This window comes from Vibrio sp. L85 (assembly GCF_963871815.1).
GTDB classification, from domain to species: Bacteria; Pseudomonadota; Gammaproteobacteria; order Enterobacterales; family Vibrionaceae; genus Vibrio; species Vibrio harveyi.
Genome location: NZ_CAWMYL010000246.1, coordinates 115,343 through 230,685 on the forward strand (window position 1 = coordinate 115,343; position 115,343 = coordinate 230,685).

The window sequence follows — 115,343 nt, forward strand, 5'->3', positions numbered from 1 at the left end:
AATCCGCATCCGCGGCATGACGTTTAAGCTGACGAATTGCAATAGGCTCATCGACTAACGAGCGGCGACATTCGCTCTCACAGAATGCCGGACACACACGACCAATCGATAACGGCATAGGAAGCGTACGCTTAATCACTTCAATCGCTTTTTGATGATCGTTCTGTGCGATGTGATAAAGGTAGGATTGGATGTCTACACCCGCTGGACACGCGGTTTTACATGGCGCTTCACAATCGGCGTAATGGTCCGTCATGATGCGGTTAAGTGCTTTCCTGCGGTGCTCGCTTAACTGCTCTGATTGCGTAACCACATTGAGACCACGGTAAACTTCGAGTTCACACGCGCGTTTAGTGCCGCCACTTTCGACTTCAACCACACACAAGTCGCACGGCACTTTTTCATTACTTTTGTTCATTCCGCACAGCGATGGGATCTCGACCCCACACACTTTTGCTGCTTCTAAAAGGGTTAAACCCTCTTCTACAATTCTATATTTTCCATCGATGACAATTTCTATCATGCAACCCCCGCAGCAAAGCAAATCCAAATCTGCACAAGTAAAACCATGCATTCTATAAGGATAATCATTTGTAAGACAAGTTAGTGTGATGTAAAACTTATAAACCACATTTTTTACGTGTCATAAAAAGAATGAGCTTCTTGCACGAAGTCCTAGGAATCAGTGTTCAACAAACGTTTTACTCGTCAGATAATGCGAAAAATGGTTGGCTGAACTATTTTGATAAGAAGAGTAATAAAACATTGACCTTACCCTAAGGTTAACCTTTAGAATCGAGTGGTTTTCATCATTTCATCAAATACACGGGAAAAGGTATGCGCCTAAAATCGCTGCATACAACTTGGTTAACTCTCTTCACAACGCTGATGCTATTAGTATCAAGCGTGGCGAATAGTGCCCCTTTCATGAACATCCAAATGATGTCAAATGGCGTGATGAATCATGGACAATCTATGATGATGGACGACAGTGAACATTGTGGCATGCCAGGAATGATGGACGTATCCATCACAGAAGACGGTGAAGTGAGAGAAAGCCGAATGAACTGCGGTGGAGGCTCCGGCATGGTTCACACCTGCTGCACGGCGGCTTGTTCTCTGGTTTTCCTCCCCCTACCTGTCCCTGCCAATCGCGCATTACCGATCGTTTATCGCGCGGCAATTACTCCTGAAGTCACCTCCCCTGTTGTACACGTCAGCCGTGACCTGTACCGACCTCCAATAATTTAAATCTGTATTGCATTCGACCCTGCGTAGCTATCGCAGGTGGTTTTAATGTGCCAATACGACGCAGATAAATCTGGATTACTGTTTCTGCTTTAAGCCAAACCCTTCTTCGTCGTTTCGGCAAACACTGGATTTAGATTATGGATTTTAGACCATACCGCCTTGCTGCACCTATGTGTGCCTTGGCTTTGGTTTCTGCTCCAACTTTGGTGAATGCGGCGATGCCAAATACAAAAGTGCCGAGCAAAGAAACCAAAGCAGCAAACCTTACTGCGCCAGAGATGCGCACATCATCAAAAAAACTCGCGCAACTGATCAATGTTGCCCTGAGCAATGATGGCAACCGCCAACAATATTCAGCGCAATCCGCTGCGATGCGTGAAACGGGTGTTGCAAGTTCTACCTTAATGGATCCAAAACTCAAAGTGGGTTTTGGTGGTTTACCTGTCGACAGCTTTAAGTTCGATGACGACCCAATGACCAACATCTCTGTTGGTTTAATGCAGCAATTCGAACGTGGCTCCACGCTCGATCTGCAACAGAAGAAAGCCAATCAACAAGCCGATGGGCTTGGGCTTCAAGTTCATGCTCGCGAACTTGAGGTTGCCAACAGCATGACTCAACTATGGTTAGAGCTTGGATATCAGCAAAAAGCTGAGCAAATCTTGTTTGAGAACCGCAAGTTGATGAAGGAGATGGAAAGCTTTATTCAAACCAACTATTCGATTGGAAAGAGTGAGGCGCAAGACCTACTCAATGCTCAATTACAAGTGAGCAAGCTGGATGAAAAACTGCAAGCCAATGCGCAAATGCAGCGACGCCTTGTTTCTCAGCTTTCGGAATGGCTAGGCTCGGACTGGTTAGCGACGGAACAGGCTCTGTACGCTACCAATCAACTCAACTGGGATACACTGAATAGCAAACTTGCTTCCAGCAAAGATTCCACCAAGCACTACCAACAACTTAGTCAGCACCCAATGGTTAAAATGGCCGATGTGAGTATTTCTGCCAATAAAACTCAGGTAGAGATTGCTGAACAAGCTTATAACCCGCAGTTTGGTGTGGAGGTTATGTACGCTTATCGTCAAGCCAATAACATGAAGGGTGAGCCAGCATCAGACTTGGTCAGCGCTTATCTAACCATGGACATTCCACTGTTCACGGGTGATCGCCAAGATCGCAATCTCGCTGCCGCACAATACCAAGTTGGTGCAGCACAATCACAAAAAGACACCTTATTAACGCAGATGAATGCCAAGGTGAACACTTTGCTGGTTGATCGCGGCAACTTAACCCAACGTTTAGAACGTTACCAATCCACCTTATTGCCCCAAGCGAAAGCGCGCATTCAAGCCGTTGAGCGGGGCTACCAAAACAACACAGCGCAGTTTAACGATGTGATTTCAGCCACGACAGACGAATTGGCTCTGCAATTAGAGCAACAACGTCTGCTCACCGATCTCAACATCGCAAACAGCAATTTAGCCACCCTACTCGGTGGTTTCGATTATCAAGTGGCTTCTCCAGAAGCTCGCTCTATCTCGACATATTAATTTGTGATTCCCAAAAACGTTGGGGCTACAGGTGACCGATATAGAGCAGTCAACAACGCTGTAGCGTCATGCGCAAACGGGAAAATAAGGTATAAGAATGAAAACATTACAAGTTGCAACCATCGCGCTGATTGTTGGTGGTGCTTTAGGGTTTGGTGCTAATCATTTTCTTGCGGGCTCAGCTCACGACATGAGTGCGATGGGTGGAACTTCCGCAGCAAATTCTAATGATCCACTCTATTGGGTTGCTCCAATGGATCCCAACTACAAACGTGATAAACCGGGTAAATCTCCAATGGGCATGGATTTGATTCCGGTTTACGCAGAAGACCTATCCGGTGAACAAGAGGCGCCCGGCACGGTGACTATCGATCCTTCAGTAGAAAATAATCTCGGGGTCAAAACCGCAAACGTGGCACGACAACAGTTATCACCACGCATCGAAACGGTTGGTTATATCGCCTTCGATGAAAGTCTGTTATGGCAAACCAACGTTCGTGTTGCAGGTTGGGTAGAAAAACTCTACATCAATGCTGTGGGTGAGAAGGTGAAGAAAGGCGATGTGCTTTTCACTCTCTACTCTCCGGAACTGGTTAAGGCACAGGAAGAACTGCTGAATGCTTACCGTACTGGTCGTAAAGGGCTAGTGAAAGGGGCGACTGAGCGCTTAGTAACGCTTGGTGTTGACCGTGCACAAATCAAATCCATTACTCGTCGTGGTAAAGCATCCCAAACCATTGAAATTAAAGCACCTGCTGATGGTGTTATCGCGAGCTTAAACGTGCGAGAAGGTGGCTATTTGTCTCCGGCTCAAGCGGTGATCAGTGCTGGTCCTTTGGACAATGTTTGGGTTGATGCGGAAGTCTTTGAGCGTCAAGCACATTGGATGAAAGCCGGCTCTCAAGCCACGATGACCCTTGACGCCATTCCGGGTACTGAATGGCAAGGTGTCGTAGATTACGTGTACCCAATCCTCGACCCTAAAACACGTACGTTACGCGTACGTCTCAAGTTCCCTAACCCAAATGGCGATCTAAAGCCTAACATGTTTGCCAATATCGCGTTGCAGCCTGTCACTGACGATGCGGTACTAACCATTCCTAAGTCATCCGTTATTCGCTCCGGCGGTATGACTCGCGTTGTTCTGGCTGAAGGTAATGGCAAATACCGTTCTGCTCGAATTGAAGTCGGTCGTGAAGCTGGCGAACAAATCGAAGTATTACAAGGACTTAAACAAGACGACAAGATCGTAACGTCATCTCACTTCATGCTTGACTCTGAATCAAGCCAGTCAGCAGATCTGTCTCGCATCAACGGCATAGAAGCAGCGGCAGAAACGGCATGGGCAAAGGGCGAAATCACAGATGTAATGAGAGATCACCGCATGCTGACTATTAACCACCAGCCGGTACCAGAATGGGATTGGCCAGGCATGGTGATGAACTTTACTTTTGCTGATGGCGTCGAGATGGGTGACTTGAAAAAAGGTCAGGCTATCGAGTTTGAAATGCAGAAAACAGAATCTGGTCAGTACCAAATCGTTGACTATAAGGCAGACAACAGCGTCATTGCAGCTGAAGTTTGGCTAACTGGTGACATCACGATGCTGATGGCTGATTTTGGCATGATTACCTTAAACCACCTACCAGTAGCAGAATGGAATTGGGATGCGGGCGAAATGAACTTCTCTGTCGGTGAAGAGGTGGATTTATCAGGTTTTGAAGAAGGAGAAAAAGTTCGGTTTCTAGTTGAAAAACAAGGATCTGATTATATTCTTAAACAGCTAACGCCAGCAACAGAGGCGGTTGAGGAATCACTATGATCAGTGCAATTATTCGTTGGTCATTGAGCAACCGTTTCTTAGTGTTGATCGCGACCTTAGCTCTTGTATTAGGCGGACTTTACAGTGTAAAGAATACGCCTGTTGATGCCATTCCGGATCTTTCTGATGTGCAAGTGATCATCAAGACAAGCTATCCAGGTCAGGCTCCTCAAGTCGTCGAGGATCAAGTCACTTACCCACTCACAACCGCCATGCTTGCCGTGCCGGGTGCTGAGACGGTTCGTGGCTACTCCTTCTTTGGTGACTCTTACGTTTATATCATTTTCAACGATGATACCGACATGTACTGGGCACGTTCTCGCGTGTTGGAGTACTTAAGCCAAGTAGCACCAAAGCTCCCACCGAACGCAAAACCAACCTTAGGTCCTGATGCGACAGGCGTAGGCTGGGTTTACAGCTACGTATTACAAGACAAAACTGGCAAGCATGATTTGGCTGATCTTCGCAGCCTGCAAGACTGGTTCTTGAAGTACGAGTTGCAAACCGTTGATGGCGTCTCTGAAGTCGCTACCGTGGGCGGTATGGTGAAGCAATACCAAGTACAGATTGATCCTGCCAAGCTGCGTGCTTACAACCTCACTTTGCAACAAGTGAACATGGCAATCCAAAACGGCAACCAAGAAACCGGCGCGTCCGTTATCGAAGTTGCGGAAGCCGAACACATGGTTCGTACCACGGGTTACTTAACCAGCATTGAAGATATCAAATCACTGCCTCTAAAAGTCACCGAGAAAGGCACGCCGTTACTATTAGGAGACATCGCAGACATTAACCTTGGTCCACAAATGCGCCGTGGTATCTCTGAGTTGAATGGCGAAGGTGAAGCTGTGGGTGGGGTTATCGTGATGCGCTTTGGTGAAAACGCCAGTGAAGTGATTGCGAAAGTCAAAGACAAACTTGCAGACCTACAACGCAGCCTACCAGAAGGCGTAGAAATTGTGGCAACCTACGACCGCTCTACCCTTATCGATTCAGCGGTAGAAAACCTATGGAAGAAGCTTGCAGAAGAGTTCATCGTCGTTGCGATTGTGTGTGCGTTGTTCCTATTCCACATTCGTTCTTCATTGGTTATCGCTCTGAGTCTACCTGTCGGAATTCTTAGTGCGTTTATCGTGATGCATTGGCAAGGCATCAACGCCAACATCATGTCCTTGGGTGGTATTGCGATAGCCATTGGTGCCATGGTGGATGGCGCAATCGTGATGATTGAAAACGTTCATAAGCACATTGAACGAACACCACTGACCGACAAGAACCGCTGGCAAGTAATTGGCAAAGCCGCAGAGGAGGTCGGCGCACCGCTGTTCTTCTCGTTGCTGATCATTACACTTAGCTTCGTACCGGTGTTCGCCTTAGAAGGTCAGGAAGGCAAGATGTTCTCGCCGCTTGCGTTCACTAAGACTTACGCCATGGCAGCGGCAGCAGGTTTGGCAATCACACTCGTCCCTGTTCTTATGGGCTACTTCATTCGTGGTAAGGTGTTACCGGAACACAAAAACCCGGTTAACCGCGGCTTGGTCGCGTTGTACCGCCCGTTGTTGAACACCAGCTTAAAATACCCTAAGACCATGATTGTTATTGCATTGGGTCTAATGGCGTCGGCTTACTACCCAACCAGTAAACTGGGTAGCGAGTTCATCCCACCGCTGGATGAAGGCGACTTGATGTACATGCCAACGACCTACCCAGGTATCTCGATTGGTAAAGCGCGCGAGCTTCTACAACAAACCAACAAGCTGATCAAAACCGTTCCAGAAGTGAAAACCGTATGGGGCAAGATTGGTCGTGCTGAGACTGCAACCGATCCAGCGCCACTCACCATGATCGAAACCGTGATTCAGTTGAAGCCACGCGATCAATGGCGTGAAGGTGTAACAACCGAGTCGCTACGCAAAGAGTTCGATAGTCTGGTTCAGTTCCCTGGTCTTACTAACGCTTGGGTTATGCCGATCAAAACGCGTATCGACATGCTGGCAACGGGCATCAAAACCCCTATCGGTATTAAGATCGCCGGACCCGATCTGAAAGTGATCGAGAAAATCGGTTCTCAGTTGGAGCCAATTCTTAATGGTGTACAAGGCACGGCATCGGTTTATGCAGAGCGTGTAGCAGGAGGCCGCTATGTCACGATCGACATTAAACGTCGTGCGGCAGCGCGTTACGGTTTAAGCATCAAAGATGTTCAGCAGGTGATCTCGAGCGCGGTGGGCGGCATGAATGTGGGTGAAACCATCGAAGGCTTGGAGCGTTACCCAATCAACGTTCGTTACCCACAAGACTACCGTGACTCAGTGGTAAAACTGCAAAACTTACCGTTAGTGACACCAAATGGCGCTCGTATTGCACTGGCTGACGTAGCAGACATTCGTTACGAAGACGGTCCTCCAATGATAAAGACGGAAAACGCACGTCCAAACGGCTGGGTGTTTGTCGACATCGATGGTCGTGACCTTGGTTCTTACGTCGTGGAAGCGCAACAGGTCGTGGCAGATCAACTGGAGCTTCCTGCAGGTTACTCGTTGGCTTGGTCTGGTCAATACGAATACATGGAGCGTGCGAAAGATCGCTTGAGTGTCGTGGTACCAATCACCATCGCCATCATTATGCTGCTGCTTTACTTCAGTTTCCGTCGTGTCGGCGAAGTGATGATCATCATGCTTACCCTACCGCTCGCTATGGTCGGTGGTTTGTGGCTCATGCATATCCTCAACTACAACTTCTCGATTGCCGTCGGGGTCGGCTTTATTGCCCTAGCAGGTGTCGCAGTTGAGATTGGGGTCATCATGCTCGTCTACCTCAACCAAGCGTGGCACTACAAAAAACTCGATGCGGAAGAGAGCCAACAAAAGCTTGAGGCGAAAGACCTAACCGATGCCATTCGCGAAGGTGCAGGCTTACGTGTTCGCCCAGTAATGATGACGGTACTAACGGTCATTATTGGTCTGATTCCGATCATGTACGGCGAAGGTACAGGGTCAGAAGTGATGCAACGTATCGCCGCACCAATGATTGGTGGTATGGCATCAGCACTGCTACTGACGCTCTTGGTACTTCCTGCCATCTTCAAGCTGTGGAAACAACGCGAGTTGCGCCCAAGTAACTCAACTCCTAGTCAAGCAAGTACGCAAGCTGGTAATCAAATCGAAAACGCCGACAGCAAAGATCGCACTGGCAACAAGGCGTAATCCCTACCTTCCCCTCAAACAATCCGTTTTGAGGGGAAGTAACCAAGTTATTAATGAATTAAAACAAGGATATAAAAATGAAAAAGACACTAATCACTCTTGCTCTAGCCCTAACTACAACGACTGCCTTTGCCCAAATGGATCATGCTCATATGAAGCATGAAAATATGGACCACGGCAGCATGGAAATGGACCACAGTAAAATGGACCATTCAAACATGATGGATATGCCGGGCATGTCGGCAGTTGGTATGCCTGCAAAAGGGGCAAAGCCAGACAAAGTGGTACACGTTATCTTAGGTGATGACATGACAATCAAGTTCAAGAAGGACGTTAAGATTGAGCCAAACGATGTGGTGCAGTTTGTAGTCATGAACACGGGTAAAATCGACCACGAGTTCACTATCGGTTCTGCCAAAGAGCAGCTAGAGCATCGTGAAATGATGAAGACAATGACTGGTGGGCACATGCACGACTCAGGAAATTCTGTGACGGTAGAACCGGGCAAAGCGAAGCAGTTATTGTGGCATTTCCACGGTGACAACAACGTTGAGTTCGCGTGCAACATTCCGGGTCATGCGGAAGCTGCCATGGTTAAAAATATCGAGCTGTAGTATCAAATCAAATATACAAAAGGAGCTGTTCATTCAGCTCCTTTCTCATTCAATAACGATTTTTATCTCATTACAAACAGCTCTTCGTGATAGCTTCTTTCAATATTAAATTGACACGCCTCGAGCTCTTTTTTCAATGTTTTTGAGAACGCTTCAGGTCCACAGAAGTACATTTCATACTGATTTAAATGACCACATTGCACGATGATACGCTCAGCATTTAAACGTGGTGCTTTCAGTGTGTCTATCACATGCAAGTTGACGTTGGCTTGGTGAGCAAGGTGCCATAGCTCATCAACTAAATGGCTATCTACACCACGTGTACAATAAAACAAGTGCACGTTATTGTTACTCGCTTTCGTTTTTAATGCTTCCAAAGCAGCAAAGAAAGAAGCAATACCTACGCCGCCAGCGACCCAAATTTGCGGTTTATCTAAATCAAATGCTAAACGACCGTAAGGACCTTCTATCGTGACTGCGTCCCCATTTCGCACTCGTTCATAAAGCCCAGTGGTAAAGTCGCCCAGCTCCTTGATTAAGAAACGCAGTTCGTTACTTTCACTACCGGATACAATGGTAAATGGATGCGCATCTTCGTCACCAAAGCGTAAGTAGGCAAATTGCCCCACATTGTGCCCTTGCCAAGACGCGTCTGGTTTTAAAACTAACTCCATCACCTCTGCTTGTGGGAAGTAACGTGTAGAAGTCACCATAGCGGAGTGTTTATTCCGACGTCCAACCAAGCCAAACAAACTGTAAAGTGCGGCGATCGAACCAACGACTGCAGAGGCGACCGTAACGTAGTAAACAGGCTCACCCCAGTACGCGCGTTTTAACAACAGCACGGAATGGATAGCAATCAATAGATAAGCAGCCGACATCAAACGGTGAGAGAGTTTGAACGGTTTGTATTTTATCGCACTCCACAAAGAAACCACCAACAACACCAACAGTAAGTAGAAGCCCCACTCACCAAGGCTCTGCCCAAATTCACGTAGACCACTAACCCAAGCTTCAATGCCAGACAAATTACCAGCAGGTCCTGCTCCTGAGTGTTTTACTGGTCTCGCCAATACTCCCGACATAACCAACCATTTCGGCACTTGATACCAAAGCCAGTGCACAATACCCAATGCAACACCGCTAATACCTAACCATTTATGCACTCGATACGCTTTGTCCATGCCATGAAGCCAGTTTTCAACCACGGGCAGACGCATCGCCAACACCATGGTGACCGACATCAACATCAAAGACAAAATGCCTGAATATTGGATCATGGCAGATCGCCATTCAAAGACATTGCTGGAAGAGAAAAGCTGCGGCTCCATCGCAAACCATAATACGGACATCACGGCGATCATTGCCCAGATGATATTGCGGATTGTTTTCATGATTGGTTACTCGGTTAATCGACAACTTTACTTTAGTCCTTCACATGTAAAACAACGTCAATAAGCGTAAAAACGGGTAAAGCTTGGCATATGCAAAGATTCCTACAGAAAAAAGACATGAATCTAACAGTTATTAGAGTATTCACTCGTTATAGTTCCGGGTAATGTCACCAGAGTAAGAACTGGTATTAATAACACTAAGAAAATCAACGATGAAAAAGCTATTTCTGCTGCTCGGATTGTTAGCCTGTTCAAGTGCAACTTACGCCGCCAAAATCAATGAAGACCTCGCTGCAATAGAAGAACATATCTCAGGTCGCATCGGTGTTTCGGTTTGGGATACACAAACCGATGAGCATTGGGATTATCGTGGCGATGAGCGGTTTCCCATGATGAGCACCTTCAAAACACTCGCATGTGCGACCATGCTAAATGACATGGATAATGAAAAGCTCGATAAGAACGCGACCGCTAAAGTAGAAGAACGCAACATGGTGGTGTGGTCTCCGGTGATGGACCGCATGGCTGGTCAAACGACTCGCATTGAGCATGCTTGTGAAGCCGCGATGCTGATGAGTGACAACACCGCAGCCAACATTGTTTTGCGCAGTGTGGGTGGACCTCGTGGTGTGACAATGTTCTTGCGTACCATTGGAGACAAAGCAACCCGACTTGACCGTTTTGAGCCGAGATTGAATGAAGCGAAACCGGGCGACAAGCAAGACACGACAACACCTAACGCCATGGTAAACACCCTACACACCCTACTAGAAGGCGACGCGCTATCGTATGAATCTCGCATTCAATTAAAGATCTGGATGCAAGACAACAAGGTATCTGACTCTCTAATGCGTTCTGTGTTGCCTAAAGGCTGGTCAATTGCAGATCGTTCTGGCGCAGGCGGTTTTGGCTCACGTGGTATCACCGCGATGATCTGGAAAGAAAATCACAAGCCTGTTTACATCAGTATCTATATCACCGGCACCGATCTGTCACTGCAAGCTCGTGACCAAGTGATTGCTCAGATTAGCCAACTGGTGTTGGACGAATACAAAAATATTTAACACTAACTTTATGATTAACAACGGAGCTCTCAGGCTCCGTTTTTTTATATCTACAATCTTAGTTGACATAGGTAGAACGATCGCTCTACCCTAAAGTAGAACATTCATTCTACCTTAAGAAAACTCTATGTTGAAAGAACAGATCGCCGCCAATTTAGAACAAGCTTTTAGCGAACTTGGGTTTGCAGAGCCGAGTGTCGCGCAGCTCAAAGCCGCTTGTGGCGTGAGCTTGCGAACTTTGTACAAGCATTATCCTTCGAAAGAAGAAATGATCGTTGCCGCACTAGAACACCGTCACCAACGCTACCTGAATTTCCTGTTGGATAACTCTCCACAAACAGGGTTAGAGGCGACTCAGCATATCTTCAGTAAGCTCAAACAATGGATGGAAGACTACGCACCGCATGGTTGCATGTCGATGAACGCGGTTGCGGCATTTCCCGAACACGACATCATCAACCAAACCGTGAAAGCACATAAAGAAGACGTTCGACATTTTTTGGGTAAACAGAGCCTTCGCCAAGACCTCGCCACACAGCTGTTCTTATTACACGAAGGGGTATCCAGTGCTTGGCCGGTACTGGGTAACGAGGCTCTGAACTCTGCGCAACAAGCTGTTTTAAGATTGCTAAAGGAAGATTAATCATGACAACACTACCAACCACAATGAAAGGTGTTCTATTGACCGGTCACGGCGGACCAGAAATGCTGGAATACCGCCAAGATATTCCTGTCCCAACGCCAAAAGAGAACGAAGTGCTGATTCGTGTATCCGCAGCGGGCGTGAACAATACCGATATCAATACGCGTATTGGCTGGTATTCAAAAGGCGACAACGACAGCGAGGATGCAAGTTGGAGCGGCAATGCACTGGTTCTTCCACGCATTCAAGGCGCTGACGTCTGTGGCGAGATCGTTGCCGTGGGTAGTATGGTAGATGAACGCCGCATAGGTGAACGCGTTCTAATTGAGCCTTGCTTAAGCGATGTAAATGGCGAAACCATTAATCCACCTTGGTACTTTGGCTCAGAATGCGACGGTGGATTTGCTGAATACACCGTGGTTTCAGCTACGCACGCATACAAACTAAACACGAATTTGAGCGATGTAGAGCTTGCGTCTTTCCCATGTTCGTACTCAACGGCAGAAAACATGCTCACGCGCTCTCGTGTTGCCAAGGGAGATCGTGTCTTGATTTCTGGTGCTTCCGGCGGGGTCGGTTCTGCAGCGATTCAACTTGCCAAAGCACGCGGTGCCATCGTTATTGCCATCACAAGTCCAAGCAAAAATGAACAAGTGCTAGAACTGGGCGCAGATGAAGTCGTGCCACGCAACGCAAATCTTGTTGAAGCACTTGGCAACAACAGCGTCGATGTGGTGATTGATTTAGTTGCTGGCGACCAGTGGTCACAGTTTCTCGATGTATTACGCCCGAAAGGTCGCTACGCGGTCTCAGGTGCCATTGGCGGCGCGATGGTTGAGTTAGATGTGCGCACTCTGTATCTCAAAGATCTCAGTTTCTTTGGTTGTACCGTCCTTGAACCTGAAGTGTTTGGAAACTTGGTTCATCATATTGAACAAGGCAACATCAAACCATTGGTCGCGCAGACTTTCCCACTTGAAGACATCAACCAAGCGCAAGCGGCATTCCAAGAGAAGGGGCACGTAGGCAAGATGGTCCTTACCGTGAAGTAATACTGATGATGAAGCAGTACTTATGACGAAACCTGAAGAGATATCATATATGTAAGCTATCTCAGGATGAAGATCGGAAAGTAGACTCCAACATGAAAACGGTAGGTTTTGTTTGGCGATGCAACTCAAACACGTACTACCGTTTTTAAGTTCCCGCTTATCTGCAATGAATTTTTAGAGCAAAAACAAATGCTGATAAGGTGATTGGCGCATGTATTGACCCCGAAATCTCCAATCAATTAACTGATTAACGTCAACTCCCCCTTTATCAATTCAAAGCAGTACCCCGCTCAAATCAACAAAACAACGACCATGGCTAACAGGCCACCTTGATAGGTTTTGGTTAATCTTGCTACACACAAAACAAATAACGAAAAGCAGGTAGTTATGCAAGGTGTTACTAATGTTTCTCCTATCAGTCGACCAATCATCTCTACACCAGTTACACAAGCACAAAATCAAGGTCAACTCGGTGGTTTGAGTGTGAGCACACAAACACCGTCAGATGCGATCCGCAATATGATGCTAGAACGTCTTAATAACGTTGCAGCAGCCAACCCAGCACCGATCAGTTCATTATCTCTGAAAAGCGCGACACCAGAACAAAGTGCAGAACCTAGATCAAGGCTACAAAACTTTAAAACAGCAGTACAAACTCTAGGCGATCGTATTTTGCATGCTCTGGTCAGTACGAAAACCGCTTCGTTACGCAATTCAGTAGCAAAACATAACGGCGAGGTAACCATGCAGCTCTCCCAAGTAACGGGCAGCATCAAAAACGCCATTTTGAAAGACACCAATACCTCTGGCGGATGCTGTGAAGCACTCAGCGCACATTGGATGAAGGCAAGAGCGGAAGGTTCTAATTTAGGGGAGCAGTTATTTCAATCAGGAACAGCAAGCGATAAAGGCAAGTTGAATAAAGAGACAATGCAGTCCGTCGCGCAACTGCAAACCGATGGCATGCTTGGCAATCACCAAGAAACTATCACAGAAGGTTGGTTAAGAAGCAATAACATCGAATCGCCTTATAGAGAACTCGGTTCATTATCACGCGTGAGTGGGCAAACAAGCCGTGGCAAAAATGGAGCGGCAGAACTCGCTGCGAAGATCGTTGATAATGGTCCTAAAACATCACTATTTAAGAAGATTGGTCTGGAAGGACCAAGTAATGCACATGCCGTTGCTGCGGCTGTAGATGGGGATAACGTGACGTTCTTTGACCCTAACTTCGGCGAGTTTTCTTTCTCAAGCAAAGAAGATTTCACCAACTGGTTTACTCAGGATTTCTGGCATAAATCAGGCTACGACCTACCAAAATTTGGTTTATCCGGAGAGTTTAGCATCGTCAACTTGGAGGCTAACCATTAATGACAACCACATTCGAGTACCTAGTTAGCAGCTTTTTTGAAAAGAATGGTCTAGAGAGCCCAATCGTAAAAGATGGCATTTACAGTCTGCTTATCAACGAAAAATATCAACTTCACTTCACGCATCAGAATGAAGAGTGGATGGTCCTATATGCAGAGCTGGGTGAGATGAACCCAATATCAGAGCAACTGGCAAAGAGCAATATCTTTGGTGAATATTGGCCTTCTCACGTTGTTTCTCATCAAGAAAACACCGCAGTTTTATGGTCTCAACAACCTATTGCGATGCTTAATGTGGCAGCATTAGAGGCATGGGTAGAGTGCTTTATTCAGGACCTTATCGAAAAACAGGCTGCGATTTCTGATGTGGATCCAACCCCAGAAAACACTCAGCCAACAAATATCCGACCGCATATGATCTCAGTGTAAATACACCCAAATAACCTTGAGATGCTAACTTCAGCGAGAATGATTTGGGTATAGACTTAGCATAAGTAACGCCCGCGTGATTGGGCGTTACTTATTCGTGGATTGAACGCGGCAACACCAGATTGCCTTATCTCTTTTACCAATACACAGGACTACCCAAACCTTGCACGCAAGAAGATGTGCCTTGAGTTGGCGTCAACTCACCTGTAAATGATTGTGCCAACCAACCATGTGGAAAGCTCAAGACATGTGGCGCTTTGAACTGCTCCTCGGAGACTTGTTGGAACCCAACGCGCGAATAGAAGTTAGGATCGCCGTAGGTAAATACCAACTCAATGCCTTGCTGTTTTAAGTGTTCCAGACCAAAGTTGATCAAGGCTTGTCCTACGCCTTTTCCTTGGCATTCTGTCAGAGTTGCCATTGGTGATAACAGATAACCTACTTCACCACTCTCAAAGCGTAGTGGCGTAAACAACACACCTGCAATTAAACGTTCACCTTGTTTAGCCACAAAGCCTTTTAGCTCCTGTTCTGGGGTTGTTGTCAGTAAGTCACCGACGAGCGAGCCGATGGTTTTGCCTTCTACTTCGCCTTCAGAATCAGAAAAGGTTTGAGTAAATAAAGCGATCATCTCGCTGCTCATTACTCTCTCGTAAGGAGAAAATGTGTAGTTTGTTTTTTGTGTGTTTTGATTTGTTGTTTCGTTCATTTTTCTATCAATCTTTTTGTAAGATATACATCTGATACGCCACTTCGTTACGACGGCGTTTAACGATATCTAATTCAACTTGTATGTCTTTTAATGCTTGCGATTCCAGCATCTCAGCTTTCAAACTTTGCACACGCTCATCTAAAGGAACGTAGTAGTTATCCCATGCCTGTTGGCTAATTGGGAACGTCTCTAGCGCATGGTATCCCGCTACATTTGCTTGCTTAATTCGCTTCTCGACACTGCCCACATCTGGGTACTCTTTCTTCCAGAACGCCACCGTATCTTCACTTGGAGTCTCGGTGTTCCAAACCAAATCGCTCAGCACTAAAATACCACCTTCTTTAAGCAATGGACGCCATGCTTTGAATGCGTTCTCCACGCCCATGATGTATGCACTGCCTTCTGCCCAAATGACATCGGCCGAGCCTTCTGCAAACGGGAGCTCTGTCATGCTGGCACACACTGTTGTGATCTTGTCCCTTAAACCGAGAGTTTGAGCTTTGCCTTTCAGGCGCTGCAACGATGGTTCGTCATTATCAACAGCAGTAACATGTGCGTGTTGAGCCAGCGTGCGAGTCGCGATACCTTGTCCACAGCCGATTTCCAGAATTTCATCAGGTTGCGTAGGTAGCATACTCAATGCCTTCAAGGTGTCTTGCTCTGCTCCCGGCCCCCAAAATTCCAAGGCTTCATATACGCGGAAGAAGTCCGCCATGTAATCTTCATGAGTGTTCATATCTTTTGATAACCAACGTAAGTGAAGGGCCTCTTTCTCGCTAAAACCTTGCGTCATAAGCCATTTCAAGTGCGCATCCGGTGCAACTTCATCCAACGATTCATGCCAATCGGTTAACGGTGTTTCGCCCAGCAGCGCCGCCAAAAGCTGACGTGATTTCTGCTTTTGCTCAATCTCTTCATCGAGGAGCCTGAGCCTTTCTAGCATCAATTGGCGATCTACTTTAGCTTCCAGACAGGCTTTACACTCCTTGAGCGTCAGTCCGCCGCTTTGCAATTGCTGGATCAAACGCAAGCGTTGTAGATCCGCATCGCTATAAGCGCGGTAGCCGTTGCTTAACCGTTGCCCTTTGATGAGCTCAATCTTCTCGTAATAGAGCAATGTGGTGCGAGACAAACCCAGCATCTCTGCCAGTTCCGATATCCGATACATGTAATTTTCCTCAGCGCTGATGAAAGCATCTTAAACTGTAGAGTTATAGACAGGTCAACATGAATTGTAGGAAAAGATACGATCAAAGATAAAACGCGGAGAGAAAAGCATCAGGTTACTAAAAGGTAACTGGTTGAATTAACACTCTTGGTCTCCATATCCATTTTATAACTCGAAAAAGTAAGGTCTGCTTTATGGAATCAGTAATCAAAATCGATGTAGTTTCAGATGTGGTTTGCCCTTGGTGCATCATCGGCTACAAACGCTTACAACAAGCAATTCAAGAGCTAGGATTGGAAGACAAAATTGAGTTGGAATGGCAACCGTTCGAATTGAACCCAAACATGCCAGCAGAAGGAGAAAACCTACGCCAGCACCTAGCGAATAAATACGGCACAACACCGGAAGACAGTGTTCGTGCACGTGATAACCTGACTAATCTAGGTAAAGAAGTGGGGTTCGACTTTGATTACTTTGATGACATGAAGATGGTCAATACGCGAGATGCGCATGTACTGCTGCAATGGGCGGAGCAATTTGGTAAGCAAACTGAATTGAAGTTAGCCCTGTTTACTGCGTTCTTTGGTCAACGCAAAGATGTCTCTGACCGAAGCACACTGGCAGCGATTCTGACTGACATTGGTTTAGATGCAAATATGGGCATCGCCACCCTAGACGATCCAAGTAATGCTGACTCTATCGAGTATCAAGAAAGCCAATGGCATCAACTTGGCGTGAGCTCAGTACCAACAGTGGTGTTCAATATGGAAAGTGCTGTGACAGGCGCACAACCAGTGGAAGTGTATAAACAAATCCTAACAGAGTATGCGGAGAAGTTAGGACAGTAAGGTTGAAGACTCGCGAGATAGGCATATCGTTCACTTCGATACGCCTATCTATGTATTTACTTACAGCTTGGTATCAAGGTCTGATACATGGTTTTAAAACCTCGCAAAGACACGTCTACCTTTTCAACTTTTGGTGCATCGCCTTTCAACTCAACCTTCAGCGAATTTGCTTGGTAAAAATCATTAAGTTGCTCGACTGGCACTGTAGCCCAATGTGTCTTTCCTTTGATCCAAACATCCATAGTAAACGCTTGTCCATTGTCTAATGATGCTTTCGCTGCGTAGCCCAACTCTTCTCGTAACAAGCCGTTAAAAAAGAGTAAGTTCACACCTTCTGTCGTGCATCGCAATGCAACAGTATCAACGTTAGCGTCACTTCTGACACTTGAAACCCCAAGGATGACAGCTTCGCCGGTATCAAAACTCTTAGATTCGTAGTGTTCCCAATCTTGATAGGTGTTAGTCAGTTCCAAACCTGCATTTGCGCTAAATGCGACCGCTGCTAATAATCCTATTAGTCGTTGTTTTTTCATCTCTTTAACCTAAACCTCAACCACGCTCTGACTTCTACTATCACGTGGTTGAAGCCTTTACTTAATTGGTAACACGATTATTTAGCTGTGTTTTCTGGTAATAACACTGCTTCAAAACGTGTCGCTTGATTCAAGAACTGACGCATAATTGCATCCACTTTCTGTTTGCTTGCTTCACTGTTTGCTCTACGTTGTGCTTGAATCAATCGTGGGCTATCGGTAAGAAGGTACGATTGCTCCATCGCATTTAACATCCCTAAATCAGAACGTAGATAACGATCAATCTGATCATCGCGTTGCAGCAGTTTGTTTTCTAATACTTGTTCATCAGCCCCTGTTTCAGCCACAGAGTTCAACACCGAATGAGTCAGAGAGATCAATTCATCCACGCGCTCAGGTGCACAAGTGAATAGGATTCGCCCTTCCGCTTGAGGGCTATGAATATCTTGCCAGAACCAACTCGCTACACCATAAACACCTGAGGCCTGCTCACGAAGTTTAAGGCGAAGTTGCTCCTGAACCAGTTCTCCACTGAGCTCCAAATAGTAAGCATTGTCAGGTCGCCACTGTGAATCTTGAGTTAGGTAGATTTCGACTTCTGCCCTCGGCTCTTTTGAATCTGGCGTGCTGTAACGTACTTTTGGTGAAGACGCTTTCACTTCATAGTACTCACGAGAAACTTCTTTTACCTTGATTGAAGCAAGGTAGCGCGCAGCCAGCGATTCAATTTGAGCCGCAGATATGTCACCCACAACGAAATAGGTATAGTCCGTTTTGCCCGCAACATACTTCTGATACACCTCGCTCAGGCCTTGAGCTGTATAGCTTGCAGCATGTTCCCCATTGTCGCTATAAACCGTAGGAATATCAGGGAAACGTAACTCTGAGACTTTGCGAACAAATCGATCTGCACCATCAAATCGAGCACCATTAAGTTTTTGCGCCATCTCAACTTGATACTCTTTCAACGACTTCTCCGAAATAGGGCTTGCGGCTAATTTAAGATGAAAAAGCTTCAACATTTTTTCGAAGCTCTCAGTCTTCGCCCAACCAGAGAATCCTTGTTGGTACTCATCGACGAGTGTAGACATCACCACTGGATTGCCGCGGAAAATAGTTTGAATATCCGCCTGAGGTACAACGCCCACTCCGGTATCATCCACTAAGCTAACCGCCGTTTTTAACGCATGATAATCTTGTTGAGGAATTGAGCGCGTCCCACCAGCAGTAAGCGCTTTAAAGTGCACCTGACCCGGATTGCTATCACTATAACGGTAAACCAATTTGCTCCCGTTACTTAGGCGATACTCAGTGATTCGGTGCTCCGCCCACTTTCGTTCTTGCTTTACGCTCCCCACTTTCGGATCGACCACAGGCAATACGGCTTGGCTTTCATCAATAAACCACGGTGGTTGCTGCTCTTGCATCGTGGTTTGCCATACTCCTTCTACCCATTTCTCATCTAGTTTTGGCTTACGCTTATCAGAAGGTTGGGTTAACAAAATCAATCGTGACTTAGGTGCGATGATCTGCTTGAAAGCATCATTCACTTGTTGTGGCGTAATGCGCTCTAAGAAGTACTTGTTAAGCTGATAAGCTTGTTCCTTGTCGATCAAGGTTTGTCCACTTGCCGCTGACACCATTAAGTCGCCAGCAAGATCGATGCTATAGTCTTTTTTGTCTTTCCCTCTTTCAATCACACCTTTCAAGCGGCTGATTTCACCGTTGATCTCTTGCTCAGAAAAGCCATGTTGAGCTAGCTGAGAAACAAACTTAAATAAGCCCTGAGTTGCTTGCTCATACTCACCGTCAACCAACTGTAGAGAGAACACTGCTTGCGTCGTTTCTCTTCCAACATTTGATGAATAGAAGTTTGCCGCATTAACTACGTTGTCTTCATCTTGTTCCCAACGTTGCAAACGTACATTGAGCAAACGAGTCGCGATTTGATGTGCAAGATCATCTTGGTAGCGTGCGTAGCTGAGATCAGGCTTGAACTCAGAAAAGAAACTGACTTCAACGGAAGGTGATGAATATCCCTCTTCAGAAACCGTGTCGCTGCGCCAACCCTCGATGAGCGGAATACTATAATCTACTTTTTCCAGCGGCGTATCTGGCGTGCGGTCATGACCTAGCTTACGCGAAATGAGTTGTTTCATTTGCTCAGTGTTGACGTCACCCACGATGACAATCGACATATTGTCCGGGCGATACCACTTGTTATAGAAATCAGCAACACGATATTTCGAGACATGTTGGATGGTATAAGGATCACCAATTGGGTCACGAGTTACGTATCGGGAACCGGCCATCTCAATCGCACTCTTCTTATCCCCTAAACGCAACATTGGTCCCAATCGAGCGCGCCATTCCTCCAATACAATGCCACGCTCTGCGTCTAAGTCGCCTTTCAGCATGGTGACATTACTTGCCCAATCTGACACAACATCCATCACCAACTCGAGAGTTTCTGGATTGTTGTTTGGAAGATTCAATGTGTAGACGGTGTTCTCAAAGTCCGTAAAAGCGTTGATGTCCACGCCAAACTTCATGCCCGCTTCTTCCAAAACCTTGATTACTTCGTTCTCGGGGTAATGCTTGGTGCCATTAAACGCCATATGTTCAACAATATGAGCAACACCACGCTGGTCATCTTCCTCGTTCATTGAGCCAGCATTCACAACCAGACGAACGTAGACCCGCGATTCAGGATTGGTGTTTTCTGCTATGTAATAGCTCAGCCCATTTTCTAGTTGCCCAACGTCCGCACGACGATCAAAAGTCAGTGCTTGTGTAAGATCGAGGGACGACTCCACCGTTTTATTTGGCGCAAGTACCTGACAAGCACTTAAAAAGACGCTGCTTGTCAGGATCAGTAATTTATTAATCTTCATGAATATTTGAACGATTGAGTTTGAGTACATAAGGTGATCTGATTTTGTTCTTCAGCCCCACCTTCACGATGAGAGACTTCTACAACATGTGTCTCTGGTAACTGCTCTGCCATAACCGCGCGAATAGAACGATAACTTTCAGGATCAAGTGCTGACATTGCCTCATCTAAGAACAACCACTGCGGTTTTTGAACTAGACTTCTCGCTAACATTATTTTCTGAAGCTCGCCGCCAGAAACGCTTTGTTGCCAGTTACTTTGCCGATCCATTTGTTCAGCAAACTTCGCAATACCGGCTTGATTTAATGCATCGATGAGCACATCGTCAGAGACTAAACCGCCGCTTGGATACAATAAGATTTCGCGTAATGTTGCGTTCGGCAAATACGGTTTCTGAGGAATAAACATACACTCGCTGTCGTCAGGCATGCTGATGTCGCCACTTTGATATGGCCATAAACCCGCAAGCGAGCGAATAAAGGTACTTTTACCACCGCCAGAAACACCTTTAATAGTGATGCTTTGATGAATAGATCCGCTTTGTTCAGACAACAAAGTCTGCTGGTTCGGAGAGAACAAGTTGAGATCGCGCCACTCCGGTTGTTTTGATAATGGTAGAGCGTTAGTAGTCGGTAACATCTCTAACTGAGTGTGGAAAGTAATAAGACGATCAGTGACTGCACGCCAATCTGCGACCTCTTCATAAGAGTCAACAAACCAACTGAAGGCTTCTTGTACTCGGTAGAAGCCAGTCGCAGTTTGCATCATATCGCCCAATTGAAGTGCGCCGCTCATCAAGCGCGGCGAAGCGACCAAATATGGAAAAATACGCGCAACTTCGTTATAGCCACTCGTGAACGCGCCGTATTTTAGCTTCATACCTGTAAGTTGCTGCCAGTTGTCCCAAACCTTGCTAAACAGATTTTGTGTGCGATAGTTTTCAGCAAGTTCACCACGCTGTAATGCAATGGATTCAGCATGTTCACGCACTCGCATCAAATGAAAACGAAAGTCTGCTTCACTTTTTTCTTGTTCAAAGTTAAGTGGCACCAAACGTTTTGCGATCTTGTGTGTTAACCAAGTACCGACGATAGAGTAAATGATAGCAACCCAAACCATGTAGCCCGGAAGCACCCATTCGCTCCCAGCAAACTCAAACGTAAAGCTGCCAGACAGGTTCCACAAGATGACCACAAACGAGAACAGACTTGTCACAGTTCGAAGTAAACCAAGTCCCATCTTTAAAGTATTATCGCAAAAATCCTTCACATCCTGAGAGATACGCTGATCTGGGTTATCACTGTCTGGATAGGTCAGTTGATGTCGGTACAAACGCTTTCCACCCAACCATTTTTGTAAAAATGCATGGGTTAACCACCGACGCCAACGGATCCGCAATGTTCTGCGTAAATACTCCTCGGCCAAATCAACAACCGTGTAAACCGCCATGATCAACACAAATTGACCCAGCATATTCCAAAAGTTATTCCATTCTTCGTTTTGCATAAGATTGAAGAAGTCACGGTTCCAGTTACTGTAAAGAACCGCTACCTCAACGATCAGATAATTTAAACCGACGACTAAGCCCAAAAGCAGCCAAGCAATGCGCTTTTCATCACTACGCCAATAAGGGTGTGCAAGTGACCATACTTGCGCGAGGAAAGGTTTGTCTTTTAAAGACAGGGGAGAATGGTTAGACATGTTGCACCAAAACGACAAGGCAACCAGCAGCCAAAACTACTGGTTACCCTTAATCAAACAAAAGAAAATAGATTAGAATTCGTAACCTAGCTCTAGCCAGAACTCACGACCTGGAGAGAAGGTTGCGTTGCTAGACGTCGAAGATAATCCCTTCTGGCGAACATCATCTAATACGTTAAGTACATCAATTTGAATGTAACCAGAGTGAGTGCCGTACAAGCTTGGTTGGTAACGTAGGCGAGTATCCCATTGAGTGTGAGTACCGTGATCATAGCTGTAGTACATCTCGATACCTTCAGCTGAATCCGTTGAGTACTCGGTGTCTTTCACTGGTGCTTTAATGTACACTTTGTTCGCCCAAACAACGTCATATTCAGGTACAGCCATATCAAGACCTAGGCGAATGATCCACTCTTCTCCACTGCTGTTAACTTGACGTTCCGCTTCTTTACGAGTCATCAATTTACCGTCGAGATAAATAAGGTCATTATCGTTGTAACCATTGCCAAGAGTAGACTCATCAGTCTTAGTCAAATCTGCAGCCAAGGTTGTTGTCCAGTAAGTCGGACCTAATACCCAAGGCTTAATGTTTCTTGCTTGAATCGTGTATACATCTACGTTGTAGCTTTCAGTATTCACGTAAGAAACAACTTTAGAGCCGCTTCCACCGAGTTCTTTCGCTCGAATTCGATCTTTGTAATTACGGCTAACATAGTTAGCTGAGAGCACGAAGTTATCGATATTTTGAGTTACCCCAAACGTCACTTCATCTGCATGCGGGGTCTCTAGGTTGTTCAGAGACGAGTAATCGCGTGATGTATCTTTGTTAAGCTCTTGAATCTCACCAGTCAGCTTCATCATAGCAAAAGAACGACCGTAGTAACGGTTTAGACCGAAGCTAACATTGGTATCTCTCGTTACTTGCAACGAAGAAACAAAGCGCGGTGCCACGTTGGTATTCTCTAAAAAGTCGTCGCGATCAACTCGGATACCCGGGCGAAGCGTCAAATTACCAATTTGGATTTGGTCCTCAACATACAGCGCGTAATCTTGGTAGTCAGTATCAACCGAACCAGCATTTAGCGTTTCAGCAGATCTATTGAACTCCACACCGCCCCAAGTCATAAGCGTGTTGATGTTTACATCATGATCACGATTAAACTTGAAGTCTGTTTTGCGGTAATCAGCACCCAATGAGATTAAGTGTGTTAGCGGACCAGTTTCAATTAAATCAAAGTCATAGGTAAGCTTCAGATTAATATTCTGCTGAGTCATTTGACTATCACCGTAACCGCCTTCGTAGTATTCAAACGAAGGATCAAATTCGATATAAACGTTAGCATCGTTTGATGATGAGTCTCTCTCGTCTCTGAATTTGTCGTAAGCTGCAGTTGCTGAGAAAGAACCTGCACCAAGCTTCTGTGTCCATTTGATCGTTGAACCGTATGCTAAGTGAGTATCCGTTACATCCCCTTCGGTGTTGGTAGCATAGTATTTACCTTCACTGTAGTCAGACAAACGCAAGCCAAACTCTAAACTATGATCCACATCTGGCGTCCAGTTGAAGTTCGCCAAAAAGTTATCAGAGCGACGAGTGTGATCTTGTTTGTCACGCTTACCTGTTGGGTTCAAAAGTCTTGTTTGCTGGATATCAGAATCTCGGCGGCTAAAACCAAGCACCATACCAACTTCATCAGTTAGCGCTTGCTCAGCCATCACGCTAAAGAAATTCTTTTTGTATTTAGGCTGATATGTCGCGTCAGCGCCAAGTGGCTCAAGACTCTCAGTAGCCGCTTTTACATGATCATCAATATGAATAGAAGCCCAATCAGACTGTGTACCTCTATAACGAAGTTTTACTCGATTCTCACCGCTGTATTGGCGAGTTTCAGCAACAACAGCACCTCCGGTAAAACCACCTAGACTTACTGGAACATCACTAGTGTATGTCGTAATTCCCGACAAAAGGTTTGCATCAAAGAAATACGCTTGCTCAGAACTTTTACTTGGGTTTACCGCCATTGAGCCATCGAACAATGAGTGACTAGGGTCGATATCGTTGTTTACATTAATACCATCTAGCAGATAAGCCGTTTGCTCAGGCTCAGCGCCATTGATCGATATTGACGTAGGCTTAATCTCACCACCTTGTAAACCATCTAAATCACCCCCAGCAAAACGAACATTTGGGTTGTCTTGTAGGTAGTCAGTTAAGTTGCCGTTAGATGAAGGAGTGTCTTTAATGTCATCAGCATCAAGTGTTTGTTTAGTTGAAAGCTCATCATCTCTTGTGTCTGTCACATTTACAGTTAGATCAGATGGAGTTTCGGACGGCGTTTCCGTTTCTGCATAAACGTTAGATACGGAACATAGCGACGCAATGGTCGCTGCAAGCAAAGTTTTATTGAAAGGGTGCATTGTAAAAGCTTGTAAGTGATAATTGTTATCATTAATGCTATCAACAAGTCATTCAACAAGTAAATCCCACTAACAGCTGTGATAAGCACAGAATAATGTGTTAGATACCTTGTTCCATTAATAAATAGATAACATTCACTCAACCTATAAAAACAAGTCTAACTCTCTCAAATCCCTTATGCGAAAAGAGCCAAATGAAACTAAATCTCATTTGGAATAAAATGTCGAAAACAAACAAATACGCAAACATTCCGTTAACATGAGTTTTTTATAAAAAAATCATTTTTGTTAACGCAATCGATAAAATTGAAAACGCGTAGTTATAACAATAATTTCTGACAACTCATTTTCCATCTGAGTTCATTTATTTTTTAATTAATTAAAATTCAGTAATTTAACTCAAAAAACCAAGAGTGGAGTAAAAAATAACGCTTCACTTCCAATTAAAAACAATTATCATTCCCAAGACTTTAAGATTATTCGTTAGAATAAAACCAACCAAAAACAGTACTCAAACTGATGATTCAACCTCGTTTTACACCTTTAGCAATACTCTCACTTTGTCTGCAAAATACAGCTTTTGCAGAATCAAACACTGCCCAGCACCTTCAAGAGCAAGTTGGTAATATCGAATTATCATCTTCGGAGCAAAAAAAGGTCGAGAGCATTGATGACCAAACACAATTGCAACGTGAAGTGGTAAGAAACCTCGACCACGAAATCCGGTTACAGTCTCGCTACCAGCAGCAGCTCACCAAACAGCTTCAACAACTGGAAAATGCGATTCAAAACTTAGATGGCAAGATGGAGAACATCCGCCAAACTAAAGTGAACTTGTATCCGTTATTAGAGCAAATGACGACGACGCTCAAGGAACTGGTTTTAGCGGATATCCCTTTTGATAGAGATTCAAGACTTGAACGGGTACAGCAACTGACATCAGAGCTAGATAACCCTCAACTGACCGATGCGGAAAAACTCGAACGCATCCTTATCGCTTATCAAACCGAGCTCCAATACGGGTCTCAAGTAAAAGCTTGGTTTGGTCGATTAACACCTAATCAAGAAGTTCAATACCTGAGAGTTGGCCGTCTAGGTTATTACTACCTATCACTTGATGCTGCAACTGCTGGCGTATGGCAATCAGAAAGCCAACAATGGATGACATTATCAGTGGATGAGACCAAGCAGGTTGAGCGAGCACTTACCGCGTTCAACAGCGGCATGACCTACCCTGTTCTTACCCTTCCAAAGGCGCAGTAACCATGAAAAACTTCCTCTGGAAACCAAACTATTCACACCTGTTGAGTGCCATTTTACTGGTTATTTTTAATATTGCTCCAGCAGTAGGTGCCAATACCATCGAAGAACGTAGCGGAAGTGACACTCTTCAAGAAATTTTTAAGCGTGTAGAACAAAGCAGCAAAGAAGACATTCAACGTTACAAGCAATTAAAATCACAAAAAAGTCATCAGCTTCAAGAGGTTAATGGGCAGGTTGAATCCCTACAACTCAAGCTGCAAGAGTTGAATTCAAGCAATGCGAAGCTTGAAGAAGCCATTATCGCACTTCAAGAAAAGCTAAGTGACAAACAAAAACAAGTGCAGCTTGCACAGGCGGATATTGAAGAGGTTATAGAGCTGACATCTGCGCAACAAAACAACTTTATCTCTAACAATAAACCTCTCGCTACATGGTTTGAGAGCCAAACACTCTTACCTGTTCAGAAAAATAATTTCAGTATCGCTTCTATCAATAATCTCTGGCTTGCGATGATCCAACAAATCTCTGCCTCCAGCCGAGTAAACGTTGTAAAGGGAGAGATACTACTTCCCAACGGAAACATTGAAAAAGCACCGGTTCAACTAGTGGGGGCATTCAGTCAGTTTTCGCAAGATTATGGTTGGTTGAAATTTGATGGTGCTCGTCAACAATGGCGACAAGTCTCACCACAACCGCAGCTTGATATCACACAAGGACAATGGGCAGTCGATCCAAGTTTTGGATTTGGTTTTGATGTTTTAGCGAATCAACCGAAATGGTACGAGAGCTACTTGGCTGCAGGCATGGTTGGTGTGCTTATTGTTGTTCTAGCCGTAATTGGCTTTTCTATCGGAATTGCTCGCTTGATTACTTTGACGAAAGAAAAGCAGGCGGTAAAAAAACAAGCGAGTCAGTTGGATGAACTTTCAGAAAACAACATGTTAGGTCGTGTACTCATGCAACTGAAAAACTGCAATGCTCATCAGCAAATGGAAGATGTAGTAGATGCAAACGTGAGTCGAGAAATGCCTTGGCTGCACAGAGGTATAGGTACCTTAGCCGTACTAGCAGCCATTGCTCCGTTAATGGGATTGCTCGGAACCGTTGGCGGCATGATTGAGACCTTTTCAGTGATCACCTCTCAAGGCGTCACAGATGGAGAACTGCTTTCTGGCGGTATTGCTGAGGCACTACTCACGACCAAGCTGGGACTTCTGGTTGCCGTTCCTCTGCTCATCTTGCATTGCTTAGTTAAAACTCAAGCTCAGCAACTTGCAGAAATCATAGAGCATCAAGTAACCAGTTTGGTTGTAGATATTCGTTATGGGAACCAAGGAACATGCTAGAGCAAGTGCTCGCTGCACGCTTACCGATGGATCACCCAATTATGTGGTCTATCGGCTTAGTTTCACTTGTTATGTGGGGTCTCATCCTACATTGTTACTTGCGTTTTCATACCTTAAAGAGCACGGACTTAAACACTCAGTTCTCGCAAAAGATCAAGCAATACTCCGGTATTCAGGACAACGAGCGCCTCTACCTTGAAAATGGATGGTTAAGCGAGATTAGACAACACCTCAGTGTTGGACTTAATGAGATACGTCTTTTTGTCCGAATTCTGCCAATGCTTGGGTTACTCGGCACAGTGGATGGCATGATGACCTGTTTTGAGCAATTGAACAGCGATGATGTTCTAAACGCAGTGTCGGAAGGCATCAGCCAAGCGATGCTCACCACACTAGCAGGATTGCTCGCAGCACTGTCTGGTATGTACCTAGCTTACAACCTCAAGAGACAGCAGGAAAAACTTTTAGTCCACTTCGCCAATCAATGGAAATCCTATGAAAATTAAATCCTTCACAGATAGAGAAGAGTCACCTCAAGTTGACCTTACTCCTTTGATCGACGTGGTTTTTATTCTGCTGATCTTTTTTATTTTATCGGCGAACTTTCAAAAAGAGTCGACGATGGAAGTCGATAGACCTAGTGCATCCAGCTCATCATTGAAACCAAAAGCAGAGACCATTTCGGTGAGTGTCGATCGCGATCATAATATTTGGTTTAACGGACAAAACGTCAACCTCAGCCAGCTTCAATTCCAAGTAAAAGCTTACTTGGTCGATAAGAAGCCAACCAATGCGATCGTGAATGCCGACCGAAGCTTAGATACGGGAACGCTCATTTCCGTCATTGACACTTTACGCTTATCAGGGCTAAACAATGTTGCTATCGCTACCAAAGAGCAGTAAATCAAAACTGCTAGGTATATTGGCAGCTGCTGTATTCATCAACTTACTATTGGTTGCTCTCCTGCACCTTTTGATATCAACGCCTAGGGCAAAACCAGAGCGCAGTTCAAACCAGATCTATGTCCAAACAATCACGTCGCACAAAAAGCCCAAGGAGCTTGAGGTTACTAAGCCTGTCGTGGTTGCAAGCGCGCCTACTTCAGCTCCTGCTCGTCCTGCGTTAGTTGACTTTACCATCCCAGATATGGACAGCATGGTCACGTTGCCGGAGGTTACTTTTAAACCCAGTGATGAAATAGATGTCCATTTAACTTTTGATTTTTCTTTTTCGGGAGCGGGTGTTCATCAAGGCAGTCAATTTCAATCTCAGGTTATGATGGCAAAACCCACTTATCAGATTGCCCCCAAATACCCGACGAAAGCCAAGCGAAACGGTATTGAAGGGCACATCACTTTCTCTTTGTTAATAAGCCAACAAGGTAAAGCAATACAGTACAAAGTGGTTGAAGAGTCTCCGAAAGGCGTTTTTCTTCGCTCATCATTGCGCTCCGTAATGCGCTGGAAGTTTGTTCCTCCACAATCTGGAGAACAATGGCAACAAGTTACATTGAACTACAGCTTAGAGGACTAAATAGTGAGATTTACAGCCCTGCTCTGCTTAGCCTTTCTCAGCTTTACAACGCATGCACAAGTGGACATTGAGACATTTGAGCAATACCAGAAATTAAGCCGTTTTTTGGAGCGTGACGACTTCGAGATAAATGCCTTTGCACGATTTCACGATAACCACCAAGGTAGTAATGCGGAAACTCAAGAACTGACAAAAAGCCTTTATTTACAAGCTTGCTTAAAGCTAGAAATGTTGTCGTGTGCCCTCGACAGAACAAACGAATTGCTGACACTAACAAGGAATTCCGCTAATCGTGAACAACTCCTTCGTCTCGCGGTGCAGCTCAATTATCAAAACCAACGTTACCTCGATGTATTGAGCCAATTCGCAGTATGGCAAAAACTCTACCAATCAGAGTTGGAAAAAGGACAAGTCAAACTGACGGACTCACTAATTGCTGAGGTTAGCACCATCGCAGGACATAGTGCTTATCAGCTTGAGAAGTGGCAAGAAACTGCAACCATTATGAAAGCTGCAGTAAAGCTCGACGCTACGCAGCAACGTTATCAATTACTTTTAGCAAGCTATCAACGATTAGAAGCATTTGAAAAAGAGTATGCCTTGCTGTTGAAAGTAACCGAGCTCTATCCAAACCAAGATAAATTCTGGTCGCGTTTGGCTCAATCACACATTCACTATGGGCAGAATGCGAAGGCAGTTGCCTCACTTCTCGTCGTTAAAGATTTGCATAAACTCACTGAGCCGCAACGAATTCTTCTTGCGCAGCTGCAACTTGAAGCTAAAACTCCAGCTCTTGCTTATCACACTTTGAGTGAATATACGCCTTCTTCAGAATACCAAGAGAAGGTCAACAAGTTGAAACTTCACGCGCTGCTAAAATCCCGTCAGCGTGATCAGGCAATTAAGTTGTTAGACTCGTTATCTCAAGCAAGTTCATTAGCCATCAAAGCACAGCTGGCTTATTCAGAACAACGCTGGGAGCAAGCCGTCCCGCTATTAAAGCAACAAATTAAGCAGCAACCAGAGAACCAGAGGTGGCAACTGCTTAAAGCAATTGCTCATTTTGAATTGCATCAGTACCGACAAGCAAAACCATTATTGGAATCTTTACTTGGAGGCAAGTTTGACAGCTCTGCCAAACAATGGCTGATTCAAATCGATTATCTGAATAGCGATTAGAACAAAGCTCGAAAGACAACGCCCGTAATGCTCTCACATTACGGGCGTGTTGCTTTCTATCAGTGACTCAAGGATGCGCTATTTCACCAGTCCTTGTTCCACCAACTTAGGGAATACGTTATTGCGAAAAATCGTGCTTATCGCGATGTCATCCACGTTTGAAGAATCTATCCATTGGCACTCTTCGATTTCGTTACTGGCAACCACCTCGCCCGAGTAATCGCTAACGAAGAACACATCCATGACCAAAGTAATGCCGTCTTTATCGTGCGCTGGTGCTTCAAATCGCCCAAACAATACCAAGTTCTCTTCCGTTACCTTAATCCCCACTTCTTCATGTAGCTCGCGACATAATGCTTGCTCTGAAGTTTCACCACTATCAAGTTTGCCACCTGGCGCGTAGAAGGTGTCTTTGCCTTTTGAACGTAACACCAGAAGTGCGCCGTTTTTAATGATGATACCTGCTGACTTATGCATATTGTGCATCTTGCTTTCCTTCTAAGCGTTAGAGAAACTTCTCAATCAGAACTTCATTGATATACTGACCGTTAATCTTGGCGTGCTTCTTTGCCGTACCAACTACTTCAAAACCATGTTTTAGATACGTGGCAAGTGCGTTAGGGTTGTCTTCTCTCACATACGCAAACAGCTTTTCATAACCTTTCGATTTCGTATCAGCAAAGGTAGCGGTAAACAGAGCCGAAGCCACACCTTGGCGACGATATTTTGCATCAACGAAGGTACCGATAATACCAACGTGCGCAAACGCCTTGGTATAACTCGCGAAAGGCTCTACGTTTTGGAAACCCAGCACAGTGCCCTCTTCTTCACTCTCATCGATTGGGTTCAATGCCACATTAAATACGCCCATTTCAGGAAAGCTCTCAATAAAGCTTTCTTCCTCTTCTGTCGTAAAGGTGGTATCGAGAATCGTATATAAGCCCTCTTCGATAATTGGGTTCAACACTTCGGTAATGCCTTGAGCGTGTTGTTTTTGAGCGTTCTTAACTATCACTTTCATAATATTTTTCGTTCTTTTTATATGGATGAAATTAAGGCGTCATTATCATCTAGAAGGGTCGACAAACCAATCACTAAAGTGCTGATTTGGTTGAGTTCGGAGCATAAAAAAGACCACCTCAGTTCAAGGTGGTCTTAAGTGTGGGAGCTATCTTTTATCAAAGATTCGCTTTGGCATATTACTTAAGCTTAACTCAATGGGCGGCCTTCATAGTCACCCGTCAAGGTTTTGAGGAAGTCTTTGATAGCGTCAACTTCTTGTTCTGACATCTCCACACCGACTTGATACTTACCCATGTCGTAGATGGCTTTGTTTAACGTATCCGCATGACCATCATGGAAGTATGGCGGCGTCAGTTCAATGTTGCGTAACGTTGGCACTTTGAACTTATGCTTATCTTCTTTATTGCCAGTGAAGTTGTAGCGACCAAGATCTGCATCGGTCATTTCTGTGCCACGGTCTGCGAAGTAATCGGCTTTCATACCCATGGTTTCAAACGTTTCACCACCCATGGCTTCACCTGCGTGACAGGTTTGGCAGTCGTATTTCTTGAACAACATCAAACCATATTTCTCATGTGAGTCCAGTGCATCCGTATTACCCATCAAATACTGGTCGAAACGGCTGTTTGGTGTGGTAAGCGTTTTCTCAAACTCGGCAATCGCGTCCGTAATGTTGTTGCCATTGATGTCACCTGAATAAACCTTTTTGAACATCGCGACCATTTCTGGGTCTTGGCTTAACTTGTCGACAATTTCATCCCAATCCACAGAGCCCATTTCAATTGGGTTAAATGGAGGACCACCAGCCTGATCTTGCAGATCTGCAGCACGACCATCCCAGAATTGCAGTTTGTTGTACACGGCATTGAAAACCGTTGGCGCGTTAATACCACCGACTTGACCATGAATGCCAACAGAGGTTACTAGTCGGTCCACGCCGCCTGTATCAAGGCTATGGCATGATGCACATGAGACACTATTGTCTCCTGACAATCGCGTGTCATGATAAAGCACCTTACCCAACTCAGCTTTATCTGCATCAGTTTCAAACGTGGTGTAAATTGGCTGTAGGACTTTGCCTTTACGCTCTTCAGATACAGGCGATTGCGCATGACGCTCTGATCGTTTTTCGCGAATCCACTTTAACAGCGTGTGCTTTTCATCTTTTGACATGCTTGCTGACCAGTGCATGGTCAGGTAAATCGCTGGCGGCATGGAATCGTCGTAAAGCACTTTCTCAAGTCGAGCGAGCGCAACCTCTGACACTGGGTCACTTTGCTTCACGTCATCAAACAAATTGGTCATATCAAAGTGGCGCATCGCGACTTTGACGTCCGCTTCCATTATCTGTTTCGCGACTGGCATTTCTGAGTAGAAAGGCATTTCGCTATTTGGTGTATGGCAGTAACCGCAGCCTTTGTCTGCCAGTACTTTCATTGCTTGGTAATCCAACGTAGATTGATCTAACGAGCTAAATTGCGTCAGATTCTGTTGAGCTACCTTTTTATCGTCTTGGTTCACCATGTAAACGGTACCGAAGTAAGCCACCAAACCAACTCCCACGATCCCTAGTGCTATTTTCTTTTTATTCATAACTGTTCCCCTAAATCAGTTAAGGCGAAAGTTATTGAAATGCCCAAATATTTAAAAATGGGAAAAAGGAATTGATATTAATCGAATATTTAGATGAGCAACTAATTTAACATCTAAAGTTTATAAAAACAGACACTTGTGGAGATAAGTAAAAAATACAACATAAAAACAACAACTTAAAACCAAATCTTTTATTGATATGAGTCAAAATGGTATATATACCCAAGTGACTTCAAGATGCAGGATTCAGAGCGCTGTCATTGATTCGAGAGTAAGGAAAACAACGCAGTGTAATAGCTAGCTCTTTCCAAGTTGTTTGACGCAGCAATCGGGTCAATGACACGCTCCCAAAGGGCGAGCTGCCTTGGCTTGTATACTTTGTTGCCGATTCTTGATTTAGAATGACTAGATCTTTAAATCGCCGCCGCGTCTACAAACCAAGTCATTCTCGCTGAACCTAGCATCTCGAGGTTACTTGGGTATAACCACAATGAATCAAAATTGAATAAAAATAAGTCAGAGGGAAATAAAGTAGGAATTTAGGAAGGAATTGTAGGCACAAAAAAAGGCAGCTCGTGAGCTACCTTTTTCGCAAGTCAGCAAATTAAATTATGCTTTCTTAAGATCTTTAGCTGGGTAAGTTAGCGTTTTTTCGCCAGCTTTAACGTGCGCGTAAAAACCGCCGCTGCTTAGACCTGTAACAACCATTTCGCCTAGCTCGATACCTTTAGTAGCTACTACTACGTCACCGATTGAAAACATATTTAATACCTTGTGTATGTAGATTATGACCTTAAGTCGTTGGCGGTATTTAATCTGAAATCGCACCCTTAAACTAATCAGGTTTTTTGTCGTTATGATTAACTTTTATTATTACCAAAGTCCTTATATTTAAAGGGATTGTAAGGGTATGACGAAGATCGCTTTTACCGTCTTAAACTCAGAGAAGTAAAGGGGAGATTTCCCCCTAATGAGCTAAGATGGAGGAATCATAATTACCTTTGATTATGCTTTTGCTCTCTGGAGATAAACGATGAAAAATGGTCTCACTATTCGTGCTTTAGAACGTTCAGACCTGCGCTTTATTCACGACCTCAACAACAACCGCAATATTATGACGTATTGGTTTGAAGAGCCGTACGAATCCCATGATGAATTAGAGGAACTTTACCGCAAGCACATTCACGATGATGCTGAGCGCCGCTTTGTCGTAGAAGATGAACATGGTGTATTAATTGGTCTGGTAGAGTTAATAGAGATTAATTACATTCACCGTAGTGCAGAATTTCAAATCATCATCGCACCAGACCATCAAGGACGTGGCTACGCGGAAGAGGTAATCAATCGAGCTTTGGATTATTCGTTCTCGATTCTTAACCTGCACAAAATCTATCTTTTGGTTGCTTTAGACAACGAAAAAGCCGTTCACCTATATCAAAAGTGCGGCTTTATTGAAGAGGGGCATTTGGTGCAAGAGTTCTTTATCAACGGCAGCTATCGTGACGTAAAACGCATGTACATTCTACAAGAACAATACCGCGAAAAACTCGAGAACAATCAATAACAATAAAACAACGGTAAGCGAACACCTGCTTACCGTTGTTTTAAACTGATTTATTGGTTTTTCCAGTTGTAACCGACACTTAGGAAATACAACGCTGGGTCATCAAAGTTCGCAACGGGAATGCCCGCCAATTTGATTTCAGATGAATCAATTAGCATTGCTTCAAATGCTACAGATACCGAGCTTGCTTCATCAATCTTGTAATCAAAACCAGTACCTAAACGATAAGATTTACCAGCAGGAATCGTAAGGTCACCGTTTGACTGATCTGCGTACATACTCGTATCAAACGCAAAACCCGCATTCCATGTCACCTTACTGTTGATCTTGTATTGGGATCCAATCGCAACTTGATAAGTATCTTGTGTTTCCACTCCCATCAAGGTGTCGTACGCGCTCCAATCTTGCCAGTTCAAGTTACCCATAAGGGCAAGTTTGTCGTTTAGCTCATGATAAGCACTAAATACTACCTGTTGAGGTAACACTGCGCTGGTTGTCAGGTCTTTATCTGCGAAGTCGAATTCTGCTTCACTAGAATAAGATAAACCTAAACGTGTGCCCGAGTTCAGCTCATAAAGCGCGCCAACACGACCATTCACTTGGACATCGGTATCTTCAATACCACCGGCTAGCGAAGTTCCGTCCACTTTTACATCCATATCAAGAATCCCGTAGTGAATGCCAAGCGCAGCACCCACAGACCACTGTTCGTTGATACGGTAAGAAGCAGAAGGCTGAACCGTTACGGCTTGAGTGATGGCATTAGGAATATCGATACGGTTAAAAAGCTGGTCATATTCCAATCCCAGACCATAATTCCCATACATACCAATGCCTAAAGTCCACTTGTCGTTTACCTGTTGGCTATAGAAGGCTGAGCCAAGAGGCACGTAACCTATGATATTACCGGCATCTCCACCATCGATGGTGTCTAGCGTTGCATCGCCATACAAGCTAATCAGATGACCAGAGAAAGATTGACCCGCTACATTGGATAAACCTGCGGGGTTAGCCGCCATTACTGAGGCATCATGCGCTCGCGCTGCCATACCAGCAGAGGCTAAACCAATATCTGTGGTAGAAGTCTCGTACAAGTACAAGCCTCCAGCCTGAGCTGCTGCACATGAAAGGAGGGACCCCACAACAACGAATTTGGTAAGATTTTTCATATTATATTTATTCCACTTAAGCTAACGATACCCAAGTGACTTCAAGGTAGTGCGCTCCCGAAGGATGAGGTTACTTGGGTGTACATACGTCATCCAATCCCCTTCAAAGAACAGGTAAGTAAACAAACTTTGGATAAGTAAGGACGGACTATTCAACGTTGTATAAAACTAAGTGGAAGCATAATAGGAAGTTCTATCACCTATGGTTATATGCGTTATAACCTTATTTTTATTTGGCTGAGAGAAACAAAAAAACGCAGCCCGAAGACTGCGTTTTAATCCCAATGTGAATGAGCTTAAGCCCTTTGTTTATTTCGCCCTTTCACTTACAGCTTTTCAACACCCATATTGAACAACGTAAAGCTGTAAACATCGGCGGTTTTCTCGATAACCTTACTAGTCGGTGTGCCTGCACCGTGACCTGCATTGGTTTCGATTCGAATCAAAGTTGGGTTTGTACCCGCTTGTTTCGACTGTAGCTCAGCCGCAAATTTGTAAGAGTGCGCAGGCACCACTCGGTCATCGTGGTCACCCGTTGTCACCATGGTTGCCGGGTATTTAACGCCGGCTTTTACGTTATGAACTGGCGAGTATCCTTTGAGGTAATCAAACATCTCTTTACTTTGCTCTGCTGTACCGTAGTCATAAGCCCAGCCAGCTCCTGCTGTAAAGGTGTGGTAGCGAAGCATATCCAATACACCCACTGCTGGCAGTGCCACTTTGAACAGCTCTGGGCGTTGCGTCATCACCGCACCAACAAGTAAGCCGCCATTAGATCCACCGTTAATCGCGAGTTTGTCTGACGAGGTGTAGTCTTGGTCAATAAGGAACTCCGCTCCGGCAATAAAGTCATCAAATGAGTTCTGCTTCTCTAACTTGGTGCCGGCATTGTGCCACTCTTTACCGTACTCGCCACCGCCACGAATGTTCGCGACAGCGTAGATACCACCCATTTCTAACCATGCCGCTCGGCTTGGGCTGAAGTAAGGTGTTAGGCTGATATTGAAACCACCATAACCATACAAGATCGTTGGCGCACTGCCGTCCATCGGAGTGCCTTTCTTGTAGGTGATGATCATTGGAATCTTAGTACCGTCTTTCGATTTGTAGAACACCTGACGAGATTCAAATTGTGCCGGATCGAATGGCGCGTTCGATTTGTGGTAAACCTCGCTGTCACCGTCTTTGATGTCTAAACGATAGGTCGTGCTTGGTGTCTTGTAATTGGTGAAAGAGTAGTAGACTTCAGCGTCTTCTTTCTTACCCCAAAAGCCATAAGCACTGCCGATGTCTGGCAGCTTGATTTCACGAATGAACTTGCCGTCCATGTCGTATTGTTTGACCATAGAAAGGGCATCAACAATGTAGCTTGCGAATAGATAACCGCCCGCGGTTGATGGGCTAAGCACGTTGTCAGTTTCAGGGATTAAATCTTTCCAATTCTTCGGCTCAGGGTTGCTCGCATCCACCGTCACCACTCGTTTATTTGGTGCATCTAAGTTGGTGACCAAATACAGCTTGGTGCCTTTGCTATCAATCACCCAAGAATCAGAATTGGTGTCATCCAAAATGGTTTGCAGCGGACTGTCTGGCTTGGTCAAATCTTTGAAGAACAGCTTATTGCCAGACGTTGAAGTACTTGCCGAAATAAACAGGTAACGTTGGTCGTCCGAAGTGTAACCACGAACGTATCGGTGCTTCTCTTCCTCTGTACCGCCGAAGATAAGCTTATCCTCACTCTGCTTAGTGCCTAGCTCGTGATAGTAAAGCTTGTGTTGGTCGGTTTTTGCCGAAAGCTCGCTGCCTTCTGGCTTGTCGTAACTTGAGTAGTAGAAACCTTTGTTCCCCAGCCAGTTTACGCCGCTGAACTTAATATCCACTAGCGTCTCACCGACAGGCTTTTTGGTTTCGGCATCAAGCACAATCACTTTGCGCCAGTCGCTACCGCCTTCTGAAATGCTGTAAGCGACTAAAGAACCATCTTTGGTGAAGCTCACGTTCGCCAACGAGGTCGTGCCATCTTCGCTAAAGGTATTTGGATCGAGAAAAACCTCAGGCTTGCCATCATCAAGTTGGCGGTAAAGCACGTCTTGGTTTTGCAAACCGTCGTTCTTGTAGAAATAGGTGTATTTACCTTCTTTGAATGGACGCCCTAACTTCTCGTAATCCATCAACTGAGTTAAGCGTTCTTCAATCTGGTGACGATAAGGAATTTGCGCCAAGTAATCGAACGTGACTTGGTTCTGCGCTTTGACCCAATCAGCCGTTTCTTTACTGCGGTCGTCCTCTAACCAGCGATATGGGTCACTGACTTTGGTACCAAAATACTCGTCCACTACATCGACTTTCTTTGTCGTTGGGTACTTCACCGCCATTTTGTGTACGTGTTCAACCAACTCCTTTGTTGAGTCTTCGGCATAAGCACTCGGCAATATGCCCGTCATCGCAAACGCGGTCACCAGTGCTAAGGTTTTCTTTTTCATAGACTTCCTTTTCTGTTTTTGTTTTGTGTAATGCACCAAGCATCTTACCTATATTAGAGAAATGATTCTAATCGTCTGAATAAAGCTGTGAATCCACGGAGACAAAGTGACTCACTTTGCCTCCGTGAGATAGACAAACCTCGGTTTATAGACCGACTTGCATTAACTCAGTTCAATGCTTCGAGACACACCCGACTCCGCGGCAAAATCTTGGTCATGACTGATAAGAACAAAGCCTCCTCGATACGCGCTTAGCGCCTGAGCGAGCATGATTTTCGAATCCAAATCGAGGTGATTATCTGGCTCATCCAAGAGCAACAAAGGCTGAGTTGGTTGATGGCTAACAATCAGCATCGCGAGCTTCATTTTCTCGCCACCACTCAATACGCTGCCCAAACGAAAGACACTGTCTCGGCGAAAGCCAATGCCTGCTAGTAATATTCTGGCATCGCTTTCTTTCATCCCCTCACAATGTTGCATCAGGTTTTCCAACATGGAGAGTTCAGGCTGTATCGCACCAAAGTGCTGGTCGAGATAATAAAGCGGCGTATTGATTTGTAGCTCACCACTTTGCAGTGAGAACTCCCCCAAGAGGGTTTTCAGTAAGGTCGATTTACCGCATCCGTTTTTGCCCAACAAATGCAATTTATCATCCACATGAACTTGCGCAGTGATGGGTTGAGCCGACCCAAATGGCAACATGCCTTCTAAAAGCGACACAACTTTTCGTGAACGGTTTTGACTGTCTGCCAAATACAGTTTTTGCCCTTTGATTTGCTCTTTACGCACTCGCAAACTTTGCTCTTTCTCTTGCAGATGCGCTTGGCGAAGTTGCTCGTTTTTATTACGACTGGCAGCTCGGGCTGTAGCTTTGTTTTTCATTGCATCCAGTAAGATTTTCGGCTGACTGCCATCCTTTCTTAGCTTATTACCTTGAGCCGCTCGTTGCTCTGCTTTCTCCCGATTGCGCTGAGCTTGTTCTTCTAATTGCTTTTTTTGTTTATCGACACTGGCTAACTGGCGTTCCACCGCTTGTAGTTCGGTGCGCTTTTGCTCGGCATACACGTCGTAATTACCGCCAAACACTTGCAAGCCTAGTCCGGACAGTTCCCAGATTTCCTCCATCTCGCGAAGTAATTCTCTGTCATGACTGATGAGCAGAATCGCTCCTGAGAAATTGCGCATCGAATGAATCAACCACTGCTTGGCATGTGTATCAAGATGGTTCGACGGTTCATCAAGGATCAGCAGATGGTTCGACGGTTCATCAAGGATCAGCAATTCCACTTCGCTGTCGAACAACTGCCACAGTTGCAAACGTGCTAACTGTCCGCCACTCAATTGCGAGCAAGGGAAGTCTGGCTGTGGCGGCAAACCCATGGTTTCTAACTGCTTAGCAAGTTGGATAGGCAAATCCCATTGTTCACCCACCACCTCAAACAAATGCTCTGAGCAATCGCCCATTTCGATCTGCTTGAGCGCACTTAGCACTTTGTCCTTTGATAAAAATTGGGCAATCGAAAGCTCTCCCGCCAACAAATGAGATGGTTGCTGGCGATACACCGCAAAGGACTTTGGTAAGGTGACTGTACCGCTGGTTGGGGTTTGCTCACCGCTGAGTATCGATGCAAACACCGATTTTCCGACACCGTTACGTCCGACTAACCCAACACGACGTTTGATCATTGAACATGAGATTTGCTGAAACAGCGTTTCGCCATTACCAAATTGATGACTGATATTGTAAGCCTGTAAGACTGGCATAATTTGCCTCCTGTATGACAGGGACAACAGCCGTAGCTTGAGATAAATCTAGAGATGAGATCGATGCAAATACACGCGCCCATAGAAGCGCTTCAAACAGAAAAATGGTAACTGCAAAGAAATATCGGAAAGTGAGCTACGCCTACTAACCCTGTAAATCCAAAAAATAAAATGAGAGTTGGATGACAGGTTTAGTTGTTCATGTTGGCGTAATCTCCTAAAGAAGTGATGGGCAAAGTCTAAAGGTTTTCTTGTATAAAAAGCAAGCGACTTCTGTCACAAGCCGCTTTCAGACCTAGAGCTCGTTTGGGTGCCCTCGCTTACATGGGCACAAACCTAGAACTATGCTTCAAAGTAAATTGCAGGTTTGATATCAACCAAAGGCGTGCTATCTAAGCAGTCCAAACCACGCACTTTAATAACTCCCTCGTCGATAGACTCAATCGGTATTACCGCCGCGCCAATAGGGTTTGGTCTGTGCGGAGAACGTAACGCAAATGTGCCCTTCTTTCCTTGCATCATTTCAGGTTGGCGGTTCGCACCAGAAAGCCAATACAGAACCAGTATTTTCTGCTCAACCTCAAGTCCTACAAGCCCTTGGTGATACTGAGATTTAAGTTGAATTTCACACACAGGTCCATCTTGTGGCTGAATGTTATTTGGGCACTGAGAAACCTCAGTATATGGCGTACGAATTTGCCCAATAAACTCAAGTTGTGGGGTTTGAATTGTGTTCATATCAACCTCTATTTTTGTTCTGACTTCATCGTTGAAAAAGCGTAAATGGTAATAGTGACCAAGATGATTGAACCACCAAGAATGCTTGCCATTGCAGGAATTTCATCAAAGAAGAGTAATGCCCAAAGTGGTGCTAGCACGGTTTCAATCATCAGAATCATGCCAACTTCAGGTGCAGTGATGTAACGAGTCGCAACTTGTGAAAGCACACGCCCAAACGGCGCAGTAAACAGCCCCATCAAGCCCATAATCAGCCAAGTGTTCGCGCTGTAAGTTGAAGGCGTTGCCCAAAACAGCATTGCCATCGCTAAGAACAGCCCACCAAAACCAACGCTTGCCATGCGGCTTACGTGCTGATGCTTACGCAATTGCACCTGGTTGAGCGACAAACACACCACAGCAAACACTGCTAAGCCATCGCCAATCCAGTTACCCGATTTAAAAGAACCAGAGACCACAATCGCAATACCTACCATCACAGCAACAATCGCAATCCACGTCGAACGCTGGGTCACTTCCCCCAAAAACCACCAGCTAAACAATGCAGCCAAAGCTGGTGCTGCACTCAGAATCACAAAGGTATTCGCAACCGTGGTGAGCTTAATGCTCATCACCAAACCAGCAGCACTGCCGAGCATCAATAAGCCAGACAACAATACATGCCAGCCGCTCTCTTTCACCGCTCGAACCAGACCGCGCTCATCGCGAAGCTGGATAAATATTGGCATCGAAATCGCGGTAAACAAGCCAAATAGAAATGCGGTATCCACCCCACTCACGCCCGAGAAACGAATAAAAATTGGGTCTAGGCTCATCAGCAGTGCACCAACCAAGGTAATCATCACCCCGGCAAAGCGAGCCCCTTTGGCGTTTAGATTGTTCATAAATGCCGTTGTCATCGTCTTTCTCCTCAAGAAATAAATCATACTTTCCAGTATGATTTTCTAATTTCAGAGTTGTGTCAACAAAAATCATACCGTATAGTATGATTATCAAATCAAGAGAATCTGAGCATGAGCAAGATCGAGCAAAACCGAGAGAAGAAACGCCGAGCTATTTTGGAAGCCGCGAAAGAGAACTTTTTGTCCGAGGGATATGTATTAGCGAACATGGATAAAATCTCTGCCCAAGCAGGTATGACAAAGCAAACCGTGTATCGTTACTTCCCATCTAAAGCAGCGCTATTTGAAGCAACATTGCGCCAGATAGGTGAAAACATGGATGGCGGTTTCGTTACTCACCTACAAAAGGATGATCTGCGAGGAGCGCTGAACTCATTTGGTGAACACTTTGTTTCTTTCCACCTTTCTGATGAGCACTTGGCGACCTTCCGCTTGTTGATTGCAGAAAGCGCCAAAGCGCCTGAGATCACGACGATCTTCCGCGAAGTCGGTCCGGACGATACCGATGCCAAGCTCACTCAGTTCTTCCGAGATCGTTTCGATATTAAGGAACCAGGAACACAAATTCGCCTCTGGACAGGTATGCTACTGTCGATCCGCTCTGGCGTTCTAATGGGAATGGAAAAGCCAACGCAAGCTGAGATTAAGGAGCACGTTCAAGAAGTGACTGAGTTTTTGTTGGCAGCGATCGAGCATCAGAAGTGAACTAAAATCCATTACTCACCGTAATAGCCAAAGAGTGAAAACACCAATGGGAAACGGCTATGAATCTTTTGATTGAATCGGTTGAGGGTGGTATCTACCTCGCTTACAACGTAGAAAACCAAACAAGATCGTTGATCTTGAACGAGCACAAAAGCCCACTCACGTTTGCCAGCCTCTGTGAGGCAAGAGACCACTTTCGAGGAGAAGGATACTCCTCAGCAAAACTGGTCCACCTCAACGCATCCGATGAGATGTGTGGAGAAAGAATACGCTGTGACATGCCATTAGAGATTGAATTGAGCTGGTATTAGTACCGGCTCTTTTTCGCCCTACCCTCTATCATCCTCTCGCTCTTAGGTTGGTTATAATTTGCCAAAACTTTGAGCGATTTCGGGATCTTATCAACACATTTTTTGTTAAAGGCGTACTATGCTATTGGTAGTGTATTCCACAAGAGGGCGTGGTTATGAAATACAAACATATCCTAGTCGCACTGGAACTGTCTGATGAGAGTACTGTGTTGATTGACCGAGCGGTATCTATGGCGAGTTATCTCGGTGCCGAGATTTCTTTTATTCATATCGATGGTACTCATGGCGAAATTTATCGTGAGCTTGTCGATATTAAAGCAAACCCAGACCAAAGACCGTTGAATGAACATTCAATGGAGTGCTTGAAGTCCTTTAGCGATTACATGGAGCAACCATTGAAGCACTTCTTCGTAGGCACTGGTGATTTAGCGGACAAACTGGAAGTGACTATCAAAGAACAAGAAGTTGATCTGCTGATTTGTGGTCACCATCAAGACTTCTGGAGCAAGATCATTTCTTACTCAAGACATCTGATCAACAAGTCTCCGGTTGATATTCTAGTTGTACCAATTCACGAATAGCGTGAATGAACCATCCCAAAAGCCGCCAACGATGGGCGGCTTTTTTGAGTTTCTTGTTGGCTCAATTAAGGCTCTATTTCACCAATCGAATACAGCACCAACTCTTGTGGGTTATTCCCTTCCCCTAACGAGTGAATGTCTTCCCCTTCTTGTTTGAGCTCGTTAATCAGTTTGAGCGCTTTATCTTGCTTCACACCAATAATGGTCGGCATTTCAGAGGCAGAGACACCAAAACGCGTTGCAATAAGCAAGTTTTTCACTTTGGTTTTATCCGATTCAAACATGACATGACCTCTTTAATTTCAATTATCTAAGCATAGCGAATCGCGATGAGAAAGCACCATGCCAACTTGAATAGGTAACGGATTTTCCTAAAGGCTAGACAAACAAGGAAAGTAAAAGCTTAGTTACTGAAAACGCGGTCAAAATAACTGAGTGGCGCCACCTTGGTATTGGCTCTTCGTTGCCACTTGCTGCTGTTCGCCACCAGCCACTTTTGTTCTGAGTTGGCTAAAATCGCTTGGCTCACTCTGGCTTCTCGCAACTCATGTTCCATCGCAAAAGCATGAGTATCACCTTTAGTGCTACCAAGATTGATCTGCGCGGAATGAAGTTCGGCGATTTCGGTTACACCTGCGCAACCGATAATGCCAATATCTGCGGAAAACTGAGCGAAAAAGTGCTCCGCCGCACCATCTACTACATCGCGGTCATTGGTACGAATACGCCCACCCGGAATCCAAGTTTCAATGTTCTCAAAATGAGAAAGAATGTGCGCCGCTTCGAAGTTATTCGTCACCACGCGAAGCTCACTGTGGTGGACTAAACGCTCTGCAATCAATGCGATGGTAGTACCGATACCCAAAAACAAAGTCGCGCCGTTCGGGATGGCTTTGACCACTTCATCTGCAATGATCTGCTTTTCTTGTTGATTGGTGACTTGGCGAGAAGCATAGCTGCGATTACTCAAGGTAGCAGGCAATCCGACACCACCATGATGACGTCGGGTCAGTCCTAATTGGCAAAGCTGATTAATGTCACGTCGAATGGTTTGTGTCGTGACTTCGAAGCGCTGAGCAAGTTCTTCTATCGCACAATATTCTTGCTGATGAACCAGTTCAATGATGCTTTGCTGACGGACGTTGAGGTTATTCATTCAATGTTGCTTCTCGTCTGACTGCAGTCGCTTCAACTTTATAACTCTGTGGTGTGTCTGTGATCATCATGTCCACACCCCACAGCCAATGCGCTTCAACTAATTGAGGGAAGTTCGGTGTATAACAAAATAGTTGGTAGCCAAACTGCTTGATTTGCTTAGCCTGCGATTCGGTCAGGAAACGGTAATCACAATGCACGCTGTAAGCATCAATGTGTTGTAGCACGATAGCAAAATCATCTGGAATCTCCTGCCACAACTGTCCTCTTCTCACTTCTGGCAGATAGTTTCTCATCGTCACTAAAGCTTCCGTATTAAAGCTAGAGAACAGAATCATGTCCGTATCCACATCCAAGCGCTCAATTACCTGTGCCACCTTTTCACATAACAAATCAATTTCATCGCCTGAGTAGATCTTCAATTCAATATTGAGCTTCACGCCAGCCTTTGTAGTGAGTTCAAGCGTCTCTTCTAAGCTCGGGATATGCTCACCAGCGAAGTCATCACCGAACCATAAGCCAGCATCAAGTAACCTTAGCTCGTGCCAAGTCAGCTCTTTCACTTTACCGCGACCATTTGTGCAGCGGTTTACGGTTTTGTCATGGATAACCACAGGGATGTTGTCTGCGCAGAGTTGAACGTCAATTTCAATCCATTCACAGCCAAACTCAATAGCGCGTTGCATTGCCGATAAGGTGTTTTCTGGAGCCAAACTGGATAAGCCACGGTGTGCCGTTATTGTCATTTTTTATTCCGTCTTTTTCATTTGTTTTCAAATGAACTATCTCAGCCCTCAATGACGGTTTAATTACAAAATCGTGACGAAAATAATGCTCAAATAAGTTCATTTTTCTGTAACTAGAACGTCATTTGGCTCATTTAATGTTCATTTGAATTTTTTGAAGCGGATTCATTATCAAAATGAAAACCTGCAAGGGAACAACCTGTTCAAATCATCTATGAAAAGGAATCATTATGGCTATTAAACACCTCGCCGGACTTGCAATTGCAGCGGCATTCATCAGCACGCAAGCACAAGCAAAAACAGAGGTTGAGTGGTGGCACGCAATGGGTGGCGCACTAGGTAAAAAGGTCAACGAAATTGCCGCAGACTTTAACGCAAGCCAATCAGAATACGAGATCAAGCCAGTTTACAAAGGCAGCTACGCAGAAACCATGACCAGTGCAATCGCCGCATTCAGAGCGAAAGAGCAACCAGCTATCGTGCAAGTGTTCGAAGTGGGCACGGCGACAATGATGGGGGCAGATAAAGCGATTTATCCCGTTTATCAATTGATGAAAGACACCAAAGAGTCGTTTAATCCAGATGATTATCTTGCGGCAGTAACGGGTTACTACACCACCAATGAAGGCAACATGCTTTCACTGCCATTCAACAGCTCCACTCCTGTGCTTTATTACAACAAAGACATGTTTAAGAAGGCAGGCGTAGCAAATCCACCTAAGACGTGGAAAGAGATGGAAGAAGTGTCTCGTAAACTACTGGCGTCTGGTGCGAAATGTGGTTTCAGCACAACCTGGCAATCATGGACTCAAATCGAAAACTTTGGTGCGCGTAACAACGTTCCTGTTGCCAATAACAACAACGGCTTTGCTGGCTTAGACACAAAATTCAAGTTCAATGACTCAGCGTTCGTACATCATATCGAACAGATGGGTAAATGGTCGAAAGAAGGCATCTTTAAGTACGGTGGTCGTCAGTCTGATGGTATGCCACTGTTTTACACCCAAGAGTGTGCAATGACCATGGGCTCTTCCGCAGGTCTGGCGGGCATCAAAGAGAACATGAAAGGCGTTGATATCGGCGTAGCACAATTGCCATACGATTCAGAGCTAGTATCTAAGCCACAAAACACCATTATCGGAGGAGCCTCTCTTTGGGTGCTTCGTGGTCACTCAAGCGAAGAATACAAAGGCGTGGCGAAGTTTTTCTCTTACCTTTCAAGCCCTGAAGTTCAAGCAGATTGGCACCAATTCACTGGTTACTTACCAATCACTAAAGCGGCTTATGAGCTAACGAAAAAGCAAGGCTTCTACACTAAGAACCCAGGCACCGACACAGCCGTTCTGCAAATGACATCGACAAAGCCAACGGAAAACTCGAAAGGCATTCGCTTTGGTAACTTCCTGCAAACTCGCGACATCATCAACGAAGAGCTGGAAGCGGTTTGGGCAGGAAAAGCAACAGCACAAGCTGCGCTAAATAATGCGGTTCGTCGTGGTGACGAGCAGCTACGTCGCTTTGAGCGCACACAGAAATAACGAACCTTAATAACGAACAATGATGCACCGAGTCTTATTCCAGTAGGTACTCAGAGATGCACTCTCCCCGCCCATCATGGGTGGGGAATTCGTTTACACACCTTGCCTGTTTTATTTTGGTATTTGTATGTCCTCACCTGTTGTTTTTAAACACAAATGGCTTCCGGTTGCGCTGATTGCGCCTCAGTTGGTGATCACCTTGGTGTTCTTCAGCTGGCCGGCAGGACAAGCCATTTTCCAATCTTCACAACTTGAAGATGCTTTCGGTATGAGCCGTGAGTTTGTGGGTTTAGAGAACTTTGAAACGCTCTTCCATGATCCACTTTACCTAGATTCGTTAATGACCACGCTGCAATTTAGCATCAGTGTTGCGGTGCTTGCTCTGGTCAGTGCGCTGATCCTTTCCGCTTTTGCCGAGCAAATCATCCGTGGCGCGACCATGTATCGCACTTTCTTGATTTGGCCTTATGCGGTGGCTCCGGTTGTCGCAGGTTCACTATGGCTATTTCTATTCGATCCAACCATCGGTGTGATGACCGAACTGTTGAATCTGTTTGGCGTAGACTGGAATCCAACGCTCAATGGCACCCATGCTATGTGGATGGTGATCATCACCTCGACATGGAAGCAAATCAGCTACAACTTTCTGTTCTTCCTTGCGGCGCTTCAATCAGTACCCAAGTCTCTGCACGAAGCCGCGGCCATTGACGGCAGTGGTCCAATCAAACGCTTTATCACCATTAGCTTCCCGCTGATTTCACCAACCAGTTTCTTTTTGTTGGTCGTGAACTTCGTTTACGCGTTCTTCGATACCTTCGCCATCATCCATGCGATGACACAAGGCGGTCCGAGTAACAGCACTTCCACCTTGGTTTATAAAGTCTATAACGATGGTTTTATTGGTCTGGACTTAGGCTCATCAGCAGCGCAATCCGTCATCCTGATGATCTTGGTGGCTTCCCTAACCGTGATTCAATTTAAGTATGTTGAGAAGAAGGTGGCGTACTAATGGTAGAAAGAAGACCGTTTTTTAATCTGTTTTGTCATGTCATTTTAATTCTTGGCATTATTTCGATTGCGCTTCCCGTTTGGATTGCGATCGTAGCAACCACACATGAGAACAGCGCGTTCGCTACCGGTACACCATTGTGGTTTGGCGATTTGGGCTTTAGCGTTTTCACTGACTTGTTGAGTAACGACACCCAGTACAACAACAATACTTTGCCAATTGGCAACATGCTGCTGAACTCCTTCATCATGGCGATGTGCATTACCATCGGCAAGTTGAGCATTTCCATCCTGTCAGCGTATGCAGTGGTGTTCTTCCGTTTTCCGGGACGAATGCTGGCGTTCTGGATGATCTTCTTCACGCTGATGTTACCAGTAGAAGTGCGCATCATGCCGACATTTGAGGTGATTACGAACCTCAACATGCTGAACTCATTTTACGGCTTAACCATTCCATTGATCGCCAGTGCGACAGCGACTTTCTTGTTCCGTCAGTTCTTCTTAACGGTACCAAATGAGTTGGTGGAAGCAGCGCGAATTGATGGCGCAGGACCAATCAAGTTCTTCTTCGATATCTTGTTGCCTCTATCTCGCACCAACATCGCCGCACTGTTCGTCATCACCTTCATTTACGGCTGGAACCAATATTTGTGGCCGCTTTTGATCACCACAGACGTGCAGTACTACACCATCGTGATGGGCATTAAGCAGATGCTTGGAGTGGTTGATGGCGTGATCGAATGGAACAAAATTATGGCCACCACCATTATCGCCATGTTGCCACCCGTGATTGTGGTAATTGCAATGCAAAAAGCCTTTGTTAAAGGTCTGGTAGATTCGGAGAAATAAATGTCCACGCTAACTCTTTCTAATATCGCTAAATGTTATCCGAACGGCTATCAGGCGATCCAAAAACTTAATCTCAATATCTGCGACGGCGAAATGGTCGTGTTGGTTGGCCCGAGTGGCTGCGGTAAATCCACCTTACTTCGCATGATTGCAGGGCTAGAGGAAATCAGCTCAGGAGAGCTTAAGATCGACACTACAACCGTCAACGATCTCGAACCTGGCGAGCGAGACATTGCCATGGTATTCCAGAACTACGCCTTGTACCCACACATGACGGTGTACAACAACATGGCTTACGGTCTGCGCAACCGCAGAACACCGAAAGCGGAAATCGAACGATTGGTTCACGAAGCGGCAAAGATGCTGGAGTTGGATCACCTACTCGACCGCAAACCAGGGCAGCTTTCTGGCGGACAACGTCAACGTGTGGCGATGGGGCGCGCAATTGTACGTGAACCAAAGGTGTTTCTGTTCGACGAGCCATTGTCCAATCTAGACGCCAAACTGCGTGTTCAAATGCGTTTGGAAATCAAGAAGCTTCAGCGTCGCCTCGGGACGACATCGGTTTACGTTACCCACGACCAAGTTGAAGCAATGACGCTGGCGGACAAACTTGTTGTTTTGAACAAAGGTAATGTCGAACAAGTTGGCACACCGCTAGAGATATACGACAACCCTGCATCTTTGTTCGTCGCGACCTTTATTGGTTCACCATCCATGAACATCTTAGATGGCAATGTTAGCGTTGACGGCATCACTATCGGTGACGCGCTGCTTCCTGTCTCCACAGCAGACTTGGCTCTTGGCGAAATAAAGCTAGGACTTCGTCCAGAGCATTTACAAATCAGCCAAGATAACCCATGGTTGCAAGTAGAAGTCGAATTGATTGAATCGCTCGGTGCCGATCTGTTGCTTTACTGCCGCACAGAAGGTGGTGACTCACAAAAGCTTGTTGTTCGTGTAGAGGGACATACGCCAATTCAAATTGGCGACAAGCTTGGTCTAGACATAAAGCCAAAACATGTTCATCTATTTGATGCCAACACAGAAAAGCGTATCGAGAGTACACTGGCTTCCGCGGTATCACTGCAAGGCGTCAGTGACGAAACTCAAGCAATCAACCCTAGAGTAAACAAGCAAGGAGTGGTGAATGCCTAACCCGTTATCAGAGCTCAAGTTAGAGAGTCTGAAACAGATCGAATGGCTGCTAACCGACGTGGATGACACATTGACTTGGCAAGGCAAGCTGCCACCTGAAACACTCATTGCGTTAGCCGAGCTAGAGCGTGTCGGCGTAAAAGTGGTGGCAGTAACAGGCGCATGTGCCGGTTGGTGTGACCAAATGGCAAAGATGTGGTCACTGCATGGGGTGATTGGTGAAAATGGCGCGTTTTGGATGAGAAAAGACGCGGCAGGATTCCACACCACCTTTGCTCGCCCAGCCGAAGCAATGCGCAAAGAACAACGCGCATTACAAGAAAGTATTTCCGGCATTTTGGCAGGCTATCCCAATGTCGAGTTCAGCCAAGATCAGAGTTTTCGCTACTGTGACGTTGCGGTGAACATAGCGCAAGATAGAACACCTGTTTCCCCTTCCACGACAATGGAAATTCTTAACCACATTATGAATTTGAATGTGGAGTCTAATCCCGTCAATGCAACATTGAGTTCGATTCACATCAATGCTTGGGTCGGTAGTCACAGCAAGCGTACAAGTGGTGAAGCGTACATTAGGCAGTTCAATAACGGCGAATTACCGAGCTTAGAGCGCATCACGTATGTGGGAGATTCACTCAATGATGAAGGCATGTTTGAGTGGTTGCCAATGACCTTTGGCGTGAACAACATTCGCCCTTTATTGGCGAAACTGAACCATCAACCTAACTATGTCACACAAGAGAACGGCGGCTACGGGTTTGCTCAATTGGCAAGCTTGATCGTTCAAGCAAAAAGCCTGTAATTCAACAGCATGTCCATTCGCCCTTCCGCTTTTCTTAAGTCGTGAATGGACATTATTTTTGTCTCTGATACATAAAATCTCTATTTATCATTCGCAATTATCGTTTTGTTATCGACCAAAAACGCTCAAAAAACTCTCGTTACTAATTTGCTCTCAATCCCTTGCTATATATGGCGTTTTTTCATTTCTTACTACTTACCATGCTCAGAACGAAGCAATCCGCAACAAAAATTGATTGTTGTCCTAACTAATTATTTTTGTTTGTCGCATTCAAAAGCAGCCCATATTATCCGCAGCACAAGGGATGACATTCCTTACGCTCTTTAACAATCAAATGCCGTACTTCTTCATCTGACAACTTTCCTACTGATGTAAAAATTCCCTTTTGATTCCCATTTTCAAATTTTTGCAACCACTGCGCAGAGCATTTAAAGCTGTGTTCTGCATTACAGTCTATTCATGTAGGAAATCATCGTGGATAAATATCAAGCTGCATATGCTAAACGTCTAGAAAAACTGAAGGGCAATCGTTCGCCAAAAACTATTGCACGTATTTCGGCGTGGGATGCATTTTTTAACAAAGAATACGAGATGCAAGATCTAGAGTCTCAAATGGCAGACTCTGCTCGTCATCACTATGAGCAATCTGACGTTAAAAATGAAATCAGCTTTGGTTCATTCAAACGCGCATTCTATAAAGAATCGATCGTGATTTATGACCTAACCGATGGCGCTTCAATTCAGAAAGTGTTCACACCGTTACTTGTGCTAACAACAGCATGGGTACTGTTCGTGTGTTTTACCCAGTAATTGAATAACCGAATTAAATAAGCAATAGATAAACTATTGGCAGAGTGTTTATTACCTTTGTTCAATACAAGCAGTTGAGAGTTTAAGGATGAAAGGAAGAAACATTGCGGCATTTGCCATTGTGGTGGCAGCATTTGCGTTTGGTTATGGCTTTAAATCCTATCAAGAAGCAAATGGTGTCATTTACCCAACCTTTAAGAAGGAGTTTAATCTCTGATGCCTAAGATTACCCTTCTGCTACTCGCAACGACTGTCGGTATTGGCGTTACCGGTGCTGCATTCTGTGTTGGCATTACGTATGCGTTCACACAACTGCCAATCGAACAAATTCTATCGAGCTTATAAAAAAGTAGAGCATTTCGGTGCTCTACTTTTTTGCTGTTTGAGACTCAATATTTGAGTTGAGAAACGAAAAGCGTAATCAGAACTCTTTATTCATCTTCTGTAAGCAAGCAAACAAGATCGCTTGATGTTCAGGCTCGATATTGCGCGTTAAGTCTTGAACCAAATCTAAATGCAGCTGATTGTGATGACGGTGAATCTCTTCACCCGCTGGCGTAAGCTTTACTACGATAGCGCGACGATCTTCTGGATGCGGACAGCGCTCAATAAGCTCCGCTTTCACCAGTTTCTCAATTTGAACCGTTAACGTGCCTGTCGTAATCCCAAGCTTTTCCGCCAGTTCTTTCATACGCAACGCACCATGCCCACCCAGTACTTCAATCGTGTGGATTTGAGCCAGTGAGTAACCCGTGCCTTTTACTACAGATTGCTCCCAAGAAGACATTTTGTCATAGAACTCGGTAAGCGTTTGATTCAGCTTTTCTAATTCGCGCATCACTCAGTCGTTTGAACTTCCAAAGTTAGGTGGTGAATCTTATCAAATTTACTCAATAATTGCTTAAATTCATCCAGCGTTTTGTTGCTATGATTTTTAAGCGCGATAGCCGCAGAATAATGATGACCACTCACCTTCCAGATGTGTAAATCAACAATCTCGGCATAAGGAGTAAGTGTTTCAGTAATCTCATCTCGGTATGACTTGTTGATGCTCTCATCCAACAAGACTGGTGCGGTTTGTTTCATTAAACCCAAGGTCCACTTACCAATCACAACGGCACCAACAATCCCCATCATGGCATCTAACCAAACCCAGCCGTAAAACTTACCGACAATCAACGCGACAATCGCAAGTAGAGAGGTCAGCGTATCCGCTAACACGTGGAAGTACGCAGCAGTTAGGTTGTGGTCGTGATGATGTTCGTGCTCATGATCGTGAGAATGGTGATCATGATGGTCATGCCCATGATGATGGTGATCTTGCAGAAGCAACATGCTCGCAAGATTCACCACTAAACCAATCACCGCCACCATAATGGCTTCGTTAAACTGAATGCTTTCTGGGTTGAAGAGACGATGAATCGACTCGACCATCATCATCAATGCCACAATCCCCAACGCAATGGCACTGGTAAAACCACCGAGCACACTCACCTTACCCGTACCAAATGAGAAGCGGTCATTATGGGCATTTTGTTTCGCGTAGCGGTAAGCAAACAAGGTGATACAAAATGCCGCTGCGTGTGTACCCATATGCCAACCATCCGCTAACAATGCCATTGAACCAAACATGGTCCCGGCAGCAATCTCCACCACCATGGTGGTCACGGTTAGGATCAATACGTAGAGCGTGCGTTTTTCACCCTTTTGGTTGTGAGAAACGAAATCATGTGAATGTTGCGATACAGCCATTGCGACACTTACCTTCCAATTTTAGTTTGATTATCAAATTATTTGATTTTAATTTAGTTTGACCATCAAACAATGTCAACCTAGGAAGGGAATTTGATCAAAGGGAAGTTTTAAAAAGAGTCTTACTCAGTATAAAAAACACAAACGAGCTAAAGCACTTATACCCAAGTGACTTCAAGATGCAGGATTCAGAGCGTTGTCATTGAAGCGTAATAGCCAGCTCTTTCCAAGTTGTTTGACGCAGCAATCGGGTCAATGACACGCTCCCAAAGGGCGAGCTGCCTTGGCTTGTATACTTTGTTGCCGATTCTTGATTTAGACCCACTAAACCTTTAAATCGCCGCCGCGTCTACAAACCAAGTCAGTCTCGCTGAACCTAGCATCTCGAGGTTACTTGGGTATAGGTTCACCAGAGAAGCCTAATTGCTTTTGCTGAAAGTGATGTTTTTAAGTTGAGAAAGAGAACTAGCGCTCGGCTAATCGACGGGTATCTTCATCGATGATCGCTCGAAGCGCTTTGGTCAGATCATCAAAGTCCGTGTGCTTTTTGCCGTATTCCAGATTAAAGGCGTAATTGAAATCGGTAGGGTTATCGCCTTGAGTGTGCTGCAGAATGGTTTCCAATTTATCCAACGCTTTGGTGAGTCGAGCTTCTGCGGTAGTAGCACTGTCGTATTCCAACCATAGCTCCAGCAGATCCTTTTGCAGAGAAGCGTCTAACGGAGCGATGAGTTGCTTCAAATCCGCCAGTTCTAGTGCGCTTTTATCCAGCCCATCGTGTTGCTCCAACGCCGAAATGTCACCGCTGACCGCTTCTGCCAAGTCATGAACAACACAGAGTTTTAGCACTTTCAAGCTATCCAAATGTGGATAATGTTCTGCTACCAGCATGGCAAGTAAGCATAATCGCCACGTGTGCTCAGCAGTACTTTCATGGCGACCAGAAGACGTCCATGCGGTGCGTAAGGTGCTTTTGAGCTGCTCAGCCTCGCGCAAAAAAGTAAGAATGCCAGGTAGCTTGTCGATCATATCAGTGCTCATATTTCAATGTTTTCAAGAAGAGTAACGGATCGGGCTGAATCGGAAAAGCACCAACGACAGGGAGAAAACAGGAAGTGATTAGAAACATAGAAGAAGACTCAGACACTCATATTGAGAATGCCTGAGCCTATAGATCACGCCAATTCGCAAGAAAGCAGTTTGGCTTCAAAGTGCTCATCAATGCAGTCTGCAATCAGTTCAATTCGGCTTTCAGTACAGTCATCCAACTCCACTTCCTGTAGCCCATCTGGCGTTAGGTTGTAGCCATAAATGCCATCACCAGTAATAAACACCGCTTTCATGCGCTCCACTTCCAGCTCAACCAACAGAGGAATCAGCTTGCGGCGATCGAACACTTTCTCAGGTGAAAAGCGCCAACCGACACTCTGGAAACCTTCGCCTGAATTGGTCGCTTTGAGCATACCACTCTCAGGCATTGGCATGTCTGAAGCCAAAGGCTTGTCACTCGCATGATGGTGGTGATGCGGGGGATGTTCATGAATGGTGGTCTCACCTTCAAATTCAGTAAACGGAATCACACCATGCTGAGCAAAAACCACTTTGGTATTCGGGCGCCCAACTTGCGCCACGTAAGCTTCTAGCTTCTGGGTGTCTCCCTCTTGATACAAATCGAGCTTGTTACCCACCACTGTATCGGCAATCGCAATTTGTTGGTTGAACGTGTCATGCTGTGTATAGCGCTCATCCGCAAGCTTACGCGCGTCGACCAAAGTGATGTTCTTTTGTAGCGAAAGCACTTGGCGATAATGATCTGTCGACAACACTTGCAGCACTTCTTTCGGGTGACCAAGCCCAGTAGGCTCAATCAGCAAACGGTCTGGCTTTGCTTCATTAAGCAGTTGGTTTAAGGCGATTTGCATTGGCAACCCCGCCGCGCAGCACATGCAGCCGCCGGGTACTTCGCGAATAAACACTTGTTGCTCTTCGCTTTGTTGCCCCTGAACCAAGCTACCATCAACGCCGATTTCACCAAACTCATTCACTAATACCGCCCAGCGCTCGTTCTCTGGCTTATTCGCCATTAAATTCAAAATCGCTGAGGTCTTTCCTACACCAAGAAACCCCGTAATGATGTTGGTAGGAACACCAAGTATGGGTTGGCTCTCAGAGCTCATTGGCAATTCTCCTGTAACCTTGCACCAGTTCGTGGTTTGCTGAAACCACAGACTCTGAAAACGCCGAGTACTCAGGTGGCACTTTCGAGATGCTATTCAAATCAAAGTCAGCACCAATATTCGTCATTGGCGGAACATGGAAATTCTCTGGCAAGTCTAGACCATCTACCACACAGTTATGGCGAATAACACAACCCTTCCCAATCACAGCATTAAACACCACCGAGTTAAAACCAATGAACACATCATCGCTAACTTCACACGGACCATGAATAATTGATCGGTGTGCAATGGAAGAGCGCTCACCAATGGTCACGGCAGCGCCTGCCTTTGAGTGAATGACCACGCCATCTTGAATGTTGGTATCACGCTTGATGACAATGGCTTCCATATCGCCTTGCTCGTTCACCTCATCAGCACGAATCACCGCGTAAGGACCAATAAAAACGTTATCTTCAATGATCACTTTGCCACAGATGATTGCCGTCGGATCGATGAAGGCTGTTTCCGACACTTCGGGCATGTGACCTGTGGGATTTCTTCTTAACATATTGAATTCTCTTTATTTGGTGCCGAAAAGACACTCAAGTTACGACAACTATACTTCTACAAATAAAGCTCGATGAAAGCGGATAAATGTAAGCTTTCGAAAATAAACTGAGCTTTCAAATAATCTAAGTTTTTGAAAAACGTGAGTCTTAGCGATCAAATACCAATCGCATAGCATGTGCTGCCTGCTCATTGACTTGTTGGTCGACATACACCAACCCACCGTTGACCCAAGTTTTCTTGATTTGTGAGGAGAACTGATGGCCAGCAAAAGGCGACCAACCACAGTGGTACAAGCTATTGTCATTGGTGACTAAGGTCGGCATTTTTGTATCCACCAGCACCAAATCAGCGAAATACCCTTCACGGATAAAGCCACGTTGCTCAATACCGTAGCGGATGGCTGGGTTATGTGCCGTCTTTTGAACCACTTGCTCCATCGTCATATGTCCGCGAGCGACTTGATCAAATAAAGACAATAGTGCGTGCTGTACCAAAGGTAACCCCGCTGGCGCTTGTTCGTAAGGCACCTGTTTTTCTTCCCTAGTGTGGGGGGCGTGGTCTGTCGCGATAATGTCAATTTGACCTGTATTAAGTGCTTTTAGAATAGCCTCACGGTCACTTGGGTATTTCACCGCTGGGTTACATTTGATTTGGTTACCACGCTCTGCGTAATCTTCATTGCTAAACCACAGGTGATGAACGCAAGCTTCAGCGGTAATGTTTTTGTTCTCGATTGGACCTGCATCAAACAGTGCTAACTCTTTTGCCGTTGTAATGTGCAGAACATGCAACTGACTGTTGTACTTCTTAGCCAGTTCTACCGCATAAGAAGAGGACGCATAGCACGCTTCGTCATCACGCAGTATCGGATGATCTTCAATGGTGAATTCCGACTTCTCTTTGAGTAGTCGCTGCTTGTTTTGCGCAATCACAGGTCCACTTTCACAGTGCGTTACGATGAGCACCGGTGAATCACGGAAAATTTCCTCCAAGGCTTGAGGTGCTTCCACCAACAAATCCCCCGTCGAAGCCCCCATAAACACTTTCACGCCACAATGTCTCTTTGGATCAAGCTGTTTGATTTGCTCAAGGTTGTCTTCGGTCGCACCAAGATAGAAAGAGTAGTTCGCGAGGGAGCTCTGCTCGGCAATGGAGAATTTGCTTTCTAACGCTTCGATGGTCGTCGTGGCAGGGTTTACGTTCGGCATTTCCATATAGCTTGTGATACCACCTGCAACCGCTGCACGGGATTCTGTTGCAATCGAACCTTTGTGCGTTAAACCCGGCTCACGAAAGTGTACTTGGTCGTCTATCATACCGGGGATTAGATAACACCCTTTAGCATCAATCACCGTGTCTTCCGGTTTTGAGGCGATATCGGTCGAGATAGCTTCAATTCGCTGATCGACAATTCGTAAATCGGTCTCGGTAATGGTTCCTTCGTTGACGACAAGGGCGTTTTTAATCAGTGTTGCAGGCATAGCGGTTCAGAACTCCTTGCTGATGATGCCAATAATGGGAAAGGATAAACGTCGTAAAGTGGCAGTGATGAAGACGACAATAAGTGGACACTCAAAAACACTTACTGGGATTTCGCACAGTCATCACAAACACAATTGATCTCTAGTTGAGGGCTGACAACGGTGAAGCCTTCTTCTTTTGCATGGGATTGCAGACCGTGAATCAAGCTTGGGTCGATGGCTTGCTCGCTAATTTTGTTGCATTTGGAGCAGATGAGAAATTGAGGAACGCCATGTTCGTGCTCGCAGAGGATATGGGAGCAGACGATGTATTTATTAGAAACTTTAAGCTTGTGAGCCAAGTGCTCACCTTCAAGAAAATCCAAGATTCGATACACCGACATTGCCTGAATATTTTGTTCAAAATGGGCTTTGCAATAATCCACCAACTCATAAGCTGACAAGGCTCTATCGGCATGGACCAACGCTTTCAACACCAGTTTTCTCTTGGAAGTTAATTGCTTTCCTTGAGCTTTAAAGCTCACCTCTACATGCTTAATAATGGCGTCAATATCGCTCATTTTCACCTCACACAAGACACACGCTACCTTATAATAATTTTGATTACTGTTATGTTATAACATAAAAAATAGATTCATCAAGGTAAGGTCAAAGTGAACGCGACTTGGGTATACGCATTAGATCCGTTACTCTAATTAGTTCGTATCCAAATCAGAATAATCGAAACGGATGGCTAGGATGGAACATGTTGGTTCTCGAGCGTTGATTGTAGAAGGCGGCGCGATGCGTGGGGTGTTCTCCTGCGGCATACTCGATCACTTTATGGCACAAGATTTCTCCCCTTTTGACAGCTTTTGGGGTGTCTCGGCGGGCGCAAGTAACTTAGCGGCTTACCTTGCTAAAATGCCGGGCAGAAACCTCAAAATCTATCTCGACTACAGTCTACGAAAAGAATTTATCTCCCCCACTCAACTTGTACGCGGTGGCGATATGATGGATTTAGATTGGATGTGGGACGTCACGCTTAAAGAGTTGGGCATTGATCGAGCCGTACTTTCTGCCGATCCTCGACCATTCTTTTTAGGTGTCACACGACAAGACAACGGACAACCAGAATACCTAACACCTTCCGTAGAAATGTTGGCGGAAACCATGAAAGCCAGTAGCGCCTTACCAATCATGTACCGCAATGGTGTGCCATTAGATGGCGTAAGGTATGTGGATGGTGGTGTAGCGGATGCAATCCCTATTGCCGAAGCCATCAAACGCGGTGCAACCAAAATCATGGTGCTACGAAGCCGCCCTGCCAGCTATCGCAAATCCAAGCCTAAGTTTGAAAAGCTAACTTCACGTTTACTGAAAGATCATCCAGCGTTAATCGAGCCAATGCTCACGCGCCATATTCGTTACAACCAGAGTCTGGAACTGATAGAGAACCCGCCAGTTGGCGTTGAGATCATCCAAATCTGTCCACCAGAAGGCTTTAAGTTAAAGCGTTTAAGCCGCTCGCCAGAACCTTTACGTCAAGCTTATGAGCTGGGTGTGGAATGTGGTCCACAAGCCATTGAACGCTGGGAGCAAAGCTAAACAGAGCGCAAAAAGCTCACTGCCCTCGTGAAAAGACAAAAAAAGCCACACCCAATTGGTGTGGCTGATGCAAATTCGATGGCAGTGGATATCGTCTTTGCTTGCGTATGAGCCCAATAAACGGACTCCAAATCACTTAGTGTTTTTCTCTCGAACTGTAATTCCAAGAGTTGGCGTCAAGACTTGGTGCCGAGCAACGGTATTGGGTGCCTTAATAAGTTTCAAATACACCAGAATTGTAGTCTTGAATCGCTTGTTCAATCTCGTCGATGCTGTTCATCACAAATGGACCATAATGCACAACAGGTTCATTAATTGGTTCGCCAATAAAGAGCAGTACTCCGCTAGCGTCATTGGCTTGCAGTTCTACCCACTCACCTTGCGAAAGCAGTGCCATCTCACCTTGCATGACCACGCGCTCGCCCACTTTAATACTTCCTTTATAAGCATAGGTCATCATATTGTGATGTTTCGGTGTCATTAATGTCATTGTCGCACCTGGATGCGATTGCCAATCAGCAACCGTCACTGGTACACCCGTTTTACTTAGCGGTCCTTTGACAACCTCATCGCCGATGCTTAACTCGCCAGAAATAACACGAACCAAACCATGGGACTCTGCGCGATGTTCGGTAATAGTATCCGGTTGGAAGTCGTGATATTGCGCCGGAGACATCTTGTCTCTTGCAGGTTGGTTAATCCAAATTTGGAAACCGTGCAGCTCGCCGTCTTCCATGATTGGCATTTCACTGTGAATCACACCACGACCAGCAGCCATCCATTGCGCACCGCCAGAACGAAGCTCACCAATGTTGTCCATATGGTCCCGATGTTGGAAATGACCGGTGAGCATATAAGTTAGTGTTTCAATGCCCCGATGTGGATGTGGAGGGAAACCACCCACATAATCTGCACGTTGGTCTGATTTAAGCTCATCGACCATCAAGAATGGTGAAAAGCTCGTGTTATTGAATCCGGCTACGCGACGAATTTTAACCCCATCACCATCTGCGGTTGCATGCGATGGAATGATCTGACGAATCTCTCTCACTGTGCTCATAATATTGCCTCCCTTATTGGTATGGACTCATTGTAGGAAGGGGGATGCCAAATCATGAGGGGATGAAATTGTTCTACTCCATCAGTTTTTTCGAACGAAAAGAATTTGAAAAATAAATGTAGCTATTTTTTAAACACCCTGTATAGTGGCGGCTGGCTCTAGAAAAGAGCTGTTAATGCTACATTTAGTTTAAGTTCCCTCTCAGTAACACCCTGAATCCTTGATTCAGACTCCTGCGTAAAACTTCCTCTTGATTGCACATTCAATAGCTTAAAAAAGATCCATCACAATTCGTATATTATTGTTTAATTTCAGAGGTTTTTATGTCTGGTAAAGTAACTGGTTCAGTAAAATGGTTTAACGAAACTAAAGGCTTTGGTTTCCTAACTCAAGACAACGGCGGTCAAGATGTATTCGTACACTTCAACGCAATCGTTGCTGACGGTTTCAAAACTTTGGCTGAAGGTCAGAAAGTAAGCTTCAATGTAGAAGAAGGTAAAAAAGGTCCTCAAGCGACTGAAGTTACTCCTCTATAAGATAGCTTTTCTTGGTGCAGCATTTCCTCGCTGCACCAAACTCTCTCCCCCTTCAAAAAATTCCTCAAACTTAATATTTAGCAATTAAATTTTGCTTGGTTTTCTGCTGCCTAAAATATACCCAAGTAACCTCGAGATGCTAAGTTCAGCGAGAATGACTTGGTTTGTAGACGCGGCGGATACGATATCCATCGTTGGAACACTAGATCTATCGAACCCGATAGCCATCGTTGGTATTTCACTTACTTAAAATTAGGAAAAATTATGTCTAGAAGAACAGGTCGTCAAAGACACTGGTACCAATTATTGAATAAAGAAAAGATCACCAAAAAACAGGAGAATAAATGATAGAGATTGAATTCCGTTTAAAACAACCCGACATCTCTTGGAACGCCAAAATTCATCAACTCAATAGTGATATTTTAAGGCGCCATATATTGCCAAAACTCCAATCGGCTTGTTATCTCATTGATTTTAAATACTGTGAGAAAACCTACTCCGGAGACATTCTGTGTGACTCAGGTTCAAAGCTAGGAAGTTTTATTATTAAATAAATCAATTTTCGTGCATTAATGAATAATGCGGATATTTAGGAAGAATTTCCAAAGGAAAAATCATGGCAAAGAAAAGCAAGAAGCAAATTGAGCAAGAAAAGAAAGAGTCCGAACAAAACGCCGCAGCGATTAAACAACAAACGCGCCGCCGAATCGAGGACATCATGGAGCAAAGAGAATTTGATAAAATGTTCGAACTATAAATACATTCCATTTCCTTTTCTCTACTCTTCTCAATCTAAAATATCGACGTGCAAGGTATCGCCACCCCTCTTCTCTCAGTTCACAATGAGAGCTCACAATGAGCAACGCACAATAAACTCGATATGACTCCCAATGTTTCTCGCATGGTGTGGTTCAGTATTAGCCACTGAATATTCGACGCTCAGCAAGGTGTGTGCTGACAACGAAGCCATCATGCGATGAATCACAGCCTCGATACAGATCTCCATCGCTCAATTAAACCAACACTTTTTTGCCTTTCCGTTCTTCATTCTCCGTTCTCCACAAATAACAATTTCATCAACGACTCTAGCCAAGCTTCAATTTTTGAGTATAATCGCAACCGTTTGCTTCGTATAACCCCAATGATATGGTTTGGGGGTCTCTACCAGCTCCCGCAAAGTGCTGATCACGAAGAGTCGAGATCACTGTGGATCTTACTCTTTGTAATGGCGTTCGATTTTTCTCAATCTATACCTATCCTTAGAGTAATTGCATCCACAACAACCATAAGAAAAAGTGGGAGTTTATTATGAACGCATTTATTCAAGGTCTTCCAAAGGTAGAGTTACACTTACATATCGAAGGTTCGCTAGAGCCAGAACTGTTGTTTGAACTGGCACAACGTAACAACATAGACATTCCATACGAATCGCCACAGGCACTGCGCAAAGCGTACGAATTCGAAGATTTACAGTCTTTCCTAGATATCTATTATCAAGGTGCTAACGCGCTGCGTACAGAACAAGATTTCTATGATTTGACTTGGGCTTACTTAGAGCGCTGCAAAGCCGACAACGTCATCCATACTGAGATCTTCTTTGACCCACAGACCCACACCGACCGTGGCATTGAGTTTGAAACGGTCATCAACGGTATTCACCGAGCAATGCAAGATGGTAACGAGCAGCTAGGTATTACGTCTCAAATTATCGCATGCTTCTTGCGTCACCTATCGGAAGAAAGCGCCATTGAAACGCTGCAATCAATCATCAAACATCAAGACAAAATCATCGGTGTAGGTTTGGACTCTTCAGAACTCGGTCACCCGCCAGAGAAATTCAAACGCGCTTTCCAACAAGCAAAAGCAGCAGGTCTATTGACGGTAGCGCACGCAGGTGAAGAGGGTCCGGCGCAAAACATCATTGACTCTGTTGAGATGCTTAGCGTTAGTCGTGTGGACCATGGCGTTCGCTGTGTTGAAGATGCTTCATTGGTAGATGCGCTTATCGAAAGTAAAATGCCACTAACGGTTTGTCCATTGTCGAATATTAAGCTGTGTGTGTTTGACCAAATGGAGCAGCACAACATAGTCGATTTGCTGCGTAAGGGGGTCGCGGTGACGATTAACTCGGATGACCCGGCGTACTTTGGCGGCTACATGACGGATAACTTTAAAGCGGTCAGCGATGCTCATCCAATGACGAAATCAGAACTGGCTCAGTTTACGATCAATGCGATTAATGCGAGCTTCATCAGCGAAGCACTTAAAGCCAAATACCGTGCTCAAGTCGCTGATTACTTAGCGAATCACTGATTATAAATACAAACCAATAAGGGCTAGATTGCTAGCCCTTATTTTGTTGTTTGCTATACCTATTTCGCTACGCACCTCATGATGCGTCTCGCTCGGTTTTAATACAGTTTCTTCCCGCATTTTTCGCAACATAGAGCGCCTTGTCTGCTCTTGCGACCAGTTCATCAAAACTGTCTTCTAACTCTAATGTCGCAATACCTGCACTGAAAGTCACTTTCGAAACGGGGCTGAAATCCTCATCCTTAAGCGCCTCTAACCGGCTTTGCGCCCATTGCTGTGCCTTCTCTAAAGATACCTTTGAAGCGACGATGACAAACTCCTCCCCACCCCAGCGTGCCAACATCCCTTCTTCCAAAGGGTCTTGAGCGAGAAAGTCAGCAATATGCTTTAGTACATCATCTCCAACATCATGTCCAAAGGTGTCGTTGACCTCTTTAAAATGGTCGAGGTCGAGTAAAATCAATGACACAGGCCAACTGTGCGCTCTGGCCTTCTGAAGCTGCTCGTGGACTTTGGTGATCAGTGCACGGCGGTTAAATAAGTTGGTGAGCGGATCATGCATCGCCAACCATGTAAGCTTGTGGTTGTTTGCATTGAGCAGATTGACCGAATACGCCAACTCTTGGTTCGCTGTGTTGAGCTCTTGCGTTCTGAGTGCGACCACTTCTTCTAGCTTTCTATTGTGCTGATGGATTTCATCAAAGGTGTTTTTAAAGACATTGGAAAGCTGGCCGATTTCATCTTTCGAATCGTAGCCAGAAAACGTGGTGTAATGGTTGTTGACCGCGTTTTCAACGTCGTACGTCAACTCCAAAATCGGTCTTGTGATGGAATTGGTGAGATAAAACACGATCGGCATAAAGACAACAATCACCACCGATGAAGTAATCGCAACGTCTTCCAGTAGCTCATTGATATCGAGGAAAATATCGGACTCTTCCGTAGTCACGAAGAGCGTCCAATTAGGTAAGGTGTCGATTTTAGCAAAGGTCACGATCTTGGCTTCATTCACCTTTCTGTCGTAGTAGTGGCCGTGTCCGACATTTTCCCAATTGGTTTGCACTGCAATGTCCGCAAAACCTTCAAACCCAACTCGCTCACCTTCAAATATATTGGCGTGCAAAATCAGAGAGCTGTCGGGGTGAGAAACCACCGTTCCACTGCTATCAGAGATCCAAGCATAACTGCTGTTGCCTAACTTCACTTTCGACAAACGCTGTGCGAGGTAGTCTACGGAGATAGAAACACCGACAATCCCTTTCCAGTTATCCGCTTCGTCATACACGGGCACACCAAGGGCCACAACGGGCGTTTTGACCAGTAAGCCAACGTGCGGTGCCGTGATGTGATAGTCCGCGCTCTTCCATCGAGCGTCTTCTACAAATTCTGGCCACTCAATTTTGATGGTTCTGCTTTTGTGATCAATTAGATTCCAATGCTCATCGACGAAAAGCGTATTAATCACGGACTTCTTAGACATGCTTTTGAGCCATTTAAGCTCTTCGACAATAAAGTCGATATCCCCTTCTTGCACACGTTGATGGCCACTGATGGTTTGCAATGACGCCACATGTCGTTGCAGTTCTTGACTGATGACGTCTGAATGAAGGTTGGATAATTGGATGGAGTTTTCTAGGGCGACACTAAAGATCCGTTGCCGCTCTTTAAAGTACAACACGGAGAAAAGAATCAGGACGAAACAAATCGTCATTACTGAGTACGTAACGACAAACTTGGTTCTCACACTTCGGAAAGCAAACCCCGCGATATACACAAATGTCCTTATCAAGTGTATGGATATGCATATAGTCTAGTTTGTTAATAAAGAGTCTGCTATGTGGTTTAGCGCAAAAATTGGCTTAAATTGAATGATTTATTACGAATTTCTCAGCAGCTAATAAACACTGCTCACGTAACCATTGATGGCTTGGGTCATTAGTGCGAGAGGGGTGCCAATACATCGCTACATCGATCGGATCTTTCATGAACTCAGCTTCAAGTTCTCTGAGGTGATACAAATCTCGATATTGCTCCAGTAAGGTTTGTGGCATCAAAGCAAGATAATCACAGCGTTGTACCACTGGCAGTATCTCGATAATACTTCCCGCCTGCCATGCCACTTGGCGCTTCCCTAGGATCTGCTCATTCTTGATGCCACGGCCAATCAAATAACCGTTTTGTTGGTCAAACTGAGAAAGCGTCACATGCTTCTCGTTAAGGTACTCTTCTACGCTGATGGTGTTGCCTTGTAACCGAGGATGATCCTCTCGGCATACCACAGTGAGTTTATCGGACATCAAAATCTGTGAACGCAAATGTGGGTGTAAGTTCGTCTGAGCTTCAATCACCAAATCGCACTGCTGTGACCTCAGCAAGCTAGTTAAGTCCATAGTGAAAAGCGGCTCAATCCGCGTGTTTGCTTTCGGTGCTTTTTCGTTAAGTAAGGCTGAAAGCTCTGGCAGCAAAGTAAAACTGAACACACTGAGTGAAGAGATCACAAAACGCTTATCGCACTCGGCAGGATTAAATCGCGAGTGCTCTGGCAGCATATATGCGATGCTCTCTACTGCACTCGCTAATGTCGGGTAGATATCAACTGCAAACGCCGTTGGTGCAACGCCATGGCTTTCACGAATGAATAACGCATCCTTAAACACCTCACGAAGCCTGACTACCGCTTGGCTGACCGCAGATTGACTCACACCCAGACGTTGCGCCGCTTTGGTGTAACTCTTCTCTTCCACAATCGCCACAAAGGTCGGGATAAGACTGTAATCTGAGTACTTCATAGATTATGTGTTCTCTAATATTTCCATGCTGACATTAGCTTAACTTATATCATATATCACTCAACTTATGGCGTTTTTTCATACAATTCCGCGCATGTGATTACAAAAGACAAAACAATAATCACGCGCTCAACGTTTTACCCTCACACATTGATAAAAGGTATAACTATGAACGTCATAAAAGCCATAGGTCGTGTCATTTTTGCGATTTTTATGGTGCTATTAAAGTTCTCACTTTTCATGGCTCTAATGCTCGGTGGAGCTTACTTGCTTGCGCCTATGGGTACGATCAATTCGAAAGATATTGATATGAGCTTGTTTACCAATACCCCTAACGACACCATGATGGTGATCTTCAACTCCGAGTACTTCAGCGGTTATCTATTTTCCGTCACCATAGCGCTTGCCCTTTTTGTCATCTATTTGCTATGGCAGATCCACGAAGTTGCGGTACATCGAGCTCAAGAGAAGAAAAGTTCTCATATCCAATTGGTATTTGCGCTTTCTCTATGCGGTTTGTTCATCCATAAAGCGTGGTGGGTGCTGGCGTTAATCATTGCGTTCGCCAACTGGGAACACATCGGCAGCTCACTAAGCAACATCATTCGCAATAGTCGATTGGCTTCACAGCCACAAACAACGACCAAAACAGCAGGGGAATAATCCATGAAAGAGGTAATGATTCCGTACATTCTGATCATGTGGATTTTGGTCTCAACGGGTGCGATAAAATGGACGTTCAAAAGCGCATTTTGGATTATCTCTGGTGGTGCATTTATTCTGGTGGTATTAGGGATACTCTCACGCCTTTGGGCTCCGGTTGATTTGACCTACTCATCCACCGTAAAAGCACCTCATTCGGTTCTTTCTCCCCTATTTAGAGAACAGATTGACCACATCTATGTCGACCACAACCAAGAAGTGAAGAAAGGCGATGTGATCTATACGCTCGTCGACACCACCTCTTTGGCAGACGTAGAAAAAATTAAAGCAGGGATTGTTCAGCAAGAAGAAAATGTGGCGCAGTTGAAGCGCGACATCATTCGCGGCAAAACATCACCAGAGATCTTTAAAGGTCGAGACATCGAATACTACGAGTCTCAACTGCGCGTTGCAGAAGCCTCGTTAAAATCCCTGCATGCCGACCTACAAAAGACCCAATTTGAGCAAGAGCGTAAGACAGTTCGAGCGCCTTATGATGGGCAAGTTGCGGTAGTGAATGTCGCGGATGGGAGCCGTGTCGGCAATATGCACATCTACGATACGTCACGTAAGTTCTTAGAAATGCGTATTCCAGACCAAACCTACCGCTATGTTGAAAAAGGACAGTTTGCCGAATTTTACGTCGATGCTTACCCAGGCGAAGTATTCCGCGCTCGCGTACACAGCATTACGGCAGGCACTGGGGAATCCTCTGTCTCACCATTACAAGGACCACAAAGCGTCCGTCAGCATGTCGGCGCAAATACCAGTAGCCATGGTCGTACTGTGATTCTGGAGATCTTCGAACCGGAAGGCAAAACCATCCCGATCGGAGCCACTGGTTCAGCATGGATTGCAGCGACTAAGCCACACAGTTTGTTCGGTTTCATTGATGTTATCGGCGCAGCAACCGTCCGACTTCATTCTTACAAGTCTTATCTAAACGCAATGTAAAAAATAAACAAACCGTCCACTGAGGCGGTTTGTTTTTATGATGCCAATTAAGACCTTACATTTCTTCCGTGGTTAGCCCGTGGTTTTAGCGCTAGACTGAGTGAGCTAAATAAAGCTACCCAAAAGGAAGAAAATCATGATTCAACAAGGTCAAGCACTGCCAGCGGCAACGCTAAGCGAACTGACTGCCGATGGTATGGTTAACCACCAAGTGACAGAGCTGTTTGCGGATAAGAAAGTGGTTCTGTTTGCGGTTCCTGGAGCATTTACGCCAACGTGTTCAGAAGCGCACTTGCCAGGTTATGTCGTATTGGCTGACCAACTTAAAGCGAAAGGTGTGGACCTGATTGCGTGTGTTTCTGTTAACGATGCATTCGTGATGCAAGCTTGGGGTGAAGCGCAAAACGCGTCTGAGTTATTAATGCTTGGCGATGGCGACGCAAGCTTTACCAAAACACTGGGCCTAGAAATGGACACCGGCGGTTTTGGTGGCGTTCGTTCACAGCGTTACGCGATGATCATCGACAATGGTGTGGTCACCGCATTAAACGTTGAAGAGCCAAAAACATTTGAAGCAAGCAAAGCGGAAACTATTCTCGCAGCACTTTAAGCTCAGCGCTAAGATCACAAAACGGAAGCCTCTGCGCTTCCGTTTTTTCTATCTGAACTCACTGATTTTACTAGCTCAGCGCCACACATTTAATGAAGATGAAGTTCGGGAATGTCGCCAAGCGTTGGTAATGTTCTTCTGAGATTTCACGAATCTTCTCATTCACCTTACCTTCTGAGATCGCCAACATCGCCATGCCAGCCCCACTGATCGCATCGGTAATGTCTTGCAAAGAGCGACGATAGAATGCCACAGGAACTGGCTCACCAACGGTGTTCCACATATCTTCTACAAGCTCTTTGTCGTAATAATTGCCTGAAGCAGAACACTCAAAATCCGCAAATGGATGATGAGTCGAAAATACGAACTGACCACCTGCTGTTAACACACGTTGGATATCATTAAACAAAGGGCGAAGATCTTCGATGTAATGAACCATGAGCGGACAAATAACAAGATCATATTGCGCATCTCGCTCTTCTGGTAAGCCTAACGCCAAGTTTTGCGCATAAGCTGTAACTGAATCACCCAACTTACCCATAACGATATCAATCATCTCTTGCGCAGCATCAATACAAGTCACAGAGCTTGCGCCTCGCGCCAATAGAAGCTGTGCGTAAATACCCGAACCGCAGCCTAAATCCAGCACCCTCTTACCTGTAACATCACCGATAAGTTCAAAGGTATTTGGACGCTCAAAGTGCGCGTTGTACAGGTTATCTTGTGCTGCCACATCGTATTGCTTTGCGTAGGTGGTGTACATTTCTTGCTTCATGGTGACTCCAACAGAAAAAGTGGGATGCGAAGACTAAAAAATACCCGATAACAAGTAAAGTCAAAAGCGCGTTAGAAGCGTGATCTTGCGTGTACATTGGAGAAGATCGATGACTGATGGTTCAATTGAGCCTTTCCAACCGATTGCAAAGGCTCGATGTGTAACAACAAAGTGTTTATTGGAATGACAAGAACAGCACTAGCGCATACGTACTACACTGGTTTCTTGCTTGCGTTGCATTTCAGCAAACGTCATGACGAAAGGAGAAGATTGCTTAACTCGACTTGGTAAAGAAGAGAGTGCACTGTAGGCATCTTGCTTGGTCTTGAAGTCACCCACCGTCACTGTGTACCAACGAGTGCCGCGGCTGTTTTTCCAGTTCACCCATACCGGATGTTTCGGGTCAATGTAACGAATGTACTCTTTGACATCTTTTTCTTTCTTCAATGCCAACACTTGCATGGTGTAATGGTTTGGGTTGAGGTAGCCGTAAGCATCTTGTGATGACATTACCCCCACACATTGCCCCGTTTCTACAGGTTGATGCTGAGGCATAACACAGCCAGTAAGTGACATAGCCAAGGTCAAAGATAGAATCTTGCGCACGCGTAACTCCGTTTTTGTTCTGAATGGTTCTCTTTAAGAGTGCTCTACGCTGAGTAGGCGACCGCAACGACAGAAAAATGAAGCACAAAACAAAAACGGCAGATTGAACACTTCAATCTGCCGATTCGTTTACAAGCAATGTTGCCAATCTTCTTTATCGTCCGTCAGGAAATACCACCTGATTCTTACCGTTTTGCTTCGCTTCATAGAGGCTTTTATCTGCGCGGCGGAAATATTCGTCGTTGTACGTGAAGGTATCAATCTGCCCACCATGACTTACCCCAACTGAGGTAGTGATGTGCAAACTTCCCTCTTCGGTTTCGAACAACGCGTCATCAATGTGCTGACGAATTTCTTCAAGACGTTTCGCTAGGTCATCGGTTGCTCTTAATAGCATCAAGAACTCTTCACCGCCCCAACGAATCAACAACTCTTGGGCATGAACATGAAGCCTCAATCGTTCTGCAAAACCTTCCAAAACGCGGTCGCCTGCCTCATGTCCGTGAATATCGTTAACGTCTTTGAAGTTATCAATATCAAACAACACAACGCGATACTCTGTTTTTGCATCTAACTGTGCAGGGTGATCAATCTGATCATAGTAAAAGCGTCGGTTATGCAACTGAGTCAGTGGGTCAAGCAAAGAAAGCTGATGAAGCTCTTGGTTTTTGCGCTGCGTCGCTAAGACTTTAGACACCGTAAGCGCCAGTACGACAGCACAAACCGCTATCCAGATAATCGCAATCTGAAAGCGCAGCTTCTCTTGATCCAGCTCCGATTCCGCCAAACGTTTTTCTACTTCTAATACGTCTCTTTCACGCTGGATGTGCTCTGTCGCAAACGCCTGTTCTAAATCATACACTTTGCCGAGTAACTGCTTCTTACTGTTAGCAGAAAAATGCTTAAAGGAATTCAAAGCGTTCTCATACTCGCCAAGTTGTTCGAATATCTTTGCCTTCTGTTCTTCAACTCGAATCAGCCAACGTTGATGCTCTATCGAACGAAACGCAGCCGCACTCAATGCCGCACTTTGCATCGCCTTATCTAAGTCTCCGAGCGCCAATTGAGACTTCGACATAATCAAATAACACTGTCCATATTCAATTGGAAAGTCAGCAGCAGAAGGCAACATAACGCACTGCTGTGTAGTTTCAAGCGCCTTAGTAAACTGCTTTTCCAGCAACAGCATGTCAGCTTTGCCTTTCAGCTGGATTAGATGATGGCGAAGGTTCGTTGAGGTTGCCTTGTAGAACTCTTGAGATTTCTCATAAGCAGCACGAGCGAGCTTAACGTTGCCCTGTCGGTTATAAACATGCGCTTCGTTGAGATACAGAATCTGTAGCCCTCGCGCTTTATGCCCTTGAGCGTGACGCTTTAGATAAATCTGCTGCGCTTTTTGGATGAACTCTAACGCCCTATCCCAGCTTTCAATATGCAGATAAAGCAGCCCTAGGTTGTTATAGATTGTCCCTTTGTACGCCTCTTGCCCCACTTTATTGGCGATATCTATTGCATCAAGGAAATAGCGCTGGGCATCGACTAATTGATTGGTCGCATTATTTAGCGCCCCCGCGATATTGTAGAACCGTGGCAATAGAGAGTTAATTTGCTCTTTTTTAGCGATATCAATGGCAAGTTTTATCTCAGTCAATCCAACATCATTACGCCCGTGCAAGGTGTGCTGCATGGCACTGTCTGCCAAAAGTACTGCATCAAGCCAAGGTTGTTCAGTTTCACGAGCGATGGTCTGGAGCTGCCCACGATACTCTGCCGCCAGTTGTGGCTCATCGTTCGCACGAGCAACACGATATTGCTGATACAAGGCGTAGGATTTTTCAAGCTCAGTCGAAAAGGTGTTGCCGATTGCAGCCAGTGCTTGTTGTGCGCGTTCCGGATCACTGTACGCCAATGCACTGACATCCAGCAATGCCTCACCTTGAGCTGATTTAGCAAGCAAAACCTGAGGATCTTGGCTGATGATTTGTTGAATATTTTCACTTGGCGAATCCTTACGCCAGTAATCGTGTAAAGCAAAAGCGACCACTACCCAAAGCAGTGCCGCTAGCAAAGTGACAACATAGCTTTTTCTCACGAAGTATTACGTTCCATCTCGATTGTATTAAGAATTTTCTTTTTAGAAGCATCTGATTTATAAGCGAACAATAACATCAATCCGATACATTCCCAAGTGCGCATAAGAATCGATTTTTATATAAATGTCACGGTCATATAAATGTTGCTCTAATGGCAAGATTTCCTGTCATCCTTGTATTGGCGTTGTGGGAAACCATTGGGAGAAAAAACTGAGCTTTAAATAAACAAAAAGCCGCAACTTAAAACTAAGATGCGGCTTCAAATAAAATCAGAGAAAAAAGAAGGTTAGAACCAGCTTGCAACCAAACGCTTGAACCAATCCACTAGGCGCTTAAAGATACCGCCTTCTTCTACTGGCTCAAGTGCGACGAGATCCGCTTCTTTCACTACATCACCATCCACTTTATATAGGACTTTACCAACAATTTGATCTTGTTGAATCGGAGCCATTAGGTCGCCGTTGTATTCCACTTCTGCTTCCAACTTGTTCACGTCACCTTTCGGTAGCGTTAGGTAAATATCGCGTTCAACGCCAACTTTAAGTTCGTCTTGGTTACCCATCCAAACACGTGCTGTTGCGACTTCTTTACCCGCTTGCGTTGGCACAACAGTATCGAAGAAACGGAAACCGTAACTCAGAAGCTGTTTGCTCTCTGATTCACGTACACTCGGGCTTTTTGCTCCCATAACAACCGCGACTAAACGCATGTCGCCATTGGTAGCAGACGTTGCAAGGCTGTAACCGGCCCCGCTGGTGTAACCCGTCTTCATACCGTCAACGCTCATACTACGGTCACGCAGCAAACCATTACGGTTGTATTGAGTAATGCCGTTGTAGGTAAACGACGTTTCACTGTACAGCGGGTAGATATCAGGAAGATCACGGATGATGGCACGACCTAGCGTTGCGATGTCACGCGGGGTCGAGTACAAACCGTCACTGTCTAGACCATGTGGGTTGGTAAAGGCAGAGTTCGATAAACCAAGCTGGTTCGCCCAGCTATTCATCAAACCAACAAAGCCAGCTTCACTTCCGGCGACGTGCTCAGCAATCGCGACACTGGCGTCGTTACCTGATTGCACAATCAAACCGCGGTAAAGATCGGAAAGCGAAACCGAGGTACCAACTTCGATAAACATTTTTGAAGAATCAGGGAAGTTCTTCGCCCACGCATTGCGGCTGATCACCACTTCATCGTCTAGGCTAATGTTGCCTGACTTCACCTCTTGCCCCGCGACATAAGCGGTCATCAGCTTAGTCAAACTCGCCGGGTTTAGGCGTTTGTCGGCATCACGTTCCACCAGCACAGTGCCAGTGTGGTAATCCATTAAAACATAGCCTCGAGAGCTTAACTCTGGGGCATTAGGAACAACGGTAGGAGCAGCAAAACTAAACGCAGAAACAGCGGTCAAGGTGGTCGCTAACGTAGCATTGATTAAAGTGTTTTTTCTCATAGCAGCATTCTGTGGCTTACAAATTAAGTCGAGTATATGGAAACGCTGTTCAGTTACAGCAGCTCTGTTACGATTGGTTACGTTTACTCGATATTTGTCGAAAAGAATGCGAAGTCGGTTGGAGTTTGTGCTTATAAGTTAGCCAAACATGTCTATCGAGAATCACGCGAATTTGTTACCACTCACGTGCTTTGCCCCTCCCTTTTGAACAAACCTTCCTCTACAACAAAAAGCAAATATTTACACATCAAAACATTACACCTCATTGCATTTTTAACCAAAAATCACATTAAAACGTAGTTAATGCTTTTAAATAAACCATCAATTTGCATTGTTTTACACAAAACATTATGATTGCGTCGCATTTTTTAATTTGAACTCAAAACAATTGGAGGGCGGTTTTAGTGTTTTTCTTACTCAAGAAGGGCACATTTAATAAAGCGTACATGTTGTATTTATGGATAATGCACTAAAAAAATATAGTATCGACACTACCGACTATCAGGTTGGTCAAGATAACGTTCAAAAATGGGGATTTGATATCCACAATCCAGTATTTGGGATTAGTGCTGGTCTTGTTCTTCTCTGTCTTGCTTCTCTATTAATCGTTGATCCTTCAACAGCCCGTGATGCCTTAAATGGCGTAAAGAACAGCATCATTTCTGACTTCGATGTGTTCTTCATGTGGTCAACAAACTTTTTCATCGTATTTGCTATCGCAGTCTTACTGTCACCACTAGGTAAAATCCGCATTGGTGGTAAAGATGCACAAGCAGAACACTCAACCGTTTCTTGGTTATCAATGCTCTTTGCCGCAGGTATGGGTATCGGTCTTCTGTTTTGGAGTGTCTCTGAGCCAACGGCTTATTTCACTGACTGGTATGGCACGCCCCTGAATGTTGAGCCTTACACAGAGGAAGCGAAATCCCTGGCTATGGGTGCAACCATGTTCCACTGGGGTATTCACGGTTGGGCAATTTACGCCATCGTGGCACTTTCGCTGGCTTTCTTCGCCTTCAACAAAGGCTTACCACTTTCATTACGCTCTGCGTTCTACCCGCTATTTGGTGATAGAGCTTGGGGCTGGTTAGGTCACGTCATTGATATTCTTGCGGTACTTTCAACCCTGTTTGGTCTAGCGACTTCGCTTGGTCTGGGTGCACAGCAAGCAACGAGCGGCATCAACCATGTATTTGGTCTGGATGGCGGCATTGGCATGCAAATGATCGTTATCGCACTCGTAACCTTTATTGCCGTACTTTCTGTTGTTCGAGGCATCGACGGTGGCGTTAAGCTACTGAGTAACATCAACATGGCGGTGGCATTTGCTCTACTGGCTTTTGTGCTATTCATCAGCTTTGATGTAGCAACAACGTCGATCTGGGATACCACAGTCGCATACGCAAAAGACATCTTCGCACTGAGTAACCCTCACGGTCGAGATGATACCGAATGGATGCATGGTTGGACGGTCTTCTACTGGGCGTGGTGGGTATCTTGGTCACCATTCGTCGGTATGTTTATCGCTCGAGTTTCGAAAGGTCGTACGGTTCGTGAATTCCTATTCGCTGTTATCGTTATTCCAACCACAGTAACACTGATTTGGATGGCAGTATTCGGCGGTATCGCGCTTGATCAAGTGGTCAACAAAGTCGGCGAGCTGGGTGCGAATGGTCTTACAGATATCTCACTAACCCTTTTCCACGTTTACGATGCAATGCCGTTTAGCTCGGTCATCTCGGTATTATCTATTGTTCTGATTTTAGTGTTCTTTATCACTTCTTCAGACTCTGGTTCACTGGTTATCGATAGCATCACAGCTGGCGGTAAAATTGATGCGCCGGTACCACAACGTATTTTCTGGGCATGTATCGAAGGCTCTATCGCTGCGGTAATGCTGTGGATTGGTGGTAAAGAGGCCTTGCAAGCGCTTCAATCCGGGGTGGTGGCAACAGGTTTACCTTTCACTTTTGTTCTATTGCTGATGTGTGTCAGCTTGATCAAAGGCTTGAGATCGGAATTACCTGCCTATCAGAACACCGCGCGGGAACAATCTGTTGCTTAATTTAAGCTGCACATAATCTAGAGAAAACGAGCGTCAATATGGCGCTCGTTTTTTAGATATTAAACAAATAAAAAAGCCCTAAGCATCTGGGCTTAGGGCGAAAGCAATGAATTGCTAGCTAAGGGCCGTTAACTCACCACTGGAACAACGCTGTATTCATGAATGATGACTCGTCCACTCTCATCAATCGACACTTGCCATGTCTCATTAACGTTTAAGTTGACTGCTTCACCTTTCATCATCGAATCATCATAACTGTCTGCTGTTAATCGAATACGCAGTTCCACTTGAAAACGATCACCATTAGGTTTCACTTCGATCTGCTGAACGTCGTGGTCACAGTTTGGTTTAAAAGTCGAACGGGCAATCGCATACCAATCACGAAAGCCATCATGACCTAAAAATTCACCTTCTGGCATCGACCATTTCACGTCTTGCGCTAGCTTGTCTGTGAAGAACTCCGTCCCTTCTTCTAAAACATCAAATTTGGCGAACCACTCAGCAACAAATGTCTGCATACGGCTCTCTGGTGAAGCGGTGATTTCTTCAATCTGTGCAGCTAAGCGGCTCGCATGATCTTTTGCACGTGCTTGCACTTCTTCTAACTTGTTATACACATTTGGAATGTACACCATATGATGGGTATAAACTGGCTTACGATAGTTCATACCCGCCAAATAAGCCGTTTGTTGGAATGGGTAAACAAACTGCTCGATAGTAAAGTGGTTGTAACCAAGTGGATCGTAAGACTCTGCAGGTCCACCAATCGTAAATGACAGAATGAAGTCTTTGCCTTTTAGCTTGTCGCCTTCAGGACCGTAAGCGAAGTTAAAACTGAATACATCATCTACCCACTTTTTCAACAACGCCGGTGCTGAGTACCAGTAAAATGGGAATTGCAACACAACCACATCAGCACTCATAAGCGCAGTTTGCTCTGCCTCAACATCAATTTGGTAGTTCGGATACAGAGTGTCTAAACGACGAACTTCAATATCACTAAGCCCTGCTTTTAGCTCGTCTAGGATAACTGTGTTGGTGTATGACTCATCTAGGTTTGGGTGACCTGAAATTACCAGTACTTTGCTCATCGTGATTCCTCTGTTTCGAAGCGTTAACCGATGAAGAGAGAATACGCTGAAGTAACCTTTAGTTTTAGATGCTCTTTACTTAAATTATTATTAGGTAGAAACTAACAATAAACGCAACACTAGGATGAAACATGAACGGCACCACCTACAATCAATTAATGATGTTCCATACTATTGCACAAGAAGGCAGCATCACCGCCGCAGCGCGTAAGTTAGAAATCGCACCACCATCGGTGAGTCAGGCACTAAAAATGCTGGAAGAACAACTCGGCTTGCCATTATTTACCCGCACCACTCGTCGCATTGAGCTGACAGAAGCAGGGCAACGCTTATACGATCGAACACTGACTACCATGTCTGATCTTAACCTCGCAGTCGAGAGTGTAAGTGATTTGAGCCGAGTGCCATCGGGCAAAGTTCGTATCACGGTGCCACGCTTTGTTTATCAATCTTTGCTCAAACCTATCTACATTGAGTTTTGCCAACGTTATCCCGATATCCAGTTGGAAATTTCTGTTTCCGATAAAACTGTCGATATCATTCGTGAAGGGTTCGATATGGGTATCCGCTTTGGCGATAAAGTGGAAGAAGGAATGATTGCACGTCAGCTCACTCACCCAGTGAAAGAAGCGTTATTTGCATCACCAAGCTATGTCGCGCAGTTCGGCTTACCCAATACGCCAGAAGACTTAAAAAAGCATAAGTTGATTCAATACCGCTTTATCTCTTCTAATCAAATCGCACCGCTGAAGTTGAACAACAAAGGGGAAGCCATCACCGTCGACATGCCAAGCGCGCTGATCGTCAACGACACCGATCTCATGGTTGACGCTGCCATCAACGGGTTAGGCATTGGTCGTATTGTGACGCCTATCGTACAAGAGGGCTTTCGCACTGGAGAGTTGGTGCCTGTGCTTGAAGAATATTGGCAGCCCTATTCTGGCTTATATGTTTACTTTCACAAGAACACCCAAAAAGCTAAGCGGGTTCTTGTGCTTATCGACTTCTTAATCGAGAAAACACACCACTAGGGATCAAAAAAAGGAATGCACAAGCATTCCTTTTTCGTTTAGTACGATGAAGCGATTACGCAGACTTTTTCGCTAGTGCGGAATCAATGTCTGCAGCGCTGTGACGCTCAGGTACCTGTTCCCACTCTTCACCCCATGAACGGTTAACAATACGACCACGTTGTACTGCTTCGCGTTCATCAATCGCTTTCGCCCAACGCACAACATTCTTGTAGCTCGCCACATCTAGGAACTCTGCCGCATCATAAGCACGACCCAGAACGAGGTTGCCGTACCATGGCCATGTTGCGATATCGGCAATACTGTACTCGTCACCACCTAGGAATTCGTTGTTCGCAAGGCGCTTATCCAGCACGTCTAGCTGACGCTTAGCTTCCATAGTGAAGCGGTTAATTGGGTACTCGAACTTCTCTGGTGCATACGCGTAGAAATGACCAAAACCCCCGCCTAGGTATGGCGCAGAACCTTGCAACCAGAACAACCAGTTCATTACCTCAGCGCGCTTCGCGCCTTCTGTTGGTAGGAAGTGACCAAACTTCTCTGCTAGGTAAAACAAGATGTTGCCAGACTCAAAAACATTCACCGGTTCAGCACCTGAACGGTCAACCAAAGCCGGAATCTTCGAGTTCGGGTTTACTGACACAAAGCCTGAACCAAATTGGTCACCATCGCCGATCTTGATCAGGTATGCGTCGTATTCAGCTGCTGTTACGCCTGCCGCCAAAAGCTCCTCAAACATGATCGTCACTTTCTGACCATTTGGCGTACCCATTGAGTAAAGCTGGAATGGGTGCTCACCAACTGGAAGCTCTTGCTCATGACGCGCGCCAGAATCCGGACGGTTAATGCTCGCCCACTGACCGCCATTTTCATTATCGTTTGTCCAAACTTTTGGTGGAATGTATTCGTTAGCCATTGTTATCCCTTATTGTGTTTGAATGCATCTTCAAACTGACGGCTCTAGCACGCCAGCAAGCATTATTGAAAGTATCCCTTCGCCTTTCGCTTCGGGCATAACCAAGATATTAGGTCTAATTAACCAAATAAAAGTCCTGTAATCTCTTTTAGTTAGAACCTTTGGTTATGGGAATTTCTTTCAGGGTATATACCCAAACAGCGCGTTAATGTGAGCTAGGTTCGAGATACCAACATGATGAGCAGATCAGACTTAACGGTCCATCCAACATATCAGTCTTAATCAAGCTCGCATCATGGCAACAGCTAATCGACAGCGCAAAACCGTGCAAGTAATCCGCCAGCAGATCCAAACTGTCTTTCTCTACTTGCTGGGATAAACCCAAGGGTTGAACAATCAATTGATAGCGCTCAGTAAACACTTGAGCCGGTCCGTGGGATGTCATGCTCAACATGGTTTGCAACAGCCCGTTATACTCACGCAACAGCTCAATATAACTAACGCACAGGTGTTTGAGTTCGCTTTGCCAATCTTCATTTGCTTGCGGTTGATAAATGTCTTCCACCAACGATGTTGTTAACGCTTCAAGCAAAGCATTTTTGTTTTTGAAGTAGTAATAGATCGCCATAGGATCCACATTCAATTGGGTCGCTAGCAGGCGAATACTTGGTACCTTTCCTTCCTTTTTCATCAATAACTTAGCCGACTCCAAAATGCTTTCTGCACTCAGTTGTGACTGCTTTGCGGTCGGTCTTCCACGTTTCTTTTCGTTGACAGACATTTGATCTTCTCGATAAACTCAGCATTATTCTACATTGTAGAATTAATTTTAACCCATACTTTAGCTTGGCTCAAGCATCACTACTTTGATGAGGTACTCATGGCAAATATCGTATTTATTGCAACCAGTCTGGACGGTTACATCGCAGATAAACAAGGCAAACTCGACTGGCTACAATCCGTACCAAATCCCGACAGTATTGATACTGGCTTCTTCTCACTGATGGAGCGTATTGATGGCTTGGTAATGGGACGCAACACCCTAGATGTAGTTCTGAGCTTTGATTGCGATTGGCCATACAGCAAACCTGTGTTCGTACTCAGCAACACCATGACAGAAGTGCCACAGGGCTACGAAGACAAAGTCTTTTTAGTAAAAGGCGAGCTAAAAGATGTGCTTACTGACCTGAATGCAAAAGGCTTTAACGAACTATACATCGACGGCGGTGTGACGATTCAGAGCTTTTTAAAAGAAGATCTTATCGATGAAATGGTGATCACGCGCTTCCCTATTCTACTTGGCGGCGGCGCACCTTTATTTGGTGATTTGCAACAGCCTCTCCATTTTAAAGTGACCAAGAGCGAAGTGGTGCTAGACACCTTGGTTCAAACGACCTACGTGCGTGAAAAGTAATCTACCTAGGTAATTTAAACAAAAGAAAAACGCCCTTCCTAAAGATAGGAGAGGCGTTTTTTATTTGTATTGTTCTAGCTTGGCGGAGCTCGTTTTTGGACGAAGTCAACGCCACAAAGTCATCCCGTGCATTGAGCCTAATGTCTATTCATGATGTAGTCGGCAGTAGAGTTGCGTAAGAATAAAGCTCGTACTTACTCTCTAGGTTTTGTTTCTCTATGAAATTCTTTTCTTTCTGCGAGTAAGGTTTTTTCGCCTCCAAATCAAGGAAAATACCTTGATAACTCCACCCTTTACGACGCAACTTACTCACTGATTGCTCTCCACTTTGTAGCTTTCTTCCATACCTATCTCTGACTGTCACAGTAACTTTTGTATTTTCCGGCTGCTCATCATATCCGTACCATATTAATGCCTGGGATTTTTCACCCAGTATAAATGGGTCATCGTTTGGGATATCTGAGCATTGAACAACGGTAAACGTTTGGTTTTCTCTGTCTTTCTTGTCGTGTTGGTGAGATAAGTATTTCAAGCCTGCAACCGGTTTGAGTTTATAGTTGTAGTTGGCAGAATCATATTCAAAGTACGAGTCATCGTAATGTGGATACATAGCCTTTTCAAACCAATCCCCACTTGGATTATCGACAAATTTAATCTCTGGTGCAGCGTGACTTTCGACAAAAGAAGGCGTGTATTGATAGGTCACTTCAAAAAGATGCTCTTCCATGTCTGGGTTGGTCAGTGAATCAAACGCTCGTCCCACGGATTTCTTGATTTTGCTAATCGAGTCAGGATGAGTTAGATAGATTTCAATTAAACCGTGCCCTGCAATATCTGCCGTACTCGGTGCTATAACGGTATTTGGTACAGGGACAGAGCCGATTCCTGTTAGTTGCAAGCCATTAATAACAAGGTCAGACGTTGATAAAATATAGTCACTATCGGGGGTTAATGTTGGCGAGGCCGGCGCAATATGAACCACGTGAATATTATCTGCGTCGTATCCTAATTGAGAAACGACATACTCGTAAGATTGATTCACCCATAAGTTTCCTTGCGAGTGAGCAATATAAATTAGCTTTTTGCCTTTCCATGTATTGGAATCATTGATGAGTTTATGCTGCATCTGAGTTTTTTCAGTATCAGGTGAATCAATCGAAGCACTCAAGAGTTGTAAAAACTCACGAATCATCGTATTCATACCTTGGCTGACAAGATCAGAAACAAACCCTTTAAACCATGAAAAAGTCGCGCTAATTTTTTGGATGATGGAACTGTCCTGACGTCCGCTAACGATTTCCCAAAACGCTTCCCATCAGTCAAACTGCTTTTGACCCAACTCTTCTGTTCTTTGGTCAAAAGTTTCAGCAAAATCAGCTAAAACATTCAACCCGTTACTTCCAATGTAAGAGTCATTATAGAACAATTGATATTCAACAGGTTCGCCTTTGAATTGCCTGATACCAAGGGTTGATTCTATTTTTTTCTGCCCCAATTTAGCGCCCTTCAATGTCGTAGCGACACCATTAAAAAAACTTATTGTGTATCCTTCAATATCACAGGAGTGAGCACTAACATGTGCTGGGAGTACCGTGCAAAGTAAAAAGGCACTTGTTAGTTTATTCACAGTACTTCTCCTCAGCGGGAAGCAATGTACTAACGGAACCATCTAGCAAATGATTATAAGCAAGATAAGCCATGGTTCTGGCTTTTGTATTGTATGTTAATGCTCTGATTGTTTTAGAAGTTTCGATTAAATCATCTACTAGGATACCGACAAAATCTTTGCATGCGATGACTTTATCGTATTCGTCACCTATCGCCATGGCTTTGTCAATATTAGCCTCAGTCTTTTCACTCCAATCGTAATATAGGTTTTTCTGAGTTTGACGTGCATCTTGCTTCAATGCATTACGCACTGGCTCTGACACTTCTAACGCATTGATGAATGCCTCAATATCGTCGCGTATTCCGTCCTTGTTTTCATCACGACCAGTCAGGGAGTCGCTTCTGTCTAGTGTGTAATCAAATTTTCGATATAGCAGAGCAAATTGGTCATCAATTGTAGGCTGAGCTTTAAGTTCTTCAGCAAGCTCCGGTGTTTTTTTAAAACTCTGATATTGGCTATTGTGATTTGGCTCTGAAGCCGTGGTGTTTTGCTGGTTACAGCCAGAGAGAACAAGCAGAGCGAGTAGCGATAATTTTTTCATATGTATAATCCATGTTTTTTATGGATATTACATCTGTGCTTTACGGATAGACCAATTGCGTTTTGTTATACCGAGTAAACAACTGGCAACTTAATTCTCTAAATATTTATGCCTTTATCTTGAAACCAAAACAATCTATATACTTCGATAATGCGAAAACATATATATCAAAGGATAAAAAACATTAAGATGTTTTATGATAGTTTATACCTTCCCTCTCAAAAGCTATGTCAGCAGGACAAGGTCACAACCAAAAGACACTGCGAGATTATAGGGTTTATCAACAACAAAGAGCATGTCATTATAAAAAAGTTACACATAACTTGACTAGGAAACTTGGTTACACTTTTAAACGAAATGCCACCCTATTCTTCATTGCGGTATTAGATTAGGTTATGTATATTTCGTTCGATAATAAGGTTAATATAACTCCCTTTCCGCGAAACCCTTTCAAACCGAATAGCTTGAAAGGGTTTTAAAACAACTATCTCCCACAGATTTGCTGGACAACAACTCGCTATGGAGGAAACTCGCCCTCTTTTAGAGGTATCTATATACTTACTCTATTGTTAAAGTTAATAGTCAACAAGTTATTTTCAGTCATATCCTTAAGATAAGAAAATTTAATTATACATAGCCCAGACATACTAACTACTTTTATTGAAGATCAAGCGACAATTTTTGATGTAGAATTATATTTTATCGCAAATTAATAATAAACTTAAGATAATTAGTTAAAAATCTCTAACGCTAGTGGTAATAACCATCAAGGTTTATAACTCTGTCCGCCATGTTAATGGTCTCTGCACTATGTGCTATTATTATTTTAGTTATGTCCAACTCCCTCAAACTTTGGTTTACTTTCTTTTCGTTAGCTTTATCCAAATGACTACTTGATTCATCTAAACACAGTACCTTAGGATCCCTATACAAAGCTCTTGCCAAGTATATTCTTTGTAACTGTCCGCCGGAAAAAACGCTTCCCATATCGCCAACCAAGGAGTTAAATCGCATTGGAAGATTAATAATCTCATCAAAAATGCAAGCTTTTTTGCAGCACTCTTCCAATTTACTTTGTTCAAAATTCAAGTCAAACATAGTGATGTTTTCTGCTATCGTTCCAGATAAAAGTGAATCATTTTGCATAACCGCAGAAAATTGCTGCCTATAGCTACTTAATGACAATTGGCTGATATCGATATCATTAAAAAAAATTTTACCCTCAGTCGGTTCTAAAAGACCGAGTATTACCTTCATTAATGTCGACTTGCCACATCCTGAGGGACCAACAATTGCGATACTACTCCCGGATTCTACTTCAAAAGATACATCACGAAATATCCATTCTGATGATTCTGAATATCGAAACCCTAATCCTTCAACCCTAATTGTACTGCCAGAAGTTTTAATTTTTTCTGATGAAAAATTTAATTTTTCTTTATCTTCAAGAGTAATATCTGACAATCGTTCTAGATGTAAACTCAACATTTTAAAGGATAACCATTTCCCTACTAGTGCTGATATATTTGACGTAAACTGACTTTTATATGCGATGAAAGCAAGAAGCATCCCTATTGTTAATTCTCCATCAATGACAATTAGAGCCCCTAGATATAGGATCAAAATGGATTCAAATCCATTCAATAAAGTAGTTATAATATTTTCGGTTAAGTTTAGTCTACTTTTTCTAATACCTATATTTGTCACATCTGCATATTTATTCAGCCAGCCATTTAATCGATTAGTTTCCTGACCAAAAAGTTTTAGTGTTTGTATGCTACGCACAGATTCCAAAAACATAGTATCCTCCTTAGCTTCAAATACTATACTTTCTTCTTCAAGTCTTTTTGAAGGATAAAAAAATGCATATTGCACAATAAGAGATACAGAAATAAAAACTAGTACAACACTAGAAAGAATCGGACTATAAATATACATCATGAAAAGTATTATAACTGCCATTAATCCATCAATAATCGCTTCAACCAATCCTGTTGTCATCATTTCTTTAATTGCGTTAAAAGATCCGAATCTAGATACAATATCTCCCACATGGCGCTTCTCGAAAAAAGAAATAGGTAGCCTTATCAGATGATCAAATATATTAGAAGCCAATTGAATACTAATTTCACAATTCAGTCTTATCATGAACCATGAACGGAAAGAACTAATAAAAACTTGTATTATTTTTAAAAATGAAAATCCGATAGCTAACACTAAAAGCAATGGTTTATCATGGCTTAAAAGCACATTATCTATAATCCATTGCATGTAATATGGTGATAATAATGCTAAGATTTGGATTAGTATACTTAAAGAAAAGAGAGCTATAAGAGAGCGCTTAATTCCTATTATTCGTCCCCATAGTTGTTCTATCTTCATCAAAACTCTAGAGTCTTCCTTTTTAAAATTTCTATTAGGAGTTAACTCTAGAGCAATTCCAGTGAACGCATCACTGAATTGTTTTTTATTAACAATTCTCTCCCCCCCAGCTGGATCATTTATATAATATCTACCTTTTTTAATTTTTGTAAGAACTACGTAGTGATCCAAATTCCAATGTAAAATGCACGGAAGTGCTAGGTGTGTTACTTCCTCCAAACTACATTGTAATGCCCTCGGTACCAAACTTAAATCGTTAGCTATATCCATTAACCGGAGAAGCTCTACCCCTTGATCACCCAAGTTAGTATGATGACGTAATGGTAATAGATTTATTTTATGTCCATAAAAAGAAGAAATCATAGCAATACATGCTAAACCACATTCTGTATTCTCTGATTGTAAAACCAAAGGTACTTTTTTTACTCCATTGAAATTTAACAACGTCTTAGCGTTAAAATTAGAGCTAGAAGAGTATCCTACATTCGAATTAGCCATTAAAATCTTCCTTTTACTGAATATAAAGGCTCTAACAACCAATCTAATAAGCTACGTTTTTCTAAAATTATATCCGCGTCTGCAATCATCCCGACTTTTAGTGGGTATGACTTACCATATGCTAAGACCGTTTGATTATCTAGTTCAGCTCTGACTTGATACATCGCCTCATTCACAGCAAAGGGTAAAGCCTTATCAGATGGCAATAATAACGCTTTATCAACACTGATTATTGTCCCTTTCACCATGCCAAATTTTTGATAAGGAAATGCATCAAATCTTATATTCACATGATCTCCTACTTGTACAAATCCAGAAGACCTCGTTGGTAACAACATTTCTAATTCTAGAGGCGAATCTTTGGGAATAATGCTTAAAAGAGGTGTTTTTAAGTTAATATTTGAACCAACATAACTTTGTATCGCGGTAACAATACCTGACTCTGGTGCTTTCTTAATAAATTCATATTGATTGTTTAGTTCATACAATTGAGTATTGATACTTGATATTTGACGTTCAATAGTAGTTAACTTTAACTGTAAATTTTCTGGCAAAGAATTTTTCTCACTTTCTTTAATCGATATTTCAAGCTCTATTGAAACGAGGTTTTGATCTAAGCGGTCGACATTTTCTTGAGCATTTAAATACTCCTCTAGTGAAACTAAAAATTCATTCCTAGATAAAAAACCTTTGTCTTTCAAATCTCTATTAATCAGATAATTATCTTTCTTAATTTTAAGTTTTTTTAAGCTAGTTTCTCTTAGTTTTTTAGCAGAAGAGTAACTCTTGTATAATTTTATTAACTGATTTTCTAATTTTAAATTATCTTTGTATTTAATTTCTTTAAGAATACTAATTTCATTTGTAAGAACGATTTTTTGTTTTTTCAATTCATTACTGATAGATTCTGAGAGCTCTTCTCCACTAGAAAGGCTTTGACTATTTTTTATTTTTGCAAGACCATCTCCAATTTTCACTTCCTTACCTTCCGAAACCATTAATTCTTCAATTATCCCCTCTCTATTTAGATAGACTTTAACTAGTCCTTTTTTAGGAGTTAAATATCCCTTTACAGATTCTTTTCTTGTATAGGAGTATTGATTTAAATAAATAAAAATCAAAAAAAAAGACATGAATACAAAAGCAACCTTAAAATAGAAAGAAAATGGTTGTGTCATTATCACATTGCCATACAGCCGTTTTTTTTTCGACTCAAAAACTTCTTCTCTAAACAAATTTAACCTATATAATAAAATATATTTTAATGAAAAAATTATTGAAATTTAATACAAACTACCAAGATAGACATATTCAATATCTTTTACATTTACAAAAGTTTCTTTAAAGTATCTTGAGTCTCTTGAATTTTTCAAGTTATCACCAAGAACAAAATACGAAAAGTCTGGAACAATAAAATTGATACTATTTATCAGATTAGAATTTTCATCGACCAAACAATTGTTACCATTACATATTTTCTTGTAATCAACGTTTATCTCATCATTTGGTATTGCAAATATCCTTTTAGTATATAGCTTCGACCCCATTCTAAATAATACAATATCCCCTCTATTTAATTTGGTATCTCCATTATATTTCTTTAATATAAGAATCTGACCATCTTTAAGAGTCGGTTGCATGCTACTTCCTATATTAGTAGCTAACACTACATTTTCCTCCAAGAACAAAATATTAAAAACTAAAAAAAGATGCAGCATTATTAGGAATTTCCGACATATTCTTGAATTAAATTTATCCTTACATACTATGGGAGAAATAAAACAACAAACAAAAAATACTAACAATACAATATTACTTACTATATACACTAAAGAGTCATTTAAATACGACATTAGTTTTAATACTAGAAAAGCTGAAATGATCAACAACCAAATATAATATACTTTCTTTCTAGAAATTAAATCATACAGACCTAATGATATAGCATTAAATATAATTAAAATAATTTTCATAATGAATAGAACCAGTAAGCTTTAACTTACTGGTTTTAATTTTTAATGTTCTATCGCTCTACCACCACCTTCACGACGGTAGTTACCATCTCTATCATTGTGTCCATGACGATGACGGCTATCATCATTTCTTCTCATGTTATCTAAAAACTCATCTTCCCCTACATTTAAACTTGTAGCATAGCCCGCTAAACCCCAAGGAGTACGGGTTGCAAAAAAGCCTCCTAGTGAAAGCCCAGCTCTAACTTTATCTCCGGTCGGTGCTCCATCCATTTGTCTATCTCTATGTGAACTTTCACCGCGTCCGGCTCCTACTACTAGCGAAATTTCTTTAATAGATAACTCTTTCATTTTTTTGCCTTTTTTGAAAAGTATGCCTCAGTTGGCATAACAAAACTAAATGACAATCAATACAACCACAAGATATGTTACAAATTAAAACTATAGATATGAGCTATAGATCACACATTTAGGTTGACTTTTTGAGATTATTACCCAAATAGAGCACAGCATATTCTTTAAATAATAGGGTTTTAGATATCTTCGGGTATCAAATCTATGGGTGATAGATTTAGCGGGATATTGGGATTAATTGATTAGCCCATAGCTAATATCCTTTTCCACAGACTAGAGATAGACATTCTATCGAGGTTTTTTAAACACTTATGCAATACTCATAGAGCTCAAATAAACTAACTCCAAGAGTTTTAAAAATAAAAATGGTTGTTGCAGATTTGTGAGGTTTGCAAAAACCGTATTTTATAAATCCAAAAATGACATTTAAAGTTAAAACAAGATTCGGATAATGATTTTATTTAGCTACAAACCCTAACTATTTTTCAAAATTGAAAATAATTTTTGTCTAAAAATTCTTATTTTTATTTTATTCAAAACCTAGCTTTCTTGTTTCAATAGCTATAAACCTTATAATTTTTAATAATATTACGCTTATCCATGGAGAATCAGTTTTAACTTTAAAAATAACACACCATAAACTTATTAGTTATTATCTCTTACAACTTTTGTAAGTAGTTAAAAGTGAAATTATATTAGATTGGTCAAAAAATAATTACTCCAATAAACTAATCATTTCAGTAACAGTAAAGGGGTATTATAAAAATCAAAATACTAAAGGAAGCTCTCGCTCCAATGAACTGACGTCTCATTTTTGACAACAAGTCCAAATTGAGCACTATCTTGCCTTAGACAATATTGTCAGTTCTGTTTTCGGCATATAGCATGCCAGAGACAAACTATATGCATATCAATGATTTGGATATGCTTAGAGGTTTACTATCGTTAACACACCTCAGTTTTCTGTTAGTTTTTACACTTTCAGCTTTTGGCTTGGAGAACAAAATGTTTAGAAAGAAAACGGTTCAGCTGTTCCCTCCAGTGACTGGAAAACTTACCAACAATGGCTCTCCCTTACATGGTGTTAAAGTAAAAAGAAGCTATGAATTTATCGATGTTACCGATGGTGAAATACATGACTACACGACAACTGACAGTGAGGGACGCTTTAGTTTTCCTGAGTTAACCATGCAATCACGCCATGCCGACAATCCCTTTGCTACCAATGTTATCTGGCAAGGTATTCGTATTGAAAGTGATGATCCAAGCAATGCTGAAGATGATGAAGTCTACCTATGGGATGCGAACTCTCGAGGGGTTACACATAATGCTTACTTTGTAGAGATGTTATCTGCTCTAAATTGCGATCTATCGAATCGTGAAGAAGTGATTTATGTGTATAACTCAAAATACTCCAGTGGCGTAATTGTATACCCTATAGTCAGCATTTGTAGATGGCCTAAACGATCTGAAATTGAAAAAAGAAAAGCCGCAGACATTTAAGAGTTTGATGAGCTTAAAAATTTGGATAAGTACGGAAATATTAATGGATTAATTTAGGGGATAAAAATGACAATACTTCCTCCAAGATTAACCTCTGAGCCAACTAATTTTTTCCATTCTATTATTGAATAAAAAACGAAGAATTGCGCTCTTACTTCACATACAAAAACATTTCTAAACTCATTGTTGGACATAATCATTTGAGGACATTAACAACAAATAACTTCTGTCCAGAGACTGTCGCATAACGCACCTAAGGAGGTTTCAGTCTAATAAACGATTAAAAAAATGAAGGTTCCTGTTAACGGTAAATATAATAGCAAGCCGCTCCAATGAACTGACGTATCATTTTTGACAACAAATCCAAATTGATCACTATCTTGCCTTAGACAATATTGCCAGTTCTGTTTTCGGCATATAGCATGCCAGAGACAAACCATATGCATATCAATAGTTTGGCAATGCTTAGAGGTTTACTATCGTTAACACACCTCAGTTTTCTGTTAGTTTTTACACTTTCAGCTTTTGGCTTGGAGAACAAAATGTTTAGAAAGAAAACGGTTCAGCTGTTCCCTCCAGTGACTGGAAAACTTACCAACAATGGTTCCCCCTTACCTGGTGTTAAATTAAAAAGAAGCTATGAATTTATCGATGTTACCGATGATGAAATACATGATTACACGACAACTGACAATGAGGGACGCTTTAGTTTTCCAGAGTTAACCATGCAATCACGCCATGCCGACAATCCCTTTACTACCAATGTTATTTGGCAAGGTATTCGTATTGATAGTGATGATCCAAGTAATGCTGAAGATGATGAAGTCTACCTTTGGAGTGCAAACTCTCGAGGGGTTACACATAATGCTTACTTTGTAGAGATGTTATCTGCTCTAAATTGCGATCTATCGAATCGTGAAGAAGTGATTTATGTGTATAACTCAAATTACCCCAATGGCGTAATTGAATACCCTATAAGTAGTATTTGCAGATGGCCTAAGCGAGCTGAGATTGAAAAAAGAAAAGCCGCAGACATTGAAGAGTTTGGTGAGCTTAAAAATTTGGATAAGTACGGAAATATTAATGGATTAATTTAGGGAATAAAAGTGGTAATACTTCCTCCAAGGTTAACCTCTGATCCAACTAATTTTTTCCATTCTATTATTGAATAAGAAACGAAGAATTGCGCTCTTACTTCACATACAAAAACATTTCTAAACTCAAAATAGGGAAGTTAGAAAAGTCTTGGCTATAACTTCAATAAAATGCTCAATCGTTTATATGGAGGCGCCAATGAGGCTGTTAAGCGTTTTTATGATTAACAGCTTCAACCTGTTTTTATGGAAAACGGGGTCCAATAACTAACTTGACTCTATCCAACAAAAACGCCCTTCACTCAGATGAAGGGCGTTTGTTATTTGAGGTTTAGTTCGTTGGTTAAAGCACTAAACCACCGTCAATCTTGAGCACTTGTCCTGTAATGTAAGCGCTCTTGTCGGAGGTGAGGAAGGACACACCATTAGCGATGTCTTGTACTGACCCCATTCGACCTAATGGGGTTTTGCCTTCCATCATTTCAATGACTTTTTCTGGTAGGTTTTTGGTCATGTCGGTGGCGATAAAACCTGGCGCGACACAATTGACGCGGATCTGTGCCCCCTTTCTTGATAGCTCTTTCGCCCAGCCTTTGCTCATTGAAATCACACCACCTTTACTTGCGCCGTAGTTGCTCTGACCGATATTGCCATCCGTTCCCACGATAGAAGAAATGCTTACAATACTGCCCTCCCCCTGCTCTAGCATGACAGGGGCAACACGTTGAGTTAGTAAGAATACGGCTTTTAAGTTCACGTCGATAACGCTGTCCCAATCTTGCTCTAGCATGTCTGGCAGCAATGCATCACGAGTAATGCCGGCGTTATTAACCAGCGCATCAATTCTGCCATGCTGTTTTACGATACTATCTACCACTTCGCTAACGGTTGCGGCATCGCACAAATTGACTTGATAACTGCTTAACTGCGCTGACTGGCTCCATTCCACAGGCGATATATCCAGCCCGACTACGTGGAATCCATCCTCGAGTAATTGCTCACAAATAGCTTGGCCAATACCACGAGCCGCACCAGTGACTACTGCTACTTTTTCCGGTTTCATCTTGGTCTTCCTTAAATGTTGAGATTACAAATTCGCTGTTATCCCTAGCGTTTGTTGTTTTTATGCTTAGTCGCGTTACAGCTGCGCTTCTCGTACGCAGGGTCTTTCATAAACTATAGAAACAGTCTGGGAGTCGGATGTGAACTAATCAAGACATCTTGATGATGGTTTGCCAAATAATGCGTTTCCGTCACTGTTCTATCGATGTTGCTGCGCAACAAATGCGCTTTTTGTTGAATAAGCAGCCTTTCACTTAAAGCTCACCCATTTAATTCTTAGATTATGCAGCAAAGTCACAATAAACCTGTGGGTATTACATTCTTGTTATCAAAAATCTGGATTACGATTTTAAAGATACAGCGTGCTTTTAAACATGGATGCGAGAAAGACGCCTCACCTGACAAAGATAACAATACCTACGGGAGATAAAATGAATCAGGCTTACATAGATGCAGCAAGAACGCTGCAACAGTGCACATTTGGGGCATCCCAACGTGACATTAATGACCTCGTTCAATCAGGAAGCATTGAAAACTGGGTCGCTCAACAAACACTTATCCCTTCTTCATCTTGGCTTACTCACTTTGAACAAGATGAGTTGAATGTTCCCGACTTAGGGCAGGGCTTGTATTACGCCAGCAGTTGGACGCGCATGACGGTGGAAGGCAACGATATTCTGCGTCAACGCATCGGTTATACCCTTTCTCAACTGTTTGTCGTGAGCGTAAAAGACCCAGCATTTAGTGCAGCGTCTAAGCGTCGTTACATGTGTAATTACTTCGATGGGCTGCTCGATAACGCTTTTGCGAACTTCCGTGATGTGATTCGCTTTGTATCGAAATCGCCAATCATGGGCGAATACCTAACCTTCGTAAACAACGTTTCTAATGAGCTCACTGCACCAGATGAAAACTACGCGCGAGAGCTGTTGCAGTTATTCACTCTTGGTCCTGTCAAGCTGCGTAATAACGGTGAAGTCCGTTTGGATGCCGAAGGTAACGAAATGGCATCTTACACGCAAGAAGATATTGAACAACTGGCCCGCGTGTTTACCGGCTGGAAGTTCATTGATATCCGCGGTAATGACAAATACAGCCAACCGATGTTGCCACGCGGCGAGCATGACATGGGCGAAAAACGTATTCTTGGTAAAACCTTCCCCGCCGGTGTGGGTGCAGAGGATGAGCTGGAAGCAGTGATTGAGCATTTGATGAAGCAGAACACACTCTACACTTTTGTAACCAAGTTCTTCATCAATAAGCTTGTGACCAGTAACCCGAGAGCGGGCTACATTCGCCGTGTCCGCCGGGCATTTAAACGCTCTGATGGCGACATGCAAACTCTAGTAGTTGCGATTTTAACTGACAAAGACGCCCTGCGTTCTGGTAACTCAGTGGGCAAATTGCGTGACCCGCTATCTGTCTTTACTCATGCGATGCGCGCTCTGCAAGTGAAGCGTCGTGACGGTGTGATGATGTGGCCAAAACAATTCAATTGGTATAGTCGAACGCTGCCTTTATCTGCCCCATCTGTGTTTTATTACTATCAACCTGATGACGCGCCAAATCATCCTGATTTTAATGGTTTGGTGGCACCCGAGTTTAATGTGTATCAATGGCATGACATTTACCAATACGGGATTCAGTTCCGTGAGTTGATTGCTCGCTTCGAACAGGAAAACAAAGATTGGTACATGGATGAAACCTTGTTCACCCGTTACCTTGCGTTTGATGATGAAGGGGTTGTTGATTACCTCAACGAGCATTTGTTCGCTTTCCAAATGAGTGAGCAAGCGCGCCAATGCTATCTCGATTACCTCGCTCAGTGTCCGGGACGCAAACCGGAATGGCGCAAAGAGATTAAGAATCTCGTCATGAACGCACTGCTTTCACCAGAATTCATCACACAGGGGTAAACATCATGAACTTAACTCGACGTCGATTTTTACAAGCAAGTTCCGCTGGTGTGGGTATTTCTGCGCTGAACCTAGCGGCATTTCCTGCCTTTGCTGACTCGTTTAATCAATGCCAAAACGGATATCGCGCCGTTGTCGGCATTGACCTTGCAGGCGGTAATGATGGCTACAACATGCTTATTCCAACGGCAGCCAATGCCAACGCTCAATATCGCGCCCTACGTGGCAATTTGGCTTTGGATGAAACTACGTGTATTTACCTAGATGCCGTGAACGACACGGCAAAGCTGGCGCTCAACCCTGCCATGGCGGCGCTCAAACCTTACTGGGACAGCGCGAACCTTGTACCTGTGATTAACCTAGGACCACTGACTCAACGCGTAAACAACGTGATATATGGCGAAAGTACGCGACCAGCGCATCTGTTCAGCCACTCGCATCAATCCACCATGGTTCAGTCTCATGCGACCAAGTCTTTATCGAAAGAAGGCTTTGGTGCAAAGACATCCACCGAGCTAGGTACCATGCTGCGCAATCTAAACGAACTATCGCCAATGTTTGATATTGGCGGTACACAGGTGTGGACAAATTGTATTGAAGCACAATCCAACTCGGTGGGATCTCAACCTCCAAGCGATATTTTTAATGATCAACGTTCACGCGACTTGTTCGATCAACTGCAAAGTACCGGCAGTTACAACAATATTTTTCAATCGCATTACGCAGGTGTCGCGGTAGATTCCACCAGAATGTATGAACAGTTTAGTTCGATTCTGAATTCCGAGATCACCGATGCTTTCCCTGAGACACGAATCGGTAAGCAATTGAAAGCGGTGTTCAAGCTAATTCTACATAAAGATCAATTCCAACATCCTGCTCAGTACTTCAGTTGTAAGTTGGGAGGGTTTGATACTCACTCAGCACAAATCAGTCGTCAAACTGGCTTGTTGCAAGAGTTGGCAGAAGCAATGGCAGCGTTCCAATTAGCATTACAAAACAATGGGTTGTTTGAGCAAGTGACGACATTTACTCACACTGAGTTTGGTCGAACTCTGATTCCAAACGGCACCGATGGCACGGATCACGGCTGGGCAAGTCACGCCTTAGTCATGGGCGGTGGTGTAGCAGGAAAAGCAATTGTGGGTGAGTACCCGGATTTATCTGAACATAGTCCGTATTTGCTTTCTCGTGGGCGTGTTATTCCCACTATTTCTTCAGATCAATTGCATGCAAGTTTGATGGCGTGGTTGGGCTTATCGGAAACCGGAATCAATCAATTATTCCCTGCGTTGGATAACACTTTGACAGATTCGATTCAGCCTCAAATTCTCCCTATTTTCAAATCTTGCTAAAATAGAAACAGAGAGAGTGGCTAATTGGTCTATAAACGAAGACTGATCAGGCGTTACTAATAAGAAAAAGCAGTGCTAAACAAAAGGCTCCGTGAATGCGGAGCCTTTTTATCATTGCGCGATATGCTCTTGACCTTTGCAAGCAGATTGCGATTTGAGCAACCAAGGTTGCAGCAAAAGATTGAACAACATACCTGCGATAAACAAGGTGATGACAATACTCGCCCCGCTTGGTAAATCGTAACGAGCCGAAACAGCAATGCCCGATAGTATTCCGACAATACCAATGCTGATACTCGCAATAAAGAACCGAATCCCTTTCAATGCTGCGGCGCACAAAGCCGGAATCACCAACAACGCAAATTCTAAGTAAATCCCCGTGAGCTTGACCGTAATCGGCATCAAGATAGCAAAGATAAGATAGAAGCCACTGCCCAGCATAAACTCAGGCTTGAACCATAGCAACAGCAGCATCGCCGCGGTTATCAAAGCCAAAGGCCAAACGTCCGCCCACGTTGCCCACAACAACTGACCATTAAGGATGCCTTGAATGAAGTCACCGCCATGTGGGTCTTTGCTCACGAGCAAAATCGCCAGCGATGCGGATACTACAAACAGGCTGCCGATCATCGGCTCTAAATGCTGTTGGTATCGCTTCTCCATTACAGCGATCAGACCACAAAGCAATAACGACATCACCCAAGGACCAACCATCTCACCAAAGAAGGAGCCTGAAAACAGTGCGTATTGGTTCAACCAATAATGGCTGAGCGCAGCTCCCAAAGCGGCAACTTGTGCCACCGCCAAATCAATAAAGATGATCTGTCGATTGAGAACTTGTTGCCCAAGAACCACATTGCCAACCAGAGCAATTAAGCCGCACAACACCGCTGGCAATAACCATGCATACTCAGCCATGGTTTAGATCTTCACCGGAATGGGTTGCACGAGCACGTCCAATAAATCGTCGATAACTTGATCGTACATTTCATCCAAGCTTTCACCTTTAGAAACCGTCAGTGGCAGTTGAATCACAGGTTTGTTTGTATGCTGCTGTAACCAATTTGCTGGACGCTGGTCTTGGTGAGATGAGTAAACAATCGCATCAAAACTATTGGCATCTAACTTGGTGAGTGATTGCAGGTGAGATGTGGTTGGCGAGATACCCGGTTTTGGTTCTAAGTCAGCAATTTGCTCCATGCCAAGCCAATCGTACAAATAACGATAAGTCGCATGATATCCCACCACTTGCTTCCCTTTTAATGGCGCGGCTTTTTCATTCCATTCATTGAGTTTTTTACGCCAATGCGCACGAAACTTCATGCCTTTAAACTGGTACGTTTGCGCATTATCTGGATCGATGGTTTTCAAACGCTCGGTGATCGCATGTGAGAGTGGAATCATATCGTTGGCTGCAAACTGCACGTGCGGATTGCCATGGGCGTGAATGTCCCCCATGCTACGGTCGACGTGGTCATGAGTATCTAACATTCGAACGAAATCCGTTGCGTAAATCATACTCGGTGCGCCGTTTTGTACCGCAGCATTGCTACTGCGTACTTGCAACATGGGTAGCCACCCTACTTCCAACTCGGCGCCGGAACACATTGCCATATCAGCTTGGCGCATCTTAGCAATTAGAGAAGGGCGAGCTTGGACGTAATGCGGATCTTGCTTTACTGTGGTCGCAGAATAGATGGTGGCGTCTGGTGCGTGGCTTTCGAGCAAGGCTTTCCATTCTGGCTCACAAACGAAGATGTTGAGAGCCAAAGCAGGCGAAGAGATGATGGCAGCCCCCGCCGCCATCATCGCTAAACTGCATTGAGTCAGTGTCAGCTTAGAACGTATGTGCACCGTGCGCTCCAAATGTCATAACGTATTGCAGAGTAAATACGTTATCTGTTTCGCTGTCTTGGTTATCGATACGAGTGTATTGCGCACGGATAGTACCAAAGTGAGAAGAATCCCACGCGATCATCGCATCCATCTCTTTATCATTCAGTGCAGTGAAGTGCATATGGTCGCCGTGAGCATGACCATCGTAGCTTTCTGCTTCACCGTAACGTAGACCTGCTGACCAGCTTGGGTTAAATCGGTAAACACCTGATACGTAGTATGCGCTTAGGTTATCTGGCGACTCCGCATCATCTTTAAACTTGCTGTCTACCACGCCGTCCAACAACATGTATTCCGCTGATAGTGTCAAGTTGCTGTATTTGTAATTACCATCTGGAGCCCATTTCCATACGAAATCTGCACCGTAAAGGTTTGCACCAGTAACTGCTGCACTATGATTATGGTCGTGACCATGCTCCTCTTCGTGACCATGACCGTGGTCGTGATCTTCGAACTCTTTCACTTTCCCGTTTTCGTTACGCAGGTAGCTTAAACCAAACTGCCAGCTAGACGACTCAGAGAAATCATTACCTAGTTTCAGCGTAGAAGTATAAACGCCTACTTTGGAGCCTTCTTCAACAGAAGACATCTTGCTACCACTTAACGCTTCAACGCCAAATTTCACGTACAGATCCGTTGGCAACACAATGTTTGCGCGTACACCATCATCGTAGTAGTGCGAGCCTAGGAATGTGCGGTAAGCAATCGGACGCTCCACAAAGCTGTCAGTGTGCATGTGTTGATTGTTCAGGTAACCAAAATCAGACAGGAATCGACCAGCACGAACATTGAGACCGTATGGAAGTGCCAGTGTCTCGACAAAAGCTTCTTCAAGCATCAATTCTGTTTCATTGCCATGGCTTTCTAATACTGCTGTTAGCGCACCGTGGAATTTGTCATCAATGTTTGCAGACATGTTCAACTCAGTGTGACCAAGACCAAAACCTTCTTCACGCTCTGAGTTATGACGTTGGCCATCTTGATAGTAACCGTCTAGCACTACGCCAATCTGAGGGTTCGAAAGCGCATCGGCAAAAACTGGGGAAACAAACAAGCTACCAACCGCTAAAGAGACCAATTTCTTATTCACTACGTTTTTCCTTATTTTGTTATGTTATAACACCATTCAATATTTCGCGGATGTTATAACATAACAAAGAGTAAAAAAAGCGAAGCATGTAACAATTTGTAAAATTAACTTATGTGTAAATTATCAATAATAATCATAAGGTTAACCGGCAAGGCCTCCGTATCACTCGAAAAATCCATACCTAACCTTGTGAAAACTCCTGGTTGGCAAACACGCGAAAGCGACTAGAATCGCTTTATTACCCAGATGACGCCAAGATGCTTGGATATACGTACTGGATACAAACAAATACTGGAAGCAACTATGTTAAACATGGATTTTTCACAACGCTTGGTGATTAAAACCGCAGAACAGGAATGGATCGCTAGCCCTGCTGTTGGCGTGTGGCGTAAACCGTTAGAGCGTGAAGCTAAAGAGTCAGGACATACCACCAGCATAGTGAAGTACGAGCCAAACTCAGCGTTTGCTACCCACCCTCATCCGTATGGGGAAGAAATCCTAGTGCTTGAGGGGGTGTTTTCCGATGAACATGGCGACTACCCTGTCGGAACTTATATACGCAACCCTCCGGGCAGCCAGCACGCACCTTTTAGTCGTGAAGGCTGCGTAATCTTGGTAAAACTCAACCAGTTTGATCCAAGCGATCTTGAAACGGTACGAATTCATACTCATCAAGCAGATTGGCTACCGGGTATTGGCGGATTGCAGGTGATGCCATTGCACGATTTCAAACACGAACATGTGGCGCTGGTAAGGTGGCCAAAAGACGAAAGATTCCAGCTACACCGTCACTTTGGTGGCGAAGAGATCTTTGTATTGTCGGGCGAGTTTAGAGACGAATTTGGTGAGTATCCAACTCATACATGGTTGCGCAGTCCGCACATGAGTGAGCACTTTCCTTTTGTGGAACAAGAAACGGTGATCTGGGTGAAGACTGGGCATCTACCCGTTAAATAGCGTGCTTAAGCTAACAACCCATCTTGCAGATACGAAAACGGCTCGAAGATTCGAGCCGCCATTGATGAAGCACTTGAAGGATTATGCGCTCATTATTTTTGAGTAAAGCCAGTCTTTTAGTTCTGCACGGTTGTGTTTTAAAGTGTTCATTTCATGGTCGTCGATTGGGTTTCCTCGCAATTCGAGTTCACGGATTTCTTTGTCGAGCGTGTTGTAGTTTTTAGCGTTTTCAGCAAACGCGGAGTCGTTAGCTGTCAGTTGAGTGATGGTATCCAAATGTTCTGGGAATTCATGAGTTAATGAGTGATTTTCACCTAACATAGAGACCTCTTTGGCTGAGTATATTTTAAGTTAAACAAGCTGCTCAAATCTTAAGCAACGCTTAAAATAACCATAGCATTTCAAAGGGGGTGAATTCGTCGATTCGCCCACAAAAACACCAATAGATTGATTTTCAATTTTTCCTATAAAGTGTTTCCCCAACGCCCTCGATAGTCTAATGCGGAAGATGCCACTATGATTGTTTCATATCGAATTCATAAGGAATCTCAGCTATGCAAAAAATCATCCTGATCACAGGCTCTACAGACGGCATTGGTTTAGAAACAGCGAAAATGTTAGTGGCTGACGGGCATCATGTGATCGTGCACGGTCGTAACCAAGAAAAAGTCCAAAACGTAGAACAGAGCTTGATTGAGATAAACGCAGGTAAAGTCGAAAGTATTGTTGCGGATTTGTCTTCTCCACGCGCCGTGAAACAGATGGTTGCAGAAATAGCAGAGCGCTTTGGCAAGCTGGACGTCATCATCAATAACGCTGGCGTATACGCAACACCAAACGCAAGAACTCAAGATAACCTAGATGTGCGTTTTGCAGTCAATACCATTGCGCCTTACCTACTGACAAAAGAGTTACTTCCGTTGCTTGGCAATACAGGGCGTGTAGTGAACTTGTCTTCTGCTGCGCAAGCTCCTGTTAGCATTGAGGCATTAATGGGTGACAAACCGTTGTCAGACGGTGAAGCTTATGCACAAAGCAAACTGGCACTTACCATGTGGTCACGCGTGATGGGATTACAGTTCAAAAACGTCGGTCCTATGGTTGTATCAGTCAATCCAAAGTCTCTACTTGGTAGCAAGATGGTAAAAGACGCTTACGGCATTGCTGGCGGCGATATTCGCTTGGGTGCTGACATTTTAATTCGTGCCGCACTATCGGATGAGTTTGCACAAGCACATGGCGCTTACTTCGATAACGACATTGAAGCTTTTGCGGCACCTCATCGTGACGCCTTAAACGAGCCAAAGTCACAGCAAGTGGTTGATGCCATTGAAACTGTGATTGCGAAGCTTGTCTAACTCAAGCCAAAATAAATATTGCTATTTTTGTTCAAGCACCTAGCTTCGGCTGGGTGTTTTTTATCTGCATTCCAACAAAATCCCCGCCCCTAATTATCAATAAAATCTAAAAACTCATTCGATAAAAACACCAATTATCAACAATTAGTAATATTGTTAATCTTCGGTCATCGGGAATAAGGCGACGTTATATTGCGCTTATCCCACTGTCTTTAGCGAGCGATGGCACTGAATCATCCCGCCTTTAACTGGAGATCCATTTATGAACTATGAGGGCAAAGTTTACCGACCATGGCCGGAATACCGCAGCATTCTTATCCAAACTACACTGGGCTGTAGCATCAATACGTGCACGTTTTGTAGCATGTTTGATGATAAGCGCTTTAAAGTGCGTCCCATTGAGGATGTGTTTAAAGATATTGAGGAAGTGCGCCTTATCTACCCACACGTAGAGTCAATCTTTCTAATCGACGGTAACGTCATGGCAGCACGTACAGATTACTTGCTCAAGATCTTCGACAAACTGCACTCCACGTTCCCTGAGTGCAAAAAGACTTCACTTTACAGTGGCATGAACGATTTCCGCCGTAAAACCATTGCAGAGCTAAAAGAGCTCAAAGATGCTGGACTTGATATGGCGTATTCCGGTCTTGAATCGGGTGATCGAATTGTTCTAGAGCGCATCAAAAAGCGCATGTCACCAGAACAAGCCATTGAAGGCATGGCAATGGCGAAAGAAGCTGGCATCGAAGTATTGCTCTCTTTCATCTTTGGACTTGGTGGGCGTGAGCGTTCAAAAGAGCACATCATCGCCACAACCGATATTTTGAACCAAATGAATCCTGAGCAAATTGCCCCAATGGCACTTGCGATTCAACCGGGAACGGTGATGGAGCAAGAAGTGAAGAATGGTGAGTTCATTATGCCGACACAACTGCAGGTGTTGGAAGAGGAAAAATACCTGCTTGAAAACCTGAACATTGATACTTTTTACTGGGGCGACCATGGCAACAACATCGTTCCTCAAAAAGGCTGGCTGTTGGATTCTCGCGACGATTTTCTAAGAAACATCAATCACGCGATTGCGTCTAACCCAATGGCAAAAGACAACGTCATCCAAACCTTTTCGTGGTAATGATGACGGGTTCAGATAAAACACCAAATCCCTAATAGGAACTAAGGAGTGACGCACAATGTCACTCCTTTTTTCAAGCTCGATATTAAAGAAGAACCGACTTGGCGTTAGGGTTAACTCACCGAAGCCGCTGTAGGTTGGTCAAAAACATCACCAGCTTGTTTCTTTTGCCAACGGTCGATGACAAGCGTCGCAATCAAATCCCCTTCCACATTGACGGCGGTGCGGAACGTATCCAACGGCCTTTCTATCACTAATAAAATGGCTATCGCTTCCAATGGAATGCCCGCAGCTAGTAGTACTAACTGCATACCCGACATGGAGCCCGAAGGCATGCCTGGCGCACCAACGGAAGAGACCATTGCCATGATAAAGATCATCACCAACCCTGTGGTACTCAAATCCACCCCAAACAACTGTGCTAGGAAAATTGCAGCGACACCCTCAAATAACGCGGTGCCGTCCATATTCATTACAGAGCCGAGCGGCAGCACCATACTGCTGACTTCTGGCGCGACATCTAAATTATCTTCCGCACTTTGTTTTGCCAAAGGCAGCGCCGCCGCACTTGATGACGTTGCGAACGCCATGGCTAATGGGGCTGAAATCGCTTTAAACAGTGCAACTGGAGAAATCCCGGTCATTACCTTAGCAATCGTCGGTAATACCACTAGCCCGTGCACCATCGTGAGCACAAACACCAGTAACGCAAACAACGCGAGTTGCTGAATCAGATTCCCACTTGAGGTCAGCGTAATATCAAACACGATCGCAAAAATAGCAATCGGAGACAGCTTAACGATGCCTCGAATCATGGTGTTGACACTTTTGTTCAGCCCCGAAATCACCGCTAGCAACGGATGACCCGATGGAACAGAAAGCAAAATCGCAACGCCTGCCATAAAGGAGAAAACCACAATCGCCAGCAAGTTACCATTCGCCAGTGCAGCAAATGGATTCACCATCGCCATCTTGACAAGGTTGGTGAGTATGGCGGCACCACTAGCACCTTGCTCGTCAATCAAATGAACATTACTACCCACAGAAACGCTTTGATTAAGTGGTTCCCATGCAGGCAATGCTAACGACGCACCAAGCCCTAAACTAATGGCACTTAAGGTGGTGAAACTGTAGAAAAGCAGTGTTCGCCCACCCAGAGCTTTAAGACGAACGGTTGAACCAATATTGGTGATGCCTTCGACAAGAGAAAACAGCACCATCAAACCCACTATCATTTTCAGTAAGCCGAGATAGACCGTTTTGCCTAACATTAAAATTTGGTAGTAATCACCCGACAGTAAAAGCGATTTGTCGACCAACCCATGGTCCATAAGAAGGAGGACGGCTTGAGCCCCACTCCACGCAAGTAGGGCAGAAATAAGAAGTTGAACGGGCAAAGAGAGTTGCAAATGACGCATAAAAAACACCTAGCGCCACAAATCCTGATGATTTGGGCGCTCGATAAAAATGAAAAAATGGAATCGAAGAGTCACGGCTTGGATTAAGACCAAGAGCCTTTGTAATATGGGTTCAATAAACCTTTTACGCGTTTAAGCACTACCAAAGCCGACACGCGGAACCAACCGAAAATAACGCGCTGATGCAGCCTAAAGATCGTGTCGTACAAGCGGCGAACGTAGCGTCCACGCAATACGACTTTGTCATTCATCAATGCGCCAACCGCGTAGTCATGCCCAAGCGCGACGACCATCCCACCGTCTTTGAACACAAACGGCTTTAACTCTTTGCCTTTTACTAAGCGTTTAAATTGCTTCGCCAAATGTGTGGCAGCTTGATTGGCAGCTTGCGCTCGTGGCGGCACAATGCTTCCATCTTCTTGTGGGCATTCAGCACTATCACCAATAACAAACACGCTATCATCGAGAGTAGTTTGCAGTGTTGGCAGCACTTTAAGTTGGTTAATGCGGTTACTTTCTAGACCATCGAGATTCGCTATCCAATCCGGACATCGAATCCCTGCTGCCCAAATTTGTAGATCGGCAAGAATGACTTCATTTTCCGTCACGATACGGTCTGCTTCTGCACGTTGAACTTTGGTGTTTAAGCGAACATTAACGCCTTGCTTTTGTAGTTTCTTCAGTACCTTGGCAGACATGCACTCAGCACTTGCAGGTAACACACGATCCGCCGCTTCGATGAGCGTAATGGAAAGTTGAGTACCATTTTGGTAGCGGTTTAATTGCTTGCTGACTTTCGCCCACTCGGCCGCTAACTCAACACCAGTTGCGCCGGCACCCACGATAGAAACACGATGTGAACCACCATTTGCTAGCATTTGCTTCATCTGTTCCCACGCTTTTTCTGCTTGAGAAGCGGAATCTAAGAATAAGCAATGATCGCTCACGCCCGGAATTTTGAAATCGTTACTGATCGCACCAACAGCAATCACGAGGTAATCGTAATCCAGTGTTAACTGCTGCGATAGCCCGGTCTGCTCTGGTGAAAACTCAGTACTCACAGTGATGGTTTTGTTCGCACGGTCTAAGCCTGACATGCGCGCTTGAACATATTGGTAACCGTGACAAGCAGCATGAAGACGAAACGCAACCGAATCAAGCTCATTATCAAACGTGCCCGCCGCAATCTCATGCAGCCTTGGTTTCCATAAGTGATGAGAAGATGGCTCAACCAAAGTAACGGTATGGTCAGATTTGCCTGCAAAACTGCTCGCTAAACGCGTGACCATTTCTAGACCCGCAGCACCACCACCGACAACAACAAAGTTCGACATACTCCCCTCCCGGAAACCATCCATCGAAAGATAAAAATCAAAAACGCAGCAAATACGTTTGGAATGGCGGGCATTATATTGGGTTGAAAATAAATGATAATAAGCGGAAAAAGAAAATGACTATTACGAATTAGTAATAATAAAAACTAAGCATCTGAGCCAAATGCTAAAAACAAAAAAGCCACCACTTTTCGGTGATGGCTTTTCTTCATTGATGTTGCTTTGTCTTAATTAGCGAGGATCAAGACCTAGCTTTTGTAGTACCAGTTTGAAGTTCTCGCGGCGCTCTTTCACATTGTGAACATCACCTGTCGAACACGTCAGGTCCGGACAACCACGGTTAACGATGCCTGAAACGTCATCGATAAATTGAGAACCTTGCAGACCACTATCTACATACTTCTTCAGCTCATTGTGGTAGTTCCAATCCGCGTACTGACCGCCTTCATCGTTGTATGCCTGAACTGACGTTACCCAGTAGAACAGACCTGCGATCCACTTGATCTCTTTGTTCTCTTCCGAGCTACAAATCAGACCTGGGTTTGAACAGAAGTCTAGCTCAGCATAAAGTGGGTTCGCCGGTGGCGCTTCTACCGTTACGCCATCAATTGTCTTACCAATGGTTGATGGATCAACGTGCGAGCGACCTAGATAGTGGTTAAGCGTACCAAAGTTCTGACGACCTGTGGTTTGGATTACACCACGACCCCACCAGCCACAGCCTTCAACGCTTTCTTGGCTGCTGCCGTCCCAAATGAACTTACCTGCTTTCTGACCAACGTAAGTCTTACACTCGTCGCGTTCCCAAACTTGCTTAGACGTATCTACGTTTTCTGGAACATCGTTACAGTGACCGTTGTTTGTCCAACGACCTGCTGCACCGTTCACCAATAGACCGCGCTCTTCAAGTACTGCATCAGGTGCTGCAAAGACTGGAGCTGGTGCGCCATACCATTTAGCATGAGTCAACGCACTGACTTCCATCTTGTCATCACGAGGACAAGAGTACGCATGATCTAAACCTGAAACTGGGTTTACACCGTAATCTGCGTATTTCTGACCCAGTTGACCACAACTTGCTGTCATTGGGTAATCCGCAGGCGCGCCGTATTTCACTTCAGACCAGTTGTTTTCATCACACGCGTTGTAGCGGATAGTCTCTTGCATACTTTGCGCAAGGAACGCAGCAATCGCGACTTTCGCGTATTTGATGTTGGTTGCATCATCAACTTCATCGTTCATCAACCAGAACTTGTTGCCCGCCACACCAATGTTGTGCATTGCGTTCAAGCCATCTAGGAAGTCGTTCCACTTGTAAACCGTTGACGGAACCCACTGAGACTGTGGCGTTTCGTATAGGAAGGCTTCGTTATCCATCACGCTTTCAGCATTTGCTAACTCTTGGTTTAGCGCTTCAATGCGAGTCAATGAACCTTTCTCTAACTCTTCACCTACGTAATACAGTGGCACTTTCGCCGTTTGGTAAAGCTCAATTTTGCTGGTTAGGGCTTGAGAGTCTTGATCAAACATCAATGCAAATACGTTGCTGTACGCGGCTTTACGGATTTGCTGATCGGTTTGAGTATTGCCCATGAAGTAATTTGCGGTTTGCTCTGTTGGCATGTTCGCTAACATTGCAGGCGCATCAACGTAATCTGTCACCTGTTTTACGTATTCAAGTGCGTGATGCCACTGCTCGCTGGTTAGTGCCGTGGTTGCATTCGATTTAGTAAACACCACAAAGTCAGCTTTGTTCGCAGTACCTGCTTTGTAAAGCTCGAAACTATCAAGTAGATCTGCCGTGAAAACGGACGCTTCATCCCATACAGACTGACGACCAGAGTGCGTATCGTAAGCAAACTCACCAATGCTTAGTGACCAACCAAATGTCGCTTGTGGCGCAAGAGTGGTGAAGATCAAGTTGTAAGCATGCGCCCAGCCTTTCACGTCATCGCTCAGTGCGTTGATCGCATCGATATCAATACGGCTACCCGTAATATCAATGGCATTCGTCAGTGCTTGTTTAACCGCAACGGGACCAAAAGATGCACCTTTGTCTTGCGTAGCGAGATCCAGAACATCCGATCGAATCACGACAGATGCAGTACCCGCGTTCTCTGCTTGTTCGATAGCCGACACAAACGAACGTGTCAGTTGCTCTAGGTCTGTGAGCGCATCACTGCTGCTTGCTGCAATAGTCAGTGTGCTTGGTGCTTGAGTGGATGGGCTCGCCACTACGAATGTGTTTGGCCAACCTGCCACTTCTAGACGCACTGGGTCCATTGGGTTACGCAATGATAGCGCTGGCGCTGTACCCGGCTCAGTACCATCACAGTTTAGATGTAATGACCATGAGCTATCGCTGCCAGGAACAGATTGAGTCCAGTACACCGCTGAGTAAGCAATGTTCTTATGAACCATAATGTCGCCGCCTGTTGCATGATCACCACGAGTCCAGTCTGGGTACACATTAAAATCAGCACACAGTCCACCTGTTGGCGGAGGCGTCGGTGTTTCTACTTTTTCAACTGTGATGTTTACACGTGCTGTCGCCGTTAGATGCTCAGCATCTGTTGCGATCGCTTCTAGCTTAACTGCACCGACTTCTGACGCCGTCCAGTTACAAGAGAACTGGTTTGTAGTTGATGCGTTGAAATCACAGATTTGCTTGTTGTTTGCTTTCACGATAACGCGAGACAAATCGTCATCAGCATCCGTTGCACGAACAGAAATGGATACCGCTTCACCTTTTTCAAACTTAGAACCGTTCGAAGGCGAAGAGAAGCTCACTTCTGGCTTAACAAAGCTTGGGGCTGCTTCAACTGCAACTGCGATGCTGCGTTGCTCGACCATTTGGTTGTTCTGATCGAGAACCACCACTTTAAGTGTCGCATTGCCCACTTCATTTGGCGTCCAAGATTGAGAATACGTCGTTTGACCTGCAGCGATGTTACGGTGACCTAACTTGCGGTCATTCGCCCAAAACTCCAGTTTAGAGATCAATTCACCATCAACACGGGCTTTGATCGTCGTTGCCTGACCCACCATCAATGCTTGACCCTGTGTAGGCGCGACGAATGTCAGCTCATGCACTTCAGGTACCACTGGTGGCTCAACTGGCTTCTCTTTTACCGAAATGCTGACCGCTTGTTGTTGGGTTAAACCAGAGGTGTCTTCTACTACAGCTTTGATCGTGTGAGTGCCTGCGCCAACAGAAGTCCAAGTTGCTTGGAATGGGGCTTGCGTTACACGAGCAACTTGTTTGTTGTCGACAAAGAAAGTCACAGCTTTAACGCTGGTGTTGGTTGCCGTAACGTTCGCTAGCATGGCAACCGCTTGACCTTCTTCAAACTCAGCACCGTTCACTGGCGAAGCTAATTGAAGAGAAATTTCTGGTTCACCTACTTCACCTTCGTCATCAGCGATCAGACGAATGGTATTTTGAAGAAGAGTCAGATCCAATACACCACTCACACCCAGAGTTAGCTCAATACGCTCACCTGCCGGAAGTTGTGATTTCACCCAGCTACCGCTATCAAAAGCCAACGCGAGCGTGTTCTTGAAGACGTTGCCTTGTGCGTCGCTGGTGAACTTCATGCCCGGGTAGCTGATGCCAGTCGCAGACCAAGAGGGTGTCGACATTGATAGGTTTGAATCAAACGTCACTTTCGCATCACGAAGTTCAACTGGCTTTGAACCGTCGTTCGTTAGGATCACTTTGTAAGTGTTCCACCACTGGCTTTCTGAGCCGACGATAGTTGCGTCTGTGATCACTCCTGCGTGTGCGGCAGGCAACCCCATACCGATCGCCAGTGCTAAAACACTTGGCATGATCGCTAGCGTATTCTTTCTCATAATTAAGGACTTATACAAACAACAATAAAAAGGAAAGGCATTATAGAGGGGGACTTTTTTCGCGTCGCAGCGGACAGATGTAACTAAATGTAACCCAACTTACAGGTGTAAAAATGCCAAAAATAAAGCGTCTTTTCGCGTCAATTTGACGACATTTCATACGCAATCGGTAAGCAAACAAAAAACTGGGACTCTAGTTCAAAATTCAGAAAGTGTGCACTGGATAAAACAAATCTATTTTCTGGTGACAATCGAGATAAGAATTTGTCTTTACTTTGCTTTTATGCATCTGAAAATCAATAAGTTACAGAATAAAAACACTTGAAACACTTAGTTACATGTTAGCGAAAAAAACGCCAAAATCAGGGCGTTCTGAAGACACAAATAGGCATCTGAGGTGGTTATAAAGATCGTCTTCACACTTCTTAAATGAAGCGTTCAAAATAAGGCGTATGAATGATCATCCAGTGAAAACGATAAGTATAACTTTGCAACAAAACGTCAATATCCGGATTGAAGCACGGTTTCAATTGGAATATTCGATGATAATGAGATGCATTGGATCGGTTTGAATCCAAGTCAGCCCAAAAATAAAATATGGAGAGTGTTATATGTCTTTACGTTTAGTAGCAGCAACCTTTGCACTAGTTGGATTAAGCTTTGGCGCGCAAGCAAGCGCAGAGTGTGAAGTGTCCATCGATGCTAACGATATGATGCAGTTTTCGACCAAAACACTGAGCGTGCCAGCGACGTGTAAAGAAGTGAAACTGACGCTGAACCACACTGGTAAAATGCCTGCGCAATCAATGGGTCATAACGTGGTGATTACTGATACGGCAAACCTTCAAGCAGTGGGTACAGAAGGCATGTCTGCTGGTCTAGAAAACAACTACGTGAAACCAAACGATGACCGTGTTTATGCCTTCACTAAAGTGGTTGGCGGTGGTGAAAGCACTTCTATCACGTTCAGCACTGAGAAGATGACTCCGGGAGGCGATTACTCGTTCTTCTGTTCTTTCCCAGGTCACTGGGCAATCATGCAGGGTAAATTCGAGTTCAAATAATCACGCCTTCATCTAAGTATTCTAGTTTGAGATTCTTAGAGCGACATAAATTGAACCTAAAAGAAAAGGGAAGCTGAGCGCTTCCCTTTTTTGTATCTGATCACCTCGGCCTTAAAATGCAAAGTGATCGTAATCCAGACTCTCTTCTCGCTGACTGTATTCAAGCTTTACAACATCGTCGAAGGGCATTGGTTGATAGAAATAGAAGCCTTGGATCAGATCGATACCGAGCTCTGCCATAAACTCCAGTTCGCTTTCTGTCTCTATGCCTTCTGCCACCGTAACAGCACCAGTAATTTTTACGAGTTTCGCCGTTAACCTAAACAGCTCACGACCATTTTTGTTGTTGAGATTAAGCACCAACGAACGATCTATTTTCACTTTATCAAAATCGTATTTCGACAAGTAACCAATTGACGAATAACCAGAACCAAAATCGTCCAAGGCAATCCTCACCCCCGCTTCTCGCAGTGTGCTCAACACACGGTGTGTACGATGCTCATCTTGAATCAACATATCTTCAGTAATTTCAAACTCGACTTGCGAGCAAGACAACGCGCTTTCATTAATCATCGTCAATACTTTTTCGGTGAAGTCTGGCACCAAGCAAGTTTCTGGAGATAAATTAATCGAGACCTTAAAGTTTGGTCGATTCGCCAAAGGCGCCACTTCACGCAGTGTGGTCTCAACCACCCATAAATCCAACTCACTCATTAAGCCGACTTTGGCAAAGTCCTCAAGAAACGTTGGAGGCGTGAGCTCGCCCGTTTCTGAGCGGTGACGAATCAGTGCTTCAAGCGACCGAATCTCCCCTGTGCGAGCATTAACCTGCGGTTGGTAGAACAACACGAACTCGCCATGCTTTTTCAGATCACTGATACGTTTTTGTGCCGCGAACTTATTGGTAATTTCAGGGAAAAATGCCCCAGCGACTTTGCCATTGTCTAATCCCTCGTAATTGAAGAAATCATCAGAGACTGACTTTGCAAACAACGTATTCGCATTCCCAATCTTGTCCATTTGCTTGAAGAACGGATAGTAAATCAACACACCGACTAAGATGATGATCAGTTGTAATACCACGCCAGTCCATGTGTAACCAGTCCCGATGTAACCACTGGCGAGCGGCGGAGTCATCCAGCTAACGATCTCGGTAATCGGTGCCACCAACCCCATTGCTGTTGCAATATACGCGATGACTAACCCCACAACCGGTGCGATTAAAAATGGCACAATCATGACTGGATTGAACATGATGGGTAAGCCATAAATAATGGGCTCGTTAATATTAAACAAGCTCAACACCAGTGCTGTTGCCGCCAAGGCTTTATAACTGCGATTTTTAGTCAGAAACAGCATACACAGCACCAACGAAATGGTGTTCCCTGCACCACCCATTCCTGCATAAAAATCAAAGAAGTTGGTGGTTAAAATTGGCAGTGGTGTGCCCAGCGCTTCGTGGTTTTCTATCGCGACACGAGTTACCTCATAAAGCTCTGACTTGTAAGGGGCAAAAATGATGTGACCATTGATGCCAATCGACCAAAATAGGTTACGCACAAACTCATAAATGATCCCATCAAGCAACGAGTTTGGGTCTAGCTTCGGCAGTAACAGATCGGCAATATCAGCGGCACAGAATGCCTGTCCAAGTGCATAGCCCAACACAGTGTAACCAACCACCAAGACTACGGTCGCCATGATGAGGTTGTATGATTGATCCACCACATTTGGTAAATCAGAACGCATAAACCATCTGCGGTTTTGCATGAAGCGTACAGACCAAGCGACGACTGTCGGAACCAGAATCGCTAATGGGTAGTTACTCGGAACAACAGTACCATCTTGCAATAAGCCCCACTCGTTACAGACGATAAAGTAAATCATCAACGAAGGCGTTATCACGTTTACTCGCGAGACTTTTAGCAAAGAGGAAAGGAACTGCGAGAAGTACACTAGAAGCAAAATGGGAAATAGCTTCCAAATAATGGCGCTTGCTGCACCAACAGTCATACCAAGTTGTTCATAGCCTGCGATCATCAGTAGATTGCTTAACAATGTACTGAATGCAGAAATCAATGAAACAGGCAGCAACATCACTAAGACGTTACACAAACCATTAATGTATAAGTTGGAAGAAATTGCAGTAAAAAGCCGATTAATGTATCGATTGTTCATTTGGCTCAGTTAATCCATCAAAGTACGACTCAAAGAGCCGCTCAAGAAATTCACCGCAATTAAATCCATTTAATTTGTTTCGCAATGAGGGAGAGTTTCGACAAACACGTCGAGGACGGTATCATTCGAGTAACAAAGCGTTGATCGTTCAACGTTGCGAATAGTCACTCAACAAGGGTAGCCACAGCCAACTTGTTGTAATCGACCAAACAGAAAGAGCACCTTTTAAGCCCCTCGGTACTCTTTCGTTTGATAGAAACGCGTTGCTTCTAAGGTCAACGTCGTTCGTTAATTCGCCTGCTATTTAAGCAAGGAGGCGCACATTAGCGCCAGCAAGTCTATATTTCCACTCGACTTTGTAATTGTGACGATAGAAATGGTTTTTCTTGCTGTTCACCAAGAATGTCTAATAAAGGCGATGGACGAGCAAAGAAATAACCTTGCACTTTGTCCACGCCGCAGCGTTTAACAAAGTCATATTCCGCTTGCGTCTCCACCCCTTCTGCCACGACTTCACAATGGGTGATGTGACCCAGTTTCGCAACCAACTTGTAGAGATCTTTGCCCTTTTGATTGTTTGCATCCAACAAAAGTGAACGGTCTAGTTTGATCTTGTCGAATGGGTATTTCAGCAGGTGTGGAAACGACGCATAGCCTGTACCAAAATCATCCATTGCAATACGAATACCCTGTGCCTGAAGCGCTTCCATTGTTTTGATCAAAAAAACCTTATTGCTGAGAATCGCTTCTTCTGTGATTTCAATTTCCAACCACTCAGGAGAAATACCGTAATGGGCTAAACGCGAAAGCAAATGCGGCACAAACTCTTCTTGTTCTATCGTCGCCACCGCGATGTTGATGGCAATACGACGATCTTTCGATAAGTGCATTTTCTGCATGTCTGCCAAGACTTTCTCTATCACCAACTTATCCAGCAATGGCATCGAGTTGAGCATCTGAAAATCACTCACAAACGTCGGCGGGCATAACGTGCCATCTTTATCGATGTAACGAAGTAGCGCTTCATAAGAAAACTCACTGACGTTTTTGGTCGACTGGAGCTTTTGATAGAACATCACTAACTCACCTTCACGCAAAATCGTGGTTAAGCGTTTCTGCGCCGTCGACTTACTGATACTGGAGTTGTTCGACGCCTTTACGTTACTTAGCAGTGATTTAAATATCGAGCTTTCGATACCGGTATAAGCCGTATTCGCACGAAACTGTGCTGAGTATTTTCCTGCGTACGCCAAATAGAACGGTCGATAGATGAAGATGCCCAATACAATGATGAAGGCTTGAAGAATCGAACCTTCTATTTGATTCCCCATCGCCATATAGCCACTGAACAAGGGTGGTGTCATCCAGTTCACAATATTCTCTACCGGCGGTACCAACCCCGATGAAATGCACAAAAAGGTGATGACAAAGCTCACTAGCGGCACGAGCACAAAAGGAATGATCAAAATCGGGTTGAAGATGATTGGCAAACCAAACAACAAAACCTCGTTGATGTTAAAGATCACCAGAGGCATCGCTGCCAGAGCAAGCATCAAATGATTGCGCTCTTTAGCAAACATCAGCACACAGAAAAGCAAACTGATCGAGTTGCCAGATCCGCCCATCGACATAAATGCGTCGTAAAAGCCTTGGCTAATCACATTCAGTGACGCCTCTCCGGCCTGCCACGCCATTACATTGGCTTCGGTTGCGGCAAAGATCTGCTGCTTAATCGCAAACAACAGGTTGTGCCCATTGATGCCAATCGAGCCAAGTAAACCCAACACAGTTTGATAGATCAAACCACCTTTGAATGTCAGCGGGTCTACGCCGAGCTCACGAACCATGCCACCTGACAACGCCATAAAGATCGCCGTGAAATGGGACATCACCAACGCGATGAGCACAAATAAGAAAAAGTGCACCACGTGCTTAAGCAGTCGTGATGAAAAGTCGAGGGCTTGGGGTTCTAACAGACGTATCTTGAAAATGCTGCAGTAAACGTACGTCATTGTCGCGCTCAATAACGCCAACAATGGGTTGTTCGGTAACATGTAAGTCTGTGAAAGACTGCCATTCTCTATTGAGATCAAGTAGAACATGATCAACGAATAGATGATGAACACGGCACTCGAAACGTTGGTTTTATGGGAAAGGTAGTAACCCGCCACCACGCAGAATGCACTTGGATATAAGTTGATCAGGATATCTGATACATGAAACAGCAGTTGGGAAAAATCCGCTAAGCCAGTAAAACGGAATACGTGTCCAAAAAAAACTGCCAACGCATTAGACAGAATCAAAGGTAACAGCAGCAATGCGATTGACGCCAAATCCGTTAAATAGGATTTCGACGCTGACTGCCACTGCCCCATCAATGCGAATAGACGTTGAGAAGGCGAAAATTTGATTTTAAAGCCAGTTTGCATGAAGCATCTTAATAGTAATGTTATGAAGAGATTCAGCGGTTTAATAAACAGCCATGCGTGCAACCTTTACCGTTAAGTCGTAGAGCCCGTGGGGAGCCAACCATTACGGTACGGACTATCTGAGTAGTCTTAATTGATGTTTTTATTGTGTATTTTTAGCAACAAGCGGAAGTTGTCTGAGGACAGATTGCGGGCGTAATTTAACGATTATATGCGCTTCGATCCATTAAGATATTTTGTCGTAACGACAAATGAGCAATAAAAATAACCCTCACCTTTGATTGGTGAGGGTTAACATTGAGGTGATGATTATTGAGCGAGAACTCAGTGTTCCGGATTCATCGGGAATCGTTGCTCATACAGCTCCATAAAGTCTTTGCGAATCAGGTGTTCTAAGTGGTTGGCTTTGTCCGTTGGACAGAAAATCATGATATGCACGATTTGCTCACCATTGATGTTGCTTGAGATATGGATATGCGGCTCTGCACCCGGAAGATCGACACCGGCGTGTTTTTCAATCATCGCGTTGTAGCGATGCGCGACATCAGCAAAGTAACTGCAATGTTCGTCAATCTTATCGGTCAGTAATGGCAAAATTGGGTATAGGTTGACGAAGTCTTTCACCACAACAGAAAAGTCATGGTAAACGTAACGCTTCATAAAGTTGAGGTTCTTCACTGGGTAGGTGAAAAACATGCTGTTAGGCAACGTCGCGGTTTTTCCTGTGAAGTGGTATTGCCCATGATGCAGGTCGATTTCTTGAATCACTGTCGCCATCATGTTGTGCTCAATCACTTCGCCACATAGCTTACCGACTTCAATCCAGTCACCAATGCGAAATGAACGAGAACTGGCTCGTTGAATCGAACCAGTAAAACAAAGAATAATCTCTTTAGATGCGACAACAATCGCTACTGCAATCGCGGTAACGCTTAGGGCGAACTCGCTGATTTCTGATTGCCATAAGATGAACAACAGGATCAGCGTAAGAGCGAACGTACCGTTTTTGGTTCTCGACATCCAACTGCGTTGTTCTTCCGTAATGAAGGCATCGTCGCCACGAATTCGAGACAGAATCAAACGACGCAGAACAATGATGAACAGCAGGATTAATGCGGAAAATAAAATTTTGTGAGTGAGAAGAAAATCGACGACTAACTGCACTTTCTCCATTACCCGACTCCCTGTTTGGTTTGGATAGGTTGACCTTTGTATGCTAACTACCGCTATGAAAACAGGTAGGTAGCTAGCTTGCGAGAGGACAACCTTACCAAATTATTCCGTCGGTTGCCCCAGTTCGCTCTCTTTAAATACGATAAACGCACGGCGGTTTAAAGCATTGGCTTCTGGAGATTCTTCGTTGATCACAGGTTGAAGCTCACCAAAGGCTTTTACCTCCCACACAAACTGCGATGGATCGAGTTTCGTCTTGAGATACGCCACTACGGTTTGCGCTCTTCGCTCCGCCGGTTGTTCATTATAAGAGAGCGAACCCACTTGGTCGGTATGGCTAACAATCGTAACGCCTTCACTCGAGCTCAGAATTTCGTGATTGATCGCGTTTAGGCAGGTTGAATCGGGTTCACAAATGAACCACTTGTTGAAATAGAAATGCTCAGCACTGCTATCACGTTTCTGTCAGTTATTATTCGACATGAGTTAAAATTGTTTGGGTATTAGCTCTGATTCATTTTTGCGACAGATTTGAGCTGTGCAGACGTAATAAATTCACCAAAGGTTTCACACCAAACAATGACTGACGTGTAGTTATCTAAGGGCAGATCTTGAGGAAGAGTGACCATAAAACGGTCAAATGTTTTCACCTCTCCCACCTTCACCATTTGTGACTTCAAGCGATTAAAATCCGCCTCGGTTTCAACAAACGTTGGTGAGAGATACAGCTTATAATCCGGTCCAGGAGCCAATTCTCCTTGAAAAGCAATCGTATCTTCAGTGACCCATAGATCCCCTTCTCCCCAATGAAGAAAGTCACTATCTGTTCGATTTCGCTCGAACAAGCCACGGTAGAGAACACCTTCCGAAGAGTTAGACACAACCGAAACATCTGGTGAATCAGGTTGGATAAGAATAGGCAGTGCATAAATACCCGCAGCAAAACCCGCCACTGCAAACAAGATGTGGCTCACAAGCAATAAAATCCATTTCATCGTTATACCTAGCTTTAACTAACAAGACGTCAATATCAAAGTTAGTTCATAAATCCATTTAAAACAGAGCATTACTACAAACTCAGAAATTTCCTATATAGTTTTAAGGGCAATATCACAATTTCGGTGATAATTTCCCCAACCCATCGTCTTTTTAAAAAGTATGTCACTGTTTTTTAATATATGAGTCCTAACCCGAAGCACGAAAAATAGATATCGTCGCCACTGGTTTTAGAGTGTATCGAAGCAGAGGAATTATCATTCGGCATCTTTTGCGCAAAGAGTTTTTTAAATGCCTATTTCAAACGGTGAAAATGAATGTACCCAAAAAACAGGGAGGAGAATAAAGAGGAGAGTAAACGACTACCGATAAAATAATAAGAAGTACTCTACTGAAGAGCACTTCTGTACCCAAGAAAGTAAGCTTAATCAATCAAACTGTCTTGATAGATCATTTTCTTGCTCATTCCACCATCGACAACCAAGTTGTGTCCATTAATAAAGTCATTCTCTGGATGAGTTAAGAACAAACACGCATTTACAATATCTTTTGCCTTACCTACTCGACCCGATGGATGCTGCTGATGGTCAAAGCTGTCTAAATCTTCATACCCTTCAACTTGTATCCAACCAGGGCTTACAGCATTAACGGTAATGGGAGTATCAGACAGAGAAATCGCCATGGATTGAGTCATCGAAACTAAGCCTCCTTTAGATGCACCATATGCATCCCAACCAGCTTCATTTTGATTCCAACGTGTCGAGGCAATGTTGACAATTCTTCCAAAAGATTGAGCACGGTTTAATGCAATAAATCGACGTGAACACGCAAACGCCCCCTTGAGATTGACATCAATGACTCGAGAGAATTCTTCAAAAGTCAGTTGTTCAACTGGTTTGTTAAAGTTAGCGATTGCACCGTTGTTGATCAGAATATCAACCTTACCGTGTGCACGTTGGATCTCATCAAAAGCGAGCTCAATCTGCGTAGTCTGCCCTAGATCGACGTGATAAAACTCGACGCTCGGATTTTGGTTTACGGCAATATCAAACACAATGACCTTCGCTTGTTGGTCTAAATAAGCCTGCGCGAGATACTTACCAATACCTTGGCTGCCGCCTGTAATAACCACCACTTTGTTTTTGTACATACTGCGTTCTTAATTGTTTGAGATGACATTGTTTGAGATGACCTTAATTCTAGAGTGTCAGAGCATAAAAAAATAGGCACGATCCTCGCGAAACCGTGCCTAAAACGTGCTGACTAA

Annotated in this window: 104 protein-coding genes, 1 pseudogene and 1 riboswitch (1 of these 106 cut by a window edge); of the genes and pseudogenes, 48 read left to right on the plus strand and 57 right to left on the minus strand. The window is 44.3% G+C overall.

The features are described 5' to 3' along the window. Window positions 1–523: the 5' portion of a formate dehydrogenase subunit alpha gene (gene fdhF, locus AACR11_RS27380; RefSeq protein WP_029788423.1), read on the minus strand. It extends 3,716 nt beyond the left edge of the window; only the first 523 of its 4,239 coding nucleotides appear in the window; its start codon is at window positions 521–523; its stop codon lies beyond the left edge, outside the window. Window positions 524–837: 314 nt separating this feature from the next. On the opposite strand from fdhF, the gene AACR11_RS27385 reads away from it, so the two are divergent. The 5 genes from AACR11_RS27385 to copI all read left to right on the plus strand — a co-directional run bounded on the left by AACR11_RS27385 (window position 838) and on the right by copI (window position 8,443). Beyond that, complete coding sequence (locus tag AACR11_RS27385) at window positions 838–1,251, plus strand: hypothetical protein (protein ID WP_029788422.1); 414 nt, start codon at window positions 838–840, stop codon at window positions 1,249–1,251. A gap of 137 nt (window positions 1,252–1,388) precedes the next feature. Beyond that, window positions 1,389–2,801 (plus strand): TolC family protein, encoded by a 1,413-nt coding sequence (locus AACR11_RS27390; RefSeq protein ID WP_029788421.1) that lies wholly within the window; start codon window positions 1,389–1,391, stop codon window positions 2,799–2,801. Window positions 2,802–2,898: 97 nt separating this feature from the next. Beyond that, window positions 2,899–4,623: an efflux RND transporter periplasmic adaptor subunit gene (locus AACR11_RS27395; protein ID WP_029788420.1), complete on the plus strand. Its 1,725-nt coding sequence runs from the start codon at window positions 2,899–2,901 to the stop codon at window positions 4,621–4,623. Beyond that, the gene (locus AACR11_RS27400) at window positions 4,620–7,829 is read left to right on the plus strand and encodes an efflux RND transporter permease subunit (RefSeq protein WP_029788419.1); all 3,210 of its coding nucleotides are present in this window, start codon (window positions 4,620–4,622) and stop codon (window positions 7,827–7,829) included. Before AACR11_RS27395 ends, AACR11_RS27400 begins: the two co-directional genes overlap by 4 nt. A gap of 77 nt (window positions 7,830–7,906) precedes the next feature. Further along, entirely contained in the window at window positions 7,907–8,443 is a 537-nt protein-coding gene (gene copI / locus AACR11_RS27405) for a copper-resistant cuproprotein CopI (protein ID WP_029788418.1), read from the plus strand. Between the two features lie 62 nt (window positions 8,444–8,505). Here the strand turns inward: copI and AACR11_RS27410 are convergent, their stop codons facing one another. Beyond that, window positions 8,506–9,837: a ferredoxin reductase family protein gene (locus AACR11_RS27410; protein ID WP_029788417.1), complete on the minus strand. Its 1,332-nt coding sequence runs from the start codon at window positions 9,835–9,837 to the stop codon at window positions 8,506–8,508. 212 nt (window positions 9,838–10,049) lie between these two features. Here AACR11_RS27410 and blaCARB point away from each other — a divergent pair, with 212 nt between their 5' ends. The 5 genes from blaCARB (at window position 10,050) to AACR11_RS27435 (ending at window position 14,395) form a co-directional block, all read left to right on the plus strand. Further along, window positions 10,050–10,901, plus strand: a complete 852-nt coding sequence (blaCARB, locus tag AACR11_RS27415; RefSeq protein ID WP_005452579.1) for a CARB/PSE/RTG family carbenicillin-hydrolyzing class A beta-lactamase — start codon at window positions 10,050–10,052, stop codon at window positions 10,899–10,901. A 127-nt stretch (window positions 10,902–11,028) separates the two neighbouring features. After that, on the plus strand, window positions 11,029–11,544 hold the full coding sequence (locus AACR11_RS27420) for a TetR/AcrR family transcriptional regulator (RefSeq protein ID WP_009700062.1): 516 nt from the start codon (window positions 11,029–11,031) through the stop codon (window positions 11,542–11,544). Window positions 11,545–11,546: 2 nt separating this feature from the next. Continuing rightward, window positions 11,547–12,596 carry an alcohol dehydrogenase family protein gene (locus tag AACR11_RS27425; protein WP_017189507.1) on the plus strand — a complete coding sequence of 350 codons (1,050 nt, stop codon included), beginning with the start codon at window positions 11,547–11,549 and terminating at the stop codon, window positions 12,594–12,596. A 387-nt stretch (window positions 12,597–12,983) separates the two neighbouring features. After that, window positions 12,984–13,967: a YopT-type cysteine protease domain-containing protein gene (locus AACR11_RS27430; RefSeq protein ID WP_017189508.1), complete on the plus strand. Its 984-nt coding sequence runs from the start codon at window positions 12,984–12,986 to the stop codon at window positions 13,965–13,967. Beyond that, window positions 13,967–14,395 (plus strand): CesT family type III secretion system chaperone, encoded by a 429-nt coding sequence (locus AACR11_RS27435; RefSeq protein WP_017189509.1) that lies wholly within the window; start codon window positions 13,967–13,969, stop codon window positions 14,393–14,395. The genes AACR11_RS27430 and AACR11_RS27435 overlap by 1 nt, the downstream gene beginning before the upstream one ends. A 136-nt stretch (window positions 14,396–14,531) precedes the next feature. Here AACR11_RS27435 and AACR11_RS27440 read toward each other — a convergent pair whose 3' ends face one another. Next, on the minus strand, window positions 14,532–15,104 hold the full coding sequence (locus tag AACR11_RS27440) for a GNAT family N-acetyltransferase (protein ID WP_029788416.1): 573 nt from the start codon (window positions 15,102–15,104) through the stop codon (window positions 14,532–14,534). Between the two features lie 7 nt (window positions 15,105–15,111). Next, on the minus strand, window positions 15,112–16,275 hold the full coding sequence (locus AACR11_RS27445) for a MerR family transcriptional regulator (RefSeq protein ID WP_029788415.1): 1,164 nt from the start codon (window positions 16,273–16,275) through the stop codon (window positions 15,112–15,114). Between the two features lie 194 nt (window positions 16,276–16,469). Here AACR11_RS27445 and AACR11_RS27450 point away from each other — a divergent pair, with 194 nt between their 5' ends. Further along, window positions 16,470–17,123: a DsbA family oxidoreductase gene (locus AACR11_RS27450; RefSeq protein ID WP_029788414.1), complete on the plus strand. Its 654-nt coding sequence runs from the start codon at window positions 16,470–16,472 to the stop codon at window positions 17,121–17,123. A gap of 56 nt (window positions 17,124–17,179) precedes the next feature. On the opposite strand, the gene AACR11_RS27455 is transcribed toward AACR11_RS27450, so the two are convergent. The 4 genes from AACR11_RS27455 to AACR11_RS27470 all read right to left on the minus strand — a co-directional run bounded on the left by AACR11_RS27455 (window position 17,180) and on the right by AACR11_RS27470 (window position 24,668). Then, on the minus strand, window positions 17,180–17,656 hold the full coding sequence (locus tag AACR11_RS27455; RefSeq protein ID WP_029788413.1) for a hypothetical protein: 477 nt from the start codon (window positions 17,654–17,656) through the stop codon (window positions 17,180–17,182). A 77-nt stretch (window positions 17,657–17,733) separates the two neighbouring features. Beyond that, a complete protein-coding gene (locus tag AACR11_RS27460; RefSeq protein WP_029788412.1) occupies window positions 17,734–20,550 on the minus strand; it encodes a M16 family metallopeptidase in 2,817 nt (938 codons plus the stop codon). Beyond that, window positions 20,547–22,250, minus strand: coding sequence for an ABC transporter ATP-binding protein/permease (locus AACR11_RS27465; protein ID WP_029788411.1), 1,704 nt, complete (start codon window positions 22,248–22,250; stop codon window positions 20,547–20,549). Before AACR11_RS27465 ends, AACR11_RS27460 begins: the two co-directional genes overlap by 4 nt. Before the next feature lie 72 nt (window positions 22,251–22,322). Next, the gene (locus AACR11_RS27470) at window positions 22,323–24,668 is read right to left on the minus strand and encodes a TonB-dependent receptor plug domain-containing protein (protein WP_029788410.1); all 2,346 of its coding nucleotides are present in this window, start codon (window positions 24,666–24,668) and stop codon (window positions 22,323–22,325) included. Between the two features lie 519 nt (window positions 24,669–25,187). Here AACR11_RS27470 and AACR11_RS27475 point away from each other — a divergent pair. The 6 genes from AACR11_RS27475 to AACR11_RS27500 are packed head-to-tail and all read left to right on the plus strand — an operon-like array spanning window position 25,188 to window position 29,990. Continuing rightward, complete coding sequence (locus AACR11_RS27475; RefSeq protein ID WP_029788409.1) at window positions 25,188–25,931, plus strand: DUF3450 family protein; 744 nt, start codon at window positions 25,188–25,190, stop codon at window positions 25,929–25,931. A 2-nt stretch (window positions 25,932–25,933) separates the two neighbouring features. Beyond that, on the plus strand, window positions 25,934–27,277 hold the full coding sequence (locus AACR11_RS27480) for a MotA/TolQ/ExbB proton channel family protein (protein WP_029788408.1): 1,344 nt from the start codon (window positions 25,934–25,936) through the stop codon (window positions 27,275–27,277). After that, entirely contained in the window at window positions 27,271–27,783 is a 513-nt protein-coding gene (locus tag AACR11_RS27485; protein WP_009697090.1) for a MotA/TolQ/ExbB proton channel family protein, read from the plus strand. The genes AACR11_RS27480 and AACR11_RS27485 overlap by 7 nt, the downstream gene beginning before the upstream one ends. Further along, window positions 27,773–28,180: an ExbD/TolR family protein gene (locus tag AACR11_RS27490; RefSeq protein WP_029788407.1), complete on the plus strand. Its 408-nt coding sequence runs from the start codon at window positions 27,773–27,775 to the stop codon at window positions 28,178–28,180. The genes AACR11_RS27485 and AACR11_RS27490 overlap by 11 nt, the downstream gene beginning before the upstream one ends. Before the next feature lie 19 nt (window positions 28,181–28,199). After that, on the plus strand, window positions 28,200–28,811 hold the full coding sequence (locus tag AACR11_RS27495; RefSeq protein ID WP_223295784.1) for an energy transducer TonB: 612 nt from the start codon (window positions 28,200–28,202) through the stop codon (window positions 28,809–28,811). A gap of 3 nt (window positions 28,812–28,814) precedes the next feature. Further along, entirely contained in the window at window positions 28,815–29,990 is a 1,176-nt protein-coding gene (locus tag AACR11_RS27500; RefSeq protein ID WP_223295785.1) for a tetratricopeptide repeat protein, read from the plus strand. Between the two features lie 78 nt (window positions 29,991–30,068). On the opposite strand, the gene AACR11_RS27505 is transcribed toward AACR11_RS27500, so the two are convergent. From AACR11_RS27505 to AACR11_RS27520, 4 genes are all read right to left on the minus strand, one after another. Then, complete coding sequence (locus tag AACR11_RS27505; protein ID WP_029788404.1) at window positions 30,069–30,467, minus strand: NUDIX hydrolase; 399 nt, start codon at window positions 30,465–30,467, stop codon at window positions 30,069–30,071. 28 nt (window positions 30,468–30,495) lie between these two features. Then, on the minus strand, window positions 30,496–31,011 hold the full coding sequence (locus AACR11_RS27510; RefSeq protein WP_029788403.1) for a GNAT family N-acetyltransferase: 516 nt from the start codon (window positions 31,009–31,011) through the stop codon (window positions 30,496–30,498). A 188-nt stretch (window positions 31,012–31,199) separates the two neighbouring features. Next, a complete protein-coding gene (locus AACR11_RS27515) occupies window positions 31,200–32,606 on the minus strand; it encodes a cytochrome-c peroxidase (RefSeq protein ID WP_029788402.1) in 1,407 nt (468 codons plus the stop codon). Between the two features lie 609 nt (window positions 32,607–33,215). Next, a complete protein-coding gene (locus tag AACR11_RS27520; RefSeq protein WP_005452601.1) occupies window positions 33,216–33,368 on the minus strand; it encodes a hypothetical protein in 153 nt (50 codons plus the stop codon). A gap of 271 nt (window positions 33,369–33,639) precedes the next feature. On the opposite strand from AACR11_RS27520, the gene speG reads away from it, so the two are divergent. Continuing rightward, complete coding sequence (speG, locus tag AACR11_RS27525; RefSeq protein ID WP_005452602.1) at window positions 33,640–34,170, plus strand: spermidine N1-acetyltransferase; 531 nt, start codon at window positions 33,640–33,642, stop codon at window positions 34,168–34,170. A 50-nt stretch (window positions 34,171–34,220) separates the two neighbouring features. Here the strand turns inward: speG and AACR11_RS27530 are convergent, their stop codons facing one another. From AACR11_RS27530 to AACR11_RS27550, 5 genes are all read right to left on the minus strand, one after another. Then, the gene (locus tag AACR11_RS27530; RefSeq protein WP_009697082.1) at window positions 34,221–35,339 is read right to left on the minus strand and encodes an OmpP1/FadL family transporter; all 1,119 of its coding nucleotides are present in this window, start codon (window positions 35,337–35,339) and stop codon (window positions 34,221–34,223) included. 326 nt (window positions 35,340–35,665) lie between these two features. Then, window positions 35,666–37,822: a prolyl oligopeptidase family serine peptidase gene (locus AACR11_RS27535; RefSeq protein ID WP_029790450.1), complete on the minus strand. Its 2,157-nt coding sequence runs from the start codon at window positions 37,820–37,822 to the stop codon at window positions 35,666–35,668. 162 nt (window positions 37,823–37,984) lie between these two features. Then, a complete protein-coding gene (locus tag AACR11_RS27540) occupies window positions 37,985–39,586 on the minus strand; it encodes an ABC-F family ATP-binding cassette domain-containing protein (protein WP_079325298.1) in 1,602 nt (533 codons plus the stop codon). Window positions 39,587–39,928: 342 nt separating this feature from the next. Beyond that, the gene (locus AACR11_RS27545; RefSeq protein ID WP_029790448.1) at window positions 39,929–40,324 is read right to left on the minus strand and encodes an SAM-dependent methyltransferase; all 396 of its coding nucleotides are present in this window, start codon (window positions 40,322–40,324) and stop codon (window positions 39,929–39,931) included. Between the two features lie 8 nt (window positions 40,325–40,332). After that, the gene (locus AACR11_RS27550; RefSeq protein WP_029790447.1) at window positions 40,333–41,223 is read right to left on the minus strand and encodes a DMT family transporter; all 891 of its coding nucleotides are present in this window, start codon (window positions 41,221–41,223) and stop codon (window positions 40,333–40,335) included. 114 nt (window positions 41,224–41,337) lie between these two features. Here AACR11_RS27550 and AACR11_RS27555 point away from each other — a divergent pair, with 114 nt between their 5' ends. The 3 genes from AACR11_RS27555 to AACR11_RS27565 all read left to right on the plus strand — a co-directional run bounded on the left by AACR11_RS27555 (window position 41,338) and on the right by AACR11_RS27565 (window position 42,823). Then, the gene (locus tag AACR11_RS27555; RefSeq protein ID WP_029790446.1) at window positions 41,338–41,931 is read left to right on the plus strand and encodes a TetR/AcrR family transcriptional regulator; all 594 of its coding nucleotides are present in this window, start codon (window positions 41,338–41,340) and stop codon (window positions 41,929–41,931) included. 59 nt (window positions 41,932–41,990) lie between these two features. Further along, window positions 41,991–42,242, plus strand: coding sequence for a DUF6482 family protein (locus AACR11_RS27560; protein WP_005452623.1), 252 nt, complete (start codon window positions 41,991–41,993; stop codon window positions 42,240–42,242). 155 nt (window positions 42,243–42,397) lie between these two features. Continuing rightward, on the plus strand, window positions 42,398–42,823 hold the full coding sequence (locus tag AACR11_RS27565; RefSeq protein WP_005439056.1) for a universal stress protein: 426 nt from the start codon (window positions 42,398–42,400) through the stop codon (window positions 42,821–42,823). Between the two features lie 65 nt (window positions 42,824–42,888). Here AACR11_RS27565 and AACR11_RS27570 read toward each other — a convergent pair whose 3' ends face one another. From AACR11_RS27570 to AACR11_RS27580, 3 genes are all read right to left on the minus strand, one after another. Continuing rightward, the gene (locus tag AACR11_RS27570) at window positions 42,889–43,107 is read right to left on the minus strand and encodes a hypothetical protein (protein WP_009703435.1); all 219 of its coding nucleotides are present in this window, start codon (window positions 43,105–43,107) and stop codon (window positions 42,889–42,891) included. 119 nt (window positions 43,108–43,226) lie between these two features. After that, window positions 43,227–43,979 (minus strand): DeoR/GlpR family DNA-binding transcription regulator, encoded by a 753-nt coding sequence (locus AACR11_RS27575; RefSeq protein ID WP_005452636.1) that lies wholly within the window; start codon window positions 43,977–43,979, stop codon window positions 43,227–43,229. Further along, window positions 43,972–44,724, minus strand: coding sequence for a glycerophosphoryl diester phosphodiesterase (locus AACR11_RS27580; RefSeq protein WP_079325300.1), 753 nt, complete (start codon window positions 44,722–44,724; stop codon window positions 43,972–43,974). Before AACR11_RS27580 ends, AACR11_RS27575 begins: the two co-directional genes overlap by 8 nt. Window positions 44,725–44,954: 230 nt before the next feature. On the opposite strand from AACR11_RS27580, the gene ugpB reads away from it, so the two are divergent. The 8 genes from ugpB (at window position 44,955) to AACR11_RS27620 (ending at window position 51,234) form a co-directional block, all read left to right on the plus strand. Further along, window positions 44,955–46,262 (plus strand): sn-glycerol-3-phosphate ABC transporter substrate-binding protein UgpB, encoded by a 1,308-nt coding sequence (ugpB, locus tag AACR11_RS27585; protein WP_079325302.1) that lies wholly within the window; start codon window positions 44,955–44,957, stop codon window positions 46,260–46,262. 127 nt (window positions 46,263–46,389) lie between these two features. Continuing rightward, window positions 46,390–47,271 (plus strand): sn-glycerol-3-phosphate ABC transporter permease UgpA, encoded by an 882-nt coding sequence (ugpA, locus tag AACR11_RS27590; protein ID WP_079325304.1) that lies wholly within the window; start codon window positions 46,390–46,392, stop codon window positions 47,269–47,271. After that, a complete protein-coding gene (ugpE, locus tag AACR11_RS27595; RefSeq protein WP_009697068.1) occupies window positions 47,271–48,119 on the plus strand; it encodes a sn-glycerol-3-phosphate ABC transporter permease UgpE in 849 nt (282 codons plus the stop codon). Before ugpA ends, ugpE begins: the two co-directional genes overlap by 1 nt. Beyond that, window positions 48,120–49,277 (plus strand): sn-glycerol-3-phosphate import ATP-binding protein UgpC, encoded by a 1,158-nt coding sequence (locus AACR11_RS27600; protein WP_050923827.1) that lies wholly within the window; start codon window positions 48,120–48,122, stop codon window positions 49,275–49,277. It begins immediately after the preceding gene. Continuing rightward, window positions 49,270–50,079: an HAD-IIB family hydrolase gene (locus AACR11_RS27605; RefSeq protein ID WP_050941107.1), complete on the plus strand. Its 810-nt coding sequence runs from the start codon at window positions 49,270–49,272 to the stop codon at window positions 50,077–50,079. The genes AACR11_RS27600 and AACR11_RS27605 overlap by 8 nt, the downstream gene beginning before the upstream one ends. Before the next feature lie 474 nt (window positions 50,080–50,553). After that, window positions 50,554–50,889 carry a hypothetical protein gene (locus AACR11_RS27610; RefSeq protein WP_005452650.1) on the plus strand — a complete coding sequence of 112 codons (336 nt, stop codon included), beginning with the start codon at window positions 50,554–50,556 and terminating at the stop codon, window positions 50,887–50,889. Between the two features lie 88 nt (window positions 50,890–50,977). Beyond that, window positions 50,978–51,106: a hypothetical protein gene (locus tag AACR11_RS27615; protein WP_005426337.1), complete on the plus strand. Its 129-nt coding sequence runs from the start codon at window positions 50,978–50,980 to the stop codon at window positions 51,104–51,106. Then, window positions 51,106–51,234, plus strand: a complete 129-nt coding sequence (locus tag AACR11_RS27620; protein WP_005452653.1) for a hypothetical protein — start codon at window positions 51,106–51,108, stop codon at window positions 51,232–51,234. Before AACR11_RS27615 ends, AACR11_RS27620 begins: the two co-directional genes overlap by 1 nt. A gap of 76 nt (window positions 51,235–51,310) precedes the next feature. On the opposite strand, the gene AACR11_RS27625 is transcribed toward AACR11_RS27620, so the two are convergent. From AACR11_RS27625 to AACR11_RS27655, 7 genes are all read right to left on the minus strand, one after another. Then, complete coding sequence (locus AACR11_RS27625; protein ID WP_009697065.1) at window positions 51,311–51,727, minus strand: MarR family winged helix-turn-helix transcriptional regulator; 417 nt, start codon at window positions 51,725–51,727, stop codon at window positions 51,311–51,313. Beyond that, window positions 51,727–52,641: a CDF family Co(II)/Ni(II) efflux transporter DmeF gene (dmeF, locus tag AACR11_RS27630; RefSeq protein WP_005452657.1), complete on the minus strand. Its 915-nt coding sequence runs from the start codon at window positions 52,639–52,641 to the stop codon at window positions 51,727–51,729. Before dmeF ends, AACR11_RS27625 begins: the two co-directional genes overlap by 1 nt. 465 nt (window positions 52,642–53,106) lie before the next feature. Beyond that, a complete protein-coding gene (locus AACR11_RS27635) occupies window positions 53,107–53,670 on the minus strand; it encodes an HD domain-containing protein (protein WP_029788165.1) in 564 nt (187 codons plus the stop codon). A gap of 146 nt (window positions 53,671–53,816) precedes the next feature. Continuing rightward, a complete protein-coding gene (locus AACR11_RS27640) occupies window positions 53,817–54,818 on the minus strand; it encodes a CobW family GTP-binding protein (RefSeq protein WP_029788166.1) in 1,002 nt (333 codons plus the stop codon). Then, window positions 54,808–55,368: a carbonate dehydratase gene (locus AACR11_RS27645; protein WP_005426373.1), complete on the minus strand. Its 561-nt coding sequence runs from the start codon at window positions 55,366–55,368 to the stop codon at window positions 54,808–54,810. Before AACR11_RS27645 ends, AACR11_RS27640 begins: the two co-directional genes overlap by 11 nt. Window positions 55,369–55,516: 148 nt before the next feature. Then, window positions 55,517–56,851, minus strand: a complete 1,335-nt coding sequence (locus AACR11_RS27650) for a dihydroorotase (protein ID WP_029788167.1) — start codon at window positions 56,849–56,851, stop codon at window positions 55,517–55,519. A gap of 101 nt (window positions 56,852–56,952) precedes the next feature. Beyond that, the gene (locus AACR11_RS27655) at window positions 56,953–57,411 is read right to left on the minus strand and encodes a Fur family transcriptional regulator (RefSeq protein ID WP_005452672.1); all 459 of its coding nucleotides are present in this window, start codon (window positions 57,409–57,411) and stop codon (window positions 56,953–56,955) included. Window positions 57,412–57,589: 178 nt separating this feature from the next. Between AACR11_RS27655 and AACR11_RS27660 the strand changes: the two genes are divergently transcribed. Then, on the plus strand, window positions 57,590–58,438 hold the full coding sequence (locus tag AACR11_RS27660; RefSeq protein ID WP_005452674.1) for a patatin-like phospholipase family protein: 849 nt from the start codon (window positions 57,590–57,592) through the stop codon (window positions 58,436–58,438). Window positions 58,439–58,649: 211 nt separating this feature from the next. Here the strand turns inward: AACR11_RS27660 and AACR11_RS27665 are convergent, their stop codons facing one another. Then, window positions 58,650–59,498, minus strand: a complete 849-nt coding sequence (locus AACR11_RS27665; protein ID WP_029788170.1) for a pirin family protein — start codon at window positions 59,496–59,498, stop codon at window positions 58,650–58,652. 323 nt (window positions 59,499–59,821) lie between these two features. Here AACR11_RS27665 and cspE point away from each other — a divergent pair, with 323 nt between their 5' ends. The 4 genes from cspE to AACR11_RS27685 all read left to right on the plus strand — a co-directional run bounded on the left by cspE (window position 59,822) and on the right by AACR11_RS27685 (window position 62,347). Next, window positions 59,822–60,034 (plus strand): transcription antiterminator/RNA stability regulator CspE, encoded by a 213-nt coding sequence (cspE, locus tag AACR11_RS27670; protein ID WP_029788171.1) that lies wholly within the window; start codon window positions 59,822–59,824, stop codon window positions 60,032–60,034. Between the two features lie 344 nt (window positions 60,035–60,378). After that, entirely contained in the window at window positions 60,379–60,588 is a 210-nt protein-coding gene (locus AACR11_RS27675; protein ID WP_005452681.1) for a hypothetical protein, read from the plus strand. Window positions 60,589–60,650: 62 nt separating this feature from the next. Continuing rightward, on the plus strand, window positions 60,651–60,791 hold the full coding sequence (locus AACR11_RS27680; RefSeq protein WP_005452683.1) for a hypothetical protein: 141 nt from the start codon (window positions 60,651–60,653) through the stop codon (window positions 60,789–60,791). A 351-nt stretch (window positions 60,792–61,142) separates the two neighbouring features. Then, a riboswitch (purine riboswitch) is annotated at window positions 61,143–61,242 on the plus strand. 100 nt (window positions 61,243–61,342) lie between these two features. Beyond that, the gene (locus AACR11_RS27685) at window positions 61,343–62,347 is read left to right on the plus strand and encodes an adenosine deaminase (protein ID WP_029788172.1); all 1,005 of its coding nucleotides are present in this window, start codon (window positions 61,343–61,345) and stop codon (window positions 62,345–62,347) included. Between the two features lie 76 nt (window positions 62,348–62,423). Here the strand turns inward: AACR11_RS27685 and AACR11_RS27690 are convergent, their stop codons facing one another. Together AACR11_RS27690 and AACR11_RS27695 are read right to left on the minus strand one after the other, a co-directional pair. Continuing rightward, window positions 62,424–64,058 (minus strand): sensor domain-containing diguanylate cyclase, encoded by a 1,635-nt coding sequence (locus AACR11_RS27690; RefSeq protein ID WP_029788173.1) that lies wholly within the window; start codon window positions 64,056–64,058, stop codon window positions 62,424–62,426. 148 nt (window positions 64,059–64,206) lie between these two features. Then, complete coding sequence (locus AACR11_RS27695) at window positions 64,207–65,136, minus strand: LysR family transcriptional regulator (RefSeq protein ID WP_029788174.1); 930 nt, start codon at window positions 65,134–65,136, stop codon at window positions 64,207–64,209. A 168-nt stretch (window positions 65,137–65,304) separates the two neighbouring features. Between AACR11_RS27695 and AACR11_RS27700 the strand changes: the two genes are divergently transcribed. From AACR11_RS27700 to AACR11_RS27710, 3 genes are all read left to right on the plus strand, one after another. Next, complete coding sequence (locus AACR11_RS27700) at window positions 65,305–65,799, plus strand: hypothetical protein (RefSeq protein WP_005452687.1); 495 nt, start codon at window positions 65,305–65,307, stop codon at window positions 65,797–65,799. Window positions 65,800–65,802: 3 nt separating this feature from the next. After that, a complete protein-coding gene (locus tag AACR11_RS27705) occupies window positions 65,803–66,792 on the plus strand; it encodes an efflux RND transporter periplasmic adaptor subunit (protein ID WP_029788175.1) in 990 nt (329 codons plus the stop codon). A gap of 136 nt (window positions 66,793–66,928) precedes the next feature. After that, entirely contained in the window at window positions 66,929–67,402 is a 474-nt protein-coding gene (locus tag AACR11_RS27710) for a peroxiredoxin (RefSeq protein ID WP_005452691.1), read from the plus strand. Window positions 67,403–67,472: 70 nt separating this feature from the next. Here the strand turns inward: AACR11_RS27710 and AACR11_RS27715 are convergent, their stop codons facing one another. The 4 genes from AACR11_RS27715 to AACR11_RS27730 form a co-directional block, all read right to left on the minus strand. Further along, on the minus strand, window positions 67,473–68,177 hold the full coding sequence (locus AACR11_RS27715; RefSeq protein WP_029788176.1) for a class I SAM-dependent DNA methyltransferase: 705 nt from the start codon (window positions 68,175–68,177) through the stop codon (window positions 67,473–67,475). Between the two features lie 198 nt (window positions 68,178–68,375). Further along, on the minus strand, window positions 68,376–68,783 hold the full coding sequence (locus tag AACR11_RS27720) for an SPOR domain-containing protein (protein ID WP_005452696.1): 408 nt from the start codon (window positions 68,781–68,783) through the stop codon (window positions 68,376–68,378). A 154-nt stretch (window positions 68,784–68,937) separates the two neighbouring features. Continuing rightward, entirely contained in the window at window positions 68,938–70,875 is a 1,938-nt protein-coding gene (locus AACR11_RS27725) for a tetratricopeptide repeat-containing diguanylate cyclase (RefSeq protein WP_009701747.1), read from the minus strand. A 287-nt stretch (window positions 70,876–71,162) separates the two neighbouring features. Next, window positions 71,163–72,332, minus strand: a complete 1,170-nt coding sequence (locus AACR11_RS27730; RefSeq protein WP_017818550.1) for a D-alanyl-D-alanine carboxypeptidase family protein — start codon at window positions 72,330–72,332, stop codon at window positions 71,163–71,165. Between the two features lie 457 nt (window positions 72,333–72,789). On the opposite strand from AACR11_RS27730, the gene AACR11_RS27735 reads away from it, so the two are divergent. Continuing rightward, window positions 72,790–74,397 (plus strand): BCCT family transporter, encoded by a 1,608-nt coding sequence (locus tag AACR11_RS27735; RefSeq protein WP_029788179.1) that lies wholly within the window; start codon window positions 72,790–72,792, stop codon window positions 74,395–74,397. A 128-nt stretch (window positions 74,398–74,525) separates the two neighbouring features. On the opposite strand, the gene AACR11_RS27740 is transcribed toward AACR11_RS27735, so the two are convergent. Next, window positions 74,526–75,488, minus strand: a complete 963-nt coding sequence (locus AACR11_RS27740) for an NAD(P)H-dependent oxidoreductase (protein WP_029788180.1) — start codon at window positions 75,486–75,488, stop codon at window positions 74,526–74,528. A 131-nt stretch (window positions 75,489–75,619) separates the two neighbouring features. On the opposite strand from AACR11_RS27740, the gene AACR11_RS27745 reads away from it, so the two are divergent. Further along, window positions 75,620–76,519 carry a LysR family transcriptional regulator gene (locus AACR11_RS27745; RefSeq protein ID WP_079325310.1) on the plus strand — a complete coding sequence of 300 codons (900 nt, stop codon included), beginning with the start codon at window positions 75,620–75,622 and terminating at the stop codon, window positions 76,517–76,519. Between the two features lie 55 nt (window positions 76,520–76,574). On the opposite strand, the gene yghU is transcribed toward AACR11_RS27745, so the two are convergent. Both yghU and AACR11_RS27755 read right to left on the minus strand, forming a co-directional pair. After that, entirely contained in the window at window positions 76,575–77,435 is an 861-nt protein-coding gene (gene yghU / locus AACR11_RS27750; protein ID WP_009697048.1) for a glutathione-dependent disulfide-bond oxidoreductase, read from the minus strand. 205 nt (window positions 77,436–77,640) lie between these two features. After that, on the minus strand, window positions 77,641–78,216 hold the full coding sequence (locus AACR11_RS27755) for a TetR/AcrR family transcriptional regulator (RefSeq protein ID WP_029788182.1): 576 nt from the start codon (window positions 78,214–78,216) through the stop codon (window positions 77,641–77,643). A 99-nt stretch (window positions 78,217–78,315) separates the two neighbouring features. Here AACR11_RS27755 and AACR11_RS27760 point away from each other — a divergent pair, with 99 nt between their 5' ends. Then, window positions 78,316–78,849, plus strand: a complete 534-nt coding sequence (locus AACR11_RS27760; protein ID WP_029788184.1) for a dihydrofolate reductase family protein — start codon at window positions 78,316–78,318, stop codon at window positions 78,847–78,849. A gap of 148 nt (window positions 78,850–78,997) precedes the next feature. On the opposite strand, the pseudogene AACR11_RS27765 reads toward AACR11_RS27760, so the two are convergent. From AACR11_RS27765 to AACR11_RS27790, 6 genes and pseudogenes are all read right to left on the minus strand, one after another. Continuing rightward, a pseudogene (locus AACR11_RS27765) lies at window positions 78,998–80,518 on the minus strand (hypothetical protein). Further along, window positions 80,469–81,059, minus strand: a complete 591-nt coding sequence (locus tag AACR11_RS27770) for a hypothetical protein (protein WP_029788185.1) — start codon at window positions 81,057–81,059, stop codon at window positions 80,469–80,471. The pseudogene AACR11_RS27765 and the gene AACR11_RS27770 overlap by 50 nt, the downstream one beginning before the upstream one ends. A gap of 750 nt (window positions 81,060–81,809) precedes the next feature. Then, window positions 81,810–83,939 (minus strand): peptidase domain-containing ABC transporter, encoded by a 2,130-nt coding sequence (locus AACR11_RS27775; protein WP_079325312.1) that lies wholly within the window; start codon window positions 83,937–83,939, stop codon window positions 81,810–81,812. Beyond that, window positions 83,939–85,117, minus strand: a complete 1,179-nt coding sequence (locus AACR11_RS27780) for an HlyD family secretion protein (protein ID WP_050582019.1) — start codon at window positions 85,115–85,117, stop codon at window positions 83,939–83,941. Before AACR11_RS27780 ends, AACR11_RS27775 begins: the two co-directional genes overlap by 1 nt. A gap of 105 nt (window positions 85,118–85,222) precedes the next feature. Next, window positions 85,223–85,912, minus strand: coding sequence for a signal peptidase I (gene lepB, locus AACR11_RS27785; RefSeq protein WP_079325314.1), 690 nt, complete (start codon window positions 85,910–85,912; stop codon window positions 85,223–85,225). A 42-nt stretch (window positions 85,913–85,954) separates the two neighbouring features. Beyond that, window positions 85,955–86,263, minus strand: a complete 309-nt coding sequence (locus AACR11_RS27790) for a hypothetical protein (protein WP_029788190.1) — start codon at window positions 86,261–86,263, stop codon at window positions 85,955–85,957. 888 nt (window positions 86,264–87,151) lie between these two features. Between AACR11_RS27790 and AACR11_RS27795 the strand changes: the two genes are divergently transcribed. Together AACR11_RS27795 and AACR11_RS27800 are read left to right on the plus strand one after the other, a co-directional pair. Beyond that, window positions 87,152–87,769, plus strand: a complete 618-nt coding sequence (locus AACR11_RS27795; protein WP_223295787.1) for a carboxypeptidase-like regulatory domain-containing protein — start codon at window positions 87,152–87,154, stop codon at window positions 87,767–87,769. 422 nt (window positions 87,770–88,191) lie between these two features. Then, window positions 88,192–88,866 carry a carboxypeptidase-like regulatory domain-containing protein gene (locus AACR11_RS27800; protein WP_339367396.1) on the plus strand — a complete coding sequence of 225 codons (675 nt, stop codon included), beginning with the start codon at window positions 88,192–88,194 and terminating at the stop codon, window positions 88,864–88,866. A gap of 340 nt (window positions 88,867–89,206) precedes the next feature. On the opposite strand, the gene AACR11_RS27805 is transcribed toward AACR11_RS27800, so the two are convergent. Then, a complete protein-coding gene (locus tag AACR11_RS27805; RefSeq protein ID WP_009697041.1) occupies window positions 89,207–89,926 on the minus strand; it encodes a beta-ketoacyl-ACP reductase in 720 nt (239 codons plus the stop codon). Between the two features lie 430 nt (window positions 89,927–90,356). Here AACR11_RS27805 and AACR11_RS27810 point away from each other — a divergent pair, with 430 nt between their 5' ends. Then, window positions 90,357–91,841: a DUF1800 family protein gene (locus AACR11_RS27810; protein WP_029788192.1), complete on the plus strand. Its 1,485-nt coding sequence runs from the start codon at window positions 90,357–90,359 to the stop codon at window positions 91,839–91,841. A 5-nt stretch (window positions 91,842–91,846) separates the two neighbouring features. Next, window positions 91,847–93,193, plus strand: coding sequence for a DUF1501 domain-containing protein (locus tag AACR11_RS27815; protein WP_079325320.1), 1,347 nt, complete (start codon window positions 91,847–91,849; stop codon window positions 93,191–93,193). 111 nt (window positions 93,194–93,304) lie between these two features. Here the strand turns inward: AACR11_RS27815 and AACR11_RS27820 are convergent, their stop codons facing one another. Genes AACR11_RS27820 through AACR11_RS27830 form a run of 3 tightly spaced genes read right to left on the minus strand, consistent with a single transcriptional unit; the run spans window position 93,305 to window position 96,179 of the window. Then, window positions 93,305–94,111: a metal ABC transporter permease gene (locus AACR11_RS27820; RefSeq protein WP_029788194.1), complete on the minus strand. Its 807-nt coding sequence runs from the start codon at window positions 94,109–94,111 to the stop codon at window positions 93,305–93,307. Between the two features lie 3 nt (window positions 94,112–94,114). Beyond that, window positions 94,115–95,041, minus strand: coding sequence for a metal ABC transporter solute-binding protein, Zn/Mn family (locus tag AACR11_RS27825; RefSeq protein ID WP_029788195.1), 927 nt, complete (start codon window positions 95,039–95,041; stop codon window positions 94,115–94,117). Beyond that, window positions 95,031–96,179, minus strand: coding sequence for a hypothetical protein (locus tag AACR11_RS27830; RefSeq protein ID WP_029788196.1), 1,149 nt, complete (start codon window positions 96,177–96,179; stop codon window positions 95,031–95,033). The genes AACR11_RS27825 and AACR11_RS27830 overlap by 11 nt, the downstream gene beginning before the upstream one ends. Window positions 96,180–96,482: 303 nt before the next feature. Between AACR11_RS27830 and AACR11_RS27835 the strand changes: the two genes are divergently transcribed. Next, entirely contained in the window at window positions 96,483–97,136 is a 654-nt protein-coding gene (locus AACR11_RS27835) for a cupin domain-containing protein (protein WP_029788198.1), read from the plus strand. An 81-nt stretch (window positions 97,137–97,217) separates the two neighbouring features. Here the strand turns inward: AACR11_RS27835 and AACR11_RS27840 are convergent, their stop codons facing one another. Next, window positions 97,218–97,457 (minus strand): YdcH family protein, encoded by a 240-nt coding sequence (locus AACR11_RS27840; RefSeq protein WP_005452761.1) that lies wholly within the window; start codon window positions 97,455–97,457, stop codon window positions 97,218–97,220. Between the two features lie 233 nt (window positions 97,458–97,690). Between AACR11_RS27840 and AACR11_RS27845 the strand changes: the two genes are divergently transcribed. Next, the gene (locus AACR11_RS27845) at window positions 97,691–98,494 is read left to right on the plus strand and encodes an SDR family NAD(P)-dependent oxidoreductase (RefSeq protein WP_029788199.1); all 804 of its coding nucleotides are present in this window, start codon (window positions 97,691–97,693) and stop codon (window positions 98,492–98,494) included. Window positions 98,495–98,756: 262 nt separating this feature from the next. Further along, window positions 98,757–99,629, plus strand: a complete 873-nt coding sequence (locus AACR11_RS27850) for a B12-binding domain-containing radical SAM protein (protein ID WP_029788201.1) — start codon at window positions 98,757–98,759, stop codon at window positions 99,627–99,629. A 113-nt stretch (window positions 99,630–99,742) separates the two neighbouring features. Here AACR11_RS27850 and AACR11_RS27855 read toward each other — a convergent pair whose 3' ends face one another. The 3 genes from AACR11_RS27855 to AACR11_RS27865 all read right to left on the minus strand — a co-directional run bounded on the left by AACR11_RS27855 (window position 99,743) and on the right by AACR11_RS27865 (window position 106,236). Further along, complete coding sequence (locus AACR11_RS27855) at window positions 99,743–101,047, minus strand: dicarboxylate/amino acid:cation symporter (RefSeq protein WP_029788202.1); 1,305 nt, start codon at window positions 101,045–101,047, stop codon at window positions 99,743–99,745. 83 nt (window positions 101,048–101,130) lie between these two features. After that, a complete protein-coding gene (locus tag AACR11_RS27860) occupies window positions 101,131–102,381 on the minus strand; it encodes an NAD(P)/FAD-dependent oxidoreductase (RefSeq protein WP_017818533.1) in 1,251 nt (416 codons plus the stop codon). A gap of 231 nt (window positions 102,382–102,612) precedes the next feature. After that, window positions 102,613–106,236, minus strand: a complete 3,624-nt coding sequence (locus tag AACR11_RS27865) for an Ig-like domain-containing protein (RefSeq protein WP_029788204.1) — start codon at window positions 106,234–106,236, stop codon at window positions 102,613–102,615. Between the two features lie 611 nt (window positions 106,237–106,847). Between AACR11_RS27865 and azu the strand changes: the two genes are divergently transcribed. Then, window positions 106,848–107,300 (plus strand): azurin, encoded by a 453-nt coding sequence (azu, locus tag AACR11_RS27870; protein ID WP_005452777.1) that lies wholly within the window; start codon window positions 106,848–106,850, stop codon window positions 107,298–107,300. A 111-nt stretch (window positions 107,301–107,411) separates the two neighbouring features. Here azu and AACR11_RS27875 read toward each other — a convergent pair whose 3' ends face one another. From AACR11_RS27875 to AACR11_RS27900, 6 genes are all read right to left on the minus strand, one after another. Next, window positions 107,412–109,478: an EAL domain-containing protein gene (locus tag AACR11_RS27875; RefSeq protein ID WP_029788205.1), complete on the minus strand. Its 2,067-nt coding sequence runs from the start codon at window positions 109,476–109,478 to the stop codon at window positions 107,412–107,414. A gap of 338 nt (window positions 109,479–109,816) precedes the next feature. After that, on the minus strand, window positions 109,817–111,907 hold the full coding sequence (locus AACR11_RS27880; protein ID WP_017189567.1) for an EAL domain-containing protein: 2,091 nt from the start codon (window positions 111,905–111,907) through the stop codon (window positions 109,817–109,819). Window positions 111,908–112,231: 324 nt separating this feature from the next. Beyond that, a complete protein-coding gene (locus AACR11_RS27885; RefSeq protein WP_005452782.1) occupies window positions 112,232–113,080 on the minus strand; it encodes a mechanosensitive ion channel family protein in 849 nt (282 codons plus the stop codon). 102 nt (window positions 113,081–113,182) lie between these two features. Further along, a complete protein-coding gene (locus tag AACR11_RS27890; RefSeq protein WP_223295789.1) occupies window positions 113,183–113,497 on the minus strand; it encodes an OmpA family protein in 315 nt (104 codons plus the stop codon). 86 nt (window positions 113,498–113,583) lie between these two features. After that, window positions 113,584–114,075: a DM13 domain-containing protein gene (locus tag AACR11_RS27895; protein WP_029788210.1), complete on the minus strand. Its 492-nt coding sequence runs from the start codon at window positions 114,073–114,075 to the stop codon at window positions 113,584–113,586. Between the two features lie 425 nt (window positions 114,076–114,500). Beyond that, window positions 114,501–115,226, minus strand: a complete 726-nt coding sequence (locus tag AACR11_RS27900) for an SDR family NAD(P)-dependent oxidoreductase (protein ID WP_029788211.1) — start codon at window positions 115,224–115,226, stop codon at window positions 114,501–114,503. Window positions 115,227–115,343 lie beyond the last annotated feature (117 nt).

What these genes read in the sequence shown, in the direction of transcription:
- cspE (WP_029788171.1), top strand. Translation starts at nt 59,822, where the DNA reads ATGTCTGGTAAAGTAACTGGTTCAGTAAAATGGTTTAACGAAACTAAA.
- AACR11_RS27775 (WP_079325312.1), bottom strand. Translation starts at nt 83,939, where the DNA reads ATGGCTAATTCGAATGTAGGATACTCTTCTAGCTCTAATTTTAACGCT.
- AACR11_RS27760 (WP_029788184.1), top strand. Translation starts at nt 78,316, where the DNA reads ATGGCAAATATCGTATTTATTGCAACCAGTCTGGACGGTTACATCGCA.
- AACR11_RS27790 (WP_029788190.1), bottom strand. Translation starts at nt 86,263, where the DNA reads ATGAAAGAGTTATCTATTAAAGAAATTTCGCTAGTAGTAGGAGCCGGA.
- AACR11_RS27780 (WP_050582019.1), bottom strand. Translation starts at nt 85,117, where the DNA reads ATGACACAACCATTTTCTTTCTATTTTAAGGTTGCTTTTGTATTCATG.
- AACR11_RS27840 (WP_005452761.1), bottom strand. Translation starts at nt 97,457, where the DNA reads ATGTTAGGTGAAAATCACTCATTAACTCATGAATTCCCAGAACATTTG.
- AACR11_RS27680 (WP_005452683.1), top strand. Translation starts at nt 60,651, where the DNA reads ATGGCAAAGAAAAGCAAGAAGCAAATTGAGCAAGAAAAGAAAGAGTCC.
- copI (WP_029788418.1), top strand. Translation starts at nt 7,907, where the DNA reads ATGAAAAAGACACTAATCACTCTTGCTCTAGCCCTAACTACAACGACT.
- AACR11_RS27530 (WP_009697082.1), bottom strand. Translation starts at nt 35,339, where the DNA reads ATGAAAAATCTTACCAAATTCGTTGTTGTGGGGTCCCTCCTTTCATGT.
- AACR11_RS27475 (WP_029788409.1), top strand. Translation starts at nt 25,188, where the DNA reads ATGATTCAACCTCGTTTTACACCTTTAGCAATACTCTCACTTTGTCTG.
- AACR11_RS27395 (WP_029788420.1), top strand. Translation starts at nt 2,899, where the DNA reads ATGAAAACATTACAAGTTGCAACCATCGCGCTGATTGTTGGTGGTGCT.
- AACR11_RS27900 (WP_029788211.1), bottom strand. Translation starts at nt 115,226, where the DNA reads ATGTACAAAAACAAAGTGGTGGTTATTACAGGCGGCAGCCAAGGTATT.
- AACR11_RS27520 (WP_005452601.1), bottom strand. Translation starts at nt 33,368, where the DNA reads ATGTTTTCAATCGGTGACGTAGTAGTAGCTACTAAAGGTATCGAGCTA.
- AACR11_RS27455 (WP_029788413.1), bottom strand. Translation starts at nt 17,656, where the DNA reads ATGAAAAAACAACGACTAATAGGATTATTAGCAGCGGTCGCATTTAGC.
- AACR11_RS27700 (WP_005452687.1), top strand. Translation starts at nt 65,305, where the DNA reads ATGAACGTCATAAAAGCCATAGGTCGTGTCATTTTTGCGATTTTTATG.
- AACR11_RS27505 (WP_029788404.1), bottom strand. Translation starts at nt 30,467, where the DNA reads ATGCATAAGTCAGCAGGTATCATCATTAAAAACGGCGCACTTCTGGTG.
- AACR11_RS27615 (WP_005426337.1), top strand. Translation starts at nt 50,978, where the DNA reads ATGAAAGGAAGAAACATTGCGGCATTTGCCATTGTGGTGGCAGCATTT.
- azu (WP_005452777.1), top strand. Translation starts at nt 106,848, where the DNA reads ATGTCTTTACGTTTAGTAGCAGCAACCTTTGCACTAGTTGGATTAAGC.
- AACR11_RS27420 (WP_009700062.1), top strand. Translation starts at nt 11,029, where the DNA reads ATGTTGAAAGAACAGATCGCCGCCAATTTAGAACAAGCTTTTAGCGAA.
- AACR11_RS27600 (WP_050923827.1), top strand. Translation starts at nt 48,120, where the DNA reads ATGTCCACGCTAACTCTTTCTAATATCGCTAAATGTTATCCGAACGGC.
- AACR11_RS27565 (WP_005439056.1), top strand. Translation starts at nt 42,398, where the DNA reads ATGAAATACAAACATATCCTAGTCGCACTGGAACTGTCTGATGAGAGT.
- AACR11_RS27485 (WP_009697090.1), top strand. Translation starts at nt 27,271, where the DNA reads ATGCTAGAGCAAGTGCTCGCTGCACGCTTACCGATGGATCACCCAATT.
- AACR11_RS27605 (WP_050941107.1), top strand. Translation starts at nt 49,270, where the DNA reads ATGCCTAACCCGTTATCAGAGCTCAAGTTAGAGAGTCTGAAACAGATC.
- AACR11_RS27880 (WP_017189567.1), bottom strand. Translation starts at nt 111,907, where the DNA reads ATGCAAACTGGCTTTAAAATCAAATTTTCGCCTTCTCAACGTCTATTC.
- AACR11_RS27810 (WP_029788192.1), top strand. Translation starts at nt 90,357, where the DNA reads ATGAATCAGGCTTACATAGATGCAGCAAGAACGCTGCAACAGTGCACA.
- AACR11_RS27640 (WP_029788166.1), bottom strand. Translation starts at nt 54,818, where the DNA reads ATGAGCTCTGAGAGCCAACCCATACTTGGTGTTCCTACCAACATCATT.
- AACR11_RS27430 (WP_017189508.1), top strand. Translation starts at nt 12,984, where the DNA reads ATGCAAGGTGTTACTAATGTTTCTCCTATCAGTCGACCAATCATCTCT.
- AACR11_RS27510 (WP_029788403.1), bottom strand. Translation starts at nt 31,011, where the DNA reads ATGAAAGTGATAGTTAAGAACGCTCAAAAACAACACGCTCAAGGCATT.
- AACR11_RS27795 (WP_223295787.1), top strand. Translation starts at nt 87,152, where the DNA reads ATGCCAGAGACAAACTATATGCATATCAATGATTTGGATATGCTTAGA.
- AACR11_RS27635 (WP_029788165.1), bottom strand. Translation starts at nt 53,670, where the DNA reads ATGATCGACAAGCTACCTGGCATTCTTACTTTTTTGCGCGAGGCTGAG.
- AACR11_RS27645 (WP_005426373.1), bottom strand. Translation starts at nt 55,368, where the DNA reads ATGTTAAGAAGAAATCCCACAGGTCACATGCCCGAAGTGTCGGAAACA.
- AACR11_RS27550 (WP_029790447.1), bottom strand. Translation starts at nt 41,223, where the DNA reads ATGACAACGGCATTTATGAACAATCTAAACGCCAAAGGGGCTCGCTTT.
- AACR11_RS27400 (WP_029788419.1), top strand. Translation starts at nt 4,620, where the DNA reads ATGATCAGTGCAATTATTCGTTGGTCATTGAGCAACCGTTTCTTAGTG.
- AACR11_RS27620 (WP_005452653.1), top strand. Translation starts at nt 51,106, where the DNA reads ATGCCTAAGATTACCCTTCTGCTACTCGCAACGACTGTCGGTATTGGC.
- AACR11_RS27460 (WP_029788412.1), bottom strand. Translation starts at nt 20,550, where the DNA reads ATGAAGATTAATAAATTACTGATCCTGACAAGCAGCGTCTTTTTAAGT.
- AACR11_RS27440 (WP_029788416.1), bottom strand. Translation starts at nt 15,104, where the DNA reads ATGAACGAAACAACAAATCAAAACACACAAAAAACAAACTACACATTT.
- yghU (WP_009697048.1), bottom strand. Translation starts at nt 77,435, where the DNA reads ATGGCTAACGAATACATTCCACCAAAAGTTTGGACAAACGATAATGAA.
- AACR11_RS27815 (WP_079325320.1), top strand. Translation starts at nt 91,847, where the DNA reads ATGAACTTAACTCGACGTCGATTTTTACAAGCAAGTTCCGCTGGTGTG.
- AACR11_RS27390 (WP_029788421.1), top strand. Translation starts at nt 1,389, where the DNA reads ATGGATTTTAGACCATACCGCCTTGCTGCACCTATGTGTGCCTTGGCT.
- AACR11_RS27770 (WP_029788185.1), bottom strand. Translation starts at nt 81,059, where the DNA reads ATGAAAAAATTATCGCTACTCGCTCTGCTTGTTCTCTCTGGCTGTAAC.
- AACR11_RS27450 (WP_029788414.1), top strand. Translation starts at nt 16,470, where the DNA reads ATGGAATCAGTAATCAAAATCGATGTAGTTTCAGATGTGGTTTGCCCT.
- AACR11_RS27855 (WP_029788202.1), bottom strand. Translation starts at nt 101,047, where the DNA reads ATGCGTCATTTGCAACTCTCTTTGCCCGTTCAACTTCTTATTTCTGCC.
- AACR11_RS27385 (WP_029788422.1), top strand. Translation starts at nt 838, where the DNA reads ATGCGCCTAAAATCGCTGCATACAACTTGGTTAACTCTCTTCACAACG.
- AACR11_RS27685 (WP_029788172.1), top strand. Translation starts at nt 61,343, where the DNA reads ATGAACGCATTTATTCAAGGTCTTCCAAAGGTAGAGTTACACTTACAT.
- AACR11_RS27435 (WP_017189509.1), top strand. Translation starts at nt 13,967, where the DNA reads ATGACAACCACATTCGAGTACCTAGTTAGCAGCTTTTTTGAAAAGAAT.
- AACR11_RS27660 (WP_005452674.1), top strand. Translation starts at nt 57,590, where the DNA reads ATGGAACATGTTGGTTCTCGAGCGTTGATTGTAGAAGGCGGCGCGATG.
- AACR11_RS27740 (WP_029788180.1), bottom strand. Translation starts at nt 75,488, where the DNA reads ATGAGCAAAGTACTGGTAATTTCAGGTCACCCAAACCTAGATGAGTCA.
- AACR11_RS27575 (WP_005452636.1), bottom strand. Translation starts at nt 43,979, where the DNA reads ATGAATAACCTCAACGTCCGTCAGCAAAGCATCATTGAACTGGTTCAT.
- AACR11_RS27875 (WP_029788205.1), bottom strand. Translation starts at nt 109,478, where the DNA reads ATGAACAATCGATACATTAATCGGCTTTTTACTGCAATTTCTTCCAAC.
- AACR11_RS27425 (WP_017189507.1), top strand. Translation starts at nt 11,547, where the DNA reads ATGACAACACTACCAACCACAATGAAAGGTGTTCTATTGACCGGTCAC.
- blaCARB (WP_005452579.1), top strand. Translation starts at nt 10,050, where the DNA reads ATGAAAAAGCTATTTCTGCTGCTCGGATTGTTAGCCTGTTCAAGTGCA.
- lepB (WP_079325314.1), bottom strand. Translation starts at nt 85,912, where the DNA reads ATGAAAATTATTTTAATTATATTTAATGCTATATCATTAGGTCTGTAT.
- AACR11_RS27845 (WP_029788199.1), top strand. Translation starts at nt 97,691, where the DNA reads ATGCAAAAAATCATCCTGATCACAGGCTCTACAGACGGCATTGGTTTA.
- AACR11_RS27545 (WP_029790448.1), bottom strand. Translation starts at nt 40,324, where the DNA reads ATGAACACAATTCAAACCCCACAACTTGAGTTTATTGGGCAAATTCGT.
- AACR11_RS27835 (WP_029788198.1), top strand. Translation starts at nt 96,483, where the DNA reads ATGTTAAACATGGATTTTTCACAACGCTTGGTGATTAAAACCGCAGAA.
- AACR11_RS27535 (WP_029790450.1), bottom strand. Translation starts at nt 37,822, where the DNA reads ATGAAAAAGAAAACCTTAGCACTGGTGACCGCGTTTGCGATGACGGGC.
- AACR11_RS27445 (WP_029788415.1), bottom strand. Translation starts at nt 16,275, where the DNA reads ATGTATCGGATATCGGAACTGGCAGAGATGCTGGGTTTGTCTCGCACC.
- AACR11_RS27570 (WP_009703435.1), bottom strand. Translation starts at nt 43,107, where the DNA reads ATGTTTGAATCGGATAAAACCAAAGTGAAAAACTTGCTTATTGCAACG.
- AACR11_RS27560 (WP_005452623.1), top strand. Translation starts at nt 41,991, where the DNA reads ATGAATCTTTTGATTGAATCGGTTGAGGGTGGTATCTACCTCGCTTAC.
- AACR11_RS27655 (WP_005452672.1), bottom strand. Translation starts at nt 57,411, where the DNA reads ATGAGCGATATTGACGCCATTATTAAGCATGTAGAGGTGAGCTTTAAA.
- AACR11_RS27555 (WP_029790446.1), top strand. Translation starts at nt 41,338, where the DNA reads ATGAGCAAGATCGAGCAAAACCGAGAGAAGAAACGCCGAGCTATTTTG.
- AACR11_RS27755 (WP_029788182.1), bottom strand. Translation starts at nt 78,216, where the DNA reads ATGTCTGTCAACGAAAAGAAACGTGGAAGACCGACCGCAAAGCAGTCA.
- AACR11_RS27800 (WP_339367396.1), top strand. Translation starts at nt 88,192, where the DNA reads ATGCCAGAGACAAACCATATGCATATCAATAGTTTGGCAATGCTTAGA.
- AACR11_RS27650 (WP_029788167.1), bottom strand. Translation starts at nt 56,851, where the DNA reads ATGCCTGCAACACTGATTAAAAACGCCCTTGTCGTCAACGAAGGAACC.
- AACR11_RS27690 (WP_029788173.1), bottom strand. Translation starts at nt 64,058, where the DNA reads ATGACGATTTGTTTCGTCCTGATTCTTTTCTCCGTGTTGTACTTTAAA.
- AACR11_RS27715 (WP_029788176.1), bottom strand. Translation starts at nt 68,177, where the DNA reads ATGAAGCAAGAAATGTACACCACCTACGCAAAGCAATACGATGTGGCA.
- AACR11_RS27580 (WP_079325300.1), bottom strand. Translation starts at nt 44,724, where the DNA reads ATGACAATAACGGCACACCGTGGCTTATCCAGTTTGGCTCCAGAAAAC.
- AACR11_RS27850 (WP_029788201.1), top strand. Translation starts at nt 98,757, where the DNA reads ATGAACTATGAGGGCAAAGTTTACCGACCATGGCCGGAATACCGCAGC.
- speG (WP_005452602.1), top strand. Translation starts at nt 33,640, where the DNA reads ATGAAAAATGGTCTCACTATTCGTGCTTTAGAACGTTCAGACCTGCGC.
- AACR11_RS27465 (WP_029788411.1), bottom strand. Translation starts at nt 22,250, where the DNA reads ATGTCTAACCATTCTCCCCTGTCTTTAAAAGACAAACCTTTCCTCGCG.
- AACR11_RS27470 (WP_029788410.1), bottom strand. Translation starts at nt 24,668, where the DNA reads ATGCACCCTTTCAATAAAACTTTGCTTGCAGCGACCATTGCGTCGCTA.
- AACR11_RS27480 (WP_029788408.1), top strand. Translation starts at nt 25,934, where the DNA reads ATGAAAAACTTCCTCTGGAAACCAAACTATTCACACCTGTTGAGTGCC.
- AACR11_RS27515 (WP_029788402.1), bottom strand. Translation starts at nt 32,606, where the DNA reads ATGAATAAAAAGAAAATAGCACTAGGGATCGTGGGAGTTGGTTTGGTG.
- AACR11_RS27885 (WP_005452782.1), bottom strand. Translation starts at nt 113,080, where the DNA reads ATGGAGAAAGTGCAGTTAGTCGTCGATTTTCTTCTCACTCACAAAATT.
- AACR11_RS27735 (WP_029788179.1), top strand. Translation starts at nt 72,790, where the DNA reads ATGGATAATGCACTAAAAAAATATAGTATCGACACTACCGACTATCAG.
- AACR11_RS27675 (WP_005452681.1), top strand. Translation starts at nt 60,379, where the DNA reads ATGATAGAGATTGAATTCCGTTTAAAACAACCCGACATCTCTTGGAAC.
- dmeF (WP_005452657.1), bottom strand. Translation starts at nt 52,641, where the DNA reads ATGGCTGTATCGCAACATTCACATGATTTCGTTTCTCACAACCAAAAG.
- AACR11_RS27695 (WP_029788174.1), bottom strand. Translation starts at nt 65,136, where the DNA reads ATGAAGTACTCAGATTACAGTCTTATCCCGACCTTTGTGGCGATTGTG.
- AACR11_RS27820 (WP_029788194.1), bottom strand. Translation starts at nt 94,111, where the DNA reads ATGGCTGAGTATGCATGGTTATTGCCAGCGGTGTTGTGCGGCTTAATT.
- ugpA (WP_079325304.1), top strand. Translation starts at nt 46,390, where the DNA reads ATGTCCTCACCTGTTGTTTTTAAACACAAATGGCTTCCGGTTGCGCTG.
- AACR11_RS27805 (WP_009697041.1), bottom strand. Translation starts at nt 89,926, where the DNA reads ATGAAACCGGAAAAAGTAGCAGTAGTCACTGGTGCGGCTCGTGGTATT.
- AACR11_RS27865 (WP_029788204.1), bottom strand. Translation starts at nt 106,236, where the DNA reads ATGAGAAAGAATACGCTAGCGATCATGCCAAGTGTTTTAGCACTGGCG.
- AACR11_RS27410 (WP_029788417.1), bottom strand. Translation starts at nt 9,837, where the DNA reads ATGAAAACAATCCGCAATATCATCTGGGCAATGATCGCCGTGATGTCC.
- AACR11_RS27745 (WP_079325310.1), top strand. Translation starts at nt 75,620, where the DNA reads ATGAACGGCACCACCTACAATCAATTAATGATGTTCCATACTATTGCA.
- ugpB (WP_079325302.1), top strand. Translation starts at nt 44,955, where the DNA reads ATGGCTATTAAACACCTCGCCGGACTTGCAATTGCAGCGGCATTCATC.
- AACR11_RS27540 (WP_079325298.1), bottom strand. Translation starts at nt 39,586, where the DNA reads ATGCCAGTCTTACAGGCTTACAATATCAGTCATCAATTTGGTAATGGC.
- AACR11_RS27625 (WP_009697065.1), bottom strand. Translation starts at nt 51,727, where the DNA reads ATGCGCGAATTAGAAAAGCTGAATCAAACGCTTACCGAGTTCTATGAC.
- AACR11_RS27860 (WP_017818533.1), bottom strand. Translation starts at nt 102,381, where the DNA reads ATGTCGAACTTTGTTGTTGTCGGTGGTGGTGCTGCGGGTCTAGAAATG.
- AACR11_RS27490 (WP_029788407.1), top strand. Translation starts at nt 27,773, where the DNA reads ATGAAAATTAAATCCTTCACAGATAGAGAAGAGTCACCTCAAGTTGAC.
- AACR11_RS27730 (WP_017818550.1), bottom strand. Translation starts at nt 72,332, where the DNA reads ATGAGAAAAAACACTTTAATCAATGCTACGTTAGCGACCACCTTGACC.
- AACR11_RS27895 (WP_029788210.1), bottom strand. Translation starts at nt 114,075, where the DNA reads ATGAAATGGATTTTATTGCTTGTGAGCCACATCTTGTTTGCAGTGGCG.
- ugpE (WP_009697068.1), top strand. Translation starts at nt 47,271, where the DNA reads ATGGTAGAAAGAAGACCGTTTTTTAATCTGTTTTGTCATGTCATTTTA.
- AACR11_RS27710 (WP_005452691.1), top strand. Translation starts at nt 66,929, where the DNA reads ATGATTCAACAAGGTCAAGCACTGCCAGCGGCAACGCTAAGCGAACTG.
- AACR11_RS27665 (WP_029788170.1), bottom strand. Translation starts at nt 59,498, where the DNA reads ATGAGCACAGTGAGAGAGATTCGTCAGATCATTCCATCGCATGCAACC.
- AACR11_RS27705 (WP_029788175.1), top strand. Translation starts at nt 65,803, where the DNA reads ATGAAAGAGGTAATGATTCCGTACATTCTGATCATGTGGATTTTGGTC.